Annotated in this window: 103 protein-coding genes and 7 tRNA genes (2 of these 110 only partly in view); 30 read left to right on the top strand and 80 right to left on the bottom strand. The window is 72.5% G+C overall.

Translation table 11 applies throughout. The annotated features are described in order from the left end of the window. The 17 genes from OG875_RS26795 to rpsD form a co-directional block, all read right to left on the bottom strand. Positions 1-483, bottom strand: the start of a protein-coding gene (locus OG875_RS26795; protein WP_330176792.1) for a pyridoxal phosphate-dependent decarboxylase family protein. 1,047 nt of this gene lie to the left of the window's left edge; the window shows 483 of its 1,530 coding nt (coding positions 1-483); the start codon lies at positions 481-483; its stop codon lies off the left edge, out of view. Beyond that, entirely contained in the window at positions 480-1,940 is a 1,461-nt protein-coding gene (locus OG875_RS26790; RefSeq protein ID WP_330176791.1) for an MFS transporter, read from the bottom strand. Before OG875_RS26790 ends, OG875_RS26795 begins: the two co-directional genes overlap by 4 nt. A gap of 348 nt (positions 1,941-2,288) precedes the next feature. Then, positions 2,289-2,729 (bottom strand): transcription antitermination factor NusB, encoded by a 441-nt coding sequence (nusB, locus tag OG875_RS26785; protein WP_330176790.1) that lies wholly within the window; start codon positions 2,727-2,729, stop codon positions 2,289-2,291. Positions 2,730-2,731: 2 nt separating this feature from the next. After that, positions 2,732-3,298, bottom strand: a complete 567-nt coding sequence (efp, locus tag OG875_RS26780) for an elongation factor P (RefSeq protein WP_330176789.1) — start codon at positions 3,296-3,298, stop codon at positions 2,732-2,734. A 95-nt stretch (positions 3,299-3,393) separates the two neighbouring features. After that, a complete protein-coding gene (locus OG875_RS26775; protein WP_330176788.1) occupies positions 3,394-4,506 on the bottom strand; it encodes an aminopeptidase P family protein in 1,113 nt (370 codons plus the stop codon). A 268-nt stretch (positions 4,507-4,774) separates the two neighbouring features. Beyond that, complete coding sequence (locus OG875_RS26770; RefSeq protein WP_330176787.1) at positions 4,775-5,794, bottom strand: AAA family ATPase; 1,020 nt, start codon at positions 5,792-5,794, stop codon at positions 4,775-4,777. 558 nt (positions 5,795-6,352) lie between these two features. Further along, positions 6,353-6,814, bottom strand: coding sequence for a type II 3-dehydroquinate dehydratase (gene aroQ / locus OG875_RS26765; RefSeq protein WP_330176786.1), 462 nt, complete (start codon positions 6,812-6,814; stop codon positions 6,353-6,355). After that, positions 6,811-7,914, bottom strand: coding sequence for a 3-dehydroquinate synthase (gene aroB / locus OG875_RS26760; RefSeq protein WP_330176785.1), 1,104 nt, complete (start codon positions 7,912-7,914; stop codon positions 6,811-6,813). Before aroB ends, aroQ begins: the two co-directional genes overlap by 4 nt. Next, positions 7,911-8,477 carry a shikimate kinase gene (locus OG875_RS26755; protein WP_330176784.1) on the bottom strand — a complete coding sequence of 189 codons (567 nt, stop codon included), beginning with the start codon at positions 8,475-8,477 and terminating at the stop codon, positions 7,911-7,913. The genes aroB and OG875_RS26755 overlap by 4 nt, the downstream gene beginning before the upstream one ends. Beyond that, positions 8,474-9,658, bottom strand: coding sequence for a chorismate synthase (gene aroC / locus OG875_RS26750; RefSeq protein WP_330176783.1), 1,185 nt, complete (start codon positions 9,656-9,658; stop codon positions 8,474-8,476). The genes OG875_RS26755 and aroC overlap by 4 nt, the downstream gene beginning before the upstream one ends. A gap of 162 nt (positions 9,659-9,820) precedes the next feature. Continuing rightward, positions 9,821-10,666, bottom strand: coding sequence for a shikimate dehydrogenase (locus OG875_RS26745; RefSeq protein ID WP_330176782.1), 846 nt, complete (start codon positions 10,664-10,666; stop codon positions 9,821-9,823). After that, positions 10,653-12,617, bottom strand: a complete 1,965-nt coding sequence (mltG, locus tag OG875_RS26740) for an endolytic transglycosylase MltG (protein ID WP_330176781.1) — start codon at positions 12,615-12,617, stop codon at positions 10,653-10,655. Before mltG ends, OG875_RS26745 begins: the two co-directional genes overlap by 14 nt. A gap of 189 nt (positions 12,618-12,806) precedes the next feature. Beyond that, on the bottom strand, positions 12,807-13,283 hold the full coding sequence (ruvX, locus tag OG875_RS26735; RefSeq protein ID WP_330176780.1) for a Holliday junction resolvase RuvX: 477 nt from the start codon (positions 13,281-13,283) through the stop codon (positions 12,807-12,809). Positions 13,284-13,320: 37 nt separating this feature from the next. Next, complete coding sequence (gene alaS / locus OG875_RS26730; protein WP_330176779.1) at positions 13,321-15,990, bottom strand: alanine--tRNA ligase; 2,670 nt, start codon at positions 15,988-15,990, stop codon at positions 13,321-13,323. Further along, complete coding sequence (locus tag OG875_RS26725) at positions 15,990-16,367, bottom strand: DUF6167 family protein (RefSeq protein ID WP_330176778.1); 378 nt, start codon at positions 16,365-16,367, stop codon at positions 15,990-15,992. The genes alaS and OG875_RS26725 overlap by 1 nt, the downstream gene beginning before the upstream one ends. Positions 16,368-16,374: 7 nt before the next feature. Continuing rightward, positions 16,375-16,839, bottom strand: coding sequence for a DUF948 domain-containing protein (locus OG875_RS26720; protein ID WP_330176777.1), 465 nt, complete (start codon positions 16,837-16,839; stop codon positions 16,375-16,377). Between the two features lie 294 nt (positions 16,840-17,133). Continuing rightward, the gene (gene rpsD, locus OG875_RS26715) at positions 17,134-17,748 is read right to left on the bottom strand and encodes a 30S ribosomal protein S4 (protein WP_147877610.1); all 615 of its coding nucleotides are present in this window, start codon (positions 17,746-17,748) and stop codon (positions 17,134-17,136) included. Between the two features lie 179 nt (positions 17,749-17,927). On the opposite strand from rpsD, the gene OG875_RS26710 reads away from it, so the two are divergent. Then, the gene (locus OG875_RS26710) at positions 17,928-18,608 is read left to right on the top strand and encodes a DUF2470 domain-containing protein (RefSeq protein WP_330176776.1); all 681 of its coding nucleotides are present in this window, start codon (positions 17,928-17,930) and stop codon (positions 18,606-18,608) included. A gap of 14 nt (positions 18,609-18,622) precedes the next feature. Here the strand turns inward: OG875_RS26710 and OG875_RS26705 are convergent, their stop codons facing one another. From OG875_RS26705 to OG875_RS26690, 4 genes are all read right to left on the bottom strand, one after another. After that, positions 18,623-19,999 (bottom strand): replication-associated recombination protein A, encoded by a 1,377-nt coding sequence (locus OG875_RS26705; RefSeq protein WP_330176775.1) that lies wholly within the window; start codon positions 19,997-19,999, stop codon positions 18,623-18,625. 106 nt (positions 20,000-20,105) lie between these two features. Continuing rightward, on the bottom strand, positions 20,106-20,771 hold the full coding sequence (locus tag OG875_RS26700; protein WP_330176774.1) for a vitamin K epoxide reductase family protein: 666 nt from the start codon (positions 20,769-20,771) through the stop codon (positions 20,106-20,108). Positions 20,772-20,802: 31 nt separating this feature from the next. Then, positions 20,803-22,065 carry a histidine--tRNA ligase gene (hisS, locus tag OG875_RS26695; protein WP_330176773.1) on the bottom strand — a complete coding sequence of 421 codons (1,263 nt, stop codon included), beginning with the start codon at positions 22,063-22,065 and terminating at the stop codon, positions 20,803-20,805. 13 nt (positions 22,066-22,078) lie between these two features. Further along, positions 22,079-22,792, bottom strand: a complete 714-nt coding sequence (locus OG875_RS26690; protein ID WP_330176772.1) for an MBL fold metallo-hydrolase — start codon at positions 22,790-22,792, stop codon at positions 22,079-22,081. A gap of 250 nt (positions 22,793-23,042) precedes the next feature. On the opposite strand from OG875_RS26690, the gene OG875_RS26685 reads away from it, so the two are divergent. Both OG875_RS26685 and OG875_RS26680 read left to right on the top strand, forming a co-directional pair. Then, positions 23,043-23,837 (top strand): peptidylprolyl isomerase, encoded by a 795-nt coding sequence (locus OG875_RS26685; protein ID WP_330176771.1) that lies wholly within the window; start codon positions 23,043-23,045, stop codon positions 23,835-23,837. 254 nt (positions 23,838-24,091) lie between these two features. Then, complete coding sequence (locus OG875_RS26680) at positions 24,092-25,321, top strand: DUF349 domain-containing protein (protein WP_330176770.1); 1,230 nt, start codon at positions 24,092-24,094, stop codon at positions 25,319-25,321. 78 nt (positions 25,322-25,399) lie between these two features. Here OG875_RS26680 and OG875_RS26675 read toward each other — a convergent pair whose 3' ends face one another. From OG875_RS26675 to pgsA, 15 genes are all read right to left on the bottom strand, one after another. After that, complete coding sequence (locus OG875_RS26675; protein WP_330176769.1) at positions 25,400-28,063, bottom strand: RelA/SpoT family protein; 2,664 nt, start codon at positions 28,061-28,063, stop codon at positions 25,400-25,402. Between the two features lie 214 nt (positions 28,064-28,277). Beyond that, complete coding sequence (locus tag OG875_RS26670) at positions 28,278-28,823, bottom strand: adenine phosphoribosyltransferase (protein ID WP_330176768.1); 546 nt, start codon at positions 28,821-28,823, stop codon at positions 28,278-28,280. Then, complete coding sequence (gene secF / locus OG875_RS26665) at positions 28,820-29,956, bottom strand: protein translocase subunit SecF (protein WP_330176767.1); 1,137 nt, start codon at positions 29,954-29,956, stop codon at positions 28,820-28,822. The genes OG875_RS26670 and secF overlap by 4 nt, the downstream gene beginning before the upstream one ends. Before the next feature lies 1 nt (position 29,957). After that, positions 29,958-31,751 carry a protein translocase subunit SecD gene (gene secD / locus OG875_RS26660; RefSeq protein WP_330176766.1) on the bottom strand — a complete coding sequence of 598 codons (1,794 nt, stop codon included), beginning with the start codon at positions 31,749-31,751 and terminating at the stop codon, positions 29,958-29,960. Between the two features lie 145 nt (positions 31,752-31,896). Beyond that, positions 31,897-32,337 carry a preprotein translocase subunit YajC gene (gene yajC, locus OG875_RS26655; protein WP_443079290.1) on the bottom strand — a complete coding sequence of 147 codons (441 nt, stop codon included), beginning with the start codon at positions 32,335-32,337 and terminating at the stop codon, positions 31,897-31,899. A gap of 214 nt (positions 32,338-32,551) precedes the next feature. Next, positions 32,552-33,664 carry a Holliday junction branch migration DNA helicase RuvB gene (gene ruvB / locus OG875_RS26650; protein WP_330176764.1) on the bottom strand — a complete coding sequence of 371 codons (1,113 nt, stop codon included), beginning with the start codon at positions 33,662-33,664 and terminating at the stop codon, positions 32,552-32,554. Positions 33,665-33,835: 171 nt separating this feature from the next. Next, the gene (gene ruvA, locus OG875_RS26645) at positions 33,836-34,462 is read right to left on the bottom strand and encodes a Holliday junction branch migration protein RuvA (protein WP_330176763.1); all 627 of its coding nucleotides are present in this window, start codon (positions 34,460-34,462) and stop codon (positions 33,836-33,838) included. Next, positions 34,459-35,022: a crossover junction endodeoxyribonuclease RuvC gene (ruvC, locus tag OG875_RS26640; RefSeq protein WP_330176762.1), complete on the bottom strand. Its 564-nt coding sequence runs from the start codon at positions 35,020-35,022 to the stop codon at positions 34,459-34,461. The genes ruvA and ruvC overlap by 4 nt, the downstream gene beginning before the upstream one ends. Before the next feature lie 183 nt (positions 35,023-35,205). Next, the gene (locus OG875_RS26635) at positions 35,206-35,958 is read right to left on the bottom strand and encodes a YebC/PmpR family DNA-binding transcriptional regulator (protein WP_164249023.1); all 753 of its coding nucleotides are present in this window, start codon (positions 35,956-35,958) and stop codon (positions 35,206-35,208) included. Positions 35,959-36,020: 62 nt separating this feature from the next. Further along, positions 36,021-36,626: a pyridoxal 5'-phosphate synthase glutaminase subunit PdxT gene (gene pdxT, locus OG875_RS26630; protein WP_330176761.1), complete on the bottom strand. Its 606-nt coding sequence runs from the start codon at positions 36,624-36,626 to the stop codon at positions 36,021-36,023. Further along, positions 36,616-37,530, bottom strand: a complete 915-nt coding sequence (pdxS, locus tag OG875_RS26625; RefSeq protein ID WP_330176760.1) for a pyridoxal 5'-phosphate synthase lyase subunit PdxS — start codon at positions 37,528-37,530, stop codon at positions 36,616-36,618. Before pdxS ends, pdxT begins: the two co-directional genes overlap by 11 nt. 330 nt (positions 37,531-37,860) lie before the next feature. Next, a complete protein-coding gene (locus OG875_RS26620; RefSeq protein ID WP_330176759.1) occupies positions 37,861-38,406 on the bottom strand; it encodes a hypothetical protein in 546 nt (181 codons plus the stop codon). Positions 38,407-39,077: 671 nt separating this feature from the next. Then, positions 39,078-40,241: a glycosyltransferase family 4 protein gene (locus OG875_RS26615; RefSeq protein WP_330176758.1), complete on the bottom strand. Its 1,164-nt coding sequence runs from the start codon at positions 40,239-40,241 to the stop codon at positions 39,078-39,080. Beyond that, positions 40,238-41,326 carry a phosphatidylinositol mannoside acyltransferase gene (locus OG875_RS26610; RefSeq protein WP_330176757.1) on the bottom strand — a complete coding sequence of 363 codons (1,089 nt, stop codon included), beginning with the start codon at positions 41,324-41,326 and terminating at the stop codon, positions 40,238-40,240. The genes OG875_RS26615 and OG875_RS26610 overlap by 4 nt, the downstream gene beginning before the upstream one ends. Then, positions 41,323-41,982 carry a phosphatidylinositol phosphate synthase gene (gene pgsA / locus OG875_RS26605; RefSeq protein ID WP_330176756.1) on the bottom strand — a complete coding sequence of 220 codons (660 nt, stop codon included), beginning with the start codon at positions 41,980-41,982 and terminating at the stop codon, positions 41,323-41,325. The genes OG875_RS26610 and pgsA overlap by 4 nt, the downstream gene beginning before the upstream one ends. A gap of 271 nt (positions 41,983-42,253) precedes the next feature. On the opposite strand from pgsA, the gene OG875_RS26600 reads away from it, so the two are divergent. Then, complete coding sequence (locus OG875_RS26600; protein ID WP_330176755.1) at positions 42,254-43,918, top strand: hypothetical protein; 1,665 nt, start codon at positions 42,254-42,256, stop codon at positions 43,916-43,918. Positions 43,919-43,997: 79 nt separating this feature from the next. Here the strand turns inward: OG875_RS26600 and OG875_RS26595 are convergent, their stop codons facing one another. Next, positions 43,998-44,570 (bottom strand): HIT family protein, encoded by a 573-nt coding sequence (locus OG875_RS26595; protein WP_330176754.1) that lies wholly within the window; start codon positions 44,568-44,570, stop codon positions 43,998-44,000. 66 nt (positions 44,571-44,636) lie between these two features. On the opposite strand from OG875_RS26595, the gene OG875_RS26590 reads away from it, so the two are divergent. Beyond that, positions 44,637-45,389, top strand: coding sequence for a potassium channel family protein (locus OG875_RS26590; RefSeq protein WP_330176753.1), 753 nt, complete (start codon positions 44,637-44,639; stop codon positions 45,387-45,389). A gap of 100 nt (positions 45,390-45,489) precedes the next feature. On the opposite strand, the gene thrS is transcribed toward OG875_RS26590, so the two are convergent. Beyond that, a complete protein-coding gene (thrS, locus tag OG875_RS26585) occupies positions 45,490-47,472 on the bottom strand; it encodes a threonine--tRNA ligase (protein ID WP_330176752.1) in 1,983 nt (660 codons plus the stop codon). A 192-nt stretch (positions 47,473-47,664) separates the two neighbouring features. Here thrS and OG875_RS26580 point away from each other — a divergent pair, with 192 nt between their 5' ends. After that, on the top strand, positions 47,665-48,390 hold the full coding sequence (locus tag OG875_RS26580; protein WP_330176751.1) for an exonuclease domain-containing protein: 726 nt from the start codon (positions 47,665-47,667) through the stop codon (positions 48,388-48,390). Positions 48,391-48,457: 67 nt separating this feature from the next. On the opposite strand, the gene OG875_RS26575 is transcribed toward OG875_RS26580, so the two are convergent. Beyond that, a tRNA-Val gene (locus tag OG875_RS26575) sits at positions 48,458-48,529 on the bottom strand. Positions 48,530-48,568: 39 nt separating this feature from the next. Next, complete coding sequence (locus OG875_RS26570) at positions 48,569-49,024, bottom strand: SRPBCC family protein (protein ID WP_330176750.1); 456 nt, start codon at positions 49,022-49,024, stop codon at positions 48,569-48,571. A 93-nt stretch (positions 49,025-49,117) separates the two neighbouring features. Here OG875_RS26570 and OG875_RS26565 point away from each other — a divergent pair, with 93 nt between their 5' ends. Next, complete coding sequence (locus OG875_RS26565) at positions 49,118-51,517, top strand: SCO7613 C-terminal domain-containing membrane protein (protein ID WP_330176749.1); 2,400 nt, start codon at positions 49,118-49,120, stop codon at positions 51,515-51,517. Between the two features lie 109 nt (positions 51,518-51,626). Here the strand turns inward: OG875_RS26565 and OG875_RS26560 are convergent. Next, positions 51,627-51,698: transfer RNA gene (locus OG875_RS26560), tRNA-Val, on the bottom strand. A gap of 54 nt (positions 51,699-51,752) precedes the next feature. After that, positions 51,753-52,223 carry a TIGR02611 family protein gene (locus OG875_RS26555; RefSeq protein WP_330176748.1) on the bottom strand — a complete coding sequence of 157 codons (471 nt, stop codon included), beginning with the start codon at positions 52,221-52,223 and terminating at the stop codon, positions 51,753-51,755. A 191-nt stretch (positions 52,224-52,414) separates the two neighbouring features. On the opposite strand from OG875_RS26555, the gene OG875_RS26550 reads away from it, so the two are divergent. Together OG875_RS26550 and OG875_RS26545 are read left to right on the top strand one after the other, a co-directional pair. Next, complete coding sequence (locus OG875_RS26550; RefSeq protein ID WP_023542925.1) at positions 52,415-52,828, top strand: SsgA family sporulation/cell division regulator; 414 nt, start codon at positions 52,415-52,417, stop codon at positions 52,826-52,828. Between the two features lie 205 nt (positions 52,829-53,033). Beyond that, positions 53,034-53,591, top strand: coding sequence for a CGNR zinc finger domain-containing protein (locus OG875_RS26545; protein WP_330177918.1), 558 nt, complete (start codon positions 53,034-53,036; stop codon positions 53,589-53,591). 3 nt (positions 53,592-53,594) lie between these two features. Here OG875_RS26545 and OG875_RS26540 read toward each other — a convergent pair whose 3' ends face one another. Together OG875_RS26540 and OG875_RS26535 are read right to left on the bottom strand one after the other, a co-directional pair. Beyond that, positions 53,595-53,747, bottom strand: coding sequence for a hypothetical protein (locus OG875_RS26540; protein ID WP_330176747.1), 153 nt, complete (start codon positions 53,745-53,747; stop codon positions 53,595-53,597). A 161-nt stretch (positions 53,748-53,908) separates the two neighbouring features. Further along, entirely contained in the window at positions 53,909-54,370 is a 462-nt protein-coding gene (locus OG875_RS26535) for a hypothetical protein (protein ID WP_330176746.1), read from the bottom strand. 289 nt (positions 54,371-54,659) lie between these two features. Between OG875_RS26535 and OG875_RS26530 the strand changes: the two genes are divergently transcribed. Next, positions 54,660-55,172, top strand: a complete 513-nt coding sequence (locus OG875_RS26530) for a DsbA family protein (RefSeq protein WP_330176745.1) — start codon at positions 54,660-54,662, stop codon at positions 55,170-55,172. A 54-nt stretch (positions 55,173-55,226) separates the two neighbouring features. On the opposite strand, the gene OG875_RS26525 is transcribed toward OG875_RS26530, so the two are convergent. From OG875_RS26525 to OG875_RS26515, 3 genes are read right to left on the bottom strand one after another with little or no spacing between them, the layout of a single operon-like run. Continuing rightward, the gene (locus OG875_RS26525) at positions 55,227-56,066 is read right to left on the bottom strand and encodes a GNAT family N-acetyltransferase (RefSeq protein ID WP_330176744.1); all 840 of its coding nucleotides are present in this window, start codon (positions 56,064-56,066) and stop codon (positions 55,227-55,229) included. 42 nt (positions 56,067-56,108) lie between these two features. After that, positions 56,109-56,930, bottom strand: a complete 822-nt coding sequence (locus OG875_RS26520) for an aminotransferase class IV (protein ID WP_330176743.1) — start codon at positions 56,928-56,930, stop codon at positions 56,109-56,111. Then, complete coding sequence (locus tag OG875_RS26515) at positions 56,931-57,986, bottom strand: chorismate-binding protein (RefSeq protein WP_330176742.1); 1,056 nt, start codon at positions 57,984-57,986, stop codon at positions 56,931-56,933. A gap of 180 nt (positions 57,987-58,166) precedes the next feature. On the opposite strand from OG875_RS26515, the gene OG875_RS26510 reads away from it, so the two are divergent. From OG875_RS26510 to OG875_RS26490, 5 genes are all read left to right on the top strand, one after another. Continuing rightward, positions 58,167-58,239, top strand: a tRNA-Gly gene (locus tag OG875_RS26510). Between the two features lie 35 nt (positions 58,240-58,274). Beyond that, positions 58,275-58,348: transfer RNA gene (locus OG875_RS26505), tRNA-Cys, on the top strand. Position 58,349: 1 nt separating this feature from the next. Then, positions 58,350-58,421, top strand: a tRNA-Val gene (locus OG875_RS26500). Positions 58,422-58,440: 19 nt separating this feature from the next. Beyond that, a tRNA-Val gene (locus OG875_RS26495) sits at positions 58,441-58,512 on the top strand. Positions 58,513-58,570: 58 nt separating this feature from the next. Next, positions 58,571-58,642: transfer RNA gene (locus OG875_RS26490), tRNA-Val, on the top strand. Positions 58,643-58,695: 53 nt separating this feature from the next. On the opposite strand, the gene OG875_RS26485 is transcribed toward OG875_RS26490, so the two are convergent. The 4 genes from OG875_RS26485 to OG875_RS26470 all read right to left on the bottom strand — a co-directional run bounded on the left by OG875_RS26485 (position 58,696) and on the right by OG875_RS26470 (position 61,623). Beyond that, the gene (locus tag OG875_RS26485) at positions 58,696-58,989 is read right to left on the bottom strand and encodes a TFIIB-type zinc ribbon-containing protein (protein ID WP_330176741.1); all 294 of its coding nucleotides are present in this window, start codon (positions 58,987-58,989) and stop codon (positions 58,696-58,698) included. Between the two features lie 65 nt (positions 58,990-59,054). Continuing rightward, on the bottom strand, positions 59,055-59,942 hold the full coding sequence (locus OG875_RS26480; RefSeq protein WP_330176740.1) for a phosphotransferase family protein: 888 nt from the start codon (positions 59,940-59,942) through the stop codon (positions 59,055-59,057). Between the two features lie 1,028 nt (positions 59,943-60,970). Next, positions 60,971-61,177: a hypothetical protein gene (locus OG875_RS26475; protein ID WP_330176739.1), complete on the bottom strand. Its 207-nt coding sequence runs from the start codon at positions 61,175-61,177 to the stop codon at positions 60,971-60,973. A gap of 188 nt (positions 61,178-61,365) precedes the next feature. Next, complete coding sequence (locus OG875_RS26470; protein WP_330176738.1) at positions 61,366-61,623, bottom strand: hypothetical protein; 258 nt, start codon at positions 61,621-61,623, stop codon at positions 61,366-61,368. Between the two features lie 199 nt (positions 61,624-61,822). On the opposite strand from OG875_RS26470, the gene OG875_RS26465 reads away from it, so the two are divergent. Further along, positions 61,823-63,136: a serine/threonine protein kinase gene (locus OG875_RS26465; RefSeq protein ID WP_330177917.1), complete on the top strand. Its 1,314-nt coding sequence runs from the start codon at positions 61,823-61,825 to the stop codon at positions 63,134-63,136. A gap of 6 nt (positions 63,137-63,142) precedes the next feature. Here the strand turns inward: OG875_RS26465 and OG875_RS26460 are convergent, their stop codons facing one another. The 6 genes from OG875_RS26460 to OG875_RS26435 all read right to left on the bottom strand — a co-directional run bounded on the left by OG875_RS26460 (position 63,143) and on the right by OG875_RS26435 (position 72,157). Continuing rightward, positions 63,143-63,973 (bottom strand): TrmH family RNA methyltransferase, encoded by an 831-nt coding sequence (locus tag OG875_RS26460; protein WP_330176737.1) that lies wholly within the window; start codon positions 63,971-63,973, stop codon positions 63,143-63,145. Beyond that, positions 63,966-65,273, bottom strand: a complete 1,308-nt coding sequence (gene cobA, locus OG875_RS26455) for a uroporphyrinogen-III C-methyltransferase (RefSeq protein ID WP_330176736.1) — start codon at positions 65,271-65,273, stop codon at positions 63,966-63,968. The genes OG875_RS26460 and cobA overlap by 8 nt, the downstream gene beginning before the upstream one ends. Before the next feature lie 230 nt (positions 65,274-65,503). Further along, complete coding sequence (locus OG875_RS26450; RefSeq protein ID WP_330176735.1) at positions 65,504-65,908, bottom strand: hypothetical protein; 405 nt, start codon at positions 65,906-65,908, stop codon at positions 65,504-65,506. Between the two features lie 118 nt (positions 65,909-66,026). Continuing rightward, positions 66,027-69,569, bottom strand: coding sequence for a nicotinate-nucleotide--dimethylbenzimidazole phosphoribosyltransferase (gene cobT / locus OG875_RS26445; protein ID WP_330176734.1), 3,543 nt, complete (start codon positions 69,567-69,569; stop codon positions 66,027-66,029). A 370-nt stretch (positions 69,570-69,939) separates the two neighbouring features. Then, positions 69,940-71,160: a precorrin-6y C5,15-methyltransferase (decarboxylating) subunit CbiE gene (gene cbiE, locus OG875_RS26440; RefSeq protein ID WP_330176733.1), complete on the bottom strand. Its 1,221-nt coding sequence runs from the start codon at positions 71,158-71,160 to the stop codon at positions 69,940-69,942. Between the two features lie 361 nt (positions 71,161-71,521). Continuing rightward, entirely contained in the window at positions 71,522-72,157 is a 636-nt protein-coding gene (locus tag OG875_RS26435) for a GNAT family N-acetyltransferase (protein ID WP_330176732.1), read from the bottom strand. Positions 72,158-72,358: 201 nt separating this feature from the next. Between OG875_RS26435 and OG875_RS26430 the strand changes: the two genes are divergently transcribed. Next, positions 72,359-72,718: a hypothetical protein gene (locus tag OG875_RS26430; protein WP_330176731.1), complete on the top strand. Its 360-nt coding sequence runs from the start codon at positions 72,359-72,361 to the stop codon at positions 72,716-72,718. A gap of 140 nt (positions 72,719-72,858) precedes the next feature. Continuing rightward, positions 72,859-73,239, top strand: coding sequence for a hypothetical protein (locus OG875_RS26425; RefSeq protein WP_330177916.1), 381 nt, complete (start codon positions 72,859-72,861; stop codon positions 73,237-73,239). A gap of 77 nt (positions 73,240-73,316) precedes the next feature. On the opposite strand, the gene OG875_RS26420 is transcribed toward OG875_RS26425, so the two are convergent. Both OG875_RS26420 and OG875_RS26415 read right to left on the bottom strand, forming a co-directional pair. Continuing rightward, positions 73,317-73,820 carry a GNAT family N-acetyltransferase gene (locus OG875_RS26420; protein WP_330176730.1) on the bottom strand — a complete coding sequence of 168 codons (504 nt, stop codon included), beginning with the start codon at positions 73,818-73,820 and terminating at the stop codon, positions 73,317-73,319. Between the two features lie 423 nt (positions 73,821-74,243). Beyond that, positions 74,244-75,404 (bottom strand): glycerophosphodiester phosphodiesterase, encoded by a 1,161-nt coding sequence (locus OG875_RS26415; protein WP_330176729.1) that lies wholly within the window; start codon positions 75,402-75,404, stop codon positions 74,244-74,246. 238 nt (positions 75,405-75,642) lie between these two features. On the opposite strand from OG875_RS26415, the gene OG875_RS26410 reads away from it, so the two are divergent. Further along, positions 75,643-76,317 carry a lysophospholipid acyltransferase family protein gene (locus OG875_RS26410; protein ID WP_330176728.1) on the top strand — a complete coding sequence of 225 codons (675 nt, stop codon included), beginning with the start codon at positions 75,643-75,645 and terminating at the stop codon, positions 76,315-76,317. Positions 76,318-76,374: 57 nt separating this feature from the next. Here OG875_RS26410 and OG875_RS26405 read toward each other — a convergent pair whose 3' ends face one another. Then, entirely contained in the window at positions 76,375-78,009 is a 1,635-nt protein-coding gene (locus OG875_RS26405; protein ID WP_330176727.1) for an MFS transporter, read from the bottom strand. 143 nt (positions 78,010-78,152) lie between these two features. Then, entirely contained in the window at positions 78,153-78,698 is a 546-nt protein-coding gene (locus OG875_RS26400; protein ID WP_330176726.1) for a TetR/AcrR family transcriptional regulator, read from the bottom strand. 159 nt (positions 78,699-78,857) lie between these two features. On the opposite strand from OG875_RS26400, the gene OG875_RS26395 reads away from it, so the two are divergent. Then, positions 78,858-81,077 (top strand): NADP-dependent isocitrate dehydrogenase, encoded by a 2,220-nt coding sequence (locus tag OG875_RS26395; RefSeq protein ID WP_330176725.1) that lies wholly within the window; start codon positions 78,858-78,860, stop codon positions 81,075-81,077. 212 nt (positions 81,078-81,289) lie between these two features. Here the strand turns inward: OG875_RS26395 and argH are convergent, their stop codons facing one another. Next, a complete protein-coding gene (gene argH, locus OG875_RS26390) occupies positions 81,290-82,717 on the bottom strand; it encodes an argininosuccinate lyase (RefSeq protein ID WP_330176724.1) in 1,428 nt (475 codons plus the stop codon). A gap of 151 nt (positions 82,718-82,868) precedes the next feature. Continuing rightward, a complete protein-coding gene (locus OG875_RS26385; RefSeq protein WP_330176723.1) occupies positions 82,869-84,062 on the bottom strand; it encodes an argininosuccinate synthase in 1,194 nt (397 codons plus the stop codon). Between the two features lie 148 nt (positions 84,063-84,210). Between OG875_RS26385 and OG875_RS26380 the strand changes: the two genes are divergently transcribed. Together OG875_RS26380 and OG875_RS26375 are read left to right on the top strand one after the other, a co-directional pair. Next, entirely contained in the window at positions 84,211-84,846 is a 636-nt protein-coding gene (locus OG875_RS26380; RefSeq protein ID WP_330176722.1) for a pyridoxamine 5'-phosphate oxidase family protein, read from the top strand. Positions 84,847-84,897: 51 nt separating this feature from the next. Next, a complete protein-coding gene (locus OG875_RS26375; RefSeq protein ID WP_330176721.1) occupies positions 84,898-85,611 on the top strand; it encodes a L,D-transpeptidase family protein in 714 nt (237 codons plus the stop codon). Positions 85,612-85,675: 64 nt separating this feature from the next. On the opposite strand, the gene OG875_RS26370 is transcribed toward OG875_RS26375, so the two are convergent. From OG875_RS26370 to argC, 5 genes are all read right to left on the bottom strand, one after another. Next, on the bottom strand, positions 85,676-86,236 hold the full coding sequence (locus OG875_RS26370) for an arginine repressor (protein ID WP_330177915.1): 561 nt from the start codon (positions 86,234-86,236) through the stop codon (positions 85,676-85,678). Positions 86,237-86,330: 94 nt separating this feature from the next. Then, positions 86,331-87,551 (bottom strand): acetylornithine transaminase, encoded by a 1,221-nt coding sequence (locus OG875_RS26365; protein WP_330176720.1) that lies wholly within the window; start codon positions 87,549-87,551, stop codon positions 86,331-86,333. Beyond that, entirely contained in the window at positions 87,548-88,519 is a 972-nt protein-coding gene (gene argB, locus OG875_RS26360; protein ID WP_330176719.1) for an acetylglutamate kinase, read from the bottom strand. Before argB ends, OG875_RS26365 begins: the two co-directional genes overlap by 4 nt. Beyond that, the gene (gene argJ, locus OG875_RS26355; protein WP_330176718.1) at positions 88,516-89,685 is read right to left on the bottom strand and encodes a bifunctional glutamate N-acetyltransferase/amino-acid acetyltransferase ArgJ; all 1,170 of its coding nucleotides are present in this window, start codon (positions 89,683-89,685) and stop codon (positions 88,516-88,518) included. Before argJ ends, argB begins: the two co-directional genes overlap by 4 nt. Before the next feature lie 61 nt (positions 89,686-89,746). Further along, entirely contained in the window at positions 89,747-90,775 is a 1,029-nt protein-coding gene (gene argC, locus OG875_RS26350; protein WP_330176717.1) for an N-acetyl-gamma-glutamyl-phosphate reductase, read from the bottom strand. Positions 90,776-91,207: 432 nt separating this feature from the next. Here argC and OG875_RS26345 point away from each other — a divergent pair, with 432 nt between their 5' ends. The 4 genes from OG875_RS26345 (at position 91,208) to OG875_RS26330 (ending at position 97,449) form a co-directional block, all read left to right on the top strand. After that, the gene (locus OG875_RS26345; RefSeq protein WP_330176716.1) at positions 91,208-92,464 is read left to right on the top strand and encodes an MFS transporter; all 1,257 of its coding nucleotides are present in this window, start codon (positions 91,208-91,210) and stop codon (positions 92,462-92,464) included. Then, complete coding sequence (locus tag OG875_RS26340; protein ID WP_330176715.1) at positions 92,461-94,326, top strand: alpha/beta hydrolase family protein; 1,866 nt, start codon at positions 92,461-92,463, stop codon at positions 94,324-94,326. Before OG875_RS26345 ends, OG875_RS26340 begins: the two co-directional genes overlap by 4 nt. 458 nt (positions 94,327-94,784) lie before the next feature. Beyond that, positions 94,785-96,686: a RiPP maturation radical SAM C-methyltransferase gene (locus tag OG875_RS26335; protein ID WP_330176714.1), complete on the top strand. Its 1,902-nt coding sequence runs from the start codon at positions 94,785-94,787 to the stop codon at positions 96,684-96,686. A 97-nt stretch (positions 96,687-96,783) separates the two neighbouring features. After that, complete coding sequence (locus OG875_RS26330) at positions 96,784-97,449, top strand: DUF5825 family protein (RefSeq protein ID WP_330176713.1); 666 nt, start codon at positions 96,784-96,786, stop codon at positions 97,447-97,449. 96 nt (positions 97,450-97,545) lie between these two features. Here the strand turns inward: OG875_RS26330 and OG875_RS26325 are convergent, their stop codons facing one another. The 4 genes from OG875_RS26325 to OG875_RS26310 form a co-directional block, all read right to left on the bottom strand. Beyond that, positions 97,546-98,505, bottom strand: a complete 960-nt coding sequence (locus OG875_RS26325; protein ID WP_443079202.1) for an ABC transporter permease — start codon at positions 98,503-98,505, stop codon at positions 97,546-97,548. After that, on the bottom strand, positions 98,502-99,401 hold the full coding sequence (locus OG875_RS26320) for an ABC transporter ATP-binding protein (RefSeq protein ID WP_330177913.1): 900 nt from the start codon (positions 99,399-99,401) through the stop codon (positions 98,502-98,504). Before OG875_RS26320 ends, OG875_RS26325 begins: the two co-directional genes overlap by 4 nt. An 89-nt stretch (positions 99,402-99,490) precedes the next feature. Continuing rightward, positions 99,491-99,844 carry a transcriptional regulator gene (locus tag OG875_RS26315; protein ID WP_330176712.1) on the bottom strand — a complete coding sequence of 118 codons (354 nt, stop codon included), beginning with the start codon at positions 99,842-99,844 and terminating at the stop codon, positions 99,491-99,493. Beyond that, a complete protein-coding gene (locus OG875_RS26310) occupies positions 99,841-100,374 on the bottom strand; it encodes a hypothetical protein (RefSeq protein WP_330176711.1) in 534 nt (177 codons plus the stop codon). The genes OG875_RS26315 and OG875_RS26310 overlap by 4 nt, the downstream gene beginning before the upstream one ends. A 252-nt stretch (positions 100,375-100,626) precedes the next feature. On the opposite strand from OG875_RS26310, the gene OG875_RS26305 reads away from it, so the two are divergent. Together OG875_RS26305 and OG875_RS26300 are read left to right on the top strand one after the other, a co-directional pair. Then, complete coding sequence (locus OG875_RS26305; RefSeq protein ID WP_330176710.1) at positions 100,627-100,980, top strand: YciI family protein; 354 nt, start codon at positions 100,627-100,629, stop codon at positions 100,978-100,980. After that, complete coding sequence (locus tag OG875_RS26300) at positions 100,980-102,311, top strand: RNA polymerase sigma factor (RefSeq protein ID WP_330176709.1); 1,332 nt, start codon at positions 100,980-100,982, stop codon at positions 102,309-102,311. The genes OG875_RS26305 and OG875_RS26300 overlap by 1 nt, the downstream gene beginning before the upstream one ends. A 61-nt stretch (positions 102,312-102,372) precedes the next feature. Here OG875_RS26300 and OG875_RS26295 read toward each other — a convergent pair whose 3' ends face one another. From OG875_RS26295 to OG875_RS26285, 3 genes are all read right to left on the bottom strand, one after another. After that, positions 102,373-102,948, bottom strand: coding sequence for a histidine phosphatase family protein (locus tag OG875_RS26295; protein ID WP_330176708.1), 576 nt, complete (start codon positions 102,946-102,948; stop codon positions 102,373-102,375). Positions 102,949-102,979: 31 nt separating this feature from the next. Next, a complete protein-coding gene (locus tag OG875_RS26290) occupies positions 102,980-103,435 on the bottom strand; it encodes a GNAT family N-acetyltransferase (RefSeq protein WP_330176707.1) in 456 nt (151 codons plus the stop codon). A 135-nt stretch (positions 103,436-103,570) separates the two neighbouring features. Then, entirely contained in the window at positions 103,571-105,007 is a 1,437-nt protein-coding gene (locus OG875_RS26285; RefSeq protein WP_330176706.1) for an aminotransferase-like domain-containing protein, read from the bottom strand. On the opposite strand from OG875_RS26285, the gene OG875_RS26280 reads away from it, so the two are divergent. Then, positions 105,006-105,902: a DMT family transporter gene (locus OG875_RS26280; protein ID WP_330176705.1), complete on the top strand. Its 897-nt coding sequence runs from the start codon at positions 105,006-105,008 to the stop codon at positions 105,900-105,902. The two genes, OG875_RS26285 and OG875_RS26280, sit on opposite strands and share 2 nt — an antisense overlap. Positions 105,903-105,946: 44 nt before the next feature. Here the strand turns inward: OG875_RS26280 and OG875_RS26275 are convergent, their stop codons facing one another. Continuing rightward, a complete protein-coding gene (locus OG875_RS26275; RefSeq protein ID WP_330176704.1) occupies positions 105,947-107,242 on the bottom strand; it encodes a glycoside hydrolase family 10 protein in 1,296 nt (431 codons plus the stop codon). A 159-nt stretch (positions 107,243-107,401) separates the two neighbouring features. Between OG875_RS26275 and OG875_RS26270 the strand changes: the two genes are divergently transcribed. Beyond that, on the top strand, positions 107,402-108,262 hold the full coding sequence (locus OG875_RS26270) for a 3-hydroxybutyryl-CoA dehydrogenase (RefSeq protein WP_330176703.1): 861 nt from the start codon (positions 107,402-107,404) through the stop codon (positions 108,260-108,262). A 23-nt stretch (positions 108,263-108,285) separates the two neighbouring features. Here the strand turns inward: OG875_RS26270 and OG875_RS26265 are convergent, their stop codons facing one another. From OG875_RS26265 to pheS, 4 genes are all read right to left on the bottom strand, one after another. Continuing rightward, positions 108,286-108,825: an NUDIX hydrolase gene (locus OG875_RS26265; protein WP_330176702.1), complete on the bottom strand. Its 540-nt coding sequence runs from the start codon at positions 108,823-108,825 to the stop codon at positions 108,286-108,288. 51 nt (positions 108,826-108,876) lie between these two features. Then, positions 108,877-110,214: a transcriptional regulator gene (locus OG875_RS26260; protein WP_330176701.1), complete on the bottom strand. Its 1,338-nt coding sequence runs from the start codon at positions 110,212-110,214 to the stop codon at positions 108,877-108,879. Between the two features lie 446 nt (positions 110,215-110,660). Continuing rightward, entirely contained in the window at positions 110,661-113,210 is a 2,550-nt protein-coding gene (pheT, locus tag OG875_RS26255; RefSeq protein WP_330176700.1) for a phenylalanine--tRNA ligase subunit beta, read from the bottom strand. Continuing rightward, on the bottom strand, positions 113,210-114,141 hold the 3' portion of the coding sequence (gene pheS / locus OG875_RS26250; protein WP_330176699.1) for a phenylalanine--tRNA ligase subunit alpha. It continues 199 nt past the right edge of the window; 932 of the gene's 1,131 nt are visible here — the last part of the coding sequence; its start codon lies off the right edge, out of view; it ends in the stop codon at positions 113,210-113,212. The genes pheT and pheS overlap by 1 nt, the downstream gene beginning before the upstream one ends.

The raw sequence follows: 114,141 nt of genomic DNA, 5'->3' as shown, positions 1-114,141 counted from the left end.
GGGCACGACCACGGTCCGCAGACCGAAGAGTGCCGCCGCCTTGTGGAAGGCCGGGTGCGCGGTGTCCGCCAGGACGAGTTCCGGGTCGCGCACCCCCCGCGTGTGCCGGGCGTGCTCGCGCGCCGTGAGAACGGCCAGCAGACAGCTCTCCGTACCGCCGCTGGTGAACGTGCCGGCCGTGTGCCCGTCGCCGCCGAGCAGGCGGGCGGCGCGCGCCACGACGGCGTTCTCCAGGGCCACGACGCTGGGGAAGGCGGTCATGTCGAGTCCGTTGACCCCGGCGAAGCGGGCGGCGGCCTCGTTGGCGAGTTCCTCGACGCCGTCGAGTCCGGAGTCGTACACGTACGCCATGGTCCGGCCGCCCCGTACCGGCAGATCACCGGCGCGCAGGGCGTCGAGCCGCGCCAACAGGGCCCGCGCGGAACGGCCTTGGGGCCCGGTGGCCCGCGTGCCGGTGGGCTCGGGCTGCTGCGTACCGCTCACGGCTGCTCCAGGGTCGGTGCGGATGTGTCGGTCCGGCCTGCGTCCACGTCCCCGTCCCGGGCGGCCTCGCGTGCCGCCGACTCCTCGCGCAGCCGCACCAGTTGGGCCTCGGGCAGCCGGTAGCGGGCGAGCAGCGGCAGGCTGAGGAGCAGCATGAGCGCGGGCAGCGCGCCGAATCCGACGACGACGGCCGTGAGCGCGGAACCGGGCTGCTCGGCGCGGTGCGTGGCGTCCGACGGGACGAAGCCGCCGAGCGACAGCACGAGCCCGAACAGCCCAGGCCCGACGGCGAGTCCGAGCGTCTCCCCCGCCGTCCAGAGCCCGGTGAAGAGTCCGGCCCGGCGGCGGCCCCCGGTGTACGCGTCGGCGGCGACGGTGTCCCCCAGCATGGCCATGGGCAGCATCTGCATACCGGCGTAGCCCATACCGGCCAGTGCCACCGCCCCGTACACCGCCTCCTCGGGCAACTCCCTTGCCAGCGCGGCGAGTACGGCTCCGGCGAGGAAGCAGCAGGACGCGGCGACGGCGGCGGCCCGTTTGCCGAGGCGCCGGCCGGCCCTCAGCCACAGCGGCATCGCGAGCAGCGACGGCATGATCAGGCACGCGAAGAGGACCGTGGTGGCGGAGGGCCGGCCGAGGATGTACGTGGCGAAGTACTGCGCGCCCGCGAGCATCAGGCCCGTCGCCGCCGCCTGGACGACGAAGGCCGCGAGCAGCCACAGGAACGGCTCGTTGGAGCGGGCGGCGCGGAGTTGGGCGAGCAGGCCGCCGGGCGCGCCCGTGGTGGTGCGCAGCACGTCGGGGGCGTGCGCGGTGGCCGCGAACGCGGCGAGCATTCCGGCGCAGAGCAGTGCGCCGACGACGACGCCCATGAGCCGGTAGCCGCCCGGGGTGCCGGGGCTGTCGGCGGTGGAGCCCGCGAGGAGCGGCGCGACGGCCCCGGACAGCAGGATCGCCGCGCCGAGGAAGGCGACCCGCCAGGACATGACGCGGGCGCGTTCGTCGGGGTCGGCGGTGAGTTCGGCGGGCAGCGCGACGTACGGCACCTGGAAGCAGGCGTAGCCGGTCGCGGTGAGCAGGAAGAGCACGGCCACGTACGCGGCGGCCCAGCCGCGTTCCAGGGCGGGCGCGGCGAACATCGCGGCGAAGCAGACCGGCATGGTGAGCGCGCCGGCGAGCATCCAGGGCCGCCGGGGTCCCCAGCGGTGGCGCGTACGGTCGGAGAGGCTGCCGATCCACGGGTTGAGCAGGACGTCCCACGCCTTGGGCAGGAAGACCAGCAGCCCGGCGATCCCGGCGGCCACCCCGAGGATGTCGGTCAGATAGAAGAGCAGCATGAGGCCGGGCACGGTGCCGAAGGTGCCGGTGGCGAACGACCCCAGTCCGTAGCCGATCCGGGTCCGGGCTCCCAGCCCCGCGCTTCCCAACGCGAGCTTTTCCGGGCGCGGTTGGTCCATGCGCGGCAACTTATGGCACGGGCCCGGAGGGGCACCAGACTCGAAGCGGAGGAATGTTCATCTTCCGTCGCCGAGGATCCTTCGCCGGAGGGGGTCGTGCGCCGCCGGGATCCGTCGCAGTCGCGGGCATCCGCAGCCGAGGATCCGTCACCGGCGGGGTTGTGCGCCGCCGGGATCCGTCGTCGCCGCGGGGATCCGCCGCAGGGGGCCGTCCGCCGTCGGGAGGGGCCGGGGCCGCGCGCCGGGTCGTTCCTCGGGCGCCGTACGGGCCGTGGTCGCGGCCCGTACGGCGCCCGAGGGGACGGTTGCCGCCCGGGGAAGGCTTCCCGCTCGGGGAAACGCTTCCGGTCACTCCTGCCGGTCGACGCGGAGCAGGCTCGGCTTGAGGTCCTTGAACCGGCCCAGCAGCCCGTTCACGAACGACGGCGAGTCGTCGGTGGAGAACTCCTTGGCGAGTTGGACGGCCTCGTCGATCACCACGGCGTCGGGCGTTCCGTCCACCCAGACCAGTTCGTACGTGGCGAGGCGCACGATGTTCCGGTCGACGACCGGCATCCGGTCGAGCGTCCAGCCCACCGAGTAGGTGGAGATGAGTTCGTCGATGCGCTCGGCGTACCCCGCGTATCCCTCGACGAGTTCCATCGTGTACTCGCTGACCGGCGGCTGGCGGTCGTCGGTCCGGGCGTGCCGCAGCCAGTCCGCGAGGACCGTCTGCACGGGCGCCCCGCGCTGGTCGGCCTCGAACAGGATCTGGAAGGCGCGCTTGCGGGCCTTGTTGCGAGCAGCCACGGTTAGCTGTTCACCCGGCCGAGGTACTCACCGCTGCGCGTGTCGACCTTGATCTTCTCGCCGGTCGTGATGAAGAGCGGGACACCGATCTCGTAACCGGTCTCCAGCTTGGCGGGCTTGGTGCCACCGGTGGAACGGTCGCCCTGCACACCGGGGTCGGTGTGCTCGATGACCAGCTCGACGGCGGCGGACAGCTCGACGTACAGCGCGTTGCCCTCGTACATCGCCACCGTGGCCTCGAACCCCTCCAGGAGGAAGTTCGCGGCGTCGCCGACGACCTCCCTGCTGACGTGGATCTGGTCGTAGGTGCCCATGTCCATGAAGACGAAGTACTCGCCGTCCATGTACGAGAACTGCATGTCGCGGCGGTCGACGCTGGCCGTCTCGACCTTCACGCCGGCGTTGAAGGTCTTGTCGACGACCTTGCCGGAGAGCACGTTCTTCAGCTTGGTGCGCACAAAGGCCGGGCCCTTGCCGGGCTTGACGTGCTGGAACTCGACGACGGACCAGAGCTGGCCAGAGTCGAGCTTGAGCACCATGCCGTTCTTGAGGTCGTTCGTGGAAGCCACGGTTGCGGAATCTCCTGGACTGAAGCTGGGTGGGACCAGGGGTGCGCGCCACCGGCGTGACCGGCGGGAACTCGCCGGAGCGAGGTGCCGGAGCACTAGAGCGCGAGCAGTTCCTTGGTCGTGATGGTGAGTAGCTCGGGTCCGCCGTCCGCCTCGGGGCGGACGACGAGCGTGTCATCGATCCGGACACCGCCCCGGCCCGGAAGGTGGACCCCCGGTTCGACGGTGACCGGCACACAAGCGTCCAGTTTACCCATGGCGGCGGGTGCCAACTGCGGGCGCTCGTCGATTTCGAGCCCCACACCGTGCCCCGTACGGGCCGCGAGGCCCTCGGCGTACCCCGCCGACTCCAGCGGCCGGCGGGCCGCGCGGTCCACGTCGCGGTACGGGGTACCGGGTGTCAGGGCCTCCCGACCTGCCCGTTGTGCGGCGAACACCAGGTCGTACAGATCGATCTGCCAGTCGGCGGGCGACGTCCCGATGACGAAGGTGCGGCCGATCGCGCAGCGGTAACCGCGATAGGTGGCACCGAGGCGTACGCAGAGGAAGTCGCCCTCCTCGACCCGGCGGTCCGACGGCCGGTGGCCGGGGCGGCCCGCGTGCGGACCGGTGGCGACGGAGGTGCGGAAGGCGGGTCCGTCGGCGCCGTGGTCGATCAGGCGGCGCTCCAGTTCCAGTGCGAGATGCCGCTCGGTGCGGCCGACGAGGATCGATTCGAGCAGTTCGCCCAGGGCCTGGTCGGAGATCTCGGCGGCGATCCGCAGATGGGAGATCTCCTCCTCGTCCTTGATCGCGCGCTGCTGTTCGACGGCGCAGCCGAGGTCCGTGAGGTGCAGCCGGGGAGCCACCGAGCGGATGGCGCGGTGCCGGGCGACGGTCAGATGGTGCTCCTCGACGGCGAGCGAGCGCAGCCCGGCCGGGTCCACGAGGTCGGCGGCGGCGACGGCCGGGTCTCCGGCGGGGGTGGGCAGGACGCTCAGCCGCAGGAGGTCGTCGGGACGGCCGGCGGCGGGGTCCTCGGCGGGACGGCGCGGGCAGAGCAGGACGTCCCGGCTGTCGTCGGAACCGACCAGCAGGACGGCGCCCGCCGGGGCTCCGCCGGCGAGATAGCGGACATTGGCGGGCAGCGACACCAGGGCGGCGTCGCTGCCGGCGGCGGCGCACCGGTCGCGCAGCCGCCCGCGACGGACCGCATACACCTCTGACATGTATCGAGCCTATGAGGGCGGGCCCGCTTCGGCGCGGCCGACGCGTCCGACCGGGGCGCGGCGCGGCATCCGGGCAGCCGGGGCCACGGTCCGGGACCCGGCGCCCACGATCCGGCGCTCACCGCCCGCCACGGTGCCCGGCGGCCACGGCCCCACGGCCCCGCCCGGGTTGCGGCACCGGCACCCGGCGCTCCACGCCCCCGGGGCGGCCACGGCCCGGCACCCGGGCCCGCCGCCCCGATCCCGGCGACCGGCCCCGCGTCCGCGTTCACCAGGCCGGGGGGCTCGCGATCGACCGGGCGAGTACGTCGTCCAGCACCCGGGCGGTCGTCTCGACGTCGTACTTGGAGTTGTCGATGATCGGCAGCCCGGAGCCGTACCAGCCCGCCATCCGGCCGTGGATGCCCGCGACCTCCTCGTCGGAGAGCCTGCGGTTGCCGCTGCGTTCCGCGTTGCGCTCCAGGACGATCTCCAGTCCGGGCAGCAGCACCACCGGCAGCAGACCGGGGCCGACGTGGCGCTTCCAGCCGCCGAGGCCGACGACCGGGCGGTCCGGGAAGACCGCGTCGTCGAGGATGCAGGAGATGCCGTTGGCGAGGAAGTTGCGGGCGGCGAACCCGCAGGTGCGGCGGGCCAGGCGGTACTGCGCCTCGGAGTGCTCGTTCCACCCCGACTGCGGGTCGGCGAAGCCGGAGCAGACCCACTCCCGTACGTCGTCCAGGCTGATGTGCGCGGTCGGCACCTGGCGGGTGGCCGCCCAGTGCCGGGCGACGGTGGTCTTGCCCGCGCCGGCGGGGCCGATCAGCAGGACGGCCAGGGTGGCGGCGCCCGTGCCGCCCTCGGCCGGATGCGGTACGGGCAGCGGCACCGGGCCGCCCGGCGGGAGCCGTACATGGCCGGTCACGTCCGGCGGCGGGGGCGCGGGGGGTCCCTGCGGGGGCACGGGCGCGCCCGGCGCGCCGTGCGGCAGGTGCGGGGGTCCGGTCGGCGGGAGGCCGCCCGGCGGGTGCGCCGCTCCGGGGGGCGGCGGGGCGCCGTGCCCGTGGCCGGGCTGCCCGTGCGGCCCCTGAGGGTCGCCGTGGCCGCCGGGGGCGGGCCGGGCCCCGTACGGCACCGCGCCCGGTACGGGCTGGTGCCCGTGGGGCGCGGGAGGACCGTGGTACGGGGCGGCGGCGCCCGGTGGCGGCCCGTGGGGCGGGGAGCCGTGCGCCCACCCGCCCGTGGCCTGTCCGTGCGGGCCGCGCGAACCCTCGGGAGGCGGCAGCGGAGCCCCCACTGCGTGCTGCATCCGGTGCCACTCCGTCTCGTACGTCCGACACTGAATCGTCGCCGCCCGGTCGCCCGGCCGACATGCCCGTGAACGGTACCGTTCCCGGCCGTCTCGTGGAGAACGCCGGAAGCCCGCTCCGAGTGCCCGGGAGCCCGAACGGGCTTTCCGGGCAAGGCCGGTGCCCGGCCCGCGTCCGACAGGCAGCGCCCCGTCCGCGCACGCGCGACGCTGCCGGAGTCGGCCACGCGCACCCGGCACCCGCCCGGCGGGCGCACGCACCCACCGCCCTGCGGGCGGACCGCGACTCGCGCAGCACGCCCGGCCCGCGCACTCACCACGTTGTCGAAGTCGGCCACGGGCACCCGGCACGAGCCCGGTGCCCCGCCGGGCAGGCCGGGCACCCACCGCCGCGCACCCCATCCCGCAGGCGGGCGCCGCTACTTGGGCAGCACATCCGGCCCGCGACGCCAGGCCCGCGCACGCGCGACGCTGCCGGAGTCGGCCACGCGCACCCGGCACCCGCCCGGCGGGCGCACGCACCCACCGCCGCACATCCCAACTCGCGGGTGGACGCCGCTACTTCGGCGGCATGCCCCGGCCGCCGTCCAGTTCCTCGGCGACAGCCCGCAGTGCCAGGCGGTAGGAGCCGATGCCGAAGCCCGCGATCGTGCCGCTGGCCACCGACGCGACGACCGACGTGTGGCGGAACTCCTCGCGGGTGTACGGGTTCGAGATGTGCACCTCGACCAGTGGCGCGGTGCGCTGCGCGGCGGCGTCCCGCAGTCCGTACGAATAGTGCGTGAAGGCACCGGGGTTGAGCACGACGGGGATCGATCCGTCGGCCGCCTCGTGCAGCCAGCGGATCAGTTCGCCCTCGTCGTTCGTCTCGCGCACATCGACGGCGAGGCCCAGTTCCTTGCCCGTGGACTGGCAGGTCTCCACAAGGCCGGCGTACGAGACGGAGCCGTAGACGTCCGGTTCGCGGGAACCGAGACGGCCCAGGTTGGGGCCGTTGAGCACCAGGACCCGGCGGCTCACGCGGACACCTCCCCGTACGCGGCGAGCAGCACCGCGGGGTCCGGTCCCTCCAGTACGGTCGGCTTCGCCAGACCGTCCAGGACGATGAAACGCAGCAGGTCACCACGGGACTTCTTGTCGACCCGCATGGTTTCCAGGAGCTTGGGCCACTGGTCGCCGCGGTAGGTCAGCGGCAGTCCGACGGAGGCCAGGACGGCGCTGTGCCGGTCGGCGGTGGCGTCGTCGAGCCGGCCCGCGAGGCGGCCCAGTTCGGCGGCGAAGACCATGCCGATGGAGACGGCCGCGCCGTGCCGCCACTTGTAGCGTTCGTTCTTCTCGATGGCGTGGGCGAGCGTGTGGCCGTAGTTGAGGATCTCTCGCCGGCCGGACTCCTTGAGGTCGTTGGAGACGACCTCGGCCTTGACGCGGATCGAGCGTTCGATCAGTTCGGCGGTGTGCGGTCCGGTGGGCGTACGGGCACCCTCGGGGTCGGACTCGATCAGTTCGAGGATGGCCGGGTCGGCGATGAAGCCCGCCTTGATGATCTCGGCCATGCCGCTCACGTAGTCGTGCACGGGCAGCGAGTCCAGCGCGGCGAGGTCGCAGAGCACCCCGGCCGGCGGGTGGAAGGCGCCCACCAGGTTCTTGCCCTCGGCGGTGTTGATGCCGGTCTTGCCGCCGATCGCCGCGTCGACCATGCCGAGCACGGTCGTCGGTACGGCGATCCAGCGCACCCCGCGCAGCCAGGACGCGGCGACGAAGCCGGCGACGTCGGTGGTCGCGCCGCCGCCGACGCCGACGATGACGTCGCTGCGGGTGAAGCCGGTCTGACCGAGCGCCTTCCAGCAGTAGGCGGCGACCTCGACGGTCTTGGCCTCCTCGGCGTTCGGGAGCTGAATGGCGACGGCCTCGTACCCCTGGTCGGCCAGGTCCTGGCGCAGGGCCTCGCCGGTCTCGGCGAGCGCCTCCGGGTGCAGGACGGCGACCCGCTTGGCCCGGGGGCCGATCAGCACGGGCAGTTCGCCCAGCAGCTGACGGCCGACCAGCACCTCGTACGGGTCGTGGCCCGCGCTGCCGCCGACCTGGATACGGGTGACCTGCTGGTCCTGGTCGGTGGTCATGCCTCGTTCTCCTTGCCGGGGGTGGCGGACGGGCCGGCGCCGGGGACGGCCGTCCCGCCCAGGTCCAGCGCTTCGATGACGGCTTCGGCGACCTCTTCGGGTGCCCGCTCGTCGGTGGGCACGACGGCGCGCGCGACCTCCGTGTAGAGGTGACGGCGCTCCTCCATCAGCTTCTTCCACTGCTGGCGGGGGTTGATGGCGAGCAGCGGCCGGGCCAGGCCCAGGCCGGTGCGCCGGACCGCCTCGTTCGCCTCCATCGAGAGATAGACGACGGGCAGCCCGGCGAGCAGGCCGCGGGTGTCCTCGTCCAGGACCGCGCCGCCGCCGAGGGCGAGGACGCCGGGGTGTTCGGCGAGCGCGGTCCGTACGGCGGCCCGTTCCAGGTCCCGGAAGTGCTGCTCGCCCTCGTCGAAGAAGATGTCCGAGATCTCGCGGCCCCCGGCGGCGACGATGTCCGCGTCGGTGTCCCGGTAGCCGGTGCCGAGGCGTTCGGCGAGCAGCGCGCCGACGGTGGTCTTGCCGACTCCCATGGGGCCGACCAGGACGATCAGGGGGCCGCTCATCGGATCACCAGGTTCTGGAGGTACGACTCCACGTTGCGCCGGGTCTCGGGGACGCTGTCGCCGCCGAACTTCTCGGCGACGGCGTCGGCGAGGGTCAGCGCGACCATGGCCTCGGCGACGATGCCCGCCGCGGGCACGGCGCAGACGTCGGAGCGCTGGTGGTGCGCCTTGGCGGCCTCGCCGGTGGCGACGTCGACGGTGGCCAGCGCGCGGGGCACGGTCGCGATGGGCTTCATCGCGGCCCGTACGCGCAGCAGTTCACCGGTGCTCAGCCCGCCCTCGGTGCCGCCGGAGCGGCCGGAGGCGCGCCTGATGCCCTCGTCGGTGACCAGGATCTCGTCGTGGGCGCGGGAGCCGGGCACCCGCGCGAGGTCGAAGCCGTCGCCGACCTCGACGCCCTTGATGGCCTGGATGCCCATCAGTGCGGCGGCGAGGCGGGCGTCGAGCCTGCGGTCCCAGTGGACGTGCGAGCCGAGACCGACCGGGACGCCGTACGCCAGCACCTCGACCACACCGCCGAGGGTGTCGCCGTCCTTGTGGGCCTGGTCGATCTCGGCGACCATCGCCTCGCTCGCGGCGGGGTCCAGACAGCGCACGGGGTCGGCGTCGAGCCGTTCGACGTCGGCGGGGGTCGGGTGGAGGCCGTACGGGGCCTTGGCGGCGGCCAGTTCGACGACGTGGGAGACGATCTCGATCCCGGCGGTCTCCTTGAGGTAGGAGCGGGCGACCGCGCCGAGCGCGACCCTGGCCGCCGTCTCGCGGGCACTGGCGCGCTCCAGGATCGGCCGGGCCTCTGAGATGCCGTACTTCTGCATACCGGCGAGGTCGGCGTGGCCGGGGCGCGGCCGGGTCAGCGGTTCGTTGCGGGCGAGCCCGGCGAGGATCTCGGGGTCGACCGGGTCGGCCGACATGACCTGCTCCCACTTGGGCCACTCGGTGTTGCCGACCATGATCGCGACCGGTGAGCCCATGGTCAGGCCGTGCCGCACGCCGCCGAGGAAGGTGACCTCGTCGCGCTCGAACTTCATGCGCGCGCCGCGTCCGTAACCGAGGCGGCGCCTGGCGAGGTGATCGCCCACGATCTCCGTGGTGATCGGCACACCCGCCGGGAGGCCCTCCAGTGTCGCGACCAGTGCGGGTCCGTGCGACTCCCCCGCGGTCAGCCAGCGCAACCTGCTCAACGGTGCTCCTCGGTAATTCTCGACACATTCGACGGTACGACTGCGGTACGCATCCTGGGGTCCCGATCCTGCCACGCCCGGCCCCTCGTCCCGTGACTCCGTCCAGCCTGCGGATACGGGCGGGCGGCGGGGCGGCACCGTCACGGGCGGCCGGGTGGGGCGTCAGGCCCGGCGGGTGCCGAGCGCGTGTTCGCCGGCCGCGCGCATCACCGCGAGCGGCGCGGGGGCGCGGCCGGTCATCAGCTCGACCTGGAGGACGGCCTGGTGCACGAGGAGGTCGAGCCCGCCCACGACGGGGCCGCCCCGGACGGACCAGGCGGTGGCCAGGGGGGTGGGCCAGGGGTCGTACAGCACGTCGAAGAGGGTGCCGGGGCGGTCGGGGACGTGCGGGGCCAGGGCGTCGGTGGCGCCGGCCGGGGTGGTCGCGATCACCAGCGGCGCGCCGAGCGCGCCGGCCGCCTCCGACCAGTCGGCGATACGGACGTCGACACCGAGCCGGGTCCCCCACTCGCGCATCTCGGCCGCGCGGGCCGGGCCGCGTACGTAGGCGGTGACCGGTCCCGTACAGATACGGGAGAGCGCGGCGAGCGCGGACGACGCGGTCGCCCCGGCGCCGAGGACGGCGGCCGACTCCACGGTGGTGACGCCGCGTTCACGCAGTGCGGCGAGTATGCCGGGGATGTCGGTGTTGTCGCCGGTACGGCGGCCGTCGCCGTCGATGACGACCGTGTTGACGGCCTCCACCGACGACGCCGTGGGGCTGACCGTGTCCAGCAGCGGGAGGACGGCCCGCTTCAGCGGCATGGTCAGCGAGAGTCCGGCCCAGGACGGGTCGAGACCCGCCAGAAACGCGGGGAGTCCCGTCTCCGTGACCTCGAAGCGGTCGTACGACCAGTGGGTGAGGCCCAGTTCCGCGTACGCGGCCCGGTGCAGCACCGGGGAGAGCGAGTGCGCGATGGGCGAGCCGAGAACGGCGGCCCGGTGCGCGGTGGTTCTAGTCGTCGGCATTCTTCCGTCGTTCGTTGAACTCCGCGACGAGCTTCTCGTGCTCGGCCAGGGTCTTGGTGAATTGGGTGGTCTTGCCGTCGATGGAGATGAAGAACATCCAGGCGCCCGTGTCCGGGGCCATGGTGGCGTTGATCGCGTCGGCGCCCGGATTTCCGATCGGACCCGGCGGAAGACCCTTGTAGAAATAGGTGTTGTACCGGTCGTCGAAGTTCCGGATCTCCGAGGTGGAGATGTCGATCTCGCTCTGGTTCTTCAGATAGTTGAAGGTCGAGTCGAATTCGAGCTTCTGGTTGGTGTCGGTGTTCGTCGGCTTGAGGCGGTTGTAGACGACGGCCGCCATCTTCTTGAAGTCGTCGTGCGTGATGCCCTCGGCCTGCACGAGGCTGGCGACGGTGATGACGTCGAGGGGCGAGTCGAGACCCAGTTCCTCTGCCGACGCCTCCAGGTCGTGCTTCTCGTACTCCTGGTTGGCCCGCGCGACCATCTTCTTGAGGATGTCCTCGGGCTTGGTCTTCTCACCGATCTCGTAGCGCGCGGGGTAGAGGAACCCTTCGAGCGGGTCCTTTATCCGGTCGCTGTCCTCGCCGTCGTCGGCCCATTCGGGCAGACCGAGACTGTCGGCCTCCTCCTTGGCGACGGCGGCCGTGGTGCCCGGCTTGACCTTCAGCTTCTCGTCGATGAATTCGTAGACCTGGACGGCGCGGATTCCCTCGCGGATGGTCAGCGAGTTCAGGTTGGCCGGATTGGTCATCAACTCGACCGCGGCCTTCGCCGACATCTCCTTCTTCAGCGGATAGACGCCGGGCTGGATGGCCTCGCCCTTGGGGTGTTCGCCCGCCGCGTCGATGAACGCCTGCGCGCTCTTCACCACACCGGCGTCCCTGAGCAGCCCGCCCATCTCGGCGAGGCCCGCGCCCTGCGGGATCTCGACCTGGACGGCGCCGGCGCCGGCGCCCGCGAAGTCCGGGGCCGGGCCGAAGCGCTCCTGCCAGAACTGGTACGCGTAGTACCCGCCGCCGGCCGTCCCGGCGACCAGGACGAGGGAGGCCACCAGACAGGCGCTGCCGCCCCTCCGCTTCTTCTTCGAAGCGCCCCGGCGGTCACGGCCGCCGCCACCGCGCCGGCTCTCGTCCTCGTCGTCGTACTCCGGCTCGTCGGGCTCGTCGTCGCGCTCACGGCGCCTGCGGCCGTCGCGGGCGCCCCGCTCACGGCGGTCGTCGTCCCCGTCGCCCCCGTCGGCACCGGTGAAGAACGGGTGCGTCTCCTCGGGCTGCGGGCCGTCCCAGTCGCTCTCCGGCTCGGCCACGGGCGGCGCGGGACGGCGGCGCTCCTGGGGGCGGGCGGGCGGCTGTTGCTGCTGCTGGGGGGTGCTGTACGGGTCGGGGTTCCCGCCCGCGTAACCGTCGGCGGGGCCGCCCGCGTAGGGGTCGCCCGGGTGGGTGCCCCCGGGCACGGCCGCCTGCCGCCCGGTGTCCCAACCGCCGCCGTACGAAGGGTCGTCGGGGCGCGCGGCGTACTGCTGCTGGTTGCCGTACCCCTGGTCGGGGTAGTGCTGGTCGTACTGCTGCTGGTCCGGGTACTGCTGGTCGTACTGCTGCTGCGGCTGTTGGTGCTGCTGTTGCGGCTGCTGCTGGACGTACTGCTGCTGACCCGTGTCCCAGCCGCCCCCGCCGTACTGCGGGTCGTACTGCTGCTGTTGCGGGTGCTGCGGCTGCTGGGGTTGTTGCGGCTGCTGCTGGACGTACTGCTGCTGTCCCGTCTCCCAGCCACCGCCGCCGTACTGCGGGTCGTACTGCTGCTGTTGGGGATGCTGCGGCTGCTGCTGCTGAGCCTGGGCGTCGTAAGGAGGCCGGCCGTCCTCGGCCTGCTGCGCTCCCCACCCCTGGTCCCCGTACAGGGGGTCCTCGGGGTCCCACGGTTCAGGGCCTCGACCCCGGCCATAGTCAGTCATCGATCCCCTAGAGCCGCGAGGCGGCCGGTGCCGGGCGCGAATGGCCCGGTGTCCGTAACGCCTCTCTCTGTGCGGCAGTTGTTCGAATCCCGCCGCATCGCGCGGAACGTTACCGTATCGCGACCAGACGGCCCTCATCTGCGCAAACGGATAACCGCATGTATGTTCCGGTATTGCCCGGTCGGGCTGTCAGTCCTGAACGCGCACGCCCTCACCGGGCGGTGCGCCCGATGATCTCTCGGACTCCAGCGCGTTCTGGAGAATGATGACAGCCGCCACCTGGTCGATGACGGACCGGCCCTTCCTGGCCGTCACACCCGAGGCACGCAGCCCCTGACCGGCGGTCACCGTGGTCATTCTCTCATCCACGAGCCGCACCGGGACCGGGGCGATCCGGCGGGCCATCTCCTCCGCGAACGCCCGGACCTTGACCGCCGCCGGGCCTTCCCGGCCGCTCAGCGAGCGCGGCAGGCCGACCACGACCTCGATCGGCTCGTACTCCTCCACCAACCGCGCGAGCCGCCGGTGGGCGGCCGGGACGTCGCGTCCCGGCACGGTCTCCACCGGCGTCGCGAGGACCCCGTCGGGGTCGCACGAGGCGACCCCGATCCGGGCGTCCCCGACGTCCACGGCCAGTCTGCGGCCCCGGCGCGCGAGCGCCGTCATGCCTCCACGACCTTCGCCACGTTCTCGGACACGGGGCTCAGGCCGTCCCGGCGACAAGGCGCTCGACGGCGGCCACGGCGTCACCGACGGCCTCCGGGTTCTGACCGCCGCCCTGCGCGACGTCCGGCTTGCCGCCACCGCCGCCCCCGAGGGCCTTGGCGGCGGCGCGGACCAGGTCACCGGCCTTGAGACCGCGCTCACGGGCCGCCTCGTTGGTGGCGATGACCGTCAGCGGGCGTCCGTTCGCCGTCGTGAACAGGGCGACGACGGCGGGCCGGCCGCCGGTGATCCGGCCGCGTACGTCGAGGACCAGCCGGCGCAGGTCGTCGGCCGACGTGCCGTCCGGCACCTGACCGGTGACCAGCGCCGTACCCCGTACGTCCTTGGCACCCCCGGCCAGTCCGGCGGCGGCGGCCAGCACCTTCTCCGCCCGGAACTTCTCGATCTCCTTCTCGGCGTCCTTCAGCTTGGCGAGCATGCCGGCGATCCGCTCCGGCAGTTCCTCGGAGCGGCCCTTGACCAGCTCCTGGAGCTGGGCGACGACCGTGTGCTCCTTGGCGAGGAAGTGGTAGGCGTCGACGCCCACCAGGGCCTCGATCCGGCGCACCCCGGAGCCGATCGAGGACTCGCCGAGCAGCTTGACCAGCCCGAGCTGGGCGGTGTTGCCCACGTGCGTGCCGCCGCACAGCTCCTTGGAGAAGTCGCCGATGGTGACGACACGCACCCGCTCGCCGTACTTCTCGCCGAACTCGGCGATGGCGCCCTGCTTCTTGGCCTCGTCGATGGACATGACCTCGGCCTGGACGTCGAGTTCCCGGGCCAGCACCTCGTTGATCTTCTGCTCGACGTCGGTCAGCACCGTGCCGGGTACGGCGGCGGGCGAGCCGAAGTCGAAGCGGAAGCGGCCCGGCGAGTTCTCCGAGCCGGCCTGCGCGGCCGTCGGGCCGAGGGCGTCGCGCAGCGCCTGGTGGGTCAGGTGGGTGGCGCTGTGGGCGCGGGCGATGGCCCGTCGGCGGCGGGTGTCGATGGCGGCCAACGCCGGGGCGCCGACGGTGACTTCACCGACCTGCACGGATCCCTTGTGCACGGAGACACCGGGGACCGGCTGCTGGACGTCCCGGACCTGGATGACGGCGCCGGTGTCGAGCCTGATGCGGCCCTGGTCGGCGAGCTGGCCGCCGCCCTCGGCGTAGAACGGGGTGCGGTCGAGGACGACCTCCACCTCGTCGCCCTCGGTGGCGGCGGGCGACGGCACACCGTCGACGAGCAGGCCGACGATCACCGACTCGCTCTCGGTGCCGGTGTAGCCGGTGAACTCGGTGGCACCGGAGGTGTCGGCGACCCGGCGGTACGCGGAGAGGTCGGCGTGGCCGGTCTTCTTGGCCCTGGCGTCGGCCTTGGCCCGGTCCCGCTGCTCCTTCATGAGCCGCCGGAAGCCGTCCTCGTCCACCGACAGTCCCTGTTCGGCGGCCATTTCGAGGGTGAGGTCGATCGGGAAGCCCCAGGTGTCGTGGAGCAGGAACGCCTTGTCGCCGGCGAGGACCGAACCGCCGGCGGCCTTCGTCTCGGTGACGGCGGTGTCGAGGATGTTGGTGCCGCCCTTGATGGCCTTGAGGAAGGCGGCCTCCTCGGCGAGCGCGACGGTCTCGATGCGGCTTCGGTCGGTGATCAGTTCGGGGTACTGCTCGCCCATCGACCGGATGACCACGTCGAGCAGGTCGGCGACGACCGGGCCGGTGGCGCCGAGCAGGCGCATGTTGCGGACGGCACGGCGCAGGATGCGGCGCAGCACGTACCCGCGGCCCTCGTTGCCGGGGGTGACGCCGTCGCCGATGAGCATGGCGGAGGTGCGCATGTGGTCGGTGACGACGCGCAGCGAGACGTCGGAGGCGGCGTCGGCGCCGTAGCGGACCCCGGTCAGTTCGGTGGCCTTGTCGATGACGGCCATCGACGTGTCGATCTCGAACATGTTGTGCACGCCCTGGAGCACCATGGCGAGCCGTTCGAGGCCGAGGCCGGTGTCGATGTTCTTGGACGGGAGGTCTCCGAGGATCTCGAAGTCCTCCTTGCCGTCGCCGGCGCCGCGCTCGTACTGCATGAAGACCAGGTTCCAGATCTCCACGTAGCGCTCGTCGTTGACGGCGGGGCCGCCCTCCTCGCCGAACTCCGGGCCCCGGTCGTAGAAGATCTCCGAGCAGGGTCCGCAGGGGCCGGGCACGCCCATGGACCAGTAGTTCTCCTTCTTGCCCAGGCGCTGGAGCCGTTCGGCGGGGAAACCGACCTTGTCGGTCCAGACCGAGGCGGCCTCGTCGTCGTCCAGGTAGACCGTGACCCACAGCCGCTCCGGGTCCAGGCCGTAACCGCCGTTCGCCACCGGGGTGGTGAGCAGCTCCCAGGCGAGCGGGATGACGCCTTCCTTGAAGTAGTCACCGAAGGAGAAGTTGCCGCACATCTGGAAGAACGTGCCGTGCCGGGTGGTCTTGCCGACCTCTTCGATGTCCGGCGTACGGACGCACTTCTGGACGCTGGCCAGACGCGGGGCGGGCGGCTTGGCCTCACCGAGGAAGTACGGCTTGAAGGGCACCATGCCCGCGGGGACCAGAAGCAGAGTCGGGTCGTCCGCGATGAGCGACGCCGAGGGAACGACGGTGTGGCCGCGCTCCTCGAAGAAGCTCAGCCAGCGGCGGCGGATTTCGGCCGACTCCATCAGTGGTCCTCATTCCGGTTGTGCGGTGTGCGCGGGTGGGATCGGTCGGTGCGGTCGTGACGCTGGTCGTGACGGTGTGCCGGGTACGGGCCCCCGGCCGGGGGTTCGACCGCCGGAAGGCGGCGTCCGGCGGGGAGTTGGGGAGCCCCGGGGGCGTCGAGCCCCAGTGCCTCGCCCAGTTCGGACTCGCGCTGGGCCATACCGGCCCGGACGTCGAGTGCGAACTCCCGCAGCCGGTGTCCGGCGTCGACGGCCTTGTTGGCCGCCTGCGCGGCGAGGCTCTCGGGGGTCAACTGGCGGATCTTGGTGTGGACCTTGGTGGTGGCCCACACACCGGCCGCCGCGCCCGCGGTGAACCAGAACGTACGGCGGAACATCGCTGCCTCAGCCCTTCTGCTTCCTGCTGCGTCGGGCGGACGGGACGGTCCTGCCCACGATCACCGTACGACGGCCGCGCGCGGCCGGTGCCGGTGTCCTGCGGTCGGCGGGCGCCGGGTCGGCGGCGGGCTTGCGGCTCATCGCGCGCCGCACCCCGTAGCCGAAGGCCGCGACCTTCACCAGGGGGCCGCCGAAGGTCGACGCCACGGTCGTGGAGAGCGCCGAGGCGTTGGAGGTGACCTCCTGGACGTCGGTCGCGATGGCGTCGACCCGGTCGAGCTGGGTCTGTGCCGCGCGAACGGTCGCCGAGGCGTCCGCGAGCAGCGGTACGGCCTGTTCGGTCACGTCCGCGACGAGTTTGGTGGTCGCCCTGAGCGTCTGGGCCAGCCTCACCAGCACCACGGCGAGGAGGGTGACCAGCACCGCCCAGAAGACGGCCACCAGGATTCCGGCAACCTCTCCACCGGTCACGGTGCACCGCTCTCTGCGTCGGGACCATCCCCGCGGTCGCGGGGAACACTGTCGTCGTCGGCCCGCCGGATCCGGGAGATCCGGGCACGGCCCGGGAAAGTCGCCCGTCGAGCGTATCGCGCCGGGAGCGGCTCCCCGTACCGCATTACCGCCGTCGGGTGGGCGCGCCCGGACCCCGGAAGGGGAGGCACCGGACCCACCCGGGCCCGCGAACGCGAGAGCCCGCCGCTCCCCCGGCCTGACGGGCGGGAAACGGCGGGCCACGGCGCGTACTACGCCTGGATCAACGGGTGATCAGCGGGCGTAGTACTCGACGACGAGCTGCTCGTCGCAGATGACCGGGATTTCCTTGCGCAGCGGGTCGCGGTCCAGACGGAACGCCAGCGCCTTCAGGTTGACCTGGAGGTAGCGCGGGGTCTCGCCGTCCGTGTCGTAGCCACCCTCACGGGCGACCTGGAAGGGGACCTTCTCGCGGCTGCGCTCGCGGACCATCACGACGTCGTCGGGACGGACGCGGAACGACGGCTTGTCGACCTTGCCGCCGTTGACCTCGATGTGGCCGTGGACGACCATCTGACGGGCCTGGTAGATGGTGCGGGCGATGCCCGAACGCAGGACCAGGGCGTCGAGACGGCGCTCCAGCTCGACGACCAGGGCCTCGCCGGTCTTGCCGCCGGCCTTGCGGGCGCGGTCGTAGGCGCGGGCCATCTGGCGCTCGCTGATGTCGTACTGGGCGCGCAGACGCTGCTTCTCCAGCAGACGGACCTTGTAGTCACTGTTCTGCTTGCGGCCGCGGCCGTGCTCGCCCGGCGGGTAGGGACGGGCCTCGAAGTACTTCACGGCCTTCGGCGTCAGCGCGATACCGAGCGCGCGAGACTTCTTGACCTTGGGACGCGACTGGTTAGGCACGTTCTCCAGACCTCCGTTGTAGGTTAGGTTAGGCTCACCTTACTTAAGGAGATCGCATGTCTCGTCGCCCTGGGAACACCACGCGCATCACAGACAGCCTCGACGCGCAGGGCATCGATACGACGGAGGTCCGATCAGCTCATGGCCAGCCGCGTCCCAGCGGGCTTGAAATCGCCCGGATGCCGTCAGCAGCCGAGCGCACACGAACTCTCGTACAGAGTACATGCTCGGCAATGCTGCTCGTCCCGGGCCTGGACGCCCTGCGACCCGACCAGTTGATGCCCGACACGCGGGCCGTGGACGCCGACGGTGACGTACTGCTGACCTTCGCCGCGGACTCCCCCGTCGTACGGGCGGCGACGTTCGCGCAGGCCGACGAGCTGCCGGTGGTGCTGGAGGTCACGGACGTGGCACCGGTCTCGGTGCCCCACCGTATCCGGGGCCGGGCCTGGGTCTCCGGCTGGCTGACACGTGTACCCGGCGGGGCCGACCCCGGTCGGCGGACACTGCGGCTGGAGGTCGGCGAGGCGTACGTGGACGACCTGTGGGGCGCGGAGCCGGTGGAGGCGGACGCGTTCGCCGCCGCCGTACCGGACCCGCTCTCGGAGCACGAGACCGAACTGGTCCAGCATCTGCACGCCGCGCACAGCGCCGAGGTGGGGACGCTGCGCTCGCTCCTCGGCGGGCGGACCGGCGGGACGGCGGCCGTGCCGGTCGGCATCGACCGCTTCGGGCTGCGGGTCCGCTTCACGGGCGTCAACTGCTTCGACGCCCGCTTCGACTTCCCCGAACCGGTGCGGGACGTGACCGGACTGCGCCGCGCCATGCACGCCCTCTTCGCCGCGGCGGCCGGCGGCTGAGCCGCGTACCGCGCTCAGTTCGAGGAGGGCGGGGCGGTGTCGCCGCGCAGCCGCTCGCGGACCTTCTCGGCCACGTCCGCGTAGCGCGCCTCCGCGCCGTACCTGGTCGGTTCGTAATACCGCCGGCCCCGCACCTCCTCGGGGGCGTACGGCTGGGCGGCGATCCCGCCCGGCACGTCGTGCGGATACACGTACCCCTGCGCGTGGCCGAGCTTGGCCGCACCCTTGTAGTGGCCGTCGCGCAGATGCGGCGGTACGGGACCGGCCAGCCCCTTCTTCACGTCCTCCAGCGCGGCGGAGATCGCGAGCATCGCCGCGTTGGACTTGGGGGCCAGCGCGAGCGCGATGGTGACCTGGCTGAGGGTGAGCGCCGCCTCCGGGAAACCGATCATCGCCACGGCCTGGGCCGCCGCGACGGCGGTGGGCAGAGCCGTGGGGTCGGCGAGGCCGATGTCCTCGCTGGCCGAGATCATCAGCCGGCGGGCGATGAACCGGGGGTCCTCGCCCGCCTCGATCATCCGCGCCAGATAGTGCAGGGCCGCGTCGACGTCGGAGCCGCGGATCGACTTGATGAGGGCGCTCGCCACGTCGTAGTGCTGGTCGCCCTCGCGGTCGTACTTCACCGCCGCGCGGTCGACCGTCTCCTCCACCGTGCCGAGGCTGATCTCCTTCTCGCCCTTGGAGAGCGCGGCTCCGGCCGCCGCCTCCAGCGCGGTCAGGGCCCGGCGGGCGTCTCCCCCGGCGATCCGCAGCAGGTGCGCCTCGGAGTCGGCGGGCAGGGTCACCGCCCCGCCGAGCCCGCGCTCCTCGGTGAGCGCGCGCCGCAGCAGGGCGCGCAGGTCGTCGTCGGTGAGCGGCTCCAGCGTGAGGAGCAGGGAGCGGGAGAGGAGCGGGGAGATGACCGAGAAGTACGGATTCTCGGTGGTGGCCGCGATGAGGGTGATCCAGCGGTTCTCGACGGCGGGCAGCAGGGAGTCCTGCTGGGCCTTGCTGAAGCGGTGGATCTCGTCCAGGAAGAGGACGGTCTCCTTGCCGTAGCCGCCCGAGGCACGGCGGGCCCCGTCGATGACGGCGCGGACCTCTTTCACGCCCGCGGTGATCGCGGAGAGCTCCACGAAGCGCGCGTCGGTCGCCTTGGAGACCACATAGGCCAGTGTCGTCTTGCCCGTGCCGGGCGGCCCCCAGAGCAGCACCGACGACGGCCCCGCCGGTCCGTTGCCCCGGCCGGCCTGCTCGACCAGCCGCCGCATCGGGGAGCCGGGCTTGAGCAGATGGCTCTGGCCGACCACCTCGTCCAGGACGCGGGGGCGCATCCGGACCGCCAGCGGGCTGCTGGACGGGTCCTTCTCCTGGCGGTCTTCGGCGGCTGCGGTAAAGAGGTCGGGCTCCACGTCACGAAGCCTATGCCAGGCCACCGACAGTCCGGGGCGGTCGACGGCCCCGGTGGCCGGTTCCCGGTCAGCCGGTCCGGTGGGCCGCCGCTCTCACCGGCTGCGGTCAGCTGGTCCAGAAGTCCCACCAGCGGGTCAGGATCAGCATCCCGACGATCCCCGTCCACAGCACCGGGACCACCCACGCGAACTCCCCCAGCGCCACCCGCACCCCCGCGGGAGCCGGCACCACCCCCCGCGTCACATTGAACGCCGTCACATACGAGAACATCACGATCGTCGCCACCCACGCCAGACAGCACCACAGACACAACGACCCGATCACATACAACGACTGATACTGCAACCACGAACAGAACCCCACACCGAACAGCATCCCCGCATTCAGCCCCCGCCAGAACCACACCCCGTACCGCGCCCCCGCCAGCAACCCCAGCCCCACACACCCCACCACCGCGAACGTCACCAGCCCCAGCATCGGATTCGGAAACCCGAACACCGACGCCTGCGCACTCTTCATGATGTTCCCGCACGACACCACCGGATTCAGACTGCACCCCGGCGTGAACCCCGGATCCTCCAACAGCCTGAACTTGTCCAGCGTGATCACCCACGACGCCAGCACACCCGCCGCACCCGACACCACCAACAACCACGCCAACCCCCACCCCGCACCAAGGAGGACGGGGGTGCCGGGCCGCTGGCGGCCGAAGGAGACGTCGTCGGTCGACACCCCGTCGGTGGAAGCGTCGTCGTGCGTCGTACGTGTCATGTCGCCGTCTCCCTCACTGCCGGCCCGCACCTCAGGCGAGCCTCGCGGTCAGATCGGCCACCAGTCCGTCGAGCGGTACGGCCTTCTGCTCGCCGCTCTCCATGTCCTTGACCTGGGCCACGCCCTCGGCGAGGTCGCGCTCGCCGGCGACGATCGTGAACCGGGCACCCGAGCGGTTGGCGTTCTTCATCGCGCCCTTGAGCCCCTTGCCGCCGTAACTGAAATCGGCCGCGACCCCGGCCCGGCGCAACTCGGTGACCACACCGAACAGCAGCCCCCGGGCCTCCTCACCGAGCGGCACGGCGAACACACTGGTGGCGGGCGGCAGCGCGAGCGTGATGCCCTCGGCCTCCAGCGCCAGCACCGTACGGTCCACCCCGAGCGCCCAGCCGACCGACGGCAGCGCGGGGCCGCCGATCATCTCCGACAGCCCGTCGTAGCGCCCGCCGCCGCCCACCGCGGACTGCGCGCCGAGGCCGTCGTGGACGAACTCGAAGGTCGTACGGGTGTAGTAGTCCAGGCCCCGGACGAGCCGCTCGTCGTCCTCGTACGCGACACCCGCCGCGGCCAGCAGGCCACGCACCCGCTCGTGGTACTCGCGGCACGCCTCGCACAGGTAGTCGCGGAGCCGCGGCGCGTCGGTGAGCTGCCGCCGTACGTCGGGGCGCTTGTCGTCCAGGACCCGCAGCGGGTTGATCTCGATACGGCGCCGGGTCTCGTCGTCCAGGTCGAGGTCGCGCAGGAAGGTCTGGAGCGCCTCGCGGTAGACGGGGCGGCACTCCTTGTCGCCCAGCGAGTTGAGCAGGATGCGGAAGCCGCGCAGGCCGAGGGAGCGGTACGCCTGGTCGGCGAGGATGATCAGCTCGGCGTCGAGCGCCGGGTCCTCGGCGCCGATGGCCTCGGCGCCGACCTGGGAGAAGTGGCGGTAGCGGCCCTTCTGGGGGCGCTCGTAGCGGTAGTACGAGCCGGAGTACCAGAGCTTGACGGGGAGGTTCCCGGCCTTGTGCAGATTCGCCTCCAGCGCGGCGCGCAGCACGGACGCGGTGCCCTCGGGGCGCAGCGCCAGCTCGGAGCCGCCCTTGGTGGTGAGGGTGTACATCTCCTTGGTGACGATGTCGGTGGACTCGCCGACACCACGGGCGAAGAGTTCGACGTCCTCGAAGCCGGGTGTCTCGACGTAGCCGTAACCGGAGTTCCTGAGCGGCGCGGAGATCGCCTCGCGGACCGCGAGGAACACGGCGGAGTCCGGGGGAAGCAGGTCGTAGGTGCCCTTGGGGGCCTGGAAGGTGCTCATGGGGTTCGCTGCGTCACATTCCTCGTCGCGGAGCGGCGGTCGGGCCGCTTCCGTAGCCGGTGGCCACCTCGCGCAGATACGGGTTGGTGGCTCGTTCCCGGCCGATGGTCGTCTGGGGGCCGTGGCCGGACAGCACCACGGTCGAGTCGTCGAGCGGCAGGCACACCCGGCCCAGCGATTCGAGCAGCTCGGCGGGGTCGCCGCCCGGCAGGTCGGAGCGTCCGACGGAGCCGGCGAACAACAGGTCGCCCGAGAACAGGACGGGCGGAACGTCGCCCGTCCCGGGCGTGCCGAAGGTCACCGACCCCTTCGTATGGCCGGGCGCGTGCGCGACCCCGAAGCGCAGTCCGGCGAGCTCCAGCTCGGCGCCGTCGCCCAGTTCCTTGACGTCGTCCGGCTCCCCCACGGTCAGCTCGCCCATGAGGGGCATGCCGATGGAGCGGCCGAGGGCCTTCTCGGGGTCGCTCATCATGTACCGGTCCGCCGGGTGGATCCACGCGGGCACGTCGTGCGCGCCGCACACGGGGACCACGGAGGCGACATGGTCGATGTGGCCGTGGGTGAGGATGACGGCGACCGGCTTGAGGCGATGCTTCCTGACCGTCTCGGCGACGCCCTCGGTGGCCTGGTGACCGGGGTCGATGATCACGCACTCCTCACCGGCGGCGGGGGCGACCAGATAACAATTGGTCCCCCAGGCCCCGGCGGGGAACCCGGCAATAAGCACGATCGTCCTCATATGTCGTCCGGCGGGAGATTGCAGCAGATCAGAGCCTACCGGCGCTCCTCATTACACAGGTAACCCATATACCGTACGGGGCTAGGCCCGGTCCGGCGGATCTTCGCGGACAGACAGACCCGCCGGGCGGGACCTCGGCCCTGTCCGGCGGATCAATCGCGGGCCAGGACCACGGCCGCGTTCAGCACAGACCTCAGCACCGCCCTCAGGGCCCACGAAGACACAAGGAGACGACCCGGTGGTCAACAGCGAGCAGCGCCGGCGCCAGCTTGCCAGGGAGAAGTTCGAGCGGCAGCAGCGGCGCCGGGCGGAGATCCGTACCAAGGCCAGGCGCCGTAACGTGATCATCGCCTCCGCGCTGGCCGTCGTGCTGGCCGCGGGGGGCGGCGCGTACGCCATCGCCGGCCTGACGGACGGCGGCGGTGACGGCAAGGACGTCGCGCAGGACAGCCCCTCGGCGCCGCCGTCGCCGAGCGCCAGCAAGAAGCCGGCGGGGCCGAAGATGACGATCGACGCCAAGGCGAAGTACACGATGTCCCTGAAGACCAGCCAGGGTGACATCGGCGTCGCGATGGACGCCGCGAAGACTCCCGAGACGGTGAACTCCTTCAAGTCCCTCGCGGACAAGAAGTACTTCGACGGGACGAAGTGCCACCGCCTCACCACGGAGAACATCTTCGTGCTCCAGTGCGGCGACCCGAAGGGCGACGGCACGGGCGGTCCCGGTTACACGATCGCGGACGAGAACCTGACCGCGCTGGGCAAGCCCGGCGCCGACGGTTCGGTGACCTTCGCCGCCGGGACGGTGGCGATGGCGAATACCGGCCAGCCGAACAGCGGTGGCAGCCAGTTCTTCCTGGTGTGGAAGGACACCAAGCTGCCTCCCTCGTACACCCCGTTCGGAAAGTTGGACGCCGAGGGCCTGAAGACCGTCAAGGCCGTGGCGGCGGCGGGTGTCGCCGGCGGCGCCAAGGGTGACGGTGCGCCGAAGAAGACCGTGACGATCGAGAAGGGCACCGTCGACAAGGTGTGACCAGGGGCGACCGGCGGTGCGGCCCTCCGGGGCCGCCCGCTGTCGTACCCGGCGAATTTCGGCCGTGCGGAGTGCGGACAGCCGGGCCGCCGGTCGCCTAGATTGGCGTCGTGCGACGCGCGGACCGGCTCCGTGGAACGGCTCCGCGGACACCGGTCCGGTCCCGTGTCGCGGAAGACGGGCGTGACCCGTCCAGGAAACTGTGGACGATGCCCGGGGGGTACCCCTCGCAGGCATCAGGTGGAGGAGGCGCTGTGAGCAGCGACCCGTGGGGCCGAGTCGACGAGACAGGCACCGTGTACGTGCGCACGGCCGAGGGCGAGCAGGTCGTCGGATCGTGGCAGGCAGGCTCTCCCGAGGAGGCACTGGCCTACTTCGAGCGCAAGTACGAGGGCCTGGTGGTCGAGATCGGCCTTCTCGAACGGCGGGTGAAAACCACCGATCTGTCGGCCAAGGACGCGCAGGCCGCCATCGACCATCTGCGGGCGCAGGTGGACGAGCATCACGCGGTCGGGGATCTCGCCGCCCTGCGTACGCGTCTCGACGCGCTGGTCGGGACGGTCGAGGCGCGCCGTGAGGAGCGCAAGGCGCAGAAGGCCCAGCAGACGGACGCGGCGCGCGAGTCGAAGCAGGCGCTTGTCGTGGAGGCCGAGGAGCTGGCGCGCAGCGACCAGTGGCGGTCCGCCGGTGAGCGGCTGCGGGCGCTCGTGGACACCTGGAAGGGCCTGCCGAGGCTCGACCGGAAGTCCGACGACGAGCTGTGGCACCGTTTCTCGCACGCGCGCTCGGCGTTCTCCAAGCGCCGGAAGGCGCATTTCGCCTCGCTGGACGCGCAGCGCGAGGAGGCCCGCAAGGCCAAGGAGAAGCTGGTCGCCGAGGCCGAGTCGCTGTCGGGTTCGACGGACTGGGGCGGGACGGCGGCGCGTTACCGCGAGCTGATGACCGACTGGAAGGCCGCGGGCCGTGCGCAGCGCGAGGCCGAGGACGACCTGTGGAACCGCTTCCGGGGCGCCCAGGACGTCTTCTTCGCCGCGCGGAGCGAGGTCTTCTCGGAGCGGGACGCGGAGCAGACCGAGAATCTGAAGATCAAGGAGGAGCTGGCGGCGGAGGCCGAGCGGCTGCTCCCGGTGACGGATCTCAAGGCCGCCCGCGCCGCGTTCCGGGCGGTGAACGAGCGCTGGGAGGCCGTGGGGCATGTGCCGCGCGACGCCAGGCCCCGCGTCGAGGGCCGGATGCAGGTGGTCGAGCGGGCGCTCCAGGAGTCCGAGGAGAACGAGTGGCGCCGGACGAACCCGGAGGCGCGTGCGCGTGCCGCGGGTCTGACGGGGCAGCTCCAGGCGGCCGTGGACAAGCTGCGTACGCAGATCGACACGGCGCGTGCCTCGGGCAACAACGCCAGGGCGGACAAGCTGGCGAAGGAGCTGGAGGGCCGGCAGGCGCTGCTGGACCAGGCGCTGAAGGGTCTTCAGGAGTTCGGCGGCTGAGACCCGGCACTAACCGAAGGAGCGGCCCGGCGGTGATCCCACCGCCGGGCCGCTCCTTTCGTCGACGGGCTGTCTTGGTCAGGGCCTGCGGGCGGAGGTGACGCGGTAGACGTCGTACACGCCTTCCACGCCCCGTACCGCCTTCAGTACGTGCCCGAGGTGCTTGGGGTCGCCCATCTCGAAGGTGAAGCGTGAGGTGGCGACCCGGTCGCGGGAGGTCTGGACGGCGGCCGACAGGATGTTGACGTGCTGGTCGGACAGGACGCGGGTGACGTCGGACAGCAGCCGGGAGCGGTCCAGTGCCTCGACCTGGATGGCGACGAGGAAGACGGACGACTGGGTCGGTGCCCATTCGACTTCGAGGATGCGTTCCGGCTGCTGCGACAGCGAGTCGACGTTGACGCAGTCCGCGCGGTGCACCGAGACGCCGCTGCCCCGGGTGACGAATCCGATGATCGGGTCGCCCGGGACGGGCGTACAGCAGCGGGCGAGCTTCACCCATACGTCCTCGACGCCCTTGACGACCACACCGGGGTCGCTGCTGGAGCGGCGTTTGGTGCGTCCCCGGGAGGGCGGCGCGCTCTCGGCGATGTCCTCGTTGGCGGCCTCCTCGCCGCCGAGCGCCTGGACGAGTTTCTGTACGACGCCCTGCGCGGCGACATGGCCCTCGCCGATCGCCGCGTACAGCGACGAGATGTCGGGGTAGCGCATCTCGTGGGCGAGGGTCACGAGGGAGTCGCCGGTGAGGATGCGCTGGATCGGCAGGTTCTGTTTGCGCATCGCCTTGGCGATGGCGTCCTTGCCGTGCTCGATGGCCTCGTCGCGGCGTTCCTTGGAGAACCAGGCGCGGATCTTGTTCCGGGCCCTCGGCGACTTGACGAAGCCCAGCCAGTCCCGTGAGGGGCCCGCGCCGGACGCCTTGGAGGTGAAGACCTCCACCAGGTCGCCGTTGTCGAGGGTCGATTCGAGCGGGACGAGCCGCCCGTTGACCCGTGCTCCTATGGTGCGGTGGCCGACCTCGGTGTGGACGGCGTACGCGAAGTCGACGGGAGTGGCCCCGGCCGGCAGCGCTATGACGTCGCCCTTGGGGGTGAAGACGAAGACCTCGTTGCGCGACAGGTCGAAGCGCAGGGACTCCAGGAACTCGCTGGGGTCCTCGGTCTCCTTCTGCCAGTCCAGCAGCTGGCGCAGCCACGCCATGTCGTTGACGGTGTCCTGCCCGGCGCCCTTGCCGGTGTTCCTGGGCACGTCGGTACGGACCTTGGAGGCCCCGGCGACGGCCTCCTGCTTGTACTTCCAGTGCGCGGCGATGCCGTACTCGGCCCGGCGGTGCATGTCGAACGTACGGATCTGGAGCTCGACCGGCTTGCCGCTGGGCCCGATGACCGTCGTGTGCAGCGACTGGTACATGTTGAACTTGGGCATCGCGATGTAGTCCTTGAACCGTCCCGGCACCGGGTTCCACCGGGCGTGGACGGTGCCGAGCGCCGCGTAGCAGTCGCGGACGGTGTCGACCAGGACGCGGATGCCCACCAGGTCGTAGATCTCGGCGAAGTCCCGGCCCCGCACGATCATCTTCTGGTAGACGCTGTAGTAGTGCTTGGGCCTGCCGGTGACGGTGGCCTTGATCCGGGCGGCGCGCAGATCGGACTGGACCTCGTCGGTCACTATGGCCAGGTACTCGTCGCGCTTGGGCGCCCGTTCGGCGACGAGCCGGACGATCTCGTCGTACATCTTGGGGTAGAGGATCGCGAAGGCGAGGTCCTCCAGCTCCCACTTGATGGTGTTCATGCCCAGGCGGTGGGCGAGCGGCGCGTAGATCTCCAGCGTCTCGCGGGCCTTCTTCTCCTGCTTCTCCCGCTTGAGATAGCGCATGGTGCGCATGTTGTGCAGCCGGTCGGCGAGCTTGATGACCAGCACCCGGGGGTCCTTGGCCATGGCGACGACCATCTTGCGGACGGTCTCGGCCTGGGCGGCCTCGCCGAACTTGACCTTGTCGAGTTTGGTGACGCCGTCGACGAGGAGGGCGACCTGGTCGCCGAAGTCCTTGCGGAGGGTGTCCAGGCCGTACTCGGTGTCCTCGACGGTGTCGTGCAGCAGGCCCGCCATCAGCGTCGCCGGGTCCATGCCGAGCTCGGCGAGGATGGTCGTCACGGCGAGGGGGTGGGTGATGTACGGGTCGCCGCTCTTGCGCTTCTGGCCCCGGTGCCAGCGTTCGGCGACCTGGTAGGCGCGCTCGATCTGGCGGAGCGTCGCGGTCTCGATCTTGGCGTCGTTGCTGCGTACGCTCCGCAGCAGCGGTTCGAGGACGGGGTTGTACGGCGACGAGCGCTGGACGCCGAGCCGGGCCAGCCGGGCGCGGACGCGGTTGGAGGAGCCGCCGGAGCGCGAGGGCGCGGCCGGGGCGGGCTTGGGCGCGGTGACGGGGACCGGCAGGGGGCTCTTGGCGGGGCCGGCGCCGGGCGCGGACGCGGGGGTCTCGGCGGGCGGCGCCGCGGCGGTCGCCGGGGCGGGCCGGGAGCCGTTGGCGGCGGAACCGGCCGCCGTGGAGCCGTCGGGCTCGGCGGAGGTGTGCGGGGCCGTCGGGGCGTGCGGGGCTCCGGAGGTCCGCGAGGCCGTGGACGTCTGCGCGGCCGTCCTCGCCCCGTCCGCCGGTGTCTGCGGCGCGGCAGGTGCCACCGCGGCCCGGTCCGGGTGGGGATCGGGCTCGGCTGCGGCGAGTGGCTGGGCCTCGTCTGGCAAGAGCGCTCCTCGTGCTGTCCGGGTCCCCGGGATCAGGTCCGGAACGGCCATGGTAACGACCTCGTGGCCCCGCTGCTCACGGGACCGGTGGCGGAGCCCGCCGATACGTCTCCCGCCGGGTCCACCGGCCGATGAACGCACAACGCGGACGCTCCGGGTGGAATTCCCGGAGCGTCCGCCTATGTCGCACTTTGTACGTGGGTGACCTATCGGGTCAGACCGTGAGGAGTGCCTCCAGCGGCACGCCCCGCAGATGCGGCTCCAGCCGCGCCCGGCCCCCGAGGAAGCCCAGCTCCAGCAGGACGGCCACGGCCACCACCTCGGCACCGGCCCGGCGTACCAGGTCGACCGAGGCCCCGGCGGTGCCCCCGGTGGCGAGCACGTCGTCGATGACGAGGACGCGATCACCCTCCTGGAGGTCCTCGGCGTGGACCTCCATCTCGGCACTGCCGTACTCCAGGTCGTACGCCTGCGACAGCGTCGCGCCGGGCAGCTTCCCCGCCTTGCGGACGGGGACGAAACCGATACCGGCCCGGACCGCGGCCGGCGCGGCCAGGATGAAACCGCGCGCCTCCAGGCCGACGATCTTCGTGGCCCCGTGCCGTACGGCGGACTCCACCAGCGCGTCGGTCAGTGCCGCGAACGCCTTCGGGTCCGCGAGCAGCGGGGTGATGTCCTTGAACATCACCCCCGGCTCGGGATGGTCGGGCACGTCACGGATACGGCTGAGAAGCAGGTCCCTCGTACTGTCGTCGGTCATCGACGCTTCCCCGAGGGACGGCCCCGGCCCCGGCCGCCGTGGCTCCGGGGACCCGCGACAGCGGCGGCGGGCGGAGTGTCCTCCGCGTCGCCGTCGTCGTCAGGCTCGGTGTCCACCGGTCCGGACGGGCCGTCGTAGGCGAGCTCGGGCGACTCGCCCCGGGCCGCGGCGGACGCCCGCTTGGCCAGCACCCGCTTCTTCAGCGCCTTGATCTGCGGCTCGCGTTCCTTGAGGTCGGCGACCAGCGGAGTGGCGATGAAGATGGACGAGTACGCGCCCGCGGCGAGGCCGACGAACAGCGACAGCGAGATGTCGTTCAGCATGCCGGCGCCGAGGACACCGCCACCGATGAACAGCAGACCGGCGACCGGCAGCAGCGCGACCACGGTGGTGTTGATGGAACGCACCAGGGTCGAGTTGATGCTGCGGTTGGCGACCTCGCTGAAGGTGAAGCGGGTCTGCTTGGTGATGTCCTTCGACCCCTCCTTGAGGCTGTCGAAGACCACGACCGTGTCGTAGAGGGAGTAACCGAGAATGGTCAGCAGACCGATCACCGTGCCCGGCGTGACCTCGAAGCCGACCAGCGCGTAGACCCCGACCGTGATCGTGAGGTCGTGGATCAGTGCGATCAGCGCCGCGACGGCCATGCGCCACTCGAAGGCGATCGCGAGATAGATCACCACCAGGATCATGAAGATCCCGAGACCCGTCCACGCCTTGTTCGCGATCTGCTCGCCCCAGCTGGGGCCGACCAGGTCGGCGTTGATCTTCTCCTTGGGGATGTTCAGGTCCTCGGCGAGCTGGGTCTGTGTCTTGTCCGCCTGGGCCGTGTTCAGCTCGGTGACCTGGATGCGCAGCCCGCCGTTGCCGAGCTTCTGCACGATCGCGTCGTGGCCGGAGGACGCCTCCGCCGACTCACGGGCCTCCGTGACGGAGACACTGGTCTTCGGGGTGTTGAAGACCGCTCCGCCCTTGAACTCGATGCCCATGTTGAGCCCGCGCACCGCCAGGGCCGCGATGGCCGTGATGGTGATGAGGATCGAGATCGCGTACCAGAACTTGCGCTTCCCGACGAAGTCGTAACCGACTTCGCCGCGGTAGAGCCGGGCGCCGAGATCGCCGAGTCGAGACATCTCACGCCTCCTTCGGGTCGATGGGGGCGCTGAGACGGCGGGGGCTGCGGCGCAGTGGCGGTTTGGCCCCGAGACGCTTCGGGTCGAGCCCGGACCAGGAACCGCCGCCGGAGAAGAACTTCGTACGGGCGACCAGCGTCATGATCGGCTTCGTGAAGAAGAAGACCACGACGACGTCGAGGACGGTGGTCAGGCCGAGCGTGAACGCGAAGCCCTGCACCTTGCCGACGGTCACGGTGAACAGCACGGCGGCGGCGAGGAACGACACGAAGTCGGAGACCAGGATCGTGCGCCGGGCGCGCGGCCAGGCGCGCTCGACGGCGGGCCGGAGCGTACGGCCCTCCCGGATCTCGTCCCGGATTCGTTCGAAGTACACGATGAACGAGTCCGCCGTGATGCCGATCGCAACGATCGCACCACACACCGCGGGGAGATTGAGGGCGAAGCCGATGCCCGGTCCGAGCAGGGTCATGATCGCGTACGTCATGAGCGCCGAGGCCAGGAGGCTGACGATGGCGATCAGCGCCAGGCCCCGGTAGTAGAGCACCAGGTAGATGACGACCAGCGCGAGGCCGATGGCACCGGCGATCAGACCGGCGTGCAGCTGCTCGTCGCCGAGCGCGGCGGTGACCGTGGTGACGGTCTCCTCACGGAAGGTGAGGGGGAGCGCGCCGTACGACAGGATGTTGCCGAGGTCCTGCGCCGACTCCTGGGTGAAGTTGCCGGAGATCTCGGCGTTGGCGCTCAGCGTCTGGCGCACCGAGGGCGCCGAGACGACCTCGCCGTCGAGGACGATGGCGAACTGGTTCTGCGGGGCCTGCTGCTGGGACAGCTTGCTGGTGATCGTCTGGAACTTCTTCGAGCCCGCGCCCGTGAAGTCCATCTGGACGATCCACTGGCCGGTCTGCTGGTTGATGGTGGCGTTGGCGTCGTCGACGTCCTTGCCGCCGACCTCGGCGGGACCGAGGACGTACTTCTCCCAGATGTCGTCGTTCTGACCGCAGGCGAGCGTCGGCTCGGTCGGCTTCGCCGCGTCGCCGAGGGCGCCGCGGGCCTTGTCGTCCGTGCAGTCCAGCTTCGCGAAGTCGGCCTGGAGCTTCTCGGTCGCGGGGTCCGCGGGGGGAGCGGCGGACTCACCGGGCGCCGGGGGCTCGGAGGCGCCGGGCTCGTCGGACGCCGGGGCGCTCGGGCTGGGCGACTCGTCGGCCTTGAGGTCCTCGGTGACGGCGCGGCCCTGGGTGGTCTCCGAGGGGCTGGGGGCGTCGGACGGCGCGGTGGCCGTCTCCTCCTCCGGCTTGTCGCTCGCGGAGGGCTTGGCGTCCGGGCTCTCGCCGGCGCCGGCGCTCGGGGTCGCGGCCGGCGGCGGCTGCTGCGCGGCGGGGTCACCCGGGCCCAGGGTCAGGACCGGCCGGAAGTACAGCTGGGCGGTGGTGCCGACCTGCTCGCGGGCCTGCTCGGAGTTCGTGCCCTTGGGAATGTTGACAATGATGTTGTCGGTTCCCTGGGTCTGGACCTCGGCCTCCTGCACACCGAGACCGTTGACCCGGCGCTCGATGATGCCGACCGCCGTGTTCATGTTGGTCTCGTTGACCGCGTTCGCCTGACCCGGCGAGTTCTGAGCCTTGAGCGTGATGGTCGTACCGCCGGCGAGGTCGATACCGAGACGCGGCGTGAGCTCGCCCGCCCCGAACATCCCGCCGACGAGCGCGATCATCGCGATCAGGAACAGGATCAGGGTGCGCCCCGGCTTCCCCGGGGCTCCCGTCTGCCTTCGGCCCTTCTGAGGTGCTGCCACCTTTTCGTTTCTCCCTGTCCGACCGCTCCACGCCGGGTGAGCGACGGAGCGGCAACGAAGTGTTGTGGGGACGTGCCCGCGCGAATACCGCCGCCGTCCGGGGACCGCGGTGCGCCCGTGGGCGCGGCGCGGTTACCGGACGGGACTACTTCGCGCCGCTCTCGCCGTCGGCCTTGGCGTCGCCGGTCTCGGCCTTCTCGGCGTCGGCCTTGGTCACGACGGCGTCGGCGTCGGCGGTGCTGTCGGCCGCGTCGCTCTTGCCGAGGTCGATCCGCGCGACGTCCGTGCCCTCGGTCAGCGAGGAGGCGTCGTCGGGGACGACCGGCCCGTCGGCGTCGGTCTCCTCCTCGTCGCCGTGGACGATGCGGTTGTAGTCCTCGTCCGTGAGGACCGCGCCGATGGAGTTCTTCGCGTAGACCGCGTGGACGCCCGGGGCGACCTCGAGGAGCACGGTGTCGTCGTGAACCTCCTTCACGGTGGCGTACATGCCTCCGATCGTGCGGACACCGGCGCCGGGCTGCATCTCGTCGCGCATCTGCGCAGCCGCCTGCTGCTTCTTCTTGGCGGACCGGGTCATCAGGAACATGGCCCCGATGAGCACGATGAAGGGGAGGAGGGTCGCGAGACCATTCACGGGAGGGAACTTCCTTCGCACGACCGCGTTGTCGAGCGGCCTGGTATACGGGGGTGGGTGCGCCGACTTTTTGAGGGCGGCATCGGCGGAGTCTAAGCGAGTCCGCGTCGATGGAACAACGCCCGGCATGCCGCCGGGGTTCCTGCCGGGGCGGGTGCGCGTCCGCTCACACCCCGAACAGCCCCGGTTGCCCGCCCGTGCCGGGCCCGCCGGGCGGTGGGGCGAGCCCCAGATGCGCCCACGCGGCGGGGGTCGCGACCCGGCCCCGGGGGGTGCGGGCCAGCAGTCCCTCCCGTACGAGGAAGGGCTCGGCGACCTCCTCGACGGTCTCGCGCTCCTCCCCCACCGCGACCGCGAGGGTCGACAGACCGACCGGGCCGCCGCCGAACAGCTTGAGCAGGGCTTGGAGCACTGCCCGGTCGAGACGGTCCAGCCCGCGCCGGTCGACCTCGTACACCTGGAGGGCGGCGGCGGCGATCTCCCGGTCGATCCGGCCGTCGGCCTTGACCTGCGCGTAGTCGCGGACCCGGCGCAGCAGCCGGTTGGCGATACGGGGGGTGCCCCGTGAGCGCCCGGCGATCTCGGCGGCACCGGCGGTGTCGATCTCCAGGTCGAGGAGGTGCGCGGAACGGTGGACGACCCGTTCCAGCTCGGCGGGCTCGTAGAACTCCATCTGCGCGGTGAAACCGAACCGGTCGCGCAGCGGGGGCGGCAGCAGACCGGCCCGGGTGGTGGCGCCGACGAGGGTGAACGGCGGCAGTTCCAGCGGGATGGCGGTGGCGCCGGGGCCCTTGCCGACGATGACGTCGACGCGGAAGTCCTCCATGGCCATGTAGAGCATTTCCTCGGCGGGCCGCGACATCCGGTGGATCTCGTCGAGGAACAGGACCTCGCCCTCCTGGAGGGAGGAGAGGATCGCGGCGAGGTCACCGGCGTGCTGGATGGCCGGGCCCGATGTGATACGGATCGGGGCGCCCATCTCGGCCGCGATGATCATGGAGAGGGTGGTCTTGCCGAGTCCCGGCGCGCCCGACAGCAGGACGTGGTCGGCGGTGGCGCCCCGGGCGCGGGCGGCCTTCAGGACGAGGTCGAGCTGTTCGCGTACGCGCTCCTGCCCGACGAACTCGTGCAGCGACTTGGGGCGCAGCGCGGCCTCGACCGCCTGGTCCTCACCGTCGGCGGACGCGGTGACGAGCCGGTCGCCCCCGGTGGCCGGGTCCCCGCCGTCCGCCGGCGGGGGGCCGCCGGGAGTCCTGTCGCTGCTGTCGTCCCAGTTCACTGTGGTTCACCTCGTGGAAGCGGGCCGTCCGTGGACGGTCCCGTGGAAGTCGGCTCCGGCGCCGGTCCGGCGGCGCCGGCGGGGTGGCCCGTGCCCGTGCCGGTCGGTGCGAGCGGTCGGCGACCCGGGTCCCGGGCCGTGGGTCCCTGGTCCCTGGTCAGCGTGCGCGGTTCAGCGTGCGCGGTTCAGCGACTGGAGCGCGGCCCGCAGCAGCCTCGGTACGGCGGGCTCCTCCCCGGCCGTGATCGCCGCCTCGGCCTGGGGGGTGACCAGCGCGACCGCCTCGTCGGCCTCCCTGGTGGCGTACCCGAGGCCGATCAGCGCCGCGTGCAGCTGATCGTGCCAGGCGAGGGGGACGGAGAACCCGCCGCCCGGTCGGCCCACCGGGGTGCCGACGGGCTCGCCGAGCCGGTCCTTCAGCTCCAGCAGCAGCTTCTGGGCGCCCTTCTTGCCGATGCCGGGGACGGCGGTGAGGGTCTTCTCGTCGTCCGTGGCGACGGCGACCCGCAGGGTGTCGGGCGCGTGCACGGCGAGCATCGCCTGGGCGAGCCGGGGGCCGACGCCGCTCGCGGTCTGGAGGAGCTCGAAGGTCTGGCGCTCGTCGTCGTCGGCGAAGCCGTACAGCGTGAGGGAGTCCTCGCGGACGACCAGCGAGGTGGCGATCCTCGCCTGCTCGCCGACGCGCAGGCCGGCGAGGGTGGCCGGGGTGCACTGGACGAGCATGCCGACGCCACCGACCTCGATCACCGCGGAGCCGGGGGCGAGGGCCGTTACCGGGCCGGTGACGAAGGCGATCATCGGGGGACCTTCCGTACGGATGCGGATGCGGGGGCGGCGGGTCGCGACGCCTTGGCCGCGGCGTGCGCCTGCTGGAGACGGTTGACGGCCGGGGCGCGCCAGATGTGACAGATCGCCAGGGCGAGGGCGTCGGCGGCGTCGGCCGGCTTGGGCGGGGCGTCCAGCCGCAGGAGCCGGGTCACCATGGCGCCGACCTGTGCCTTGTCGGCGCGACCGCTGCCGGTGACGGCGGCCTTGACCTCGCTGGGGGTGTGCAGGACGACGGGGATGCCCCGGCGGGCGGCGCACAGCATCGCGACGGCGCTGGCCTGGGCCGTGCCCATCACCGTACGGACGTTGTGCTGGCTGAACACCCGCTCCACGGCGACCACTTCGGGCCGGTGCTCGTCCAGCCAGGCTTCCAGGCCGCGTTCGACCGCGACCAGTCGGGAGCCGAGGTCCGCGTCGGCGGAGGTGCGCACCACGCCGACGCCGAGCATCGTCAACGGGCGTCCCGCGACGCCCTCGACGACGCCGACCCCGCATCGCGTCAGCCCGGGGTCCACACCCATCACCCGCATCGTCCCTCCCCCTCGCCCTCTCGGTCCCGCTCGCTCACACGTTCTGCCGATGGGTCAGAACACCTGCTCGGCACAGTATCGGTCGGCACTGACAACGCGGCGGGCCGACGGGGGTGTGTCCCGTCGGCCCGCCGCGTACAGCCGGGTCGGCGCCGGGTGACCGCGCGCCGCTTCGCCCACCGGTCAGGCGTCGACCTTCTCCATGACGTCGTCCGAGACGTCGAAGTTGGCGAAGACGTTCTGCACGTCGTCGCTGTCCTCCAGCGCGTCGATCAGCTTGAAGATCTTCCGCGCTCCGTCCTCGTCCAGCTCGACCTGCATGGTCGGCACGAAGTTGGTGTCGGCGGAGTCGTAGTCGATACCGGCCTGCTGGAGCGCGGTGCGGACCTCGACCAGGTCGGTGGCCTCGCTGAGCACCTCGAAGGACTCGCCGAGGTCGTTGACCTCCTCGGCGCCCGCGTCGAGGACGGCGCCGAGGACGTCGTCCTCGCCCAGTTCGCCCTTGGGGACGATCACGACGCCCTTGCGGTGGAACAGGTACGACACGGAACCGGGGTCGGCCATCGAGCCGCCGTTGCGGGTCATCGCGACCCGGACGTCGGAGGCGGCGCGGTTGCGGTTGTCGGTGAGGCACTCGATGAGCACGGCGACACCGTTGGGCCCGTAACCCTCGTACATGATCGTCTCGTAGTCGGCGCCACCGGCCTCCAGGCCGGCGCCGCGCTTGACGGCCGAGTCGATGTTCTTGTTCGGGACCGAGCTCTTCTTGGCCTTCTGGATGGCGTCGAAGAGGGTCGGGTTGCCGTCGACGTCGGCGCCACCGGTACGGGCCGCGACCTCGATGTTCTTGATCAGCTTCGCGAAGAGCTTGCCGCGCTTGGCATCGATCACGGCCTTCTTGTGCTTCGTCGTAGCCCATTTAGAGTGGCCGGACATCTGCCTGTCTCCTTCGCGTAACCCATCCTGCTCCGTTCGGCAGAGATCCTACCGGGATCCCCTCACCCGGCGGAGCGCACCATCTCCGCGAAGTAGCCGTGCAGCCGGTGGTCGCCGGTGAGTTCGGGGTGGAACGCCGTCGCGAGGGCATTGCCCTGCCGTACGGCGACGACGTGCCCGTCGTGCTCGGCCAGCACCTGGACCTCGGCGCCCACGGACTCCACCCAGGGCGCCCGGATGAACACCCCGTGCACCGGTCCCACGCCCGCCACGTCGACGGCCGCCTCGAAGGACTCGTTCTGCCGCCCGAAGGCGTTCCGGCGGACGATCATGTCGATGCCGCCGACGGTCTCCTGCCCGGAGCGCGGGTCGAGGATCTTCTCGGCGAGCATGATCAGTCCGGCGCAGGTGCCGTAGACCGGCATCCCGGCACGAACGCGCTCGCGCAGCGGGTCCAGCATCCCGAAGAGGACGGCCAGTTTGGACATGGTGGTGGACTCGCCGCCGGGGATCACCAGGCCGTCGACGGCGGCCAGTTCGTCGGGCCGCCGCACGCTCGTGGGCTCGGCACCGGCCGCCGCCAGGGCGGTCAGGTGCTCCCGTACGTCGCCCTGGAGGGCCAGGACGCCGATCAGCGGGCCGCGCGCGGCGCCCCGGTCACCAGCCACGGTTGGCGTAGTGCTCGGACGCGGGCAGGGTGTCGATGTTGATGCCGACCATGGCCTCGCCGAGGTTGCGGGACGCGTCCGCGACGATCTTCGGGTCGTCGTAGAAGGTGGTGGCCTTCACGATGGCGGCGGCGCGCTTGGCGGGGTCACCGGACTTGAAGATGCCGGAGCCGACGAAGACGCCCTCGGCGCCGAGCTGGCGCATCAGCGCGGCGTCCGCCGGGGTGGCCACGCCGCCCGCGGAGAACAGCACGACGGGCAGCTTGCCCAGCGCGGCGACCTCCTTGACGATCTCGTACGGGGCGCGCAGCTCCTTCGCGGCGGCGTACAGCTCGTTGTTGTCGTAGCCGCGCAGCTTGGCGATCTCGTTCTTGATCTGGCGCAGGTGGCGGACGGCCTCCACGACGTTGCCGGTACCGGCCTCGCCCTTGGAGCGGATCATGGCCGCGCCCTCGGCGATCCGGCGCAGGGCCTCGCCCAGGTTGGTCGCGCCGCAGACGAACGGCGTGGTGAAGGCCCACTTGTCGGCGTGGTTGACCTCGTCGGCCGGGGTCAGCACCTCGGACTCGTCGATGTAGTCGACGCCGAGGGACTGGAGGACCTGGGCCTCCACGAAGTGGCCGATGCGGGACTTGGCCATCACGGGGATCGAGACGGCCTCGATGATGCCCTCGATCATGTCGGGGTCGGACATCCGCGCGACGCCGCCGTCCTTACGGATGTCGGCGGGAACCCGCTCCAGCGCCATCACGGCGACCGCGCCGGCGTCCTCGGCGATCTTCGCCTGGTCGGGCGTGACCACGTCCATGATCACGCCACCCTTGAGCTGCTCGGCCATGCCGCGCTTCACGCGCGCGGTGCCGGTCTCGGGGGTCTGGGCGGGGGTGGGAAGCGTGCTGGACACGGTGACGACCTCACTGGGTGCGGAAGGCTGGGCGGTGGGCGTCCGGGGAGCCCGATGACGAGCCGAGCAAACCTCTGCGGACCGGTCCACAGCAAGGGCCAATGGCAGGCCGGTGGATCATTTCCGGACGTACGCGGTCCGGTCGCGCGGTCGAAGGAGCGCGCCGGCCCGCGTCGGGCGGGGTGAGGGCGGCGCCTGCGGCGGGCCTGGTCCCCTCCCCGCCCCTTCCCGAAACCGGGGCGCCGCCCCGGACCCCGCTCCTCACACGCCGGAGTGGCTGGGATGTTCCGGCGGGGCTGAAAACGGCCTCCGCCCATCGGCGGATACGGGCTAGGTGCCGGGGCGGTCGGCGAGGGCGACCGGGGGCTGGTCGTCCATCTCGAAGGCGAGCGGGAACGGGGCGTGGCCGGCCAGTCGGAACAGGCGGACCGTACGGTGCCGACGCAGGGCGCGGGCCGCCCGTACGGAGTCGTTGTGGAAGCGCCGGGCCATCGGGACGCGGCGTACGGCGGCGGCCAGTTCGGTCGCGGCCTCCTCGCCGCCGGGGGCGGCCCGTACCGCCTCGACCTGCGCGGTCTCCCCGAACACGGCGCGCAGTGCCTCGCTCAGCTCGCTCTCGGCCACCTCGCGCTGCTCCTCCTCCGCCTGGCGGGCGGCGTGCGCGCCCTGGTAGAGCACGATGGAGGCGGCGGGATCGAGGACGCCCGAGGTGGCCAGTTCCTGGGCGACCGAGGCGCGGCGCAGCAGCTGGGCGTCGAGCGAGGCCCGCGCGGCATCGATCCGCGCGTGCAGCCGGTCGAGCCGGCCGGCGGTCCAGCTGAGGTACAGGCCGATCGCCACCAGTGCGACGAGGATCCAGATCAGGGTTTCGGTCACGCAGGGCAGGCTACTGGTGACGTGTACCGCCGCCCCCACCCCGCCCCTCGGGGGCACGGGCGACCGCGGTGGGTCCGGTTCGTACGGGGGGCGCCCTCCCCGGCCGGGAACTCTTCGGGCACGGGCCCGCGCGGCGGTCGGCGGGGACGTTCACAGAACCGGAAGGTCACCCCGGCCGACGCACCGCCCGCCCCTCCGGGCATAGGCGACAGCGCTCGTCTCCGTAGGCGGCGTCCGGCGGTGGCTCCGGTACCTACGGGGCCGCCCTCCCCGGGCCGGAGGACACTCCCCCGGACACGGGCCCGCGCGACGGACCACGGAGACGTTCGTGGCACACGGAGGCCACCCCGGCCGACGCACCGCCCGCCCCTCCGGGCATAGGCGACAGCGCTCGTCTCCGTAGGCGGCGTCCGGCGGTGGCTCCGGTACCTACGGGGCCGCCCTCCCCGGGCCGGAGGACACTCCCCCGGACACGGGCCTCCACGACGGACCACGGAGACGTTCGCGGCACGCGGAGGTCACCCGGCCGACGCACCGCCCGCCCCTCCAGGCCCCGGGCGACGGCGGCGGTCTTCGTGGGCCGCCGCACGTCCCGGCGGCGGCGGGCACCCGCTCCGCAGCGGCCACGGAACGTCCCGCCCGCAGACCCGGGCGGGACTCCCCGGCATGTCCTACTCGCGCGCCGCCAGGCCGAAGCGGGCGCGGAGGCCGACCCGTTCGTCGGTGGCCACCGACGACGCGCCGTCCGTCACCGTCTCGTACACCGCCAGGATGTCCGCGCCCACCGTCGACCAGTCGAACCGCCGTACGTGCGCGCTGCCGCGCTGTCGCAGGCGGGTACGGCGATCGGGGTCCCCCAGCAGCCGCACCGCCGCCTCGGCCAGCGCGTCCGCGTCCTCGTTGGCGAACAGCTCGCCCGCCGCGCCCTGGTCCAGGACCTGTGCGAACGCGTCCAGGTCGCTCGCCAGCACCGCCGCGCCCGCCGACAGCGCCTCGACCAGGATGATGCCGAAGCTCTCGCCGCCGGTGTTGGGCGCCACGTACAGGTCGACGCTGCGCAGCAGCCGCGCCTTGTCCTCGTCGCTCACCATGCCGAGGAATTCGACGCTGCGGCGCATCTCCTTGGGAAGCGACTCCACCGCCTCCTTCTCGTCGCCCCGGCCGGCGACCAGCAGCCGGGTCTCCGGGAAGGCGTCGAGGATCTTCGGCAGGGCCTTCATCAGGACGGGCAGCCCCTTGCGCGGTTCGTCGATGCGCCCGACGAAGCCGATCGTGCCGCCCTGCCACACGGGGTTGACGTCCGCCCGTGCGAAGAAGTCGACGTCGACGCCGTTGGGGATGACGACCGCGTCGCCGCCCAGGTGCTCGACCAGCGTGCGCCGGGCGTACTCGCTGACGGCGATCCGTGCGCTTATCTTCTCCAGCGCCGGCTGGAGGATCGGGTACGCGGCGATCATCATGCGCGAGCGCGGGTTCGACGTGTGGAACGTCGCCACGATCGGCCCCTGCGCCGCCCAGCAGGTGAGCAGTCCCAGCGAGGGCGCGGTGGGCTCGTGGATGTGGATGACGTCGAAGGTGCCGTCGTGCAGCCAGCGCCGGACCCGTGCCGCCGCCAGGAAGCCGAAGTTCAGCCGGGCCACGGACCCGTTGTACGGGACGGGCACGGCCCGTCCGGCGGAGACCACGAACGGCGGGAGCGGCGTGTCGTCGTCGGCGGGGGCGATCACCGAGACCTCGTGGCCCAGCCGGATCAGATGGTCCGCGAGGTCCCTGATGTGGAACTGGACTCCGCCCGGTACGTCCCAGGAGTACGGGCAGACGATGCCGATCTTCACCGGGGCCCCCCGGTTCTCCCCGCGCCGCGCCCGCCGTCGGCGGCCGGATCACTCGCGGCCGGAGACGCCGCACCGTCGGCGCGGCCCGGTGCCGCCCCGGCCGGGGCGTCGGCGGCGGCGTCCGCCGGACCCGATGCCGATGCCGATGGCGGTGCCGTGCCCGCGGCACCCGGCTCCCCGTCCTCCGGACGTGGTTCGAGGTCGGCGAGCCAGAGCCGTTGCAGCATGTGCCAGTCCTCCGGGTGCTCGGCGATACCCGTCGCGAACGCGTCCGCCAGGGCCTGCGTCATGACGGCCGACTTCTCGGCCCGTCTGCCTGACACCGGCACCTCGACGGCCGGATACACCCGTCCCCGCATGAGCGCGGGCCCGTCGTAGTGGAGCGTCGCCGGGAGCAGCAGCGCCCCGGTCTGCTGGGCCAGCATCGCGGGCCCGGCCGGCATCCGGGTCTTCTCGCCGAAGAACGTCACCTCGACGCCCGAAGCGGACAGGTCCCGGTCGGCGACCAGACAGACCAGCCCGCCGGCCCGCAGCCGCCGGGCGAGCGTCCCGAAGGCGCTGCCACCGGTGTGCGGCAGCACCTCCATACCGAGGCCCTCGCGGTACTCCACGAAGCGGTCGAAGAGCGATTCGGGCTTGAGGCGTTCCACGACGGTGGTGAACGGCACGCCCATGCCCCGGGTCAGCCAGGCCCCGGCCAGGTCCCAGTTGGCCAGGTGCGGCAGCGCCAGGACGACGCCCCGCCCGCTCTTGAGGCCGTCGGTCAGCAGATCCAGGTCGGTGATCTCGACGCTGCCGCGCACCCGTTCCGCGCTCCAGACGGGCAGCCGGAACGACTCCATCCAGTAGCGCATGTACGAGCGCATGCCCGCCCGTGACAGCTCCGCCAGGCGTTCGGGGCCCGCCTCCGGGACCACCCGGGCGAGATTGGTCTCCAGCCGGAGTACGTTCGGCCCGCGCCGCTTCCACACGGTGTCGGCGATGGTCCGGCCGAGCGCGCCGGCCACCGGTTCGGGAAGTTTCTTGACCGTGCTCCAGCCGGCGCCGTACAGGGCGTCGACGAGCCGGTCCCGGCCGCCGTTCATGAGACCTTTCCGCCGGTGCCGGCCGCCGCGTCGGCCTCGGCGGACTCCCGCCGTACGGTCACGACCCGCTGTCCCAGCGTCACCAGGGAGCCCACGGCCACCACCCAGAGCGCGATGGGAAGCAGGATGTCGATGCCGGGCACGCCGAAGGCGTGCAGTCCCGCGAGTCCCGCCGCCACCAGGGAGATGACCAGCCGCTCGGCCCGCTCGATGAGGCCGTTGACCGCCACCGGGAGCCCTATCGACTCGCCCCGGGCCTTCGTGTACGAGACGACCTGGCCGCTCGCCAGACAGAAGATCGACACGGCGCACAGGATGTTGTTGTCGCCGGTCCCGGCGTACCAGAGCGCGAATCCGCCGAAGACGGCGCTGTCGGCGACCCGGTCGAGCGTGGAGTCGAGGAACGCGCCCCACCGGCTGGAGATGCCCGCCTGGCGGGCCATGTTGCCGTCGACGAGGTCGGAGAAGACGAAGAGGGTGATGACGACGGTGCCCCAGAAGAACTCTCCGCGCGGGAAGAAGAACAGCGCTCCGGCCACCACTCCCGCCGTACCCACGAGGGTCACGGTGTCGGGACTCACCCCCCGGCGGAGCAGAAACGCGGCGAACGGGGTGAGGACACGCGTAAAGAATGCACGCGCGTACTTGTTCAGCATGGCCTTCCCGACGGTCGGTGGCAGGCGGCCCCTTCGGCCACCGGCTGGCCCATCGTAGCCAGGACCGGGGTCCGCCACCGCCGGGGCGCCCGGTGTGGGGGTGCCGTGCCGGGCCCCGGCCCCGGGGCGGGGTCCCGATCCGGTGGGGGCGAGGGCCGGATTCTCCCTGACGCGGAGCGTGCGCCCCGGTTACGCTGTGGTGCGCCCCAGCTCAGCAGGTGTGCGCGGCACGGTGGTTGGGAAGAGGGCGCAGCAGCGAATGCTCGCGGCGATGGGGGCGACAGTGTCGGACGGATTCGATTTCTCTCCTGGGGCTCAGGTTCCGCTTCAGGGGTCGGCGGGTCAGACCGCGGCGACCCACGCCCTGGCCTCGGCGGCGTACCGCGACAGTCCGATGGAGGAGATCCTCAAGGCGGACAGCGAGTGGCACAAGTCCTCGGTGAGCAAGGGCAAGGTGTCGCTCTTCGAGCCGAATCTGGGCGAGGCGTTCTCCAGCGCCATCCAGAAACGGATGCTGGGCGGCGGCCGTGGCGCGCTCATCCAGTCCTTCGGCATGGAGCCGCAGACGGTGGTGGAGCACGCGCTGGCGGCGAGCCGCATCCGTAAGGAGCGCGACAAGCGGCTCACGCTGGTGACGGTGGTTTTCGGCCTGCTGTTCCTGCCCGGGGCGCTGCTGTGGATCGGTGTCTTCCAGTTGCGCCGGACGCTGGCGGGTTCGAAGGACAAGAAGGCGGGTGCGATCGGCGGCGCCCTGTTGCTGGGTGTCGCGGCGCTGGCGGTGCTGTTCCTGGTCGCGCTGCCGTTCACGGGTTTCCTCGGCTGGTATCTGCGCGGTGTGATCATCGCGCCGGTGATCGGCTGGCTGCTGGCCAAGCGGATCTGTGAGACGACGGCGAAGGATCTGCGGGCCCGCTGGAGCGACATCCTGGGGGGCGGCGGCCTGGGTGCCAAGGTGCCCGAGGCGGTGCCGGGGCATCCCGACGAGACGGCGCGGGAGGAACTGCGCAGCGGTCTGATGAAGCTGACGGCGGAGCAGCGCTCCAACGCGGTCTTCTACGCGGGCCCCAAGGGCATATTGGGCATGGGCACCCGCTGGGGCAGCTGGCAGCTCGCGGAGGACCTGGTTCCCAAGGAGGCCGGCAAGGAGATCCACCAGTTCCGCAGCTACGACGTCATAAGGGCGATGCACGACCAGCTGAAGATGCTGGAGCGCGGCCCGCTCAACTCCGGTGGTTTCACCAAGCCGGAGGTCAAGCACTGGGTCGTGCGGCCGGTCGGCGAGAACGCCGGATCGGTGAGCCGGCCGGAGGGCGCGGACGTCGAGGCGTACCAGGTCAAGCCGCACGAGATACAGCGGATCTGCAACCACCAGCAGTTCGGGGCCGGTGACCGGCACTATCTGGGTGTGCAGTTCGTGCTGTGGGACGGTCAGTTGGTCATCACGATGATGATCACGGTGACGATCCTGCACGAGACGCTGCGTATCGAGGTGACCGGGCACGCGCTGGGGCCGGTGCACTCGCTGTTCTTCTCGAAGCCGTCGCCCAAGACGGTGACGACCGCGAAGACGGTCCGGTTCTGGGAGACCAAGACGCGCAGCCTGCCGCTGGTGGAGCCGAAGGAGGCCATTCGGCTGGCTGTCCGGGCGCCGTTCACCTGGTATCCGCCGATCCTCGACTTCCTCGGCGGGAAACTGTCGCTGCCCGAGCCGTTCGGGCTGCGGCACGCCTGGGCGGAGAAGCCGTGGCGGCACCGTTTCATGGCGGACGACGCGATGCGCGCGGCCACGCCCGTACTGCGGGTGGCGCACGCGGCGGCCCTGCGGGTGCTGGACGAGAACGGGGTGGACACCTCCCGCTTCGGCAGCCGCTCCTCGTCCCTCAGCGGCGCGGTCCAGGACCCGACACCGAAGAAGGTCGACGTGTACGACGCGTAGGGCCGCCGGTCCCGCGGACCTCCGCGGTCCCGTCCGGCGGGATCTCCGCGGCCCGCCGCGTCCGGTCCCGGAGGGGAGGCTACGGGGCGGTCGTCGCCGACGGCCACGCGTCGGCCAGCATCGCCCGGGTGTCGGCGAGCAGTTGGGGCAGCACCTTGGTGTGGGCGACGACCGGCATGAAGTTGGCGTCGCCGCCCCAGCGCGGCACGACGTGCTGGTGCAGGTGCGCGGCGATGCCGGCCCCGGCGACAGTGCCCTGGTTCATGCCGATGTTGAAGCCGTGCGCGCCGGAGGCCGTACGCAGCGCGGTCATCGCCCGCTTGGTGAACGCGGCCAGTTCGAGGGTCTCCGCGTCGTCCAGTTCGGTGAAGTCGGCGACGTGCCGGAACGGCACGACCATGAGATGGCCGCCGTTGTACGGGTAGAGGTTCAGCACCGCGTAGACCGACTCGCCGCGGGCGATGACGAGCCCGTCCTCGTCGGACTTGAGCGGGATGGAGCAGAAGGGGCAGCCGTCGTCCGCGTTGGGGCCGGTCGGCTTGTTCTCGCCCTGGATGTAGGCCATCCGGTGCGGCGTCCACAGGCGCTGGAACGCGTCCGGGGTGCCCACTCCGATCTGCTGCTCCGGCTCACTCGTCATGCGGTGCAGCATATGACTTCGGCCCGGTGGGGCGTGTCGCCGGGCCCGTCCCGCGCAGCGCCCGGCCATGCTGGCGCGATGCGTGTCCGGAACCGAACCGAGCGGCTGCGCGGCTGGGAGCGGCGCGCCGAACTCCCGCTGCTCGTCGCCTCCCCGCTCTTCCTCGCCTGTTACGCGGTGTGCGTGCTGAACCACAGCCGCGACCCGCTGCCGCGCGACATCGCGCTGTGGCTCCTCTTCGCCCTCTGGGCGCTGTTCGCGGTGGACTACGCGGTCCGTCTGGTGCTGAGCGGCCGGGGGCCGCGTTTCGTGACGTCGCACTGGCTGGACACGGTGGTTCTGCTGCTGCCCCTGTTGCGGCCGGTGCGGATCGTGAACACGTACGTGGCGTTCCAGCGCCGCCGCGACGAGCCGCGGCTGACCCTGTACGGGCGGGTGATGCTGTACGCGGGGGTGACGGCCGCCCTGCTGAGCTTCGCCACGGCGCTCGCCGTCTACCAGCAGGAGCGCGGCGCGCCGGGCGCCACCATCCGGACCTTCGGGGACTCCGTGTGGTGGGCCTGCTCGGCGATCACCACGGTCGGGTACGGCGATGTCACTCCGGTGACGCCGCTCGGCCGGTTGTTCGCGGTCTTCCTGATGGTGTGCGGGCTGGCGCTGCTGGGCGCGGTGACGGGTTCGTTCTCCTCGTGGCTGATCCAGGTCTTCAGGCGTGAGGACCGGGCCGGCCGGGGAGACCGGCCGCCGGACGGCGCCGGACACCCGTACACGGCGGAACCGTCGGACGATGTGCCGCCACCGGACGCGTCAGGGCCACTCCCGGGCGTCTGAGCCCCCGGGCAGCTGACATCCCCGGGAATCCGGGACCTCCCCGGACGCGGTACGGCCCCCGGGAAGCCGATGCCTCCCGGGGGCCGTACGACCGTCGGCGTCAGACCTGTACGCGGCGCTCCACCACGTCCAGCAGTTCGGCCAGGGCCTCGTCGGCGGGGATGCCGTTCTTCTGTGTCCCGTCCCGGTAGCGGAAGGACACCGCGCCGTTGGCGACGTCCTCGTCACCCACGATGATCATGAACGGGGTCTTGGCCTTCTGGTGGTTGCGGATCTTCTTCTGCATCCGGTCCGAGGACGCGTCGACCTCGACCCGCAGCCCCTTGGCCTTCGCCCGCGCGGCGAATTCCTGGAGGTACGGCACGTGCGCGTCGCCGACCGGGATGCCGACCGCCTGCACCGGGGCCAGCCAGGCGGGGAACGCGCCCGCGTAGTGCTCCAGCAGGACGGCGAAGAAGCGCTCGATCGAGCCGAACAGCGCCCGGTGGATCATGACCGGCTGCTGCTTGCTGCCGTCGGACGCCGTGTACTCCAGCTCGAACCGCTTCGGCTGCTGGAAGTCGACCTGAATGGTGGACATCTGCCAGGACCGGCCGATGGCGTCCTTGGCCTGGACGGAGATCTTGGGGCCGTAGTAGGCGGCGCCGCCCGGGTCCGGGACCAGCGGCAGACCCTGCTTGTCGGCGGCCTGCTGGAGCGCGGCCGTGGCCTCCTCCCACTCCTCGTCCTCGCCCATGAACTTGTCCGACTCCGGGTCCCGGGTGGACAGTTCGAGCTCGAAGTCGGTCAGGCCGTAGTCGCGCAGCAGATCCAGCACGAAGGTGAGCAGGGAGTCCAGCTCCTGCGGCATCTCCTCCTTGGTGCAGTAGATGTGCGCGTCGTCCTGGGTGAAGCCCCGCGAGCGGGTGAGGCCGTGCACCACACCGGACTTCTCGTAGCGGTAGACCGTGCCGAACTCGAACAGCCGCAGCGGCAGTTCCCGGTAGGACCGCCCGCGCGCCTTGAAGATCAGGTTGTGCATCGGGCAGTTCATGGCCTTGAGGTAGTAGTCCTGCCCGTCGAACTCCATGGGGGGGAACATGCCCTCGGAGTAGTGCGGCAGGTGCCCCGAGGTCTCGAAGAGCTTCTTCTTCGAGATGTGCGGGGTGTTGACGAACTCGTACCCGGACACCTCGTGGCGGTGGCGCGAGTACTGCTCCATCTCCTTGCGGATCACCCCGCCCTTGGGGTGGAACACCGCGAGACCGGAGCCCAGCTCGTCGGGGAAGGAGAACAGGTCCAGCTCACTGCCCAGCCGACGGTGGTCGCGCCGCTCGGCCTCGGCGAGGAAGTCGAGATGGGCCTTCAGCTCGTCCTTGGACGGCCAGGCGGTGCCGTAGATCCGCTGGAGCTGCGGGTTCTTCTCGCTGCCGCGCCAGTAGGCGGCGGCGGAGCGCATCAGCTTGAAGGCCGGGATGTTACGGGTGGTGGGCAGGTGCGGACCCCGGCAGAGGTCCTTCCAGCACAGCTCGCCGGTCTTCGGGTCGAGGTTGTCGTAGATCGTCAGCTCACCGGCGCCGACCTCGGCGGAGGCACCCTCGGCGGCGTCGGCGGCCTTGCCCTTGAGCCCGATCAGCTCGATCTTGTACGGCTCGTCGGCGAGTTCGGCGCGCGCGTCCTCGTCGGTGGTGACCCGGCGCGAGAACCGCTGGCCGCGCTTCTGGATCTCCTGCATCTTCTTCTCGACGCGCTTGATGTCGTCGGGGGTGAAGGGCTCCGCCACGTCGAAGTCGTAGTAGAAGCCGTCCTTGATCGGCGGGCCGATGCCGAGCCTGGCCTCCGGGAACAGCTCCTGCACGGCCTGCGCCATGACATGCGCGGTGGAGTGGCGCAGGATGTTCAGCCCGTCCTCGGAGGACATCTCGACGGGCTCGACGCTGTCGCCGTCGGCGAGCTCGTACGCGAGGTCCTTCAGCCCGCCGCCCACCCGGGCCGCGACAACGGTGCGCTCACCGGGGAAGAGGTCGGCCGCCGTCGTCCCCGTCGTCACCACGCGCTCTTCCCGCTCGGAATCGCGTTGGATGGTCACGCGGACATCTGACACCGGTCTCTCCTGACTCACGGGACGCGCAGGCTGTTTCCGTACGCGACGGGAATCGTACCGAGCCCGGGGGTCCGCCCGCCAAACGGTTGAATTGCGCCGCCATCTCCGGCGTACGCCGCAAAGGGCACGGGTATCTACGATTCGGGCAGGTGGCCGGATGCCATCCGCCGGGCGTGCGCGAGGAGTTCGGGGATGACGCACTGGTACGAGGGGCCCCTGGCCGCATTCGACATCGAAACGACGGGTATCGACGCCGAGGAGGACCGGATCGTCTCGGCCGCCCTCGTCGTCCAGGACGTCTCGGGCGCCCGCGCCCGGGTCACCCGCTGGCTGGTCGATCCGGGGATACCGATCCCGGTCGAGGCCAGCCGGGCACACGGTCTGACCGACGCGCTGGTACAGCGCACGGGCCGCTGGCCGGCGCCGGTCATCGAGGAGGTGGGCCGGGGACTGGCCGAGCAGTGTCTGGCGGGCCGCCCGCTGGTGGTGATGAACGCGCCGTTCACGCTGACCCTGCTGGACCGCGAGATGCGGCGCCACCGCAGCTCGTCACTGGCCCGCTATCTGGAGAAGGCCCCGTTCTGCGTGCTGGACCCGGGCGTGCTGGACCGGCATCTCGATCCCGTCCGCAAGGGCCGGCGGCGGCTGATCGATCTCTGCTCGCTGTACGGGGTGGTGCTGGACGGCTCCCACGACCCCGTGGCGGACGCGGCGGCGGCCCTCGAAGTGGTCCGGTCGGTGGGCCGCGCGTACGCCACGACGACCCAGCAGCTCACCGCGGCCCAACTGCACGCCCGCCAGGCGGCCTGGCACGCGGCACAGACCCGCGGCCGACAGGAACGATTCGCACGCGGCGGCTCCGCCCCGTCCCCCGGCCCGGTCTGGCCCCTGCGCCCCCACATGCCGGTGGTGGCCTGAGAGCCGGAACCGGCCTCCGCGCACACAAAGAAGGCCGGTCCGTCATCGACGGACCGGCCTTTCCCGGTGGGCGATACTGGGTTCGAACCAGTGACCTCTTCGGTGTGAACGAAGCGCTCTCCCACTGAGCTAATCGCCCGGGAACGGACTGAACCATACAGGCCCGGACGGGTCGCGTTCAAACCGGATGACGGTGTGCGAGAACCTTCCGCAGCCCCCGCCGCCCGGCCCGCATCATCAGCGCGTGATTGGCGAGGAAGAAGGGACGCCCGGGGACGGCGAGGCGCCTCAACAGGGGCTTGTTGACGACGACCTCCTGCTCGTACAGGGCGCTCGTGCCGTCACCCCGGGCGCGCAGTGTCCAGCGTGCCCAGCCTTCGAGGTCACCGGACATCTCGATCTCCAGGACGCGGGCCACCGGGTCGTTTCCGCTCTCGCGGGCGCCCACGACAAGGTCGTACGGGAACAGGGACCGGAATCTCGCGGTCCCCGCGCGCTCGCCGGCCGGGGTGACCTCACGGACCTGGGGCCACCAGCCGGGGTAGTCACCGGCCCGTTCCAGCACACCGAAGACGGTGTCCGGGGGCGCGTCGAGTTCCCAGACGGCGCGGAAGCGGTAGCGGTACCAGTCCATGGGTCAAGTGTGCGCCGTACCGCGCGTACTCACCCCCGGATCTGAGTACGAGAGCCGATGGTCCGCACGGTGGCGGGGACCACACTGCGGAACATGGAGAACGTTCCGCCGCCGGCCGAGGAGCTCGTCGTCCTCGATCGCGAGCTCGCCCGAATCGACGCGCGCCGAGCCCAGTTGCTCGCCCGCAGGTCCTATCTGCTGACCCTGCTGACCCGGCCCGCGCCGATGGCGCCGCCCCCGCGTCCGGCGCGGCCGGCCGCCCGAACGTCCGAGACCTCGCCGCCGGGCGTCCAGAACGTCCTGCTCGCCCTGGGCGGGGTGCTGCTGACCGTCGCGGCGATCGCGTTCACCGTCGTCAGCTGGGGAGCCATGGGCATCGGCGGCCGGTCCGCCGTGCTGGGCACGGTCACCCTGGCCGCGCTCGCCACCCCGGCCGTCCTGCTGCGCCGGGGCCTGACCGCGACGGCCGAGGCCGTCGGCGTCCTGGCCCTGGTCCTCACCGTCCTGGACGCCTACGCGCTGCACCGGGTCGCCCTTCCCGCCACGGACCCGCTCGGCTACACGGCCGCCGCCTGCGCCCTGCTGGCCGCGCTCTGGGCCGGCTACGGCGGGCTCCTCGGCACACTGCGCACTCCGCTGCCCGCCGCCGTCCTCACCGCCCAACTCCCGCTGCCCCTGTGGGCGCTGGCCACCGGGGCGGGCGAACTGGCCCTCGGCTGGGCGCTGTTGCTGACGGCCGCCGGGGATCTCGCCGTGGTGCTGTGGGTGAAGCGGGCACCGGCCGCGTCCTTCGCGGGCGTCACCGCCTGGGTGTCGGGCGGCTGGGCGCTGCTGATCGGGGGCGGGCTCTCGGCGAGCGCGCCCGCCCCGTACGACGCCCTCGGGCCGGGTGTCCTGCTGCTGGCCGGGGCCGCGCTGAGTCTGCTGGCCGCCGTACGCGTCACCGGGGTCGCGTTCACCGGCGCCCTGGTCGCGGGGCTGACGGCGGTCACCGCCACCGGTGGCGCGGTGCGCCCCGCCCTGCCGCCCGGCTGGGCCGTCGTGGCGTATCTGCTGTGCGGCGCGGCCCTGTTGACGCTCGTACGGACCGCCCTGCCCCGCGCGGCGGTGCGCGGGCTCACCACCGCCGCCGGGGTCGTGGTGGCGGGCGCGGTCCTGTGCGCGCTGCCGTCGGCGGCCGTGTCCCTGCTGGGGCCGCTGTCCCGGGTGACCGGCGTCTGGGCGGGTGCGCCGGACCGGGTACGGGACGCGCTGGGCCCCGATCCCGGATGGTCGGCGATGTCCACGGCGCCGCTGGTGCTGCTCCTGGCGGCCGGGCTCCTCGCGGGCGTACGGGGCCACCTGCCCGACTCCGCCCGCGGCGCCGCGCTCGGCGGTGCGACCGGGCTCGGCTGGGCGGCCGTCCTGGTCCTCCCGGCGGCGCTGGACCTCGGGTACGGCGCGGCCCTGGCGACCCATCTCGCCCTGACGGCGGGCGCGTTGGCGCTCGGGGTGCACCCACCCCGGCGGGCTCCCTCGGTGCTCGCCACGACGGCGACCGTCTGCGCGCTGACGGGCGCGGTGGGCGTCGCCCTGCTGGCACTGGCCGGGGAGGGCGCCACCCTGGTCACCCTCGCGGTGCTGCTCGTCCTGCTGTGCGCGGGAGCGGTGGCGCTGAACGAGGTCGCGCCCGCCCGGTTCTTCCAGCCGCTGCTCGCCTGCGCCGCCGTACTGACAGCCGTGGCCCTGCTGGGCGCGGCCGGCGCGGCTGCGGATCTGGCGCCGGAGCACGTGGCCCTGGCCGTCCTCGCCGTACCGGCCGCCGTGGCACTGCTCGCCGGGCGCCTGCGCGGCCACCGGGTGGCCCTGCCGATCGAGCTGACGTCGGCGGGCGCCGGTCCGCTCGCGCTGGTCCTCGCCTCGGGCCGCCCGGAGACCGCCGCCCTGGTGCTCGCCCTGTGCGGGGTCGTCGCGGCGGGCACCGCGCTGCGACCGGACCGGCGCCCGGCCGCCGCGTACGTCTCGGCGGCGCTGTTCGCGCTCGCCACCTGGGTGCGGCTGTACGCCTCCGACGTGACCGTGCCGGAGGCGTACACCCTGCCGGTGACCGTGCCCGCGCTCGTCGTGGGCGCGCTGCGCCGCCGCCGGGACCCGGAGGCGTCGTCCTGGACGGCGTACGGCCCCGGACTCGCCGCCACGCTCCTGCCGAGCCTCGTCACCGCGTGGGGCGACCCGCACTGGGCCCGTCCGCTGGCGCTGGGGTCGGCCGCGCTGGTCCTGACGCTCGTCGGCGCCCGGCTGCGGCTCCAGGCCCCGCTGGTCCTCGGCGCCGCCGTGCTGGCCCTGGACACACTGCACGAACTGGCGCCGTACGTGGTCCAGGTCGTGGACGCCCTGCCCCGCTGGCTCCCGCCCGCGCTCGCCGGCCTGCTGCTCCTCACGGTGGGCGCGACCTACGAACGCCGTCTCCACGACGCCCGGCGGCTGCGGGAGTCGGTGGCCCGGATGCGCTGACGGGCCCACCCGACACGGACCGGCGGGCTCCCTGCGGGAGACGGCCGTCAGCGCCCGGAAACGACCGATGCCCCGGAGACCGTGAAGTCTCCGGGGCATCGATTCCGGGTGGGCGATACTGGTTTCGAACCAGTGACCTCTTCGGTGTGAACGAAGCGCTCTCCCACTGAGCTAATCGCCCGGACGCAGCGCCAACATTACCCCATGTCAGCGCCCGCACCGGACCGTTCGGCGGTCACTGCTCGATCTTCCAGGGCATGGTGAGTCCGAACGTCCAGAGGTAGACGGCGCTCAGTACGGCCACGATCACCAGACCGACGGTCGTGAGGATGATGTTGCGCCGCCGCACGCTGGGGTCGAGCGCTCTCTGCGCCGCCTCGGTCACCTTGCGTCGCGTCCACCGGAGCACCAGCTGGGCCCAGACGAACTCGGTCGCCCAGATCGCCATCCCGGCGAAGATCACGAACCAGCCGGGGCCGGGCAGCACCAGCATTCCCACCCCGGCGGCGACCACCGCCAGCCCGACGACGAAGACGCCGACCTGCCAGCTCACGTGCAGCGGCTTCGAACGCCTGATGAAACGGGGGGCGCGGGAGCCGAGCGCGTGCCGCACCGGCCCCGCCGCCCCGGACGCCGGGGCCGCCTTCTCGGACGTCCCCGCCGTCGGTACGACGACATCCCCCCGCTCGTCACTCTCCGCACGCATGAGATCCAACCTACCCGACCCGCGCGCCGTCACTGGAATGGCGGCATAAGTCGAAGTTAGGCACCGCTGTACGAGCGATCCGAAGCATCACAAAACAGACAGAGGGGTTTACAACGGCACCGTAGGTGGCATGTCGATTTCGCCGACGTGCGAATCCCCGAGCGCACACTGAGCGAAAGGCCCTGGCGCTTATGAACACCACGGTCAGCTGCGAGCTGCACCTGCGCCTCGTTGTATCGAGCGAGTCCTCACTGCCTGTACCCGCGGGCCTGCGGTATGACACGGCCGATCCCTACGCCGTGCACGCCACCTTCCACACCGGAGCCGAGGAGACGGTCGAGTGGGTGTTCGCCCGCGACCTTCTGGCCGAGGGGCTGCACCGGCCCACCGGCACCGGCGACGTCAGAGTCTGGCCCTCACGCAGCCAGGGCCAGGGCGTCGTCTGCATCGCCCTCAGCTCACCGGAAGGGGAGGCCCTGCTGGAGGCACCGGCGCGAGCCCTGGAATCCTTCCTCAAGCGAACCGACGCCGCGGTGCCACCCGGCACCGAGCACCGGCACTTCGACCTCGACACCGAGCTGTCTCACATCCTGGCCGAGAGCTGAGCCAGGCCGAGAACTGCACGGCGCCGTCCGACTCGGGGAGACGGCGCCGCGCGGACAACCACATACGGGACGACAGCGACGCCGTCGCCGCGGAACCCACCGCGACGACGGCGTCGCTGTGCTCCCCCGGGGTTCCGGGGTCGGGCACGGCCTAGGATCGGCGGAACCGGCGGGCACCGGTCCGCGGCAGGCCAGGGAGCGAATGGTGCAGATTCCCCACGACACCCGCAAGGCCCTTGAGACCGTCGTCAGTCTCGTGAACACGATGCCCGAGGCGGACGGCGCGGACGGGCTCCCCGATGTGGAGGCGCTGCACGGCTTCGCCGGGACCCACCGCATGAGCGGTGTCGGGGACCTCGGGCCCCGCGATCTGCGGGCCGTACAGGCCGTGCGTACGCGCTTCGCCGAGGTGTTCGCCGCGCCCGGTCCCCGTGAGGCCGCCGCCCTGCTCAACGACCTGGTGGCGGCGGCCGGGACGACGCCGCAGCTGACGGATCACGACGGCTACGACTGGCATGTGCACTACTTCGCGCCGGACGCGTCGATGGCCGACCATCTCGCGGCCGACTGCGGTATGGCCCTCGCGTTCATCGTGGTGGCGGGCGAACAGGAGCGGCTGCGGCGGTGCGAGGCGCCGGACTGCGGGCACGCCTTCGTCGACCTGTCGCGCAACCGGTCCCGCCGCTACTGCTCCAGCCGCACCTGCGGAAACAGGCTGCACGTGGCCGCCTACCGGGCGCGCCGCAGGGAAGCGGCCGGCTGAGCGTCACAGCAGGAACAGATCATGGACCGCCGCCATCAGCAGCAGGGTGCCGATCACCGCGAGGAAGATCATCAGAGGCGGCTGGGAGAGCGCGAAAAGACAACCGCGCGGTTCTTCGGTGGGTGCGGGGGCCTGGCCCCGTGAGGTATCGAGCATCTCGGGGTGATCATGACTCAGGCCCCGGTCACCCCGGCAATTAACACGCTCCCGTACGGGGGTAGTTCGCCGGATTCCCGGTAAACGTCCAACCGATGAGACAGACTGCCCTCCCGCAGCCTCCCGGTCGGCCTCCCCGTCAGATGCCGTGCTTCTTCAAATCAGATGCCGTGCTTCTTCAGAATCGCCTCGACATCGCTGAAGTCGTCGGCGGGGTTGGTGGTGCCGGACTTCTTCGCCCGGTTCTTCTCCGGACGCGACGCGGGGGCGGCGGACGCGCCGAGCGACGGCGCGGAGGCGGCAGGCTCGACCGCGTCCCGGCGCGCCGCCCTGGCCGCGGCCCGGCGTTCCTTACGGCTCCCGACCCCGGCCCGCCGCTCCACCATCCGTGTCGTGGCGAAGAGCGTCCAGGCCAGTGCGAGCAGTCCCACGCCCACCCAGGCGGTCGGGCTGAACGCCTTGTCCGCGAGCCAGTCGATCACTCCGGTCATCACAAGGGCGACCGGCACCAGCGCGTAGGCGGCGATCCGGGTCGCCGCCAGAAAACGCCTGCGGTACGCGGTGATCGCCGCGATGCCCAGGCCGGCGGCGGACACCGCGGAACAAATGGTCTCGGCAATCATCCGGTCCTCCTGGCGCGGGCGTGGTCGTCGGTCGTGGCTGTTCTCGTCGGCGTGTCGGTGTTCGCCGACATGTCGACCCTTCCATCCTGCACCTCCCGGCGGTCCCCCGGCCACGGTGCGGCTCCACCTCAGGGACAACTCCGGGGCCCGTCTCCTCCCCAGGTCCCGTCTTTCGCCCGCCGGACCGGTCCTTGGGGCGGGGTGACCGTCGGGCGCGGCGCGAGTGCCGGTCGGAAGCGGGCCCGGGTGCCCGGTCGGGAGCGGGCGCGGGGCCTGGAAGACTGGGCGCATGAACCACTCCCCCACCCCGGGCCCCGTCGTCCTCGACGTCTGGTGCGAGCTCCAGTGCGCCGACTGCCACACCGCCCTGACCGATCTGCGCGCGCTGCGGGCGCGCTACGGCGACCGGCTGGACATACGGCTGCGGCACTTCCCGCTCGACAAGCACCGCCACTCCTTCGCCGCCGCGCAGGCCGCCGAGGAGGCCGTCGAGCAGGGGCAGGGCTGGGCGTACGCGGAGGCCGTGCTGGCCCGTCACGAGGAACTCGCCGCCGAGGGCGAGAAGGTGCTGCTCGACGCCGCCCGCCGACTGGGCCTGGACGACGAGGAGTTCGACACCGCGCTGATCGACGGCCGGCACACCCTGATCGTCGACGCCGACCAGGCCGAGGGCAAGGCGATCGGGGTGGCCGGCACCCCCACGTACGTCATCGGCGGCGAACGGCTCGACGGCGGCAAGAGCCAGGACGGCCTGCGGGCACGGATCGAGGAGATCGCCGACCGGCTGCTCGCCGGGCAGTGAGCGGTCACGTGCGGGCACCACGCCGGTTGTCCCGGGCCGGTGCCCGGCCCGTACTCAGATCAGCGGTTTGAAGACGTTGCGGTGGGTCGTCACGTACCCCAGGGACTCGTAGAGGCCGATCGCCGGGGTGTTCCCGGCGAAGACGTGCAGGCCGAGCACGCCGGAGCCCGTGACATGGGCGATCCGTTCGGCGTGGCGCATCAGCGCGCGGCCGTAGCCCTTGCCGCGCAGGCCGTCCGCGACCCGTACGTCGTACACGAAGGCGCCCACGACACCGGGGCTGACCTCCCGGCTGCCCACCCACACATGACCGACCGGCGTTCCGTCGTCGACCAGGACATGGATCGCGGTGCCGGGGGTGGCGAGCCCCTGCGGCAGGTTCTCGTCGCGGCTGGACTCGGCCTTGGCGCGGGCCTGTTCCGGGGGCAGTCCCCGGTCGATCCAGCTCTGCCGGAACCCGTCGAGCGACGACTCCTGCCAGCTCTCGTACTCCGCCTCGTCCATCGGTCTGCCGACGAGTCCGAGCGGCAGCGCCGGAGGTTCCCGGTCGAGGTCCTTGAGCATGTTCCTGCTGCGCTCGGTGTGGCCCAGGGACTCCAGCAGCGGCAGGGCGCCCGTGGACTCGGCGGGGACGGACGCGATCACCTGGCCGCAGCCCCAGCCGCGCAGGACCTCCTCGGCGGCCAGGACGGCGATCGTGCCCCGGCCGCGCCGCCGGTGCGCCTCGTCGATCCGCAGCCGGCGCAGCACGCCCGCGGGTGTGCCGAACGCGCCGTCCATGGCGAGGTCGATCACGCCCACGGGGCGGCTGTTGTCGCACACGTCGTAGCCGCGTGATCTCAGGCCGTCGTCGGTCTGCTGAAGCGGCCCGGTCGGCCGCAGGGTCGTGGTCATCAGGGGAGTTGTACCCACCCCGGGCCCACTCGGCATCAGGTTTTACGGATCGAGGTCCCCGGCCGCGCGCTCGTCGAAGACGCGCATGGCCTTGGCCGTCACCGGACCGGGGGCGCCGGGCAGCGACCGGCCGTCCACCCGGTGGACCGCCTGCACGTCACGCAGCGACGACGTCACGAAGACCTCCTCGGCCCGGTCGAGCACGTCGAACGGCAGCCGGGTCTCCCGGGCGCCGGTCCACTCCACGGTCAGGGCCCGGGTGATACCGGCCAGACAGCCCGAGGAGAGGGGCGGGGTGTGCAGTTCACCGTCCAGGACGACGAAGACGTTGGAGCCGGTGCCCTCGCACAGGTCCCCCACGGTGTTGGCGAACAGCGCCTCGGACGCGGCCTGTTCGTGGGCCCGGGCGAGGGCGACGACGTTCTCCCCGTACGACGTGGTCTTGAGACCGGTCAGGGCGCCGCGTTCGTTGCGGGTCCAGGGGACGGTGATCACCGCCGTGGTGTCGGGGCGGGGCGACGCCTCACCGACGGCGACGACCAGCGTCGGACCGTCGTCTCCCCGCTCGGAGCCGAGCGGGGAGAGCCCGCCGGTGTACGTGATCCGCAGCCGGCCCAGCTCCACGGGGTTGGCGTCCAGGACGGCGGCGCACGCGGCGCGCACCTCGTCGTGGTCGGGGTCGGGCAGCCCGAGACCCCGGGCGGAGCGGGTCAGCCGGTCCAGGTGCCGGGTGAGGGCGAAGGTCCGGCCCCGGACGGACTTCACCGTCTCGAAGATTCCGTCGCCCACCGTCAGCCCGTGGTCGAGCACGGACACCCGCGCGGTGTCGGCCGCCCGCAGTCCGCCGTTGACCCAGATCATCATCTAACCGGTCCTTCCCGTCGCCTCGTGCACTCCCGACGCTACCGCCAGCAGGCGTGACGCCTTGAGCTCGGTCTCCTGCCACTCCCGTTCGGGGTCGGAGCCCCAGGTGATCCCCGCACCGGTGCCGAACCGCAGGACGGGCACCTGCGGCGGGTCGCGTTCGATCCAGAACGTCCTTATCCCGACGGCCAGTTCGGCCGTGCCCCGGTCGGCGTCCACCCAGCCGACGGCACCGCAGTACGGCCCGCGCGGCGCGGTCTCCAGCTCGCCGATGACACGCAGCGCGCTGGATTTCGGCGCGCCGGTGACCGAGCCGGGCGGGAAGGTGGCGGCCAGCAGCTCCGGCCAGCCCGCCCCGTCGGCGAGTTCGCCGCGTACCCGGGAGACGAGATGCACGAGTCCGGGGTGGGGTTCGACGGCACAGAGGGCGGGCACGGTCACCGATCCGGTGGCGCAGACCCGGCCGAGGTCGTTGCGGACGAGGTCCACGATCATCACGTTCTCGGCGTGGTCCTTCTCCAGCAGATCGGCGGCGGTGCGGCCGGTGCCCTTGATGGGCCCCGACTCCACGGTGCGCCCGGCCCGGCGCAGATACAGCTCGGGCGAGGCGGTCGCGATCTCCACCCCGTGGGCGGGCAGCCGGACGGTGCCCGCGTACGGGGCCGGGTTGCCGCGTGCCAGCAGGGCGGTGAGGGCGTCGACGTCGGCCGGGCCGGGGCCGGGCAGCGGCGCGGTCAGGACGCGGCAGAGGTTGGCCTGGTAGACCTCACCGGCCGCGATGTGGTCGCGTACCCGCCGTACGCCGGAGACGTACGCGTCCCGGTCCAGCGACGACGTCCAGTCGCCCGCCGCGGGGCCCCGCCACCGCCCGGGGACGGGCGCGGGCACGGGTTCGCGGCGTACGTCGCCGAACCGGGCGCAGGTGAGGCGCCCTTCGAAGTCCCTGGCGACGGCCCAGAAGCCGGCCGAGTCCAGTGCTGCGGGGTCGCCGGTGACATCACGCAGATCGGTGGCGACGAGACCGCCGAAGCGGGCCAGCGGAGGAAGGTGGTGCACGCCGGAGAGTCTAGGACCGCGCGCCCGGGGCACCGCGAACACGTCGTGGTGGCGCGGGTGAACGTGCCGCAGTGTGAACGCACGGCAGCACGCTGCACAAACGCGTTTTTGTACTCGCCCCGTAATCCGCTAGAGTTCACCACGTCGCCGGGCCGCGCATGAGGGACCGGGAAACGGCACGCGGACGTAGCTCAGTTGGTAGAGCGCAACCTTGCCAAGGTTGAGGTCGCCAGTTCGAACCTGGTCGTCCGCTCGAGTTGGGGGTTCAGTCCCGGCCCCCGCACTCCTGGTGGAGTGGCCGAGAGGCGAGGCAACGGCCTGCAAAGCCGTCTACACGGGTTCAAATCCCGTCTCCACCTCCAAGGACGATTAGCTCAGCGGGAGAGCGCTTCCCTGACACGGAAGAGGTCACTGGTTCAATCCCAGTATCGTCCACTGGATCCTTTGGATTCCCGCGCGATTAGCTCAGCGGGAGAGCGCTTCCCTGACACGGAAGAGGTCACTGGTTCAATCCCAGTATCGCGCACGCAGTACAGCGGGCAGCAGTACGTCGGCACAGCAGGCGCCGCACGCGGGACCACCCCGCGCGATTAGCTCAGCGGGAGAGCGCTTCCCTGACACGGAAGAGGTCACTGGTTCAATCCCAGTATCGCGCACAGTCCGAAGCCCCCGGCCTTTCCGGCCGGGGGCTTCGTCGTGCGCGGGCCGGTCAGGACGAGAAGAGCATCCGGCCGAAGCCGCCCTGGCGGTGGTGACCGCCGTGGTGGCCGCCGCCGTGCGGCGCGCCCCAGGCGGGCGCCCCGTGGCCGGGAGCGCCCTGGGCGGGGTAGCCGCCGGGGGCCGGGGGCGGCGGGGCCTGCTGGCCCCACTGGGACTCCAGACGCGTGAGGGACTCCAGCTCGCCGTAGTCGAGGAAGATCCCGCGGCAGCCGCTGCACTGCTCTATCTGGACACCGTTGCGGTTGTACGTGTGCATCGGCGCATGACACTTGGGGCACTGCATGGGTCGGTTCACTCCTCGGGGTTCGTCGGCACCACCGGCACAATTCCGGCGGCGGTCGGTTCACCTTACGACGGAGGTCCGGCCGTCAACTCCGTTATGAGTGTGGCGATACGGGCACAGCTGTCGATCATGGTCCGCTCTACCTCGTCCAGGTCGCGGCCCTGCTCGGCGGCCTTGGCGACGGCCAGGGCGGCGGTCTGGACGGTGAGGGCGCGGGCGGCGGCGTCGAGCCGGGGCCAGGGGTCGCCGCCGGCCGGTACGGCGGGACCGCCCGCCGCCCGGTAGGCGCCCAGGAAACGTTCCCACTCGTCGGGGGCCAGAAGTCCGGCGGCGTACCAGGCGGCGGGGCGGGCCAAGTCCCAGGCGGGGTAGCCGAGTCCGAGGTCGTCGATGTCGATCAGCAGCCAGGGGCCGTCCGGCGCGGGGTGCCGTACGAGCTGCCCGAGGTGCAGGTCCCCGTGGCAGAGCCGCCCGCCCCCGGGTGCGGGTGTCTCGCCCCTGGCCCAGGCGGGCAGCCCCGCCCAGGCGCGTTCGATCGGGGCGGCGGCCGGGTGGTGGCCGACGGCCCGCATCCGGGCGAGGGCGCGGGCGGCCTTGAGGGGGCCGCGCATGGGCGGCGGGGCGGGCGGGCCGAGGGCGGGGAGCGGTACGGCGTGCAGCCGGGCCAGCAGGGTCGCCGCCGCCTCCCAGGGGGCGTCGTCGGGGCGGTCGGGGTCGACGGGGGTGCCGTGGGGCCAGACGGTGACGGGCCGGCCCGCGAGGTGCGGCAGGTCGGCCGCCGGGAGGGGCGCCAGCAGGATGCCCGCGAGCAGGGAGTGCGCGGCGACGTCCAGCCGGGCCCGGTGACCGACCGGATCGGTGCCGGGCGCGTGCGCCTTGGCGACGGCGGCCCCGTGCCGTACGACGACCCCGTCGGGCCGGTCGGCCAGCACGGCCTCCGGGTCACCGCACACCGGGCAGGACCCCGGGGACGCGGCCGGGGAACCGGCAGGCGGGAGATCCGTACCGGGGTGGGCGGCGCGTCGGGCGACGGCGGCGAGGGCGCGTACGACGGCCGGGTCGGAGGAGGAAGGGGCGCGGGCGGGCCGGGTTGGAGCCGGAAGGTCCGGACCGGACGGATCCGGGACCGTCCGGTCCGGGGTCGGCGGGTTCGGGACCGTCCGGTCCGGGGTCGGCGGATCCGGGACCGTCCGGTCCGGGGTCGGCGGGTTCGGGGCGGACGGATCGGTCGAGAGCCGGTCGGTGGCCGACCGGCCCGGAGCCGGTAGGTCCGGGACTGACACTCCCGTGCCGACCGGATCGGAGGCGGAGGGGTCCGTGGCGGGCCGGTCCGGGGCGGAGGGGTCCGGGGCGCACCGTTCAGCGGCTGACGGGGCGGTGCCGGGCGCGTCGCTGCCGGACGGGTCCGTGCCGGACCGGTCGGAGGCCGACTGACCCGTGGCGAGCCGGACCGGGGCAGGGCGCTCCGGTTCCGGCGGGTCGGTGGCGGACAAGTCCGTGCCAGATGAATCGGTGGCGCACCGGTCCGGGCCCGGCGGGTCGGAGGCGGGCCGGTCAATGAAGGACGGACCGGTCGCGAGCCGGTCGGTGCCGTACGGACCCGGGGCGGACGGGTCGGTGGTGGATGTGGTCACGGCGGTGGCCCCCGGTGCGGTGTGGTCCTGGCCCTCAACGTAGCGCTGTCCGCACGGTGGGCGGGACCGGGGTCGTGCGGGCGGCGGGGTGGTCGGGCAGTGGCGGATCGACGGACGCGCGTACCCGGACGACAAGGGGGACCCGCTCGAATCCGATCGCCCGGGGCTCCGGGCCGGACAAGGCCGGGTCCGGCGGGCCGGAGCCCGGAGCGGGTCCGGGCAGCGCGATGGCCGGTCAGCTCCCCAGCTGACCGGCCAAACGCTGCCGTCCGCCGCACCCCCGTCCCCACGGGGTTGTTGGCCGGATGTCTGCGGTTCGGGCCGCTCTCCCGAACCTGGGGCGCAGCTCAGCGCCCCAGCATCACGCCCACGGACGACGCCTGGGTGACCACTGCTTCCCAGCCGCCGAAGGCGACCACCAGCAGGGCCGCGAGAGGGAGGACCATGGCCGTCGCCACCAGCGGATGACGCGGCCCCGAACTCCGCCCGCCGAACGCGTCGAACGCCCTGCGTCCGCGTGCTCGGATCATCGCCCGCGATGCCGTGTCGGCCATGGTCCTTCTCCTGTCGTGTCCGGCGGCGGCGGGCGTCCAGCCTCGGGGGACGAGTACCGCGCCCGCCGCTTGAACACAACATTAGGGAGCCGCGGCGCCCGGGTCGTCATGCCCGCGTACCGATTGGCGGGCCTCCCGGAGGATGAGCGGCGCACCCGTCGTGTACTCCCCTGGGTGGAGAGAGGCCGCTAGGACTTGGGGTCATCCCGGAGGGGACGCTCGGACAGGTCCTCCCTGGGTACCGGTTGTTCGACCAGGGCCAGCACCCGCGTGGCCATGAAGCGCGCCGTACGCACCACCGAGCCGTTGCGGGTGACTTCACTCACTTCGACCACTCCTCGGCGCACCGCCGTCTCCACCCGGCGGCCTGCCCGACTTGCCACGACTTCGTACGTACGCGTCGTGTCACCCGCGTCCACCACTATCTCCACGCGGTCACCCTTCATTGATCCAATCCCCCTTCTGCGACCGACCATTGAGATCTCGCACGGGCCCGGGGACCCTGGATCCGCGGTCCCCTGACCACCCCTCAAGTTTCGCACCCGGCACTGACAATCGATCCGTGCGAGAGGGCGCGGCCTATGAGCGCCCCGGGGCGCGGGTACGTAAGCTGTGCCACGTCACACGGACGACCGGGCAGCGGGGATGGACATGGCGATGATGCGGCTCCGGCGCGAGGACCCGCGTGTCGTCGGTTCGTTCAGGCTTCACCGGCGGCTGGGCCAGGGCGGCATGGGTGTTGTCTATCTGGGGTCCGACCGGCGCGGCCAGCGGGTCGCGCTCAAGGTGATCAGGCCCGATCTCGCCGAGGACCAGGAGTTCCGCTCCCGGTTCGCCCGCGAGGTGTCGGCGGCCCGCCGGATCCGCGGGGGGTGCACGGCCCGGCTGGTGGCCGCCGATCTCGACGCGGACCGGCCGTGGTTCGCGACGCAGTACGTTCCGGGGCCCTCGCTGCACGACAAGGTCGCCGAGGACGGACCGCTGTGCGCCGCCGAGGTCGCCTCGGTCGGGGCGGCGCTCTCCGAGGGGCTGCTGGCCGTGCACGAGGCCGGGGTCGTCCACCGGGACCTGAAGCCGTCGAACATCCTTCTCTCCCCCAAGGGCCCGCGCATCATCGACTTCGGCATCGCGTGGGCGACGGGCGCCAGCACCCTCACCCATGTCGGTACGGCCGTGGGGTCGCCGGGCTTCCTGGCGCCCGAGCAGGTGCGCGGCGCCGCGGTGACCCCGGCGACCGACGTGTTCGCGCTCGGCGCCACGCTGGCGTACGCCGCGACGGCCGACTCCCCCTTCGGGCACGGCAGTTCGGAGGTCATGCTCTACCGGGTGGTGCACGAGGAGGCGCAGCTGTACGGGGTGCCGGACGCGCTGGCGCCGCTGGTGCGGGCCTGTCTGGCGAAGGACCCGGAGGAGCGGCCGAGCACGCTCCAGCTGTCGATGCGTCTCAAGGAGATCGCGGCGCGGGAGGCGCAGGGGCTGTCGGACGGGCAGGCGCCCGCGCAGCGGGAGCGGATCGGGCAGGACGTGCCGACGGGCCGGATCCCGGAGCGTACGGCGCGGATGCCGCAGCGGACGGAGCGGTCGGAGCGGATCGAGCGGCAGGAGCGCGCGGAACGGTCGGAGCGGTCGGAGCGGTCGGAACGCTCCACGCAGGGCCAGGGCCAGGGTAAGGGCCAGGGGCGCACGGCCGACGGGTACGACTCCCGGGCGCGCGGGCCGCGCGGGACGGCGCCGCGTACGGGTGGCGGGCGTCCGCCGAGGCCGCGTGACGGCTCCTCGGGGACCGGTTCGCGTACCGGCTCCCGGCAGCAGGGCAGCAGGCCCGGGGCGCGTACGGCGTCCGGCGCGCGTGGCGGGCGCAGGCCGGCCAATCCCCGGCTGCTGCGTCAGCGGCTGATCGTCTTCGTGGTGGTGACGCTGGTGGTGGCGCTGGGGATCGCGGCGGCGCAGCAGCTGTAGCCGGGGTCAGTCCCGGAGCCGGGCCGCCCGCGTCATGTAGAAGACGACGGCGGAGGTGGCGGCGACGTTGAGGGAGTCCACCCCGGCGTCCATGGGGATGCTCACCCGCAGGTCGGCGGCGGCGAGTGCGCCGGGGGTCAGTCCGTCGCCCTCGGTGCCGAAGAGGAGCGCTAGCCGGTCGTCGCGCCGCGCGGCGAGCGCGTCGACGGTGATCGACTTCTCGTCCAGGCAGAGCGCCGCGGTGACGAAGCCCGCCTCCCGGAGCAGTCGGGTGTCCTGCGGCCAGGACTCCAGCCGGGTCCAGGGGACCTGGAGCACGGCGCCCATCGAGACCTTCACCGCGCGGCGGTAGAGCGGGTCGGCGCAGCGGGGGGTGAGGAGGACGGCGTCCACGCCGAGGGCGGCGGCGTTGCGGAAGGCGGCGCCGAGGTTGGCGTGGTCGACCATGTCCTCGAAGACGGCGACGCGGTGCGCGGTACGGAGCAGGTCGGCGGGCGGCGGCAGGGGCCGGCGGTGCATGGCGGCGAGCGCGCCGCGGTGGACGTGGTAGCCGGTGACGCGTTCGGCCAGGTCCGGGGCGACCTGGTAGACGGGGGCGGAGGTCTCCTCGATGACGTCGCGCATGACGTCGGTCCACTTGGGTGTCAGGAGCATGGACCGCATCGCGTAACCGGCCGCCAGTGCGCGGCGTACGACCTTCTCGCCCTCGGCGATGAACAGGCCCTCGGCGGGTTCACGCCGGCGGCGGAGTTCGACGTCGGTGAGGTCGGTGTAGTCGGCGAGGCGGGGGTCGGCGGAGCCGTCCGGGGCCGCTTCGACGGGGACGATCTCAGCCACGGTCGCCACCGGTGCTGTCGTCGGCGGAGGCGTCGCCTTCGTCGGAGGCGGGCTTGGGGTCGGCGCCGGTGCCGTTGCCGTGGCTGGATGCCGGGGTGCCGATCGCGACCACGTCGCCGATGACGATCACGGCCGGGGGGCGTACGTCGTGTTCCCGGACGGCGTCGGCGGCCGTGGCGAGGGTCGCGTCGACCCGGCGCTGGGCGGCCGTGGTGCCTTCCTGGACGAGAGCCACGGGCGTCGAGGGCGGTTTGCCGTGGTCGACGAGGGTACGGGCAATGGCCCCGATCTTGTCGACGGCCATGAGCAGGACGAGCGTGCCGCGCAGCCGGGCGAGGGCCGGCCAGTCGACCAGGGAGCGCGCGTCGTCGGGGGCGACATGGCCGCTGACCACGGTGAACTCGTGGGCCACGCCCCGGTGGGTGACGGGGATGCCCGCCGCGCCGGGGACGCTGATGGAGCTGGAGATGCCGGGGACGACCGTGCAGGCGATGCCCGCCTCCGCGAGGGCCTGGGCCTCCTCCATGCCCCGGCCGAAGACGAAGGGGTCGCCGCCCTTGAGCCGTACGACGGCCTTGCCCGCCCTGGCGTGCTCGATCAGCGCGTGGTTGATGGCCTCCTGGGCCATGTAGCGGCCGTACGGGATCTTCGCGGCGTCGATGACCTCGACGTGCGGCGGGAGTTCGTCGAGGAGGTCGCGGGGGCCGAGGCGGTCGGCGATGACGACGTCGGCCTCGGCGAGCAGGCGCCTGCCGCGCACGGTGATCAGTTCCGGGTCGCCGGGGCCGCCGCCGACGAGGGCCACGCCGGGGGTCCGGGTGCGGTGGCGGGGTGCGGCGAGGGTGCCGTCGCGCAGGCCCTCCACGATGGCGTCGCGCACCCCGGCGGAACGCCGGGGGTCACGTCCGGTGAGGACCGCGACGGTGACGCCCGCGCTGCGGCCGGTGGCCGGGGTCCAGGCGGTGGCGGCCTCGGCGTCGTCGCTGCGGACGCACCAGGTCCGGTCGCGTTCGGCCTCGGCGGAGGCGCGGGTGTTGGCGTCGGTGTCACTGGAGGCGACCAGGACGTACCAGGCGTCGCGGAGGTCGCCGTCGGCGTACGGGCGGCGCTCCCAGCGCAGTTCGCCGGCGTCGGCCATGGCCTCGACGGAGGGGGTCGCGGACGGCGACACGAGCAGGATGTCGGCGCCGGTCGCGAGGAGGGCCGGCAGCCGGCGCTGGGCGACCTGGCCACCGCCGACGACGACGACGCGCCGCCCGGCCAGACGGAGTCCGACGGGGTAGGCGGGATGCTCGGCCATGGCGGTGCGGGCTCCTCTGGAGAAGGTGCGGACGGGGCGGATGTACGCCGGGATCCGTGGTGGTGAAGGGGCTGGTGGGGCGCGGTCCCAGTTTAGTGGGAGGGCGGGGCGCGTCTCCCGGGACCTCGGCGGCCGAGGAGCCGCGCGGGGGGCGGACGGGGCGCGGGCGGCGGCCCGCCCGGTGTCCCCTCCTGCGGGCCGTGAGTCACCGGGCCCGCGCCCCCGGACGGTCACATGCCCGCGTGCCCGCGAAAGGTCACCAGGTCCGCGTCGGAGACTCCGTGAACCCCTTGGAACCGCTTGTCGGCGAAGTCCTGGAGCGGGACGGGATCTCGGTTCAGGGCACGCGTCGCGTCGAGGTTCAGCAGGGCGGGGAACTCCCACAGGAACCCGTCGGGATCGTGCGTGATCTCGTACGGTTCGTCCTCGACGTCGGCCATCGCCGCGACGCGTCCGAGGGGGAGCTTGAAGTAGATCCAGAGCCGGTCACCAGCCTTGATGTGACGCTTCGCCCGGAGCCCCCAGAACTGGGGGCGTCGCGTCTCGGCGTGCTTCAGGCAGCGGTTCTCCGACGGAGGCGGCGTCCCGTCCCTGTCGGCCGACTTCGGGTCCACCGGGTAGAGCCGTTCCCGCATGGGCAGTTGTCCTCTCCCGTCGCACCGGGCCTTCCTGATCGGCGTATCCGGTCCCCGTCGCGGACAGGACCGGACCGGGTGGGGTCGGGGAAAGCCCCGACCCCGCATGCCACCGGGGCTACTTCTCCGTCACTCCCGCCGAGTCGAACGTCGCCACCTCGTGCATCGCCCGCGCCGCGCTCTGGATGACCGGGAGTGCCAGCAGGGCGCCCGTGCCCTCGCCCAGCCTGAGGTCCAGGTCGATCAGGGGACGCAGGCCCAGCTTGTTCAGAGCCGCCACATGACCCGGTTCGGCGCTGCGGTGGCCGGCGATGCAGGCGGCCAGTGCCTCGGGGGCGATGGCGCGGGCGACGAGCGCCGCCGCGCCCGCGCTGACACCGTCGAGGACGACCGGTGTCCGCAGCGACGCGCCGCCCAGCAGGAATCCGACGAGCGCCGCCTGCTCCAGGCCGCCGAAGGCCGCGAGGACCCCGATGGGGTCGGCGGGGTCGGGGCGGTGGAGTTCGAGGCCGCGCCGGACGACATCGACCTTGCGGGCGAGCGTCTCGTCGTTGATGCCGGTGCCGCGCCCGGTGACCTCCGCCGGGTCCAGGTCGGTGTAGACCGAGATCAGCGCGGCGCAGGCGGTGGTGTTCGCTATGCCCATCTCGCCGGTGAGCAGGCCCTTGTTGCCCGCCGCGACCAGATCGCGGGCGGTCTCGATGCCCACCTCGATCGCGGCCAGCACCTCTTCGCGGGTGAGCGCGGGGCCGGTGGTGAAGTCGGCCGTGCCGGGGCGGACCTTGCGGGGCAACAGGCCGGTGGTGGCGGGCAGTTCGCCCGCGACGCCGACGTCGATGACGCAGACCTCGGCGCCGACCTGGGTGGCGAAGGCGTTGCAGACCGCGCCGCCGGAGAGGAAGTTGGCGACCATCTGCGCCGTCACCTCCTGGGGCCAGTGGGTGACGCCCTGCGCGTGCACACCGTGGTCGCCCGCGAAGACCGCGACGGCCGCGGGCTCCGGGATCGGCGGCGGGCACATCCGGGAAAGGCCGCTGAGCTGTGCGGAGATGATCTCCAGCATGCCGAGCGCCCCGGCGGGCTTGGTCATCCGCTTCTGGCGTTCCCACGCCTCGCCGAGCGCCTTGGCGTCGAGAGGGCGGATACCGGCGATGGTCTCCTTGAGCAGGTCGTGCGGCTCCTCACCGGGCAGCGCCCGGCGGCCGTACGTCTCCTCGTGGACGACCCAGGACAGCGGGCGGCGCTTGGACCAGCCCGCCTGGGCGAGTTCGGGCTCCTCCGGGAACTCGTCCACGTAGCCGACGCAGAGGTACGCCACCACGTCCAGGTGTTCGGGGAGGCCGAGCGCGCGGACCATCTCGCGCTCGTCGAAGAAGCTGACCCAGCCGACACCGAGTCCTTCGGCGCGGGCGGCGAGCCACAGGTTCTCGACGGCGAGGGCGGAGGAGTACGGCGCCATCTGCGGCTGGGTGTGACGGCCGAGGGTGTGCCGGCCGCCGCGGGTGGGGTCGGCGGTGACGACGATGTTCACCGGGGTGTCGAGGATGGCCTCGATCTTCAGTTCCTTGAACTGCTTGGCCCGGCCCTTGGGGAGCGACTTGGCGTAGGCGTCGCGCTGGCGCTGGGCCAGTTCGTGCATGGTCTGCCGGGTCTCGGCGGAACGGATGACGACGAAGTCCCAGGGCTGCGAGTGGCCGACGCTGGGCGCGGTGTGCGCGGCTTCGAGGACGCGCAGCAGGACCTCGTGCGGGACGGGGTCGGAGCGGAAGCCCTTGCGGATGTCGCGCCGTTCGCGCATGACGCGCAGGACGGCCTCGCGCTCGGCGTCGTCGTAGCCGGGGGCCGGCGGGGACACGTCGACGGCGACGGCGGGGGCAGCGGGGACGTCGGTGGCGGTGAGCGGGGGCTCGGTCCCGGGTCCCGGCTCGATGTCGGCGGCGGGCTCGGGGGCCGGGGCCGCGACGGGGCCGGTCTCGGCGACCGGCTGGGCGGCGGCGGCCGGAGCGGGCTCGGGCTCGGGCGCCGCTACGGGCTCCTCCACCACCGCGACCGGCTCGGGCTCCGGTTCGAACTCGGGCTCGGGTTCCAACTCGGGCTCGGCAAGGGCTGCTTCCGGCTCCGGCGCGGGTGCGGGTGCGGGTGCGGCGACAGCGGGCTCCGGCTCGAACTCGGCGGTCGCCGACGGGTCGGCCGACGCGGTCGCCGGGTCGGCGGGGGCCGGCGCTATCGGCTCGCGCTGCTCCTCCGCCTCGACCGGCGCGGCCGGCTCGACGACGGGTGCCTCGTCCACCACGACAGGCTCGGGTACGGATCCGGGTCCGGGCTGCGCCACGGGCTCCTCGGCCAACGGCGCCTCCGCGACGGCCGGTTCCTCCGCGACCGGCGCCTCGGCCACCGGCTCCGGAGCGGGCTCGGGGGACGGGGCGACGGGCTCGGCCACCGGCTCCGGGGCCACCTGGAGCACCGGCTCGGGGGCGGGCGGGGGCGCCACGTCGGGGTCGGGGACGACCGTTTCTTCGGGTGCCCCGGGAGCGGCCTGCTCCACCGTCGCCTCCGGTGCGGGCTCCGCCCACGCCTCGGCCCCGAGCTCCGCCGTCACGGCCACCGGGGCGGCCGGGGCCTCCACCGGTGTCTCGGGCAGCGGCGGCAGGGACACCCACGGGTCCGCGCCGGGCACCGGAATGGCTCCGAGCTGCGGCCCCGGCAGCGCGGCGGCCTCCTCGACCGGGACGTCCAGATACCGCGCGCCACTGACCGGCGGCGGCGCCTGCGGCCGTACCCGCATGGGGTGGGGCGGTGTGTGCGTGGGGCCCCGGTCGGCCAGCGAACGCACCACTCCACCCGTCGAGTCGGGCATCGGCGGGCCCAGATGGAGCGGCCTGCGCGAGGGCGGGGGCGTCGGCGTGGCCGTGGCGGTGGGGACCCGTACGGACCCGGTCCCGGGCGCGCCCGGCTCGGGTGCGGGCGCCGCCGCCTCCGGCGGAACGGGCTCCACCGGGACGGGCTCCACCGGAGCCTCGGCGACCACCTGCGGCGCGTCGGGAAGGGCCTCCTGCGCGGGCTCGGGGGCGGACTGCGCGACGGCCTGCTCCGGGGCCGGGGGCTCCACGGGAGCCTCCGCCGCCGCGTACGTCTCGGGCGCCGCCACGAACTCGGTCTGCTGTACGGGAACGTGCTGTACGGGAACCTGCTCCGGGTGGGTCCCCGGGTGGCTCGGCTCGGGCGCCTCGTAGTGCGGAAGGCCCTCGGTCACCGGAGCGGCGGGCGCGAACTGCGGCTCCGCCTCGTACGCCGTCGGGCCCGGCGCCTCGGGACGCGCCTGATAGTGCGGGTCCGGCTCGGCGTACGTCGCGAGCGGCGACTGCGGCTGCTGCGGCGCGTACCCGCCCTGAACCGTCTGGTGCTGGTGGGGGATCTGCGCCGCGTGCGCGGGCTCGGGCACGGCGTGCGCGACCGGCGCGAAGGGCTCCGACGGGGGCGCGGGCATCGGGTCGCCCCAGGCGCCCTGCGAACTCGGCATCAGGAGAAGGTCGTCGTCCTCGGAAGCACTCTCGGAGGGGCCCAGGTAGGCGTAGGAACCGGCGGCGGGGTCGCCCGGCTGCTCCACCATGCCTGCGTTCTCCGGCTGTCCCTCGCCCAGGACCTGGCCGGTGTCGGTCATGCGTACCCCTCGCCCATTGGTTGTGCTCCTTCGGCCCTTCGACCGGGGCGCCCGATGCGGCGGCGCGTCCGGCGCCCGTCAGTGTCAACGAGCGGGGGCGCCGCGCGGCACGAGACGAACCGCGACCCTCACCTATTCTCGCGGCCGTTCGTGACCGACACGCGGTGATCCGCGGCGGCGTGCTGTGGGCTGCGCCACGTTGCGCCTCCCCCGGTGCAGCCGTACCACATGAGGGGCCAAACCGCCCCCCTTTTCCGGACATTGACGAACGAACCGACGAACGCCCGGCCGCGGTACAACGGTCGCTCAGCGTACCTCGCGCCGCTGACAGCCACGGTCTGCCAGGTAGGGAGGGCCGAATCGCACCGGATCAGTGGGCGCGGTCGGGCCGGCTGCCGACGACCAGGAAGACGACGGAGCGTTCGCGCTCCAGCCAGGCTCCGGTGTCCATGTCGACGGACTGGAGCAGTACGCACTCCACCGTGTAACCGCCCTCGCGGAGGGCCGCGCAGATCGCCTCGGCGTCGTCCCGGGTCGCCGCGTGGGTCACGATGCGCGCGGGTCTGCGGTCGGCGCAGGCGACGACGACGTCCAGTCCCCCGCCGCCGATGCGTACGACGTCGGGCTCGGGCAGGTCCTCCAGCACCTGGGGCGCGCGGCCTTCCACGACTTCGAGCTGTACACCGGCGCGCCGGGCGGCGGCGGCCGTACTCGCGCACGCCCCCGGTTCCGCGTCGACGGCGATCACGGCGGCTCCGAGGCGTCCCGCCTCGGCGGCGACCGCGCCGCTGCCGGACCCGATGTCCCAGACCAGGTCGCCGGTCCGGGCGCCGAGCCGGGCCAGCTGGGCCGCGCGCAGCCAGGTCGACTCGCCCTCGCCGAGGTCGATGCCGTACTCCTCGGAGGGCAGCGCCCAACCGCGCACGGCGGGCGGGTACTCGGCGTCGTGGCCGGCGATCCAGCCGCCGGTGCGGACGGGCGCGGTGCCGATGCCGCCGACGACGAGGACCACGTTGGGATCGCGCCAGACGTGGTCGGCGGCCTTGTCGGAGGTGAGGACGGTGACCTGTTCGCGGTCGGTGCCCAGTTCCTCGCAGATGACGAAGGTGCGGTGAACTCCCTGGAGGAGCAGGGCGAGTTCGGCGGGTCCGGCGCCCGGGGAGGTGAGGACGGCGACCTTGGTGTGGGCCCGGCACACATTGACCGCGCGGCGCAGGGTGCGCTGCTGGGCGACCACCACCCGGGCGTCGTCCCAGGGCATCCCGGCGCGGGCGAAGGCGGTGGCCACGGCGGAGACGGCGGGGACGACCTCGACCTCGAGTCCGTGCTCGGGGGCGCGGAGGGTGCGGACGACTCCGAAGAATCCGGGGTCGCCGTCGGCGAGGACGACGGCGCTGCCGCGGTGTCCGGCGATCCGGCGGGCGGCGAGGTCGATACTGCCGAGGCGGACGCGTTCGGCGTCGGGCGGTATCTCCGGCAGGGCGAGATGGTGGGCGGCCCCGGCCACCAGGGTGGCGGCGGCGAGGGCGGACGTGGCCGCGGGCGCGAGGGGCGTGCCGTCCCAGCCGATCACCGTCACGCGGTCGGCCATCGTCGTCAGTCTCCCCTGGGTCGTCGGGCGGTCGGGTCGTGGTGCGGAGTCGTGCTGCCGGGTCGTCGGATCCGGTCCGGTCGCCGGGTGGGGCGGTCGGTCCGTCGTGCCGGGACGTGGTGGCGGGTCGTGCTGCCGTGCCGGGCCGTCGCGCCGGCTGGTGGTGCCGTATCGGGCCGTCGTGCCAGGTCGTCGGGCTGTTTCGCCGCAGGCCGGAGCCGTCGCGGACGGGTCGTGCGGGCCGGGTCCGCGTCGGGGCGGTGCGTGTGAGGGTACCCGTCGGCCGGGGTGCGGTCCGCCGGGGGTGCGGGAGCGCGCGGGCCGTCGCCCTCGCCGGCTCCGCCGAGGTGGACGGCGGGGCTCAGTTCCAGTCGGGGTAGGCCCCGTAGCCGCCGGCGTCCGCCATCTGGTCGGCGACGCCTTCGAGGTCCTCGGGCAGCAGGCTCCAGACGATGAGATCCGTACGGATGTCGGTCCAGCCGGCCTCCGTACGCGTGCGCGCTATCCAGGCGTTGCGCAGGACTCCCTCGCTGATGCAGCCGGCCTTCTGCGCGACCTGCTGGGCCGCGGTGTTGTCGGCGGCGGTGCGCAACTCGATGCGCTCGAAGGTCTGGTCGCGGAAGAGCCACTGCGCGACGGCGAGCACCGATTCGGTGGCGTAACCCTCACCGCGCGCCCAGGGGGCGGTGATGTACGAGACCTCGGTCGCGCGGGTGCGCCAGTCGGTGTTCTGGAGGCGGGTGAGACCGACGAGGCGCTGGGTCAGGAACTCGGTGACGGCGAAGACCAGTCCGCGCCCCTTGGTGCGTTCCGCCGGAGCGAGGCGGCGCACCCATTCCTCGGCGTCCTGGCCGGTGTACGGGTACGGCGCCGACATCCACCCGACGACCGGTTCGTCGTTCATCATCTCGGTGTAGGCCGGAATGTCCGCGATCTCGAACGCGCGTAGCACCAGCCGCTCGGTGCTGATGGAAACGTCCGGAAAGGTGGGGGTCATGCGCAGCTCCATGCCTCAGTCCGTCGTAAACGCACAGCATGCAGTATCGGGTGGGCCCCGCACACGGGCGGGGTGTGGGGGGCTCGTACCGGATTGACGCGGGAATTGCCGGGGAGTCGCGCGGGCGGACCGGCGGTGGGTGGTCCGGCCCCGGCCGGGGCGATCGCACCGGGCGTTTCGGCCCGTAATACTCTCGTCGTCATGCTTGTCGCCCTGACGGTCGCGGTCTCCGTGGCCGCCCTCGTCCTCGCCGCCTGGTGCGGGATCGCCGCGTCGCGGGATCAGCCGACCAAGGACCGGCACTTCATCGGCATGGCCGTGGTCACACTGCTGGCGTTCGTCCAACTGATCGTCGGCATTGTCCAGTTGGCACGCGGCGAGGACCCGGCCCAGGGCTCGGTGATCTTCGTGGCGTATCTGATCGGCGCGTTCGCGTCGGTTCCGGCGGCCGGTTTCCTGTCGCTGGCCGAACGGACCCGCTGGGGCTCGGCCACGGTCGCCGCCGGCGCCGTGGTCCTCGCCGTGCTCGAAGTGCGGCTGTACGACATCTGGGGAGGCTGACGGTGACCACCGGAACAGGAGCGGGAACGGGCGCCGGGGCGGGAACGGGCGCGGGCGCCGAAGTGGGAACGGGCGCCGGGGCGGGCTCCGGGGCGGACGTCGCGCCGGCCGCCGGGGCGCGCCCGGCGGGCCGGACCCGGCTGATCCAGGGGCCGGGCCTGCTGCTCGTGTGGCTGTACGGCGTGATGTCGGTCGGCGCGGTGTCGCGGACCGCCTTCGAGATCTCCACCAAGTTCGACCGGGCACCCCTGGCGTACACGCTGTCGGGCGTCGCCGCCGTCGTGTACGTGTTCATCACCTACACGCTCGTACGGGGCGGTGAGAGGGCCCGCAGGGCGGCACTGGTGTGCTGCGCCGGGGAACTCGTCGGGGTCCTCACCGTGGGGACCTGGACGCTCGTGGACGCCTCCGCCTTCCCGGACGCGACGGTCTGGTCCGGGTTCGGCTGGGGGTACCTCTTCATTCCCGTGCTGCTGCCGCTCACGGGGATGCTCTGGCTGCGCGGGTCCCGCCGGGCGTGACCCGGAGGCTCCTGGCTGTCGGCGGTGGGTGGGGCGTCACGCGTCGGCGCCGGGGCGGTCGCGCGTGACGCCCGCCGTCAGGCGCTGGCGACGAAGGCCGCGCCGGCCGCTTCCTTCTCCAGCGTCACGAGCGTGAGGCCGCGACCGGCCGACTCGCTGGCCACCGGCGCGTATCCCTTGCTGCGGTAGAGCCGCAGATTGCCCTCGCTGCGGTGACCGGCGAAGAGCTGGAAGCGCCTGGCCGACGTGTCACCGGCGAAGCTGCCCTCGATCGCGTCGAGCAGCCGCCCGCCGAGACCGTGGTGGCGCATCCGGGGGTGGACGATGAGCTTGTCGATGCGGGCGGTGCCCTCGGCGTCGACCACGCCCCTTACGGACGCGACGACTTCACCGCCGAGCCGGGCCACCAGCGCGTGACCGCGGGCTATCTCCGCCTTGAGGTCGTCCAGGGTCTGCGTCAACGGCTCGATGCCGTAGTCGCCGTAGAGCTCGGCCTCGCTCTGGTAACACAGGTACTGGAGCTTGAGGATGTGTTCCGCGTCCTCCGCACCCGCCGCTGAGATGGTCACACTCATGCCCATACGTGCATGCCTCCCGCTCACCTGCCGCCGCCGGTTGTCTACCGCTCCTTTCCCCGGAGTTCAGGAGCCGCAACCTCTGTGGTGAGCATTCTGCGCGGGCATCGCAGGCATCCGGAATGGCGGGACCGCAATTTCACCTGTGAGATAGCCGACTCTCCTGCGTTTCCCCGGCGGGCGGGGAAATCCTGCGGCGACTTCCCAGCCGGCTCCCCCGTGGCTCCCCGTCGGCCTCCGGTCGGCGGTGGCACGGATTCCGGTGTACGTTCCGCCGCTCCGTGCCCAGTACGGCGCCGTCCCGTCCCCAACTCGGGCCCCACGAGGAACGGTTGCGCCCCGGCCGGGAGGTCCCGGCCGGGGCACGTGTCCGCCGGCGCGGCACGTCCGCGCCGGCGGCCGGTCCGGTGCTGCCGGACGCGGGCGACGTCAGTTCTTGTTGAAGTCCGCGGCGGCCAGCAGGCCCGTGTCCGGGTTGTCGGTGAAGATGCCGTCGATGCCCTGCTCGAAGTAGACCTTGAAGGCCCCGAAGGCGTCGCCGTACGCGTTGGGGTCGGTCCCGACCCGGAAGTCGGCCGGCAGGAAGCTGTTCTCGTTGCGCATCGTGTACGGGTGCAGGATCAGGCCCTTGGCGTGCGCGTCACGCACCAGCGTGGTCGGCCTGCCGAGCTTGCCGGTCGCGTCCCTGGGGATGATCAGGTCCACCCAGGGGCCGATGCCCTGCGCGAACGAGGCGATCCACTTCAGGCCCTGCGGCGTGACGAGGTCCCGGACGAAGCGCGGGTCGCCCGACTGCTTGAAGTCCCACGGCTGGGTGTCGGCCGCGTCGAACAGCACCACACGCGGGGTCGAAACGAGCTTCGCCATGCGCTGCATGCTGGTGGGCTCGAAGGACTGGAGGAAGACCGGCGCGTCGTGGCGGTCCTTGCCGTAGCGGCGCAGCAGCTTCGCCAGCCGCTCCTCCAGGCCGAGGCCGAGGCCCCGGAAGTAGGTGGGGTGCTTCGTCTCGACGTACAGCCACACGGGCCCGCCCCGGCGCCGGCCCTGCTCGTCGGCCCAGCGCAGCACCTCCTCGAAGGTGGGGATCTCCCAACGGCCGTTGTAGAGCGTGCTGTTGCGGCGCTGCGTGGGGATGCGCTCCTTGGCGCGCAGCGTCTTGAGCTCGGCCAGCGTGAAGTCCTCGGTGAACCAGCCGGTCAGGCTGACCCCGTCGACGCTCTTGGTCGTGCGGCGGCTCGCGAACTCGGGGTGGTCGGCGACGTCCGTGGTCCCGGTGATGTCGTTCTCGTGCCGGCAGACGAGGTGCCCGTCCTTGGTGGGCACGAGGTCCTGCTCGATGATGTGCGCGCCGAGGTCGAGCGCGTGCTGGTACGAGCCGAGGGTGTGCTCGGGGCGGTAGCCGCTGGCACCCCGGTGACCGATGATCGTCGGGACCGGCAGGCCCTTGTGCGGCGGACGGTGGCGGCCGTCGCGCCCGTCGGCGTGCGCCGTAGCGGCCGTGGCCGCCGGGAGACCGAGTGCGGCCGAGCCGAGCACCGCCGCTCCCAGCACGGTCCGGCGCCCCGGAATGTTTCGCGCACCCTGTGTCATGAACGCTCCTTGATGTGATGTCCATGTGCTGTCCCGCACCTGTCAAACGCGGCTTGATCGTAGACAGCCGGTCCCGTACGGGGGGCAGACCTGGCGCGAACACACCGGAAACTCGTGTCAACACCGTGTATCCGTTCGGTGAACCGATGTGCGCGGGGGGCCGACCCGCGAGTATCGTCCTCACCTGCAGAGAGTTCGCCGGACCGCTCTCACCGCTCCCCATCACCGGAGGACCCCGTTGTCCCGCTTGGCGCTCGTCAAGGCAGTGCTCGGACCGATCTTGCGCCTGATGTTCCGGCCACGGGTGGAGGGCGCCGAGCACATCCCCGGGACGGGCCCGGTGATCCTGGCCGGCAATCACCTGACCTTCATCGACTCGATGATCCTGCCGCTGGTCTGCGGCAGCCGCCCGGTCTTCTTCATCGGCAAGGACGAGTACGTCACGGGCAAGGGCCTGAAGGGCCGGCTGATGGCCTGGTTCTTCACCAGCTGCGGCATGATCCCGGTCGACCGGGACGGCGGACGCGGCGGTGTCGCGGCGCTGATGACGGGCCGTCGGGTGCTGGAGGACGGGCACATGTTCGGCATCTACCCGGAGGGCACGCGCTCGCCCGACGGGCGGCTGTACCGGGGCCGTACGGGCATCGCGCGCCTCACCCTGATGACCGGCGCGCCCGTCGTCCCGTTCGCGATGATCGGCACGGACAAGATCCAGCCGAACGGGTCGGGCATGCCCCGGCCGAGCCGGGTGACGGTCCGCTTCGGCGCGCCCATGGAGTTCTCGCGGTACGACGGCATGGACCGCGACCGCTATGTGCTGCGGGCGGTGACCGACTCCGTGATGACCGAGGTCATGCGGCTCGGCGGGCAGGAGTACGTGGACATGTACGCCACCAAGGCGAAGGCGGCCTGAGCCCGGCCGCCGTACCGCCGCATACCGCCATTCGGCCCTGCCGCCGTCCCCGGTGCCTCAGCGCGCGGCGCGCTCCGGCTCCCGGGCGCCGTCGGCCACCTCACCCGCCGGGCTGTCGGCGGCGCTCTCCGCCGGGCTGTCGCCCAGCCGCTGACCGCGCAGCAGGAACCAGGCCACCACCGAGGTCGCCAGCAGTACCACCGCGCCCGCCCCGGCCGCGATGCGCAGGCCGTGGACGAACGCCTCCTGCGCGGCGGCGACCAGTTCCGCCCCCTGATGGGCGGGCAGGCCGTCGGCCACCCGTACCGCGCCGCCCAGTGACTCGTGCGCGGCGGCCGTCGCGCCGTCCGGGACACCCGCCGGGGCCGGGAACCCCCGGTAGACACCCGTGACGATCGAGCCGAGGACGGCGATACCGAGGGCGGCGCCGAGCTCGTACGCGGTCTCCGACACCGCCGAGGCCGCGCCCGCCTGGTCCCCGGGGACGGCGGTGAGGATCACGTCCGCCGTCACCGTGAAGGAGAATCCGCCGCCCGCGCCGACGACCAGCAGCACGGCGCCCAGCAGCGGGTAGCCGGTGTGCTGGCTCAGGACGACGAGGCAGCCGGTCGCCAGGCCGACGGCGGCGAGGCCGCCGGCCACCACCAGCCGTACGGAGAACCGCCGCGCGGCCCGGCCCGCGAGCAGACCCGCCACCACGGCGCCCACGGCGGCGGGCAGTTCGGCCAGCCCGGCCTCCAGCGGGCCGCGCCCCTGGACGAGTTGCAGATACTGCGACAGGAAGAACACCAGCCCGGACAGGCCCAGGATCGTCAGCAGGTCGGCCAGGACCGCCCCGGAGAAGCCGCGATGCGCGAACAGCCGCATGTCCAGCAGCGGGTGACGGATGCGGAGCTGTCTGCGGACGAACCGTACGAGCGCGGTGACACCGGCGACGGCAGCGGCGGCGACGTCCCAGCCCGGCCCGTGCGCGGCGGCCTCCTTGACGGCGTACACGACACCGACGATCCCGACGAGGGACAGCAGGACGCCCGGCAGGTCCCAGGGGCCGGGCGCCGGGTTCTTCGACTCCGGCAGCAGCCGGGCGCCGACGACGACGAGGACCGCCATGACGGGCAGGTTGATCAGGAAGACCGAACCCCACCAGAAGTGCTCCAGCAGGAATCCGCCGACGACGGGGCCCACGGCCGCGCCCGCCGACGCGGCGGCGCCCCAGACGCCGATGGCGAGGCTGCGCTCCTTCGGGTCGTGGAAGAGGGTGCGGATCAGGGCGAGCGTGGCGGGCATCAGGGTCGCCCCGGCGACACCGAGCAGGGCCCGCGCGACGATCATCATCCCGGGGCTGGTCGCGTAGGCGTTGAGCACGGAGACCGCGCCGAAGGCGACGGCGCCGATCAGGAGCAGTCGCTTGCGGCCGATCCGGTCGCCGAGAGCGCCCATGGAGACGAGCAGGCCGGCGATGACGAACGAGTAGATGTCACCGATCCAGAGCAACTGCGTACCGGACGGCCGGAGGTCCTCGCTGAGGAACGGGGTGGCGAGGCCGAGCACCGTGGCGTCGACCGCCACCAGCAGCACGGCCAGGACGAGGACGGACAGCGCGAGCCAGCGGCCGGGGCGGCCGGGGCCGTGCCCGCGTGCTGCCTCCGCCGCCCGTGCCGCCCGTGTCGTCAGCCCTGTCTTCGATGCCATCTTCGCTGCCCGCGCCGTCTCCACTGCCTGTGGTGCCTGTGGTGCCTGTGGTGCCTGAAGTGCCTGTGCTGTCTCGGCTGCCTGTGCTGCCCGTGCTCCCTGTAGTGCCTGCGCTGTCTGTGCCGGGAGAAGGGAACCGTTTGTCACGTGTCGCTCCGTCGTGCCCCGCCGAGCAGCAGCTCGGCGACCATGTGGGTGAAGTCCCGGCCCGCGACCCGGCCGTCCTGGACGGCCCAGGCGCAGGCGCCGACCAGTCCGTAGAACGCCTCCGTGAGCCAGGCGGGCGGCAGATCGATCCGGAACTCCCCCCGCTCCTGTCCGCGCCGGAAAAGCGCGGAGACGCGGGCGTCGAGCCGGTCCCAGCCCTCGTTCACCTCGCCCTCGAAGAGCTGGTTCTCGGTGACGAGGAAGGCCAGCAGCCCGGCGGCGGGCTCGACCCCGGCGACGAGCCTGCGCAGCGCGTCGCCCGCCGGTCCCTCGTCCGTCCGCGCGGTGTCCAGCGCCGTCTCGAACTCCTGGATGCCCTTCTCCTCCAGCGCCCTGACCAGGGCGTCCCGCCCGGCGAAGTGCCGGTGCAGGGTGGCCCGGCCGATGCCGGAGGCCCGCGCGACCTCGTCCATGGTGGCGGTGGCCTTGCGGGTGAGGAGGGCGGCTGCCGTACGGAGCACCTGGTCACGGTCGACTGTCATGAGACGACGATAGACCGAATGAGACACTCATGTCTCATTCAGACCATGTGGTGTTCGACACGGGCGATTACCGAACCCTCACGGGGCACTGTCGAACAGGACCCGGTCACGGGATATCTTGATGTCGAGCAATGTTGCAGACGTGGAGCGGAGCACCCGGTGACAGACTCGACCATCATTTACACGCACACCGACGAGGCCCCGGCCTTGGCGACCTACTCGTTCCTGCCTGTGGTCGAGGCGTATGCCTCGACGGCCGGGGTCACGGTGGAGCGCCGTGACATCTCCCTGGCGGGACGGATCATCGCCGGTTTCGCCGACCGTCTCGACGCGGGACAGCGGATCGACGACGCGCTCGCGGAACTCGGCGACCTCGCCAAGACGCCCGAGGCGAACATCATCAAGCTGCCGAACATCTCGGCGTCGATCCCCCAGCTGAAGGCCGCGATCGCCGAGCTCCAGCAGCAGGGTTACGCGCTGCCCGACTACCCGGACGACCCGAAGTCCGACGAGGACCGGGACGTACGGGCGCGTTACGACAAGGTCAAGGGCAGCGCCGTCAACCCGGTGCTGCGCGAGGGCAACTCGGACCGCCGCGCCCCCGCCTCGGTGAAGAACTACGCCAAGGCGCACCCGCACCGGATGGGCGCCTGGACGGCCGAGTCGAAGACGAACGTCGCGCACATGGACGGCGACGACTTCCGCTCCACCGAGAAGTCCACCGTGATCGCCGGGGACGGCACGCTGCGGATCGAGCTGGCGGGCGACGACGGCAGCACCACGGTCCTGCGCGAGTCGGTGCCCGTACAGGCCGGTGAGGTCGTGGACGTGTCCACGATGCGGGTGGCCGCGCTGCGCGAGTTCCTCACGGCGCAGATCGCCCGCGCCAAGGCCGAGGACGTGCTGTTCTCGGTGCACCTCAAGGCGACCATGATGAAGGTCTCGGACCCGATCATCTTCGGTCACACCGTGCGTGCCTTCTTCCCGAAGACCTTCGCCGAGCACGGCCAGGCGCTCGCCGCCGCCGGGCTGAGCCCCAACGACGGCCTCGGCGGCATCCTCAAGGGCCTGGAGTCGCTGCCCGGGGGGACCGGGATCGCGGAGTCCTTCACGGCCGAGCTGGCCGAGGGCCCGGCCCTCGCGATGGTCGACTCCGACAAGGGCATCACCAATCTGCACGTCCCGAGCGACGTCATCGTCGACGCCTCCATGCCCGCCATGATCCGCACCTCCGGCCACATGTGGGGCCCGGACGGCGCCGAGGCCGACACGCTCGCCGTCATCCCCGACAGCAGCTACGCGGGCATCTACCAGGTCGTCATCGACGACTGCCGCGCCCACGGCGCCTACGACCCGTCGACCATGGGCTCGGTGTCCAACGTCGGTCTGATGGCGCGGGCGGCCGAGGAGTACGGCAGCCACGACAAGACCTTCGAGATCCCCGCCACCGGCACGGTTCGTGTCCTGGACGCGGCGGGCGAGGCCGTACTGGAGCAGGCGGTCAGCGCCGGCGACGTGTTCCGGATGTGCCAGACCAAGGACGTGCCGATCCGGGACTGGGTGAAGCTGGCCGTCGGCCGTGCCCGTGCCACCGGCGACCCGGCCGTGTTCTGGCTGGACGAGGGCCGGGCGCACGACGCCAACCTGATCGCCAAGGTCGAGGCGTACCTCCCCGAACACGACACGGACGGCCTCACGATCGAGATCAAGAAGCCCGTCGAGGCCATCGCGTACTCGCTGGAGCGCATCCGGCGCGGCGAGGACACCATCTCGGTCACCGGCAACGTCCTGCGTGACTACCTGACGGACCTCTTCCCGATCCTGGAGCTCGGCACGAGCGCCAAGATGCTGTCGGTCGTGCCGCTGATCAACGGCGGCGGGCTGTTCGAGACCGGCGCGGGCGGCTCCGCGCCCAAGCACGTGCAGCAGCTCGTCAAGGAGAACTACCTGCGCTGGGACAGCCTCGGCGAGTTCCTCGCGCTGGCCGTCAGCTTCGAGCACCTGGCCACCACCACCGGCAACGCGCGCGCCCAGGTGCTGGCCGACACGCTGGACCGTGCCACCGGCTCGTTCCTGAGCGAGAACAAGTCGCCCAGCCGCAAGGTCGGCGGGATCGACAACCGGGGCAGCCACTTCTACCTGGCGCTGTACTGGGCGCGGGAGCTGGCGGAGCAGACCGACGACACGCAGCTCGCGGGCGCGTTCGCGGACCTCGCCAAGACGCTGGGCGAGCAGGAGCGGACGATCGTGGACGAACTGCTGGCCGTGCAGGGCGCGCCGGCCGACATCGGCGGCTACTACCAGCCGGACCCGGCGAAGGCCGAGGCCGTGATGCGTCCGTCGAAGACGTTCAACCAGGCGATCGCCACGCTGGGCTGAGCCGGGCCACACGCACCTGACGAAGCCGGGCGGGCCGCGATCGCGGCCCGTCCGGCTTCGTCGTACCCGCCCGGAGCCGGACGCGGCAGCGGGCTCGGGGCCGGCATCGGCGGCGTGGCCACCGCGCTCTCCCTCAACCGGCGGCGGCCGGGCACGTACGCGGTCGGGCTCGCCCCGGTCTCTCCGTACGCGCCCGGCGTCGTACACGCCGGCTACTGCTTGGCCGTCGCCCACGCGTGCTGGAGCGCGAGGCCGGTCTTCACCTCGGCGAGCTGGACGGCGACCGCCGAGGGCGCCGTACCGCCGCGCCCGTCACGGGAGGCCAGCGAGCCGCGGACGTCGAGGACCGTACGGACCTCCGGCGTCAGATGCTCCGAGATCGAGGCGAACTGCGCGTCCGTCAGTTCGTCCAGCTCGATGCCCTCCTTCTCGCACACCTTGACGCACTCGCCCGCGACCTCGTGCGCGACCCGGAACGGCACGCCCTGCCGGACCAGCCACTCCGCGATGTCGGTGGCGAGCGAGAAACCGGCGGGCGCCAGCTCCGCCATCCGCTCCCGGTTGACCGTGAGCGTCGCCATCATGCCGGTGAAGGCGGGCAGCAGGACCTCAAGCTGGTCGCAGGAGTCGAAGACCGGCTCCTTGTCCTCCTGGAGGTCGCGGTTGTACGCGAGGGGCAGCGCCTTCAGGGTGGCGAGCAGCCCCGTCAGATTGCCGATCAGCCGGCCCGACTTGCCGCGCGCCAGCTCGGCGATGTCCGGGTTCTTCTTCTGCGGCATGATCGAGGAGCCGGTGGAGAACGCGTCGTGCAGGGTGACGAAGGAGAACTCCTTCGTGTTCCAGATGATGACCTCTTCGGCGATCCGGGAGAGATTGACCCCGATCATCGCCGTGATGAAGGCGAACTCGGCGGCGAAGTCCCGGGAGGCCGTGCCGTCGATCGAGTTGGCGGCCGAGCCGTGCTCGAAGCCGAGGTCCGCCGCGACCGCCTCCGGGTCGAGGCCCAGTGACGAGCCGGCCAGCGCGCCGGAGCCGTACGGGGACACCGCCGTCCGCTCGTCCCACTGCCGCAGCCGCTCCGCGTCCCGCGACAGGGACTGCACGTGGGCCAGCACATGGTGGGCGAAGAGCACCGGCTGGGCGTGCTGGAGATGCGTACGGCCCGGCATGGCCACGTCCGGGTGCGCCTCGGCGAGTCCGACGAGCGCGTCCTGGAGCCCGGCGATCAGCCCGCCGATGATCCGCGCGTGGTCGCGCAGATACATCTTGAAGAGGGTGGCGACCTGGTCGTTGCGGGAGCGGCCGGCCCGGAGCTTGCCGCCGAGATCCGCGCCGAGCTGTTCGAGCAGTCCCCGTTCGAGGGCGGTGTGCACGTCCTCGTCGGCGACGGTCCCGGTGAAGGAGCCGTCCGCGACGGCCGCCTCCAGCCGGTCCAGCCCGGCGTGCATCCGGTCCAGCTCCTCGTCGTCCAGGAGCCCGGCCTTGTTGAGCACGCGCGCGTGGGCGCGGGAGCCCGCGATGTCGTACGGCGCGAGGCGCCAGTCGAAGTGCACGGACGCCGACAGCGCGGCCAGGGCCTCGGCGGGACCGTCGGCGAAACGGCCGCCCCAGAGCCGGACGTCACCGGTGTTGCTGCTCACTACGGGGTGCTCCTTGGATACGTGCCGGTGCGGCGGGGCGAGGGTCTCCCCGGCCCCGCCCCTTCCCGGGACCGGGGCTCCGCCCCGGACTCCGGTCCTCCTGGCGCCGGACGGGCTCACGCCACGCCGGGTCGCGTTACGCCTGCGCGCGTCAGGCCTGGTCGCGCTTCGCGGCGATCTTCGCCGAGAGGCCGAACAGTTCGATGAAGCCCTGCGCCTTGGACTGGTCGAAAGTGTCGCCCAAGTCGTAGGTCGCCAGGTTGAAGTCGTACAGCGACTCCTCCGACCGCCGGCCGGTGACGACGGCACGGCCACCGTGCATGGTCATCCGGATGTCGCCGGTGACGTGCTGGTTGGCCTCGTTGATGAAACCGTCCAGGGCGCGCTTCAGCGGGGAGAACCACAGGCCGTCGTAGACCATCTCGCCCCAGCGCTGCTCGACCTGCCGCTTGTAGCGGGCCAGTTCGCGCTCGACTGTGACGTTCTCCAGCTCCTGGTGGGCGGTGATCAGGGCGATGGCGCCCGGGGCCTCGTACACCTCACGGGACTTGATGCCGACGAGCCGGTCCTCGACCATGTCGATCCGGCCGATGCCCTGGGCGCCCGCCCGCTCGTTGAGCTGCTGGATCGCCTGGAGGACCGTGACCGGCTTGCCGTCGATCGCGACCGGGACGCCCTCCTTGAAGGAGATGACGACCTCGTCGGCCTCGCGGTGCTCCGCCGGGTTGGAGGTGTACTCGTAGATGTCCTCGATCGGGGCGTTCCAGATGTCCTCCAGGAAGCCCGTCTCGACGGCCCGCCCGAAGACGTTCTGGTCGATGGAGTACGGGGACTTCTTGGTGGTCGCGATCGGGAGGCTCTTCGCCTCGCAGAAGGCGATCGCCTTGTCCCGGGTCATCGCGTAGTCGCGGACCGGGGCGATGCACTTCAGCTCGGGGGCGAGGGCGACGATGCCCGCCTCGAAGCGGACCTGGTCGTTGCCCTTGCCGGTGCAGCCGTGGGCGACGGTGTCGGCGCCGTGCTTCTTGGCGGCGGCCACCAGGTGCTTGACGATCGTGGGCCGGGAGAGCGCCGAGACCAGCGGGTAGCGGTCCATGTAGAGCGCGTTCGCCTTGATCGCCGGGAGGCAGTACTCCTCGGCGAACTCGTCCTTGGCGTCGGCGACCTCGGCCTCGACGGCACCGCAGGCGAGCGCGCGCTTGCGGATGACGTCGAGGTCCTCGCCGCCCTGACCGACGTCCACGGCGACCGCGATGACCTCGGCGCCCGTCTCCTCGGCGATCCAGCCGATGGCGACGGAGGTGTCCAGGCCCCCCGAATAGGCGAGTACGACGCGCTCGGTCACGGGTTTCTCCTTACGATGCATAGGCTGATGGGTATAACTATGCAATCCACCGTATGTTTTGTCAACGTGGGTGCGGGGCCGCCCGCCACCGGGCCCCGGCGCCGGGCGCTCTCGACGCGCGCGAGGGACGGCGCCGACAATGGGTGCCATGGGAAAGCTCTACGAACGGATCGACGGCCGCATTCGTACGTTCATCGAGGAACAGCCCGTCTTCTTCACCGCGACGGCCCCCCGCGCCGACGACGGCCATGTCAACGTCTCGCCGAAGGGCCGCTCCGGCAGCCTCGTCGTGCTGGACGAGTCGACGCTCGCCTATCTCGACTTCGGCGGCAGCGGCGCCGAGACCATCGCCCACCTGCGGGAGAACGGCCGCATCACCCTGATGTGGTGCGCGTTCACCGGACCACCGAAGATCCTGCGGGTGCACGGGCGCGGGGAGCCGGTGTTCCGGGACGATCCGCGCTGGGCCGACCTCGTCGCGCGCTTCGGGGACGCGGACGGGCCGAGCGCGCGGGCGATCATCCTGGTCGGCGCGGTACGGATCAGCGACTCGTGCGGATTCGCCGTGCCCTTCCTGGACTACCGGGAGGAACGCACCCAGCACGCGGAGCACTTCGGCCGCAAGACGGACACCGAGTTCGCGGCGTACTGCGAGAAGAAGGAGTACGTGGGGGTGAGCCTGGACGGGCTGCCCGCGCTGCCGCTCCCGCTGCCCGCCCGCACGGACACGCCGCCCGTGGGCGTGGGCGCCTCCGCCGAGGCGTCCTCGCCCCGTCCGGCGTAACCGGGCCCGGACCGGGAGGCCCACGGCGGCGGTCCGGCATACGGTCCGGGCATGCGCACCCTTCTCTCGCTCGGCTCCGTCCTGCTGGCCCTCGCCGCCACGGTCGTGGCGGGCCCCGCCGCGTCCGCCGACCCCACCGTCCCGCTGCCCGAACGGATGGCCGACACGGGCGGCGGCAGTCAGCTGATCACCGCCGAGGCCCCGGGCACGAGCGCCACCACCGGCCGGGTCGTCTGGTGGGAGCGGCGCGGGGAGCACTGGGTGGAGGCGGGCTCGGCGGACGCGCGGTTCGGCTCCGGCGGGCTGGTCCGGGGCACGGAGCGGGTCCAGGGCACGTCGACCACACCGACGGGGCTGTACGACCTGCCGTACGCCTTCGGTATCCGTCCCGCCCCGGCGGGCACCCGCTTCGGGTACCGCCCGGTGACCGAACAGTCCTGGTGGTGCCAGGACAACGACTCGCGCGCCTACAACCGCTGGGTCGAGGGGCTGCCGGCCGACTGCCGCGCGGCGGAGGCCGAGCAGCTGATCGGGTACGACGTCCAGTACGCCCACGCGCTGGTGATCGGCTTCAACTACGACCGGCCGGTGCGCGGCCGGGGAGCCGGGATCTTCCTGCACGTCGACGGCAAGGGCGCGACGGCGGGCTGTGTCTCGGTCCCGGCCGAGGCGATGGTCCGCATCCTGAAGTGGGCCGACCCCGGCCGCGCACCGCACATCGCGATCGGCACGACGTCCGGGCCCACCGCGATCACCCGCTACTGAGCCGGGCCCGCGAAGGAACGCGGCCGGGCGTCGCGCGCGGGGCGGACACGCCCGGGTGGTGTCCTCAGCCGTCCTTCTGGGCCAGCCGCAGCAGATGGTCCGCGAGCGCCTGGCCGCCCACCGGGTCGCGGCTGATCAGCAGCAGCGTGTCGTCACCGGCGATGGTGCCGAGGATGGGCCGGAGTTCGGCCTGGTCGATGGCCGAGGCGAGGAACTGGGCGGCGCCCGGCGGGGTACGGAGCACCACGAGGTTGGCGGACGCCTCCGCCGAGATCAGCAGCTCGCCGGAGAGCCGCCGCATCCGCTCCTCCTTGGCCGACTCGCCGAGCGGGGCGTGCGGGGTGCGGTAGCCGCCCTCGCTGGGGACCGCGTAGATCAGCTCACCGCCGGTGTTGCGGATCTTCACGGCGCCCAGCTCGTCGAGGTCGCGCGAGAGCGTCGCCTGGGTGACGTTCAGACCGTCGTCGGCGAGGAGCTTGGCGAGTTGGCTCTGGCTGCGGACCGGCTGCCGGTTGAGGATGTCCACGATCCGGCGGTGCCGTGCGGTCCGGGTCTGGGGGACGGACGGGCCGGCGTACTCGGCCGCGCCGTTCGTCCCGCCCGGCTCGACGCCGGCCGGCTCCATGCCGCCGATCCCGCTCGATCCGATCCCGCTCGACTCGATCCCGTTCGTGTCGACCCCGTTCTGCTCGGGCGCCTGCGCCTCGGTCATCGTCGCCTCATTCCCCGGTTTGTCCGTCCCGGCCGGTCGCACGGGTGCTGTCCAGGATGCCGGGAAGAGCCTGGAGGAACGTTTCTACCTCACCGTCTCCGATGATCAGCGGCGGCACGAGCCGTACGACATCGGGTGCGGGCGCGTTCACCAGGAGACCGGCGTCCTGAGCCGCCTGCTGCACCTGGGGCGCGAGCGGCTCGGTGAGCACGATACCCAGCAGCAGGCCCGCGCCGCGGACGTGCGAGACGAGCGGGTGGCCCAACGCCTCGATTCCGTCCCGCAGTTTCTCCCCCAGCCGCTTCACGGTGTCGAGCGCGCCGTCGGCGCCGAGGGTGTCCAGGACGGCGAGTCCGGCGGCGCAGGCGACGGGGTTGCCGCCGAAGGTCGAGCCGTGGTGACCGGGCTTGAGCAGGTCGGCCGCCGGGCCGAACGCGAGCGTCGCGCCGAGCGGCAGACCGCCGCCGAGCCCCTTGGCGAGCGTGATCACATCGGGTTCGACGCTCTGGTGGGCCTGGTGCTCGAACCAGTGTCCGGTCCGCCCGACGCCCGTCTGGACCTCGTCCAGCACCAGCAGCGTGCCGGTGGCGCGGGTGATCTCCCTGGCCGCTTCGAGATAGCCGCGGGGCGGGACGACCACGCCGTTCTCGCCCTGGATCGGCTCGACGATCACCAGGGCGGTCTCCTCGGTGACGGCGGCCCTGAGCGCGTCGGCGTCCCCGTACGGCACATGCGTGACCTCGCCGGGCAGCGGCTGGAAGGGCTCCCGCTTGGGCGGCTGTCCGGTCAGCGCGAGCGCGCCCATCGTGCGGCCGTGGAAGCCGCCGTCGGTGGCGACCATGTGGCGGCGGCCGGTGAGCCGGCCGATCTTGAACGCGGCCTCGTTCGCCTCGGCCCCGGAGTTGCAGAAGAAGACCCGGCCGGGGCGGCCGGTGAGGGAGAGGAGCCGTTCGGCCAGGGCGACGGGCTCCTGGGCGATGTACAGGTTCGACACATGGCCGAGGGAGGCGATCTGGCGGGAGACCGCCTCGACCACGGCGGGGTGGGCGTGGCCGAGGGCGTTCACGGCGAGGCCGGCGACGAAGTCGGTGTACGCGGTGCCGTCGGCGTCCCAGACGGTGGCTCCGGAGCCGCGTACGAGGGAGAGCTTCGGCGTGCCGTAGGTGTCGGCCATCACCTGCTGCCAGCGCCGTCCGAGCTCCTGGTTGCTGTCGGTGTCGTCGGTCATGCCGCTCCCCCTTCGGTGATCGTCCCTGTCGTGGCCGGCGTCGTGGCGCCGGTCGTGGTCCCGCTCCTGGTCCCGCGTTCCCGGCCGTCGGGGACGACCATGGTGCCGATGCCCTCGTCGGTGAAGATCTCCAGCAGGATCGAGTGCGGTACGCGGCCGTCGAGCACCCGGGCGGTGTTGACCCCGTTGCGTACGGCGTGCAGACAGCCCCGCATCTTCGGCACCATGCCGCTGGACAGCTCGGGCAGCAGCTTCTCCAGCTCGGTGGCCGTGAGCCGGCTGATCACGTCGTCGTTGTTCGGCCAGTCCTCGTACAGGCCCTCGACATCGGTGAGGACCATCAGCGTCTCGGCCCCGAGCGCGGCGGCGAGCGCGGCGGCGGCGGTGTCGGCGTTGACGTTGTAGACATGGCCGTCGTCGGCGCTGCGGGCGATCGAGGAGATCACCGGGATACGGCCGTCGGCGAGCAGGGCCTCGATGGCGCCGGTGTCGATCGCGGTGATCTCGCCGACCCGGCCGATGTCGACCAGTTCGCCGTCGACACGCGGCCGGTGCCGGGTCGCGGACATGGTGTGGGCGTCCTCGCCGGTCATGCCGACGGCGAGCGGGCCGTGCTGGTTGAGCAGCCCGACCAGCTCGCGCTGCACCTGGCCGGCCAGGACCATCCGTACGACGTCCATCGCCTCGGGGGTGGTGACCCGCAGCCCGGCCTTGAACTCGCTGACCAGTCCGTGCCGGTCGAGCTGGGCGCTGATCTGGGGGCCGCCGCCGTGCACGACGACGGGTCTGAGTCCGGCCTGCCGCAGGAAGACGACGTCCTGGGCGAAGGCGGCCTTCAGCTCCTCGTCCACCATGGCGTTGCCGCCGAACTTGACGACGACGATCTTCCCGTTGTGGCGGGTCAGCCAGGGCAGCGCCTCGATGAGGATCTGTGCCTTGGGCAGCGCGGTGTGCTTGCGCGCCGTCATGAGCTGTACGCGCTGTTCTCGTGGACGTAGTCGGCGGTGAGGTCGTTGGTCCAGATGACGGCGGACTCGCCGCCCGCCGCGAGGTCGGCGGTGATCCGGACCTCCCGGAAGCGCATGTCGACCAGGTCGCGGTCCTCGCCGACGGAGCCGTCGCGGCAGACCCAGACGTCGTTGATGGCGACGTTGAGCCGGTCGGGATCGAAGGCGGCGGAGGTGGTGCCGATGGCGGAGAGGACCCGGCCCCAGTTGGGGTCCTCGCCGTGCAGGGCGCACTTGAGGAGGTTGTTGCGGGCGATGGAACGGCCGACCTCGACGGCGTCGTCCTCGGTCGCCGCGTTGGTCACCTCGATCCGGATGTCCTTGCTCGCGCCCTCGGCGTCGCCGATGAGCTGACGGCCGAGGTCGTCGCAGACCGTGCGGACGGCCTCGGCGAACTCCTCCTGGCCGGGGGTGATGCCGGAGGCGCCGGAGGCGAGCAGCAGGACGGTGTCGTTGGTGGACATGCAGCCGTCGGAGTCGACCCGGTCGAAGGTGGTGCGGGTGGCGGCGCGCAGGGCGGAGTCGAGTCCGGGGGCTTCGACGTCGGCGTCGGTGGTGAGGACGACGAGCATGGTGGCGAGGCCGGGGGCGAGCATGCCCGCGCCCTTGGCCATGCCGCCGACGGTCCAGCCGTCGCCGCCCGCGACGGCGGTCTTGTGGACGCTGTCGGTGGTCTTGATGGCGATGGCGGCCTTCTCACCGCCGTACCCGGAGAGTTCGGCCGCCGCCTTCTCGATGCCCGGCAGCAGCTTGTCCATGGGAAGGGTGATGCCGATGAGCCCGGTGGAGGCGACGGCGATCTCGCCGGGGCTGTGGCTCTCGGGGGCGGCCAGGTTCAGCACCTCGGCGGCCTTCTCGGCGGTGGCGTGGGTGTCCTGGAAGCCCTGGGGGCCCGTACAGGCGTTGGCACCACCGGAGTTGAGGACGACGGCGGAGATCCGGCCGCCCTTGACGACCTGCTCCGACCAGAGGACGGGGGCGGCCTTGACGCGGTTGGAGGTGAAGACGCCGGCGGCGGCGCGGCGCGGCCCGGTGTTGACCACGAGGGCCAGGTCCGGGTTGCCGCTGTCCTTGATCCCGGCGGCGATGCCCGCCGCCGTGAATCCGCCTGCTGCGGTGACGCTCACTGCATCTCCTTGGTCGGGTGGGTGGTGGTGCCGTGTGCCGCCGGGCGGTGCCGGGGCCGGTTCACGGTGCGACGCCGGTGGCGGGGAGTCCGGTCTCCTCGGGCAGTCCGAGGGCGATGTTCATGCTCTGGATCGCACCGCCGGCCGTGCCCTTGGTGAGGTTGTCGATGGCGCTGATCGCGATGACACGGCGCACGTTCGGGTCGAGGACGACCTGGACGTGGGCGGCGTTGGAGCCGTAGACGGACGCGGTGGCCGGCCACTGGCCCTCGGGCAGCAGCCGCACGAACGGCTCGTCGGCGTACGCCTTCTCGTACGCGTCCCGGACGTCCTGCGCGGTGACGTCGGGCCTCGCCTTGGCGGAGCAGGTGGCGAGGATGCCGCGCGGCATGGGCGCGAGGGTGGGGGTGAAGGAGACACCGACGCGTTCCCCGGCCGCCGCGCTGAGGTTCTGGATCATCTCGGGGGTGTGGCGGTGTCCGCCGCCGACGCCGTACGGGGTCATCGAGCCCATGACCTCGGAGCCGAGCAGATGCGGTTTGGCGGCCTTGCCCGCGCCCGAGGTGCCGGAGGCGGCGGTGACGACGGCCTCGGGCTCGACCAGGCCCGCCCCGTACGCGGGGAAGAGGGCGAGCGAGACGGCAGTCGGGTAGCAGCCGGGCACCGCGACCCGCCTGGTCCCCTCCAACGCGGCGCGGGCGCCGGGCAGTTCGGGCAGGCCGTAGGGCCAGGTCCCGGCGTGCGGGGAGCCGTAGTACGTCTCCCAGTCGGCCGGATCCGTCAGCCGGAAGTCCGCGCCCATGTCGATGACGAGCACCTCGTCGCCGAGGCGTTCGGCGACGGCGGCGGACTGCCCGTGCGGCAGTGCGAGGAAGACCACGTCGTGCCCGGCGAGCGCCTCCGGAACGGTCGGCTCCAGGACCCGGTCCGCCAGCGGCCCGAGATGGGGCTGGAGGGAACCGAGCCGTTGGCCGGCGTTAGAGTTGCCGGTCAGGGCGCCGATCTCGACGCCGGGGTGTCCCAGGAGCAGGCGGAGCACTTCTCCGCCGGCGTATCCACTGGCTCCCGCGACCGCTGCACGTACTGCCATCGAAACCCTCCTCATCGACGGCATGACTATACGTAGCTCCGCAGCTTTATGCAATGGTCGAGGAGGGCGGCGGTGCTCGACCCTGCCCCCGCGTCGGTCGCGCCCCGGCGGCGGCGCGCTCGCGTCCACCCTTCGGGGAAACCGGAGAATCTGCCCGCGCCCGGCCGTCGCAAAACGTCGCGCCGCCCGCCGTCCGATTTCTCCGCCCGTATGCGCGGGCCATTCCGGGGATCTCCGGTACACGCGCGTAGATCAATTCATCACCACCCCGGTACATCACGCTTCTTGATCAAGAATTCCAGTGGAACTGGGGTGTTGTGATGGGTGTCTCCGTTCGATACGATCACGACCCTCAACGGCCGTAAGTCCGCTTGTTCCGGGGGGCATTGTGGGTACGTTCGTGTCGGCGATTCCCGCCGAGCGGGATTCCTGATGGGCGAGGCCGAGGAAAAGTTAAGACCCCCCGGCGCCGAATTAGAAAAAGAAGCCCCTTCTTCTCCGTTTCGAAGACGGGATTTCTTTCTCTTCTGGACCGCGGGCGCCGTCGACGGTCTCGGGACCTGCGCGTCGTCCCTCTTTCTTCCGCTGATCCTGCTGGGTGCCGGATACCCGGCCGGGCTCACCGGGCTCGTCGCGTCGGTGGCCCTGGTCAGCGGGCTGGTGGTCTCGCCGGTCGCGGGCGTGTTCGCCGACCGCCGGCCGCGCAAGCCGATGATGTACGGGGCCGCCCTGGTCGCGGCGGGCGCCATGGGATCGGTGTTCGTGGCCGTCGCCCTGGGCCATGTCGTCCTCGTCCACGTACTCGTCGCGGCCGTGATCGAGCAGGCGGCCGGCGCCACCTACGGGGCGGCGGCGTCCGGGACGATCCGGCGGCTGGTGCCGCCCGGTGAGTACACCCGGGCGATCGGCTACCTCCAGGCGCGCGACCAGGCGGTGCAGATCGTCGGGCCGACCCTGGGCGGCGCGCTGTACCAGCTGGCACGGTGGGTGCCGCTGCTCGCGGACGCGGTGTCGTTCCTGCTGGTGGCGGTGGCGAGCAGGGCGATCCGTACGGACCTGACGCCCGAACGGGAGGGTCCGGCCCCCTCGTTCACCCGTGACTTCGCCGAAGGGCTGCGCTTCGTGCGCGCCGAACCGTTCCTGCGCTTCGTGGTGGTGTGGACCGCCGGGATCAACGCGCTGCTGGGCGCCCTGTACTTCCACGCGGTGCTCGCCTCGCACGCCCAGGACGCCAGCCCCTCCTCGATCGGGCTCATCCTCACGCTGGCGGGTGTCGGCGGACTGCTGGGCGCCCTCGCGGCGCCGTGGCTCGTGGCACGGATACCGGCCCCTTGGATCGTGACGGGCGCCTCGTGGGCCATGGTGCCGACGGCGGCCGGGCTCGCCTTCGCGTCACAGACCTGGCTCTACGGGCTGCTGTTGAGCGCCGTGTCACTGACGGCGCCGTCCGTGGCGGTCGTGCTCCAGACCCGGGCGGTGCTGGTCACCCCCGACCGGCTGCTGGCCCGGATGGGGACGGTGCTGGGCACCGCGGGCCAGGGCGTCGCGGCGCTCGCGCCGCTGGCGGCGGGTGTGCTGGTGACGGCGTACGGGGGCCGCGCGATGGCGCTGGGCTGCGCGGGCGCGCTGGCCGGACTGGCGCTGTACGCGACCGCCAGGGCCGGGCTCGTGGCACGGGAGGCGACATGACACCGGCCCCGCCGAAGACGGCGACGCGCACCTACGGCGTCTACCGGCCGGTGCTGCCGGTGACCAGCCCCCGGAACCCGGACCGCATGGTGTACACGGGCGATGCCGAGGGCCGGTGCGAGATCTTCTCCTGGGACCGCTCCAGGGGCGCCGGACGGCAGTTGACGGACCGTCCGCACGGCACGCTGCTGTGCGCGATCGACGACGACGAGGCCGTGTGGTGGTTCGACGAGGACCGCGGCGGCAGCGGCGGCTGGCGCGTCCAGGACTTCGAGGGCGGCCCGGACCGCCCGGCGCTGACCGGAGTACCGCCGGGGCGGCCCGCCGGGCTGGCGCTGGCGGCCGGGGGCACGGTGGCGGTCGGCATCCGCGGCGCCGAGGGGCTGGGTGTCCATCTGGGGCGGCGCGGCGGCCCCGGCACCGCCGTCCTGCGTACGACCGAGTCCGGCACGCTCTGCGACCTGGCGCCGGACGGCGGGCTCCTGGCGGTCTCCGGCCCCGCGCACTCCGAGCGCGCGGTGACGCTGCTGACCCCGGACGGGACGACGGTGGCGGTGCTCTCCGGCACCGGGGAACGCACCTGGGCACTCGGCTTCGCGCCCGCGCCCACGCCGTTACCCGCGCCGTCGGCGTTACCCGGTGCGACGCCGCCGTCCGGGCAAGTACCAGCGCCCGCCCGCACCCTGCTGCTGGTCATGCGCGAGCGGGCCGGCCGCTACCACCTCGGCACCTGGGCCCCCGGGCGCGGACTGGAACTCCTGCCCTGGTGCTCGTTCGACACCGAGACCACCGCCCGCTGGTACCCCGGCCCGGACGGCGCCCGGGTCCTGCTCCGGCAGGACCGGCACGGCCGCAGCCGGCTGTTCACCGCCGACCTGGACCGCCGGGAGCTGACCCCGGTGCCCACCCCGGAGGGCAGCATCCTGGACGCGGCCCCGGCCGCCGACGGGGACGTGCACTTCATCTGGACCGACGCGGTGAACGTGCCGCGCGCGCTGTCCCTGTCGGGCAAGTCCCTGCCGGGGCAGAGCGACTGGCGCCTCCCCCGGTTCGGCCACCGCCAGGACCTGTGGACGCCCGGCCCCGACGGTCCGGTGCACACCTTCGTCACCACACCCGCCGACCGTCCCGCGCCCCACCCGCTGGTCCTGCTCGTCCACGGCGGCCCGGCCGACCACGACCGCGACGCCTACGACCCCATGGTGCAGGCCCTCGTGGGCTCGGGCCACGCCGTGGCCCGGGTCAACTACCGGGGCTCGACCGGCTACGGGCCCCGCTGGCGCTCCGCCTACCCGGAGGGCGTCGGCCACACCCAGGTGGCCGACCTGGTGCGGGCGCGGGCCGACCTGCTGGAGCGGGGCATCGGGCGCGAGGGCGCCGTGGGCCTGTGCGGCACCTCGTGGGGCGGCTACCTGACGCTGCTGGCCATGGGGACCCGTCCGGAGCTGTGGAACGTCGGAGTGGCCGTCAAGCCGCTCGCCGACTGCGTCACGGCCTTCCGGCACTCCACACCCGCCCTCCAGGCGCTGGACACGGCGCTGTTCGGCGGCACTCCGGACGAGGTGCCCGAGGCGTACGCGCACTCCTCCCCGTCCTCGTACGCGGGGGCCATCCGCTCCCCGCTGCTGGTGGTCGCCGCGCGGCGGGACGCCAAGTGCCCGCCGGAGCAGATCGAGGCGTACCTGGCGGTGCTGCGCGCGGGCGGAGTCGACCACGAGCTGATGTGGCTGGAGTCGGGCCACGACGGCTACGACGGTGCCGAGCACCTGGCCGTGATCCGGCGGTCCCTCAGATTTCTCGGCCGCGGGCTGCCCACCGCGCCTGCTCCGGCCGAGCCGTCACCGCACTCGGGGAGGAGGTGAACATCATGCAGAAGGACATCATCCACGGCGACCCGCTCGACGGCGACGAGGAGAGCCGCAAGCCGGGCGTCGGCGTCGTCGTCTACCTCCGCTCCGCGGAGGAGATGGAGGACGAGGACTAGGCCGTGTCCGACAAATAGTGTCGTCCGCCCGCAGGGCGGGGCGTGAGGTGTCCGGTGCGTGCGATCGCAAGGCGGAGGATCGGCCTCGTACTGGGCGTACTTGGCCGACTCCGACAACACCGCGGGCGTGCGTGCCGGGCATCGCGCGCCAGGCAACATTTGTCAGACACGGCCCAGTACCGGGGGGCCGGCCCCGCACCCGGCGGGACCGGCCCCGACCCCGACCGGACCGGCCACCGGCCGGACGGCAGAACCGCGACCGACCGACGGACGGCAGAACGGAAAGCCGACTCCGTCCTGACTCCGTGCACTGATTCACATGAGAAGAGGCCAGCCATGCGCGTACTCCTGGTGAACATGCCCTGGGCCCCGATCGATCTCCCGTCGCTGGCTCTCGGAATTCTCAAGCGCAGTGTCGACGAGCGCGTTCCGAACGGAACGGCGGACGTTCTCCACGCCAATATCGAATACGTGGACTGGATCACCAAGAACACCGAATTCACGCTGGAGGACTACTCCTACTACGCGCTCGGTTCCTATTTCATGGGCTGTGGCGACTGGGTGTTCTCGTCCGCCCTTTACGACGACCCCCAGTGGCGGGTTCCCGAGTTCACAGAAGCGATGAGCAACCGGGTGCGCGGTGCTCGTATGGAGATGACGCAGGCGCTGCACGTGACCGCGCCCGATTTCGTCCGGCACATCGCCGAGCGCATCGTCGAGATCAACCCCGACGTGGTCGGTTTCACCTCGACGTTCCAGCAGAACACCGCGGCCCTGGCGGCGGCAAAGTACGTCAAGCGCCTCGCCCCGCACATCGCGACGGCCATGGGCGGCGCCAACTGCGACGGCAAGCAGGGCGAGAGCGTCCACCGCAACTTCCCCTTCGTCGACTACGTCCTGCGCGGCGAGGGCGAGGTGTCGTTCCCCGCGCTGCTGACGGCGCTGGACGAGGGCGAACCCGTGTCGGAGGTACCCGGGCTGTGCTGGCGCGGCGAGGACGGCGCCTCCGTCGTCAACGCCATGAGCACCAAGCCGCTGCCGCCCGCCGCGATCCTGCCGCCGGACTACTCGGGGTACTTCGAGCGGCTCGCCTCCTCCCACGCGCGGCACTGGGTCGAGCCCAAGCTGGTGGTGGAGGGCGCCCGGGGCTGCTGGTGGGGCGAGAAGCACCACTGCACCTTCTGCGGGCTGAACGGCTCGTTCATGGAGTTCCGCAGCAAGAGCCCGGACGTGTTCTACGACGAGATCATCGAACTGGCCCGCAAGCACCGGGTGCTGGACATGTACGTCGTCGACAACATCCTGGACATGGGGTACGTGAAGACGCTGCTGCCGCGCATCATCGACAGCGAGTTCGACCTGCGTATGCACATCGAGATCAAGTCCAACATGCGGCGGGGTCAGCTCCAGACCCTCGCCGACGCGGGTCTGATCTTCGTCCAGCCGGGCATCGAGAGCCTCAACAGCCGGGTGCTGAACCTGATGGACAAGGGGGTGTCCGGCGGCCAGAACGTGCGCATGCTCCGCGACGCCGCCACCGTCGGCCTCTCGGTGGCCTGGAACTATCTGCACGGCTTCCCCGGCGAGTCCGTCGAGGACTACGACGACGTGGTGGACCAGCTGGCCGCGCTGGAGCATCTCAACCCGCCCGTCGGCCCGTCCTCCCGGATCGCGATCGAGCGGTTCAGCCCGTACTTCAACAACCCGGGGCTCGGCTTCTCCGAGCTGAGCGCCGCCGAACCGTACCGGCTCACCTACGACCTCCCCGACGCCGAGATGTTCGACCTGGCGTACGTCTTCGACGTGCCGCCGCGCGGGATCGGCGAGGACGTCGTCGACCGCCTCAACGTGGGCATCTCGCACTGGAAGCGGAACTACCCCGGCAGCCGGCTCACCCACTGCGACCTGGAGGACCGCATCGTCCTGGTCAGCAACCGCCGGTCCTTCGACTGGACGCACATGGAGCTGACCGACCCGTTCGAACTGGCCCTGTTCCGCCTGCTCGACCAGCCGCACACGGTGAAGGCCGCCGCCCGCAAACTCCAGGGGGACCACCAGGTGGGCGAGGACGCCCTGCGAGAACTGCTGGCGCGGTGGCGGGCGCTCGGGCTGGTCTTCGAGGACAGCGGGCAGTTCGTGCACATCGCGCCGCCGTCGGTCAACGAGGAGTTCCTGCGGATCGACTTCATGCGGCACACCTCCGCACGCGACGCCGAACTCGCCGCCGTGTCCGCCTGAGCAGCGTCCGACGACCGCGCGAGGGCCGCGCGACGACAGCGCGAGACCGCGCGCGGGCCGACCGGGACCGCGACGACCGCTCGACAGAGAGACGACGATGACTCCAGCACTCACCCTCACCGGACCCGTACCGTTCACCGTCACCGCCTCACGGGACTACGACCCCGAGGTGGGCACACTGCCCGGCATGTCCCTGGGCCACCACGAGATAGACGGCGACGGGGGCGAAGCCGCCCGGCGCCTCTTCGCCGCCGGGGCCCGGCACGTGACGCTCCCCCGCCCGGTCGACGTGACGGACACCGCCGACGCGGCCTGGTCGGTCCGGGCACTGAGCTTCGTGGGCGACCTGTCCAGCCTGGCCGTCTCGGTCGACTGGCAGATCAACACCGGCCCGGACCCCGAAGCCTGGCGCCACTACAGCCATCTCCACCCGCCGACGGCCGTCCTCGGCGCCGCCGACCCGGAGGCGACGGCGCTGGAGTGGCGCAACGCGTACTACATCTGCAAGTGCGTCTTCCGCTACGGCCCCGGCTTCATGCAGGTGCGCGACCGGCGCTACGGCGAGCTGCGCCGCTTCACCATCGACGAACCGGAGTACCACGAGGCCATCCGGACCCTCACGGACGGCGCCCGCGCCGACGCGATCCCCCGGCCGATCCTGGACGACCTCATGGAGGAGACCCTCGTCCTGCGTCTGGGCGACCACCTGTGGTGGGCCCCGTACCGGGTCCGCCGCTGGTCCGAGGCACCGCTGGTGATCTGACACCTCCGCCCGGCCGGCCGGCCCCGCTCCCGCGCGGAGGGGGCCGGTGGGCGGGGCGGGCTGACGGGCGGCGGCGGGTGGCGGGTGGCGCGTGGGCTACGCGGGCATCGCCCCGCTCCGTACCGCCCCGCGGTGGCGCGCGCTCAGCCGGGAGCCGGACTCGCGGCGGGCGGCGCGGCGCAGAAGGGGGATCGCGAGGAGGAATCCGAGGACGGCCCAGGCGGCCAGGACCAGGGCGACCTTGGGCAGTTCCCAGGAGCCGGCCATCTCGGCGGCCTTGGCCGTGTCCGGCAGGAGCGCCGAACGCAGGCCCTGCGCCATCCACTTGAGGGGGAAGACGGCGGCGACCTGCTGGACGGCCGCGGGCATGGTGCCGACCGGGAACAGCGCTCCGGAGATGGCCAGCAGCCCCATCGTGGGCAGCATGATCAACGCCAGTGCCTCGCGCGGGTTGGGCAGCACGGCGCCGATGGCCGCGCCCAGGGGGACGACGGCGAGCAGTCCGAGCGCGGTGACCCACAGCAGCGTCAGCCAGCCGCCCGGCCCGCGCGGCAGCGGACCGTCCACCAGCAGCCCCGTCGCGGCGAGGAGCAGGGCCAGGTTGGCGACCGCCATGACGACGAGCAGCAGGCTCTTGGCGACGAGGTAGGCCGGGATACCGCCCGGTGTGGCGCGCAGCCGCAGCAGGACGCCCTCCTCGCGCTCGGTCACCAGCATCTGGGGGAGGTTGATCAGCCCGATCTGGAACAGCAGATACGCGGCGAAGCCCGCCAGGACCAGATGCGCCATCGGGGTCTGGGTGCCGGGCACGTCGTCGTTGAGGTAGGCGGCGATCAGCAGCGCGACCACGACGTTGATCAGATGGCCGGACATCTCCCGGGGGTTGCGCAGGAGGTGCCGTATCTCGATGCCGCCGCGCGAAAGACCGGCCCGCCAGTACCGGCGGGTGGGGCGGACGGGTTTCGCCCCCGTGCCGGGTGCGTCGTCCCGGCCCGTGGCACTGGCCCCGTATGCCGAAGCACGCGTCTCGTCCGTCTCGTGCGCCTCGTTCGTCACGCGCGTTCCCCTCGTACGGTCTCGGCTCGTACGGTCTCGGCTCGTACGGCCCGGACCGCTCCGCCCGTGCCGTCGTCGCCGTCGTTCTCGCGGTGGACCATGTGCAGATAGGTGTCCTCCAGCGTCGGGCGGCGGACCTCCAGGCCGGGTATCGGGCCGTTCGCCTGCCGGTGGAGTTCCCAGACCAGCCGTGAGGGGTCCCCGGTGCGTTCGCGGCGGGGCGTCCCGTCGTCCGCCGTCCAGCGGACCTCGGCCTGCGCGGCGGCTCCCCGGGCCAGTTCCGCCGGGGTGCCGCAGGCCCTGATCCGGCCGCCGACCAGCATCGCGATCCGGTCGGCGAGACGTTCCGCCTCCGCCAGGTCGTGGGTGGTGAGCAGGACGGTGACGCCTTCGTCGCGGGCCAGCTGTTCGACCAGGGCGTGGAACTCGTGCCGCGCCTGCGGGTCGAAGCCGGTGGTGGGCTCGTCCAGGAAGAGGAGTTCGGGGCGGCCGACGATGCCGAGGGCGACATCCATCCGCCGCCGCTGTCCGCCGGACAGCCGGTCCACCCGCTGGTCCGCCCGGTCGGCGAGACCGACCAGGTCCAGCAGCTCGGCCGGGTCCCGCGGATCGGGGTAGTACGCCGCGAAGTGCGCCAGCAGTTCGGCGATCCGCCAGCGGCCGTGGTCGCGCCAGGACTGGAGGACCAGTCCGATCCGCCCGCGCCAGGCGTCGTCGCCCCGCTCCGGGTCCACACCGAGGACGGTGACCTCCCCGGCGGTACGCGACCGGAAGCCTTCCAGGATCTCGACGGTGGTGGTCTTCCCGGCGCCGTTGGGACCGAGCAGCGCGAAGACCTCGCCGCGGTGGATGTCCAATTCGACACCGCGCAGGACGTCCACGCCGCCGTAGGCCATGGTCAGGTCCCGCACCCGGACGACGGGATGTGTGGCCGTACCGGACGGAGAGCGCGGCGCGGGCGGCCCGGCCGCGTGCGCGGGCCCCGTCACCGTCCGGCCTCCGCGTGGTCGGGCCGCGGTCGTGCCGGACCGGCCGCCGCCGCGGGCCCCGCGCCGTCGACGATCGCGCGCAGCGCGGCCACGTGCCCGTCGAAAGCGGTACGGCCGGGGTCCGTCAGCCGTATCTTGGTACGCCGTCTGCGGCCACCGCCCTCCTTCCGGATCTCCAGGTATCCGGCCTCTTCCAGGGTGTGGAGCTGTTTGGAGAGTGCGGAGTCGCTGAGCGAGAGGCTGTCGCGGATGAACGCGAAGTCCGCCCACTCGGCGGCGGCGAGCAGCGCGACCACCGAGAGGCGGGTGGCGGGATGGATCAGCTCGTCGAAGCCTGCGGGGGTGCTCATCGGCCCGCCTCTTCGCCACGAGCCCCTTCGACGGAGGGTCCTTCGCCGGCCGCCCGGCCGTGGCCGCGCAGCGAGCGCGCCGCCCAGCGGCCGGCGGGCCCGGCGAACAGCAGGAACACGGTCGCCGCGGCGGTGGCCCCGATCAGGGCGGCGAGCAGCGGCTCCAGCGACCCGGTCAGGTACTTGGCGAGCAGAACCGTGCCACCGGTCAGCACTCCCCCGGCGGCGAACGTGGCGAACGACCGCCAGCCGTACCGGGAGTGGTGGAGGCGCACCCGGCTCCCGCGATTGCAGACCACGGCCAGCGTGAGCAGCAGCCCGACATACCCGGCGAGGAACAGCCCGACGCCCCACCGGGGCAGGTCGAGGCCGAGACCGGCCAGGAAGACCCACATGATCGCGGCCGTGGCGTAGGCCGCGCCGGGGCCGCCGGACCCGTGCCGTTCGACCTCGTCGTAGACCCGTTCCTGCGGTACCCGGATGCGCTGGAGGTCCTTCCACGCCTGCTCGGCGTCCACTGGTGTATTCACTGCCGTCGCCTCCCCGTGACGATCAAGAACAGCCCTGCTTTACTTTCCCGCTGGGAAAGCTACCCTTGACTTTCCCAGTAGGCAAGCCGGGAAACCCGGTGCACCGCCCGGCGACGGCCCCGGAGCCGGGAAGGGCGAAAAATCATCGGGCCGGATCTCCTCGGCGTGTCGATCCGGGCCGGTGCCGTTCGTATGGACGGTGAGAGGCCGGCGGAGCGCCGGCCCGGAAGCGGCACCGAGGAGGAACCCGAGATGAAGCAGTATCTGCTCAGCGTCATCCAGCCCGGCGGCGAGCCGCCCGCACCGGAGGTCCTGGCGGAGATCGGCCGTGACCTCGAAGCCTTCCACGAGGAGCTGAAGGCCGCCGGTGCCTGGGTCTTCGCCGGTGGGCTGCACGCGCCCGAGACGGCCACGGTCGTCCGGGCCGGGGAGAGCGGCGTACTGATGACCGACGGGCCCTACACGGAGAGCAAGGAGTTCCTGGGCGGGCTGTGCATCGTCCGCGCGCCCGACCTGGACGCGGCGCTCGCGTGGGGAGCCAAGGCCGCGCGGGCGACGACCCTCCCGATCGAGGTCCGGCCGTTCTACGGCGAGGCGGACAGCTGATGCCCGGCTCCCCGGACCCGGCGGCCGGGGAGTCCGGCGATCCCCCGGGCGGGTTTCCGGACCCGCCGCCGGACCGGGGCCCGCAGGACGCCGTCTCCCGGGCCGGGATCGGGCGCGTCTTCCGTACGGAGTACGGCCGGGCCGTGTCCGTCCTGGTACGGGCCTTCGGCGACATCGGGCTCGCCGAGGAGGCCGTCCAGGAGGCGTTCACCACGGCGGTCGAACGCTGGCCCGTCACCGGACTTCCGCCCAGCCCGGCCGGCTGGATCATCACCACCGCGCGCAACCGTGCCGTGGACCGGCTCCGCAGGGAAGCCTCACGCCCGGACCGCCAGGCGCAGGCCGCGCTGCTGCGCACCGCCGACGGAACAGGACCGGCCGGGGAGGGCCCCGTGCGCGACGACCGGCTCCGGCTGATCTTCACCTGCTGCCACCCGGCCCTCGCCCCCGCCTCGCGGGTCGCCCTCACCCTGCGGCTGCTGGGCGGGCTCACGACCGCCGGGATCGCCCGTGCCTTCCTGGTGCCCGAACCGACCATGGCGCAGCGGCTCGTACGCGCCAAGGCCAAGATCCGGGACGCCGGGATTCCCTACCGGGTGCCGCGCGAGGCGGAGTTGCCGGACCGGCTCGGGGCGGTGCTGGCCGTGGTGTATCTGATCTTCAACGAGGGGTACGTGGCCGGCTCGGGCGACCGGCTCGTACGCGACGACCTCTGTAGGGAGGCCGTCCGTCTCGGCCGGCTGCTGGTCGGCCTGATGCCCGACGAGCCCGAGGCCCGGGGGCTGCTCGCGTTGATGCTGCTCGTCGAGTCGCGCCGGGCCGCCCGTACCTCCGCCGACGGCGGGCTCGTGCTCCTCGCCGACCAGGACCGGGGCCGCTGGGACCGGGCGCTGGTCGCCGAGGGGCAGGCGCTGGTACGGGAGTGTCTGCGGCTCGGCAGACCGGGCCCGTACCAGCTCCAGGCGGCGGTCAACGCCGTACACAGCGACGCGCCGACGGCCGCCGCCACGGACTGGCGGCAGATCCTCCGGCTGTACGACCATCTGCTCGCCCTCGCTCCCGGCCCGGTCGTCGCCCTCAACCGGGCGGTCGCCGTGGCGGAGGTGGCGGGTCCCGGGACGGCCCTGCCGCTCGTCGACGCGCTCGCGGCGGATCTCGACGGCTACCACGCGTTCCACGCGGTCCGCGCCGATCTGCTCCGGCGGCTCGGACGGCCGGCCGAAGCGGCGGCGGCGTACCGGGCCGCCGCCGAACGGACGGAGAACGCCGCCGAGCGCGACTTCCTACAACGGAACGGGGCGGAACCGGGCGCACCGGGGGCGGCCGGCTGACCGGTGCCGCCGGGTACCCGGGTCGGCGGCCGGCTGACCCCGTGCGGCCGGGTCCCCGGGGTCAGAGCCGGGCGTCGAGGCGCAGGCTCCAGCGGCCCCGGCCGCCCATGAGGGTGACCGTGGACAGCGGGCGCACGTCGACGTTCCAGAAGGTCGGCGCGGGGGCGTGCAGGGCGTAGACGAGGGCCGCCCGGATGACGGCGGGCTCGGCGACGGCCACGATGGCGCCGATGTCGTCGGCGGGGCGGGTGTCCAGCCAGCCCCCTATCCGGGAGATGAACGCCAGCAGTGGCTCGCCGCCGTGCGGGGCGGAGCGCGGATCGGCGAGCCAGGCGTCGACGGCGGCGGGTTCCCGGGCGGCGACGTCCGCGAAGGTGCAGCCGCGCCAGCGGCCCATGTCGCAGTCCCGGAGGGCGGGCTGGACAAGGGGCGCGTAGCCCAGGGCCTCCCCGGTGGCGCGGCTGCGCGGGGTGGGTGAGCAGTAGCGCAGTTCGGCGGCGGCCAGCGGCACGAGCGCGTGCGCGACGAGCCGCACCTCGTGCCAGCCGGCCTGGTCGAGGGGACGGTCGTCGTCGAAACGTTCGGCGAGGGTGGCTGAGCTGCGCGCGGCGGCGACCAGCGTGACCCGAACACTCATGCCGGGATCGTGCGGCCGAAAGCCGTACGGGTCAAGAGGGGAGTTGCGGGTCCATGCTCATCCACCGGGCGGGGTCCGCGAGGGACTGGAAGCCCACCTTCTCGTAGACGCCGTGCGCGTCCTCGGTGGCGAGCATCAGGCGGCGCAGACCGAGGGGGGCGAGATGGTCACGGACGGCGGTGACCAGCCGGGTGCCGAGCCCCTCGCCCCGGGCGGCGGGGTCGACGTACACGTCGCAGAGCCAGGCGAAGGTGGCGTGGTCGGTGACGACGCGCGCGTAGGCGACCTGTTCGCCGGAGGCGCTGTCGTAGGCGCCGAAGTTGAGGGATCCGGCGATGGCCCGGTCCTGGGTGTCGCGGCTGCGGCCGAGCGCCCAGTAGGCGTCCGTGGACAGCCAGCGGTGGATGCGCCCGGCGTCGAGACGGGCGGGGTCGGTCGAGATGTCGTACGCGGTGCCGTACGCGGCGGGGGTGGTCGTCTCGGTCATGGCGGAAGGTTGCCAGGTGGCGGGTCCGTTGTCAGTGGCGGGTGCCACCCTCGGGGCATGGGATCGGAACGGACGGAACAGACCGGGCGGCCGGGTCGGGCGGGGCCGGCGGGGTGGTCCGGGCGGGCGGCGCGGTCAGGACAGCACTTCGTCGCAGGCGGTACGGAGCCGTCGTACGCCGTCGGCGATCTCCCGTACTCCCGCGACGGCGGCGTAGCCCAGCCGCAGATGGCCGGCGGGGGGTTCGGCGCAGAAGTAGGGGCGGCCGGGGGTGACGGCGACGCCCGCCCGCAGCGCGGCGGAGGCCAGGGCCTGTTCGTCGGTGCCGTCGGGCAGGCGCGGCCAGAGGTGATAGCCGCCCGACGGGACGTGAGGCAGCGCCAGTTCGGGCAGCTCCTGGAGCAGAGCGGTCGTCAGGGCTTCCCGACGGGTCCTCAACTCCCTTGCGATGAAACGAAGATGACGGTTCCACGCGGGTGAGCCGACCAGTTCGAGGGCGGCTTCCTGGAGCGGGCGGGGGACGAAGAAGCAGTCCACGACATGGATGGCGCGGAGCCTTTCGAGGACCGGGCCCCGGGCGGCCAGCACCCCCACCCGGAGGCTGGGTGAGGTCGCCTTGGTGAGGGAGCAGACATGGACGACGACTCCGTCGTGGTCGTCGGCCGCGAGGGGGGCGGGCAGCGGGCCCGCGTCCTCGTGGGCGAGTCGGCGTACGAAGTCGTCCTCCACGACGAAGGCGCCGGCGTCGCGCGCGATGCGCAGCACCTCGGGGCGGCGGGCCGGGGAGAGGACGGCGCCGGTGGGGTTCTGGAAGAGCGGCTGGCAGACGAAGAGGCGGGAGCCGGTGGCGCGGAAGGCGGCGGCGAGGAGTTCGGGGCGGACGCCGTCGCGGTCGACGGGGACGGGGACGGGCCGCAGTCCGGCGGCCCGCGCGATGGCGAGCATGCCGGGATAGGTGGGTGATTCGACGAGGACGGGGGCGCCCGGCGGGGCGAGCGCGCGCAGTGCGGTGGTCAGGGCGCTCTGGCCGCCCGCGGTGACGAGTACGTCGGCGGCCGTCCAGGTGTCGCCGAGGTCGCGGGCGAACCAGGCGCGCAGTTCGGGCAGCCCGTCGATGGGCGGGCGGCTCCAGGCGCCGGGGCGCCGGCCGGCGCGGGCCAGGGCAGCGGCCATGGCCTGTTCGGGCTGGAGGGAGGCGTGGAGATAGCCGCCGCTGAACTCGATCACGCCGGGCGGCGGGACGGCGAGGGTGGCGAGGACGGCGGAGGAGTCGACGGCGCGCGGGACGGGTTCGGTGGCGGCGTCGGCGCTGAGGGCGACCTCCTGCCAGGAGGTGTCCCCCGCCCTGGCGGCGCCCGGCCGGGCCGGGGCGCGGAAGGAGCCGGCGCCGGGGCGGGTGACGACGAGTCCTTCGGCGGAGAGCTGGGCCAGCGCGCGGGAGACGGTCACCGGGGAGACGCGGTGGCGTTCGACCAGTTCTCTGCTGGACGGCAGCTTTCCACCAGGTGAGTAGCGGTTCAGCTCCACTCGCAGGGAGTTCGCCAACTCGGCCACGCTGCTACGCTCTTGCATGACAGCACAGAATAGCGCTACTCGTCCGGCATCGGTAGCGGTGACCGGTGGCACACTCCTCGCGGCGGCGGGCGTTCTCGCCTTCTCGCTCACCTTTCCGGCGACGGTGTGGGGGCTGGAGAGCTTCGGCCCCTGGTCGCTCGTCGCGCTACGCGGCGTGCTCGCCGCGCTGATCGCGGGCGGTTTCCTGCTGGCGGTACGGGTGCCGGTCCCGGCGCGGCGGCATTGGGGTCCGCTCGCGGTGGTGGCCGCCGGGGTGGTCCTCGGCTTCCCGATGCTGACGACGCTGGCCCTCACGACGTCGACCACCGCGCATGCCGCCGTCGTGGTGGGGCTGCTGCCGCTGACGACCGCCGTGTTCGCGGCGCTGCGTACGGGCGGGCGCCCGTCGCGTACCTTCTGGTGCGCGGCGGTCGCGGGCGCGGCCGTGGTGATCGCGTTCACCCTTCAGCAGAGCGGCGGGGCCCTGTCGACCGGCGATGTGTATCTGTTCGCCGCGCTCCTGGTGTGCGCGGCGGGCTACACGGAGGGCGGCAGGCTGGCGCGGCTGATGCCGGGCTGGCAGGTGATCGGCTGGGCGCTGGTGGGCTGTCTGCCGCTGAGTCTGCTGGTCGCCGGTGTGGCGCTGACGGTCGAGCCGGTACGGCTGACGGCCCAGGGCGTGACCGGGCTGGTGTGGGTGGCGGTGGGGTCGACGTTCTTCGGTCTCTACGTCTGGTACCGGGGCATGGCGGCGATCGGCGTCGAGAAGGCCAGCCAGCTCCAGCTCGCCCAGCCGCTGCTGACGCTGGTCTGGTCGGTGCTGCTGCTCGGGGAGGACCTGGCGACGGCCGCGCCGCCGGCGGCCGTCGCCGTACTGCTGTGCATCGCGGTCACCCAACGGGCCCGTGCCTAGGGGCTGTCGGGTGACCGACGACGAGGAGCCGGCCCTACGGGGCGTCAGCCCCGGCGCGGCGGGCGTACCCGTGAGCCGTAGTGGTCGGCCACCGCGCGGGCGAAGGCGCCGTTCTTGTCGTTGACGCACTCCAGCGCGGAGAAGTAGCAGTGCCCCCCGACCTCCGGGTACCGCTTGGCCAGCGTCAGATGGCGGGAGACCTCCGCCACGTCCTGCCACGGCGCGGGCTGGGCCGGGTCGCCCGCCTTGTAGAGGGCCTCGCCGATGTAGAGGTCGACGCCCGTCCCCCGCACCACCTCGCTCCACCAGGGCACGAGCTTCGCGTAGTCGGCGGCGGCGAAGCCGATGTTCCAGTAGACCTGCGGGGTGATGTAGTCGATCCAGCCCTCCTTGACCCACTTGCGGGTGTCGGCGTACAGGTCGTCGTACGTCTGCACCCCGGCCTGGGTGTCGGAGCCGGTCGCGTCGGTGGCCTTGTTGCGCCACACCCCGAACGGGCTGATGCCGAAGGCGACATGCTTCTTGATCTGCTTGATCTTCGCCGCGGTCTCGCGCACCAACCGGTCGGTGTTGTCACGCCGCCAGGACGCCTTGTCGGGGAAGCCCGCGCCGTACTGGGCGTACTGCGCGTCGTCGTCGAAGACCTGACCCGCGACCGGGTACGGGTAGAAGTAGTCGTCCCAGTGCACCGCGTCGATGTCGTAGCGGCGCACGGCGTCGAGCATCGCGTCCTGGACGAACGCCCTGACCTCCGGAATGCCCGGGTTGTAGTAGAGCTTCCCGCCGTACGGCAGCACCCACTCCGGGTGCTTGCGGGCCGGGTGACTCGGGATGAGCCGGGAGGGGTCGGTGTGGTTGGCGACGCGGTACGGGTTGAACCAGGCGTGCAGTTCCAGGCCGCGTTTGTGCGCCTCCGTGACCGCCGTCCCCAGCGGGTCCCAGCCCGGGTCCTTGCCCTGGACGCCGGTCAGACACTCGGCCCACGGCTCCAGCGGCGACGGCCACAGCGCGTCGGCGGTCGGCCGCACCTGGAAGACGACCGTGTTCAGCTTCCGCCGGACGGCGGTGTCCAGGAACTTCAGCAGTTCGGCGCGCTGTTCGGCCGCCGGGAGTCCGGGCCTGGACGGCCAGTCGCGGTTCACGACCGTGGCGAGCCACATGCCGCGCATCTCGCGGCGTGCCCCGTGCCGGCCCCCGGAACCGACGGCGGCCCCCGCGCCCGCCGGCACTCCGGTCGTCCCGTTCCGCACTCCCGCCGCGACGGCGTCCCCCGCCGTCGCCAGTGAGGTGAGGGCGCCCGCCGTGACCGCCACGAACCCTCTTCTACCGATCTCACGCATGTACGAATCCCTTCGCTGGCCGGTTCGGACTGATGGTGCCCGCACAGCATGCCCGCCCCGGCCCGCCGTGCACACACCCGCGCGGAGTAACGTCGGGGCCGTGGCGGGCCCCGGAATCACACGGGGCCCCGCAGGACCGGGACCAGCGAAAGGCACGATGTGACCGACATCGAACGCGTCGGAGTGGTGGGCTGCGGCCAGATGGGCGCGGGCATCGCGGAGGTGTGCGCCCGCAGCGGCCTCCAGGTGAGGGTCGCCGAGACCACCGGCGAGGCCCTGGAGATCGGGCGCACCCGCCTGTACAACTCCCTCTCGAAGGCCGCCGAACGCGGCAAGATCACCGCGGAGACGCGCGACGCGACGCTCGGCAGGCTCAGCTTCACCACCGACCTCGGGGAGTTCGCCGACCGCGATCTGGTGATCGAGGCGGTCGTCGAGAACGAGCAGGTCAAGACGGAGATCTTCCAGATCCTCGACCAGGTCGTGACGCGCGCCGACGCGATCCTGTCGTCCAACACCTCCTCGATCCCGCTGGTCAAGCTGGCCGTCGCGACGTCCCGCCCGGACCGGGTCATCGGCATCCACTTCTTCAACCCGGCACCGGTCCAGCGGCTGGTCGAGCTGATCCCGGCCCTGACGACCTCGGACGACACGGTCACGCGCGCCGAGGCCCTCGTCCGGGACGTGCTGGGCAAGCACGCGATCCGCGCCCAGGACCGGTCCGGTTTCGTGGTGAACGCCCTGCTCATTCCCTATCTGCTGTCCGCGGTCCGGATGTTCGAGTCCGGGGTCGCCGGCCGTGAGGACATCGACAACGGCATGGAGATGGGCTGCGCCCACCCGATGGGCCCGCTGAAGCTCGCGGACCTGATCGGCCTGGACACCGTGGCCTCGGTCGCCGACTCGATGTACGCCGAGTACAAGGAACCCCTGTACGCCGCTCCGCCGCTGCTCCAGCGCATGGTGGACGCGGGGCGCCTCGGCCGTAAGTCGGGCTCGGGCTTCTACCCGTACGGCTGAGACGGACCGGCGCCCGGCGTCCGCTACCCGCCGCCGCCCAGCCGCAGGTGATGCAGCATCAGCAGACCGGCCGCCATGTTGGCGGCCGGTACCTCGCCGCGCGCGATCAGGTCGGGGACCAGTTTGAGCGGGACCCACTCACGGCGTGAGGACTCGAAGTCGTCCTGGGGGTGACCGGTCCAGGTGGCCGCGTCCGACCAGTAGAGATGGTGCCGGGCGTCGGTCAGCCCGTTGCACGGCTCGACGGTCAGCAGATGCCGCAGGGCGCCGGGGCGCCACCCGGTCTCCTCCTCCATCTCCCGCGCCGCCGCGGTCTCGACGGACTCGCCGTCCTCGACAACACCCGCGGCGAGTTCCCAGCCCCAGCTGTCGGTGATGAAGCGGTGCCGCCAGAGCATCAGCACCTCGTTGGCCTCGTTGACCGCCGTCGCGACGGCCACCGGACGCAACCGGATGACGAAGTGGTCCAGATGGCGGCCGTCGGGAAGCTCGACGTCCGCCAGGTTCACCCGGAACCAGCGATTCTGATACACGGTCTGTTCGTCCAAGTTCGCCCACTGCACGGTTCTGCCACCTTCCGCTTGGGAGTTGGCAATATGGCAGTAAGCGCGTTCTCACAGGGGAACGCGCAGGGCCCGTGCGATGTATCCGGCCGCTTCCGCCGCGTCCGCGCAGCCGCTCTCCATCAGGCCCACCCGCACGACGCCCATCCGGTCCCTGAGCCGCAATGACTCGATTCCCCGGGCCCGCTCGGCCATCTGCCGCGCGGTGCCGGCCGCGCGTTCCGGTTCGCCCTGCCGCAGCTCGATCTGGCTGAGCATCGCCAGCCGGTGCACCCGCCCCCTGTCGTGCGCCGGGGCGCCCACCGCTTCGGCGGCGTGCGCCCGCGCGGCGGTCAGCTCACCGAGGCTCAGCAGCGCCTCCGCCACCTGCACACTGACCAGCCCCGGCTCGACGTAACCGGTCTCCTCCGGCTCCTGGCCCGGTCTGATCCGGCCCGCCTCGGCCTCCGCCCGCCCGATGCACGCCCGCGCCCCGCTCCCGTCACCGAGCAGCGCGTACGCCTTGGCCTGCATCGCGTACAGATCGGCGGCCAGCGCCGGGGTGATCGACCGCCCCGCCGTGCGCAGCGCGGCCTCGGCGAAGGCCACCGCCTGCCGGTGCTCCCCCATGAACAGCGACTGGTTGACGAGCAGCCCGATCGCGTACGCGCCGAGCCCCGCGTCGCCGCTGGCCTTCGCCAGCCGCAGCGCCTGGTGGAAGTAGCGCTGGGCGAGCCCCTGGGCGTCGGAGTCGTACGCGCAGATCCCCGCCACCGCCACCAACGCGCCGGTCGCGCGGTGCAGTTGGCGGCCGGTCGCGTCGCTGTAGCCACCGCGCAGCAGGGGCGCGGTCTCGGCGTTGAGGAAGCCCACGATCCGGGGGTGGGTGGCCAGACCGCCCGCCCTGCGGTACATGAGTTCGTAGTGTGCCCTGGCCGTCCGCAGCAGTTCGAGGTCGGCCGGGCCGACCCGGCTCGGGCCGCTGCGGGAGACGTCCGTGTCGTCGGGCGGGTTCTCCCACTCCCAGACCGGCATCACGGCGTGCGTACCGGTCACGGCGGGGGCCGCCCGCACATGGCCGCGCCGCTGCTGGTCGGAGCGCCACAGGGCGGTGGCGCGCTCCACGAAGTGCGAGAGCGTGGCGTCCCGGACCGGTGCGCCGGGGGCCGCGCCGAGGCCGATGTCGTCCAGCGTGAGGGTGCGGCCGAGCCGTTCGCCCAGCACCTGGCAGATCAGCTCGGACGCCTGGCCCCGGGGCCGCTGGCCCCTCAACCACCGCAGTACGGAGGTGTGTTCGTACCGCAGGTCGAGGCCGTGTGCCTGCCCGGCGCGGTTGACCCGGGCGGCGAACCCGGCGTGGGACATGCCCGCCTCGTCGATCAGCGAATCCAGCAGGGTGTTGGGCTGCATTGGCCCCTCCGAGGCTCGGCAGCCACAGCGTAGTGGAGAGACATCGCGCACGGGGTGTGAACGTAATGCCCGGATCCGGACGGTGTGCGCCCTGCCCGTCCGGGCGGCGTGCCGGTTGACTGGGACGTCTCGCAAGGAGCGGCCGGGCCGGCGTACTCCCCCTCGTGCGGTACGGCGGCCCACCCCGCGCCGTCCGCCCCGCCCATCTGCCCGACACTCCGCGGGCGCGGCGGGCGGCGCGCCGGCCGCGACGACGTTGCGAGGCGGATACGGCGCAGAGTTCGTCCCCCCGGCCTGCGCCGGTATCCGCGCGACCCGGTGACGTGCGACGGCCCGGCCGCGCCCCCGCCGGTGCGGGCGCGCCGGGCCTCCCCGGGCACGCGAGAGGGACGCGGCCGGAACCTGAGCCCGGCCGCGCCCCTCTCCCGTTCGGGAATCCCGCCCGCTCACGCCCCGCGCAGGACCGCCCCGGTCCGCTCGGCGGCCAGCGCCACCGCGGCGTCGCGCGCGGCGGTCGCCTCGTCCACGGTCAACGTCCGGTCGGCGGCACGGAATCGCAGCGCGTACGCCAGGGACTTCCGCCCCTCGCCCAGCTGTTCACCGGTGAACACGTCGAACAGCCGTACCGATTCGAGCAGTTCACCGGCGCCCTCGCCCAGTGCCCGCTCCACGTCGGCGGCCGGCACGTCCTCGGCCACGACCAGTGCCACGTCCTGGGTCGCGACGGGGAACGTCGAGATCCGGGGCGCCCGCAGCGCGCCGGTGCCCGCCCGCTCCACGAGGTCCAGTTCCAGCTCCATGGCGCAGGTACGCTCCGGCAGGCCGTACGCCTTGACGACCCGTGGGTGGAGCTCACCGGCGTGCCCGACCAGGGTGCGCTCGCCGTCCACCGACGCGTACAGCGCGGCGCAGCGGCCCGGGTGCCACGGCGCGTGCCGGTCGGCCTCGACGGTCAGCGTGACGCCCGCCTCGGCGGCGACCGTACGGGCCGCCTCGACCGCGTCCGCCCAGCCGGTGGGACGGCCGGCGCCCCACCAGCCGGCCCGCTCGCGGGCACCGGCCAGGACGACGGCCGCCCGGCGCGGCTGCCGGGGCAGCGCGGCGTCGAGCGTCGCCAGCTCCTCGGGCGAGGGCCGCCGGGTGACGGGCAGCCGGGCGGGGACCTTCTCGTCGCCCGTGGGCCGGAAGACCAGTCCCGTCTCGTACAGCGCCAGATCGTGCGAGCCCCGGCCGTCGTTGCGGCGCAGCGCGCCGAACAGGCCCGGCAGCAGGGTCGTGCGCATCGCGGGCTCGGTGTCGGCCAGCGGGTTGACCAGGGTGACCGTACGGCGGCGGGCGTCGTCCGCGGGCAGCTGGAGCTGGTCGAGCTGCGCCTCCCCCATGAACGGGTAGCTCAGCACCTCGACGTAGCCGGCGCCGGCCAGCGCGCGGCCGACCCTGCGGTGCAGCCGCTGCCGCTCGGTGAGCCCGCGCCCGGCGGGCGGCCGGGGCAGGGTGGAGGGCAGGTTCTCGTACCCCTCCAGCCGGATGACCTCCTCGGCGAGGTCGTTGATCTCGCGCAGGTCGGGACGCCAGCTCGGGACGGTGACGATCAGCTCGTCCTGGCCCTGGACGTCGCAGCCGACCTGCTGGAGCCGGCGGACGACGGTCTCCCTGCCGTACGCGAGACCGGCCACCCGGTCTGGGTGGTCCGTGGCCATGGTGATGGTGTGCGGCCCGGTCGGGGCGACGGCCTCGGTGACACCGGCCTCCGCCGAGCCGCCCGCGAGCAGCACCAGCAGATCGACGGTGCGCTGGGCGGCGGCGGACGCGGCGTGCGGATCGACTCCGCGCTCGAAGCGCCGGGACGCCTCGGAGGGCAGCTTGTGGCGCCGGGCGGTACGGGCGATCGAGATCGGGTCGAAGTGCGCGGCCTCGATGACGACCTCGGTGGTGCCGCGCGCGGCACGGTCGGCGGCGGACGAGGACAGCGGACCGGGCGCGATCTCGCCGTCGGCGATCTCGGTGTCCGCGCCGCCCATCACCCCGGCGAGGCCGATCGGGCCCCGGTCGTCGGTGATGACGAGGTCCGCCGCGTCCAGGACGCGCTTGACGCCGTCGAGCGTGGTCAGCTCCTCGCCCTGCTCGGCCCGCCGGACGCCGAGGGCGCCCTCGACCCGCTTGCGGTCGTACGCGTGCAGCGGCTGGCCGATCTCCAGCATCACGTAGTTGGTGATGTCGACGGCCAGCGAGATCGGACGCATCCCGCCCTTCTGGAGCCGGCGCCTGAGCCAGATCGGGGAGCGGGCCTCGGGGTCGAGACCGGTGACCGTACGCGCGGTGAAGTGGTCGCACCCGACGGGGTCGGTGATCTCCACGCGGTGGCCGTACGAGTTGGGCGCGGGCACGTCGAGGAGCGCCGGGTCGCGCAGCGACAGCCCGTAGGCGATGGCGGTCTCGCGGGCGATGCCGCGCATGGAGAGGCAGTACCCGCGGTCGGGGGTGACCGCGATGTCGAGGACCTCGTCGACGAGCTGGAGCAGTTCGATCGCGTCGGTGCCGGCCTCGTGCTCCGGCGGCAGGACGACGATGCCGCCGCTGCCGTCGTCGCCCATGCCCAGCTCGGCGCTGGAGCAGATCATGCCGTGTGAGGTACGGCCGTACGTCTTGCGGGCGGAGATCGCGAAGCCGCCGGCCAGCACGGCGCCGGGCAGCACGACGACGACCTTGTCGCCGACGGCGAAGTTCCGGGCGCCGCAGATGACTTCCTGCGGCTCACCGGTGCCGTTGGCGTCCCCGACGTCGAGGGTGCAGAAGCGGATGGGCTTCTTGAACTCGGTCAGTTCCTCGACGGTGAGGACCTTGCCGACGACGAGGGGGCCCTTGAGGCCCGCGCCGAGCTGTTCGACGGTCTCGACCTCGAGACCGGCGGTGACGAGTCTGGCCTGGACGTCCCGGCCGGTCTCGGTGGCCGGCAGGTCGACGTACTCCCGCAGCCAGGAAAGCGGGACGCGCATCAGATCTCCATCCCGAAGGGCCGGGTGAACCGGACGTCACCCTCGACCATGTCTCGCATGTCTTCGACGTTGTGGCGGAACATCAGCATCCGCTCGATGCCGAACCCGAAGGCGAATCCGCTGTACTTCTCGGGGTCCACCCCGCAGGCGACGAGCACCTTCGGGTTGACCATGCCGCAGCCGCCCAGCTCGATCCAGCCCTCGCTGCCGCAGGTGCGGCAGGGGCGGTCCGGGTTGCCGACGGACTCGCCGCGGCAGACGTAGCAGACCATGTCCATCTCGGCGGACGGCTCGGTGAAGGGGAAGAAGTTGGGCCGCAGCCGGGTCTTCATGCCTTCGCCGCCGAACAGTTCCTGGACCATGTGGTCGAGGGTGCCCTTGAGGTCGGCCATGGTGAGGCCCTCGTCCACGGCGAGCAGCTCGACCTGGTGGAAGACCGGGGTGTGGGTGGCGTCCAGCTCGTCCGTGCGGTAGACGCGGCCGGGGCAGATCACATAGACGGGCGGTTCCCGGTCGAGCAGGGTGCGCGCCTGGACCGGTGAGGTGTGCGTGCGCAGCACCACCCCGGACTCGTCGCCGGAGGTGCCGTCCGGGCCCTGGACGAAGAAGGTGTCCTGCATCTGGCGGGCCGGGTGGTCAGGCACGAAGTTCAGGGCGTCGAAGTTGAACCACTCCGCCTCGATCTCCGGGCCGTCCGCCACCGCGTACCCCATGGCCGTGAAGACGTCGGCGATGCGCTCCATGAGGGTGGTGAGCGGGTGCCGGGCGCCGGCCGGGACGCGGTCGTACGGCAGCGTGACGTCCACCGCCTCCTCGACCAGCACGCGCGTGTCGCGCTCGGCCTCCAGCTCGACCTGCCGGGCGGCGAGGGCCTTGTTCACGGCGCCGCGGGCCTGGCCCACGCGCTTGCCCGCCTCCGCCTTGGCCTGCG

Source organism: Streptomyces sp. NBC_01498, assembly GCF_036327775.1.
Taxonomy (GTDB): Bacteria; Actinomycetota; Actinomycetes; order Streptomycetales; family Streptomycetaceae; genus Streptomyces.
This window is presented reverse-complemented; position numbering and strand designations above follow the sequence as displayed.

Coding starts and splice junctions, on each gene's coding strand:
- OG875_RS26790 (WP_330176791.1), bottom strand. CDS start 1,940: ATGGACCAACCGCGCCCGGAAAAGCTCGCGTTGGGAAGCGCGGGGCTG.
- OG875_RS26775 (WP_330176788.1), bottom strand. CDS start 4,506: ATGTCAGAGGTGTATGCGGTCCGTCGCGGGCGGCTGCGCGACCGGTGC.
- OG875_RS26770 (WP_330176787.1), bottom strand. CDS start 5,794: ATGCAGCACGCAGTGGGGGCTCCGCTGCCGCCTCCCGAGGGTTCGCGC.
- aroB (WP_330176785.1), bottom strand. CDS start 7,914: ATGACCACCGACCAGGACCAGCAGGTCACCCGTATCCAGGTCGGCGGC.
- OG875_RS26755 (WP_330176784.1), bottom strand. CDS start 8,477: ATGAGCGGCCCCCTGATCGTCCTGGTCGGCCCCATGGGAGTCGGCAAG.
- OG875_RS26745 (WP_330176782.1), bottom strand. CDS start 10,666: ATGCCGACGACTAGAACCACCGCGCACCGGGCCGCCGTTCTCGGCTCG.
- mltG (WP_330176781.1), bottom strand. CDS start 12,617: ATGACTGACTATGGCCGGGGTCGAGGCCCTGAACCGTGGGACCCCGAG.
- ruvX (WP_330176780.1), bottom strand. CDS start 13,283: ATGACGGCGCTCGCGCGCCGGGGCCGCAGACTGGCCGTGGACGTCGGG.
- alaS (WP_330176779.1), bottom strand. CDS start 15,990: ATGGAGTCGGCCGAAATCCGCCGCCGCTGGCTGAGCTTCTTCGAGGAG.
- OG875_RS26725 (WP_330176778.1), bottom strand. CDS start 16,367: ATGTTCCGCCGTACGTTCTGGTTCACCGCGGGCGCGGCGGCCGGTGTG.
- OG875_RS26710 (WP_330176776.1), top strand. CDS start 17,928: ATGCCGTCAGCAGCCGAGCGCACACGAACTCTCGTACAGAGTACATGC.
- OG875_RS26700 (WP_330176774.1), bottom strand. CDS start 20,771: ATGACACGTACGACGCACGACGACGCTTCCACCGACGGGGTGTCGACC.
- hisS (WP_330176773.1), bottom strand. CDS start 22,065: ATGAGCACCTTCCAGGCCCCCAAGGGCACCTACGACCTGCTTCCCCCG.
- OG875_RS26670 (WP_330176768.1), bottom strand. CDS start 28,823: ATGACCGACGACAGTACGAGGGACCTGCTTCTCAGCCGTATCCGTGAC.
- secF (WP_330176767.1), bottom strand. CDS start 29,956: ATGTCTCGACTCGGCGATCTCGGCGCCCGGCTCTACCGCGGCGAAGTC.
- yajC (WP_443079290.1), bottom strand. CDS start 32,337: ATGTTCCTGATGACCCGGTCCGCCAAGAAGAAGCAGCAGGCGGCTGCG.
- ruvA (WP_330176763.1), bottom strand. CDS start 34,462: ATGATCGCCTTCGTCACCGGCCCGGTAACGGCCCTCGCCCCCGGCTCC.
- ruvC (WP_330176762.1), bottom strand. CDS start 35,022: ATGCGGGTGATGGGTGTGGACCCCGGGCTGACGCGATGCGGGGTCGGC.
- OG875_RS26635 (WP_164249023.1), bottom strand. CDS start 35,958: ATGTCCGGCCACTCTAAATGGGCTACGACGAAGCACAAGAAGGCCGTG.
- OG875_RS26610 (WP_330176757.1), bottom strand. CDS start 41,326: ATGAACGGCGGCCGGGACCGGCTCGTCGACGCCCTGTACGGCGCCGGC.
- pgsA (WP_330176756.1), bottom strand. CDS start 41,982: ATGCTGAACAAGTACGCGCGTGCATTCTTTACGCGTGTCCTCACCCCG.
- OG875_RS26600 (WP_330176755.1), top strand. CDS start 42,254: ATGGGGGCGACAGTGTCGGACGGATTCGATTTCTCTCCTGGGGCTCAG.
- OG875_RS26595 (WP_330176754.1), bottom strand. CDS start 44,570: ATGCTGCACCGCATGACGAGTGAGCCGGAGCAGCAGATCGGAGTGGGC.
- OG875_RS26590 (WP_330176753.1), top strand. CDS start 44,637: ATGCGTGTCCGGAACCGAACCGAGCGGCTGCGCGGCTGGGAGCGGCGC.
- OG875_RS26580 (WP_330176751.1), top strand. CDS start 47,665: ATGACGCACTGGTACGAGGGGCCCCTGGCCGCATTCGACATCGAAACG.
- OG875_RS26570 (WP_330176750.1), bottom strand. CDS start 49,024: ATGGACTGGTACCGCTACCGCTTCCGCGCCGTCTGGGAACTCGACGCG.
- OG875_RS26565 (WP_330176749.1), top strand. CDS start 49,118: ATGGAGAACGTTCCGCCGCCGGCCGAGGAGCTCGTCGTCCTCGATCGC.
- OG875_RS26555 (WP_330176748.1), bottom strand. CDS start 52,223: ATGCGTGCGGAGAGTGACGAGCGGGGGGATGTCGTCGTACCGACGGCG.
- OG875_RS26550 (WP_023542925.1), top strand. CDS start 52,415: ATGAACACCACGGTCAGCTGCGAGCTGCACCTGCGCCTCGTTGTATCG.
- OG875_RS26540 (WP_330176747.1), bottom strand. CDS start 53,747: ATGCTCGATACCTCACGGGGCCAGGCCCCCGCACCCACCGAAGAACCG.
- OG875_RS26535 (WP_330176746.1), bottom strand. CDS start 54,370: ATGATTGCCGAGACCATTTGTTCCGCGGTGTCCGCCGCCGGCCTGGGC.
- OG875_RS26530 (WP_330176745.1), top strand. CDS start 54,660: ATGAACCACTCCCCCACCCCGGGCCCCGTCGTCCTCGACGTCTGGTGC.
- OG875_RS26525 (WP_330176744.1), bottom strand. CDS start 56,066: ATGACCACGACCCTGCGGCCGACCGGGCCGCTTCAGCAGACCGACGAC.
- OG875_RS26520 (WP_330176743.1), bottom strand. CDS start 56,930: ATGATGATCTGGGTCAACGGCGGACTGCGGGCGGCCGACACCGCGCGG.
- OG875_RS26485 (WP_330176741.1), bottom strand. CDS start 58,989: ATGCAGTGCCCCAAGTGTCATGCGCCGATGCACACGTACAACCGCAAC.
- OG875_RS26475 (WP_330176739.1), bottom strand. CDS start 61,177: ATGGCCGACACGGCATCGCGGGCGATGATCCGAGCACGCGGACGCAGG.
- OG875_RS26470 (WP_330176738.1), bottom strand. CDS start 61,623: ATGAAGGGTGACCGCGTGGAGATAGTGGTGGACGCGGGTGACACGACG.
- OG875_RS26465 (WP_330177917.1), top strand. CDS start 61,823: ATGGACATGGCGATGATGCGGCTCCGGCGCGAGGACCCGCGTGTCGTC.
- cobA (WP_330176736.1), bottom strand. CDS start 65,273: ATGGCCGAGCATCCCGCCTACCCCGTCGGACTCCGTCTGGCCGGGCGG.
- OG875_RS26450 (WP_330176735.1), bottom strand. CDS start 65,908: ATGCGGGAACGGCTCTACCCGGTGGACCCGAAGTCGGCCGACAGGGAC.
- cobT (WP_330176734.1), bottom strand. CDS start 69,569: ATGACCGACACCGGCCAGGTCCTGGGCGAGGGACAGCCGGAGAACGCA.
- cbiE (WP_330176733.1), bottom strand. CDS start 71,160: ATGGCCGACCGCGTGACGGTGATCGGCTGGGACGGCACGCCCCTCGCG.
- OG875_RS26435 (WP_330176732.1), bottom strand. CDS start 72,157: ATGACCCCCACCTTTCCGGACGTTTCCATCAGCACCGAGCGGCTGGTG.
- OG875_RS26430 (WP_330176731.1), top strand. CDS start 72,359: ATGCTTGTCGCCCTGACGGTCGCGGTCTCCGTGGCCGCCCTCGTCCTC.
- OG875_RS26420 (WP_330176730.1), bottom strand. CDS start 73,820: ATGGGCATGAGTGTGACCATCTCAGCGGCGGGTGCGGAGGACGCGGAA.
- OG875_RS26415 (WP_330176729.1), bottom strand. CDS start 75,404: ATGACACAGGGTGCGCGAAACATTCCGGGGCGCCGGACCGTGCTGGGA.
- OG875_RS26405 (WP_330176727.1), bottom strand. CDS start 78,009: ATGGCATCGAAGACAGGGCTGACGACACGGGCGGCACGGGCGGCGGAG.
- OG875_RS26400 (WP_330176726.1), bottom strand. CDS start 78,698: ATGACAGTCGACCGTGACCAGGTGCTCCGTACGGCAGCCGCCCTCCTC.
- OG875_RS26380 (WP_330176722.1), top strand. CDS start 84,211: ATGGGAAAGCTCTACGAACGGATCGACGGCCGCATTCGTACGTTCATC.
- OG875_RS26375 (WP_330176721.1), top strand. CDS start 84,898: ATGCGCACCCTTCTCTCGCTCGGCTCCGTCCTGCTGGCCCTCGCCGCC.
- OG875_RS26370 (WP_330177915.1), bottom strand. CDS start 86,236: ATGGAGCCGGCCGGCGTCGAGCCGGGCGGGACGAACGGCGCGGCCGAG.
- OG875_RS26365 (WP_330176720.1), bottom strand. CDS start 87,551: ATGACCGACGACACCGACAGCAACCAGGAGCTCGGACGGCGCTGGCAG.
- argB (WP_330176719.1), bottom strand. CDS start 88,519: ATGACGGCGCGCAAGCACACCGCGCTGCCCAAGGCACAGATCCTCATC.
- argC (WP_330176717.1), bottom strand. CDS start 90,775: ATGGCAGTACGTGCAGCGGTCGCGGGAGCCAGTGGATACGCCGGCGGA.
- OG875_RS26345 (WP_330176716.1), top strand. CDS start 91,208: ATGGGCGAGGCCGAGGAAAAGTTAAGACCCCCCGGCGCCGAATTAGAA.
- OG875_RS26340 (WP_330176715.1), top strand. CDS start 92,461: ATGACACCGGCCCCGCCGAAGACGGCGACGCGCACCTACGGCGTCTAC.
- OG875_RS26335 (WP_330176714.1), top strand. CDS start 94,785: ATGCGCGTACTCCTGGTGAACATGCCCTGGGCCCCGATCGATCTCCCG.
- OG875_RS26330 (WP_330176713.1), top strand. CDS start 96,784: ATGACTCCAGCACTCACCCTCACCGGACCCGTACCGTTCACCGTCACC.
- OG875_RS26320 (WP_330177913.1), bottom strand. CDS start 99,401: ATGGCCTACGGCGGCGTGGACGTCCTGCGCGGTGTCGAATTGGACATC.
- OG875_RS26315 (WP_330176712.1), bottom strand. CDS start 99,844: ATGAGCACCCCCGCAGGCTTCGACGAGCTGATCCATCCCGCCACCCGC.
- OG875_RS26305 (WP_330176710.1), top strand. CDS start 100,627: ATGAAGCAGTATCTGCTCAGCGTCATCCAGCCCGGCGGCGAGCCGCCC.
- OG875_RS26300 (WP_330176709.1), top strand. CDS start 100,980: ATGCCCGGCTCCCCGGACCCGGCGGCCGGGGAGTCCGGCGATCCCCCG.
- OG875_RS26295 (WP_330176708.1), bottom strand. CDS start 102,948: ATGAGTGTTCGGGTCACGCTGGTCGCCGCCGCGCGCAGCTCAGCCACC.
- OG875_RS26290 (WP_330176707.1), bottom strand. CDS start 103,435: ATGACCGAGACGACCACCCCCGCCGCGTACGGCACCGCGTACGACATC.
- OG875_RS26280 (WP_330176705.1), top strand. CDS start 105,006: ATGACAGCACAGAATAGCGCTACTCGTCCGGCATCGGTAGCGGTGACC.
- OG875_RS26285 (WP_330176706.1), bottom strand. CDS start 105,007: ATGCAAGAGCGTAGCAGCGTGGCCGAGTTGGCGAACTCCCTGCGAGTG.
- OG875_RS26275 (WP_330176704.1), bottom strand. CDS start 107,242: ATGCGTGAGATCGGTAGAAGAGGGTTCGTGGCGGTCACGGCGGGCGCC.
- OG875_RS26260 (WP_330176701.1), bottom strand. CDS start 110,214: ATGCAGCCCAACACCCTGCTGGATTCGCTGATCGACGAGGCGGGCATG.
- pheT (WP_330176700.1), bottom strand. CDS start 113,210: ATGCGCGTCCCGCTTTCCTGGCTGCGGGAGTACGTCGACCTGCCGGCC.